The organism is uncultured Apibacter sp., assembly GCF_946479295.1.
Lineage (GTDB): Bacteria > Bacteroidota > Bacteroidia > Flavobacteriales > Weeksellaceae > Apibacter.
This window is the reverse complement of sequence record NZ_CAMLFD010000002.1, coordinates 173,015-259,280: the sequence shown is the minus strand read 5'-3', so window position 1 is coordinate 259,280 and position 86,266 is coordinate 173,015. Positions and strand designations below refer to the sequence as shown.

Annotated in this window: 70 protein-coding genes, 1 tRNA gene and 1 pseudogene; 44 read left to right on the top strand and 28 right to left on the bottom strand. The window is 31.0% G+C overall.

Annotated features, from left to right (window positions below; all coding sequences use genetic code 11):
- Positions 1–815 precede the first annotated feature (815 nt).
- Positions 816–1,064: a hypothetical protein gene (locus tag Q0T35_RS03735; RefSeq protein WP_293919400.1), complete on the bottom strand. Its 249-nt coding sequence runs from the start codon at positions 1,062–1,064 to the stop codon at positions 816–818.
- Positions 1,065–1,558: 494 nt separating this feature from the next.
- Positions 1,559–1,819 carry a hypothetical protein gene (locus Q0T35_RS03730; RefSeq protein ID WP_295841006.1) on the bottom strand — a complete coding sequence of 87 codons (261 nt, stop codon included), beginning with the start codon at positions 1,817–1,819 and terminating at the stop codon, positions 1,559–1,561.
- 146 nt (positions 1,820–1,965) lie between these two features.
- Between Q0T35_RS03730 and Q0T35_RS03725 the strand changes: the two genes are divergently transcribed.
- The gene (locus Q0T35_RS03725) at positions 1,966–2,370 is read left to right on the top strand and encodes a helix-turn-helix domain-containing protein (protein WP_293918672.1); all 405 of its coding nucleotides are present in this window, start codon (positions 1,966–1,968) and stop codon (positions 2,368–2,370) included.
- Between the two features lie 150 nt (positions 2,371–2,520).
- On the opposite strand, the gene Q0T35_RS03720 is transcribed toward Q0T35_RS03725, so the two are convergent.
- The 4 genes from Q0T35_RS03720 to Q0T35_RS03705 form a co-directional block, all read right to left on the bottom strand.
- Positions 2,521–2,594, bottom strand: a tRNA-Ala gene (locus tag Q0T35_RS03720).
- Between the two features lie 12 nt (positions 2,595–2,606).
- Positions 2,607–3,038, bottom strand: coding sequence for an Rrf2 family transcriptional regulator (locus Q0T35_RS03715; protein WP_293918670.1), 432 nt, complete (start codon positions 3,036–3,038; stop codon positions 2,607–2,609).
- Between the two features lie 14 nt (positions 3,039–3,052).
- Positions 3,053–3,724, bottom strand: a complete 672-nt coding sequence (gene rsmI, locus Q0T35_RS03710) for a 16S rRNA (cytidine(1402)-2'-O)-methyltransferase (protein ID WP_295841005.1) — start codon at positions 3,722–3,724, stop codon at positions 3,053–3,055.
- Between the two features lie 16 nt (positions 3,725–3,740).
- The gene (locus Q0T35_RS03705) at positions 3,741–4,415 is read right to left on the bottom strand and encodes a hypothetical protein (protein WP_295841004.1); all 675 of its coding nucleotides are present in this window, start codon (positions 4,413–4,415) and stop codon (positions 3,741–3,743) included.
- A 72-nt stretch (positions 4,416–4,487) separates the two neighbouring features.
- On the opposite strand from Q0T35_RS03705, the gene Q0T35_RS03700 reads away from it, so the two are divergent.
- Both Q0T35_RS03700 and Q0T35_RS03695 read left to right on the top strand, forming a co-directional pair.
- Positions 4,488–5,093 carry a thymidine kinase gene (locus Q0T35_RS03700; protein WP_295841003.1) on the top strand — a complete coding sequence of 202 codons (606 nt, stop codon included), beginning with the start codon at positions 4,488–4,490 and terminating at the stop codon, positions 5,091–5,093.
- A gap of 13 nt (positions 5,094–5,106) precedes the next feature.
- On the top strand, positions 5,107–7,554 hold the full coding sequence (locus Q0T35_RS03695; RefSeq protein WP_295841002.1) for a bifunctional UDP-N-acetylmuramoyl-tripeptide:D-alanyl-D-alanine ligase/alanine racemase: 2,448 nt from the start codon (positions 5,107–5,109) through the stop codon (positions 7,552–7,554).
- 264 nt (positions 7,555–7,818) lie between these two features.
- Here the strand turns inward: Q0T35_RS03695 and Q0T35_RS03690 are convergent, their stop codons facing one another.
- The gene (locus tag Q0T35_RS03690; RefSeq protein WP_295841001.1) at positions 7,819–8,550 is read right to left on the bottom strand and encodes a S24 family peptidase; all 732 of its coding nucleotides are present in this window, start codon (positions 8,548–8,550) and stop codon (positions 7,819–7,821) included.
- Between the two features lie 381 nt (positions 8,551–8,931).
- Here Q0T35_RS03690 and Q0T35_RS03685 point away from each other — a divergent pair, with 381 nt between their 5' ends.
- The 5 genes from Q0T35_RS03685 (at position 8,932) to yaaA (ending at position 13,115) form a co-directional block, all read left to right on the top strand.
- A complete protein-coding gene (locus Q0T35_RS03685) occupies positions 8,932–9,201 on the top strand; it encodes a hypothetical protein (protein ID WP_295841000.1) in 270 nt (89 codons plus the stop codon).
- Between the two features lie 233 nt (positions 9,202–9,434).
- The gene (locus Q0T35_RS03680) at positions 9,435–9,788 is read left to right on the top strand and encodes a hypothetical protein (RefSeq protein ID WP_293918902.1); all 354 of its coding nucleotides are present in this window, start codon (positions 9,435–9,437) and stop codon (positions 9,786–9,788) included.
- Between the two features lie 333 nt (positions 9,789–10,121).
- A complete protein-coding gene (gene sufC / locus Q0T35_RS03675) occupies positions 10,122–10,856 on the top strand; it encodes a Fe-S cluster assembly ATPase SufC (RefSeq protein WP_293918903.1) in 735 nt (244 codons plus the stop codon).
- Positions 10,857–10,905: 49 nt separating this feature from the next.
- Complete coding sequence (sufD, locus tag Q0T35_RS03670) at positions 10,906–12,171, top strand: Fe-S cluster assembly protein SufD (protein ID WP_295840999.1); 1,266 nt, start codon at positions 10,906–10,908, stop codon at positions 12,169–12,171.
- 185 nt (positions 12,172–12,356) lie between these two features.
- Entirely contained in the window at positions 12,357–13,115 is a 759-nt protein-coding gene (gene yaaA / locus Q0T35_RS03665; protein WP_295840998.1) for a peroxide stress protein YaaA, read from the top strand.
- A 15-nt stretch (positions 13,116–13,130) separates the two neighbouring features.
- On the opposite strand, the gene Q0T35_RS03660 is transcribed toward yaaA, so the two are convergent.
- Positions 13,131–13,661, bottom strand: a complete 531-nt coding sequence (locus tag Q0T35_RS03660) for a sigma-70 family RNA polymerase sigma factor (protein WP_295840997.1) — start codon at positions 13,659–13,661, stop codon at positions 13,131–13,133.
- Positions 13,662–13,848: 187 nt separating this feature from the next.
- Between Q0T35_RS03660 and Q0T35_RS03655 the strand changes: the two genes are divergently transcribed.
- The 6 genes from Q0T35_RS03655 (at position 13,849) to Q0T35_RS03630 (ending at position 19,984) form a co-directional block, all read left to right on the top strand.
- Complete coding sequence (locus Q0T35_RS03655; protein ID WP_293918907.1) at positions 13,849–14,394, top strand: HdeD family acid-resistance protein; 546 nt, start codon at positions 13,849–13,851, stop codon at positions 14,392–14,394.
- A 288-nt stretch (positions 14,395–14,682) separates the two neighbouring features.
- A complete protein-coding gene (locus Q0T35_RS03650; protein ID WP_293918908.1) occupies positions 14,683–14,961 on the top strand; it encodes a co-chaperone GroES in 279 nt (92 codons plus the stop codon).
- 34 nt (positions 14,962–14,995) lie between these two features.
- Positions 14,996–16,624: a chaperonin GroEL gene (gene groL / locus Q0T35_RS03645; RefSeq protein ID WP_293918909.1), complete on the top strand. Its 1,629-nt coding sequence runs from the start codon at positions 14,996–14,998 to the stop codon at positions 16,622–16,624.
- A gap of 490 nt (positions 16,625–17,114) precedes the next feature.
- On the top strand, positions 17,115–18,041 hold the full coding sequence (locus tag Q0T35_RS03640) for a mevalonate kinase (protein ID WP_293918910.1): 927 nt from the start codon (positions 17,115–17,117) through the stop codon (positions 18,039–18,041).
- Positions 18,042–18,094: 53 nt separating this feature from the next.
- Complete coding sequence (locus Q0T35_RS03635; protein WP_293918911.1) at positions 18,095–18,991, top strand: UbiA family prenyltransferase; 897 nt, start codon at positions 18,095–18,097, stop codon at positions 18,989–18,991.
- Between the two features lie 93 nt (positions 18,992–19,084).
- Positions 19,085–19,984 carry a pseudouridine synthase gene (locus tag Q0T35_RS03630; RefSeq protein ID WP_293918912.1) on the top strand — a complete coding sequence of 300 codons (900 nt, stop codon included), beginning with the start codon at positions 19,085–19,087 and terminating at the stop codon, positions 19,982–19,984.
- 6 nt (positions 19,985–19,990) lie between these two features.
- Here the strand turns inward: Q0T35_RS03630 and Q0T35_RS03625 are convergent, their stop codons facing one another.
- On the bottom strand, positions 19,991–20,998 hold the full coding sequence (locus Q0T35_RS03625) for an acyltransferase (RefSeq protein ID WP_295840996.1): 1,008 nt from the start codon (positions 20,996–20,998) through the stop codon (positions 19,991–19,993).
- A gap of 7 nt (positions 20,999–21,005) precedes the next feature.
- Positions 21,006–22,028 (bottom strand): endolytic transglycosylase MltG, encoded by a 1,023-nt coding sequence (mltG, locus tag Q0T35_RS03620; RefSeq protein ID WP_295840995.1) that lies wholly within the window; start codon positions 22,026–22,028, stop codon positions 21,006–21,008.
- A gap of 137 nt (positions 22,029–22,165) precedes the next feature.
- Between mltG and aroE the strand changes: the two genes are divergently transcribed.
- Positions 22,166–22,882, top strand: coding sequence for a shikimate dehydrogenase (gene aroE, locus Q0T35_RS03615; RefSeq protein ID WP_295840994.1), 717 nt, complete (start codon positions 22,166–22,168; stop codon positions 22,880–22,882).
- Between the two features lie 329 nt (positions 22,883–23,211).
- On the opposite strand, the gene Q0T35_RS03610 is transcribed toward aroE, so the two are convergent.
- The gene (locus tag Q0T35_RS03610; protein ID WP_295840993.1) at positions 23,212–24,438 is read right to left on the bottom strand and encodes an RtcB family protein; all 1,227 of its coding nucleotides are present in this window, start codon (positions 24,436–24,438) and stop codon (positions 23,212–23,214) included.
- 272 nt (positions 24,439–24,710) lie between these two features.
- Between Q0T35_RS03610 and Q0T35_RS03605 the strand changes: the two genes are divergently transcribed.
- Positions 24,711–24,926 carry a hypothetical protein gene (locus Q0T35_RS03605; protein ID WP_295840992.1) on the top strand — a complete coding sequence of 72 codons (216 nt, stop codon included), beginning with the start codon at positions 24,711–24,713 and terminating at the stop codon, positions 24,924–24,926.
- A gap of 68 nt (positions 24,927–24,994) precedes the next feature.
- Here the strand turns inward: Q0T35_RS03605 and Q0T35_RS03600 are convergent, their stop codons facing one another.
- The 4 genes from Q0T35_RS03600 to Q0T35_RS03585 all read right to left on the bottom strand — a co-directional run bounded on the left by Q0T35_RS03600 (position 24,995) and on the right by Q0T35_RS03585 (position 30,657).
- A complete protein-coding gene (locus tag Q0T35_RS03600; RefSeq protein WP_295840991.1) occupies positions 24,995–25,750 on the bottom strand; it encodes an SDR family NAD(P)-dependent oxidoreductase in 756 nt (251 codons plus the stop codon).
- Positions 25,751–25,833: 83 nt separating this feature from the next.
- The gene (locus tag Q0T35_RS03595; RefSeq protein WP_295840990.1) at positions 25,834–26,487 is read right to left on the bottom strand and encodes a hypothetical protein; all 654 of its coding nucleotides are present in this window, start codon (positions 26,485–26,487) and stop codon (positions 25,834–25,836) included.
- Between the two features lie 11 nt (positions 26,488–26,498).
- Positions 26,499–27,824, bottom strand: coding sequence for a DUF5689 domain-containing protein (locus tag Q0T35_RS03590; protein ID WP_295840988.1), 1,326 nt, complete (start codon positions 27,822–27,824; stop codon positions 26,499–26,501).
- A 40-nt stretch (positions 27,825–27,864) separates the two neighbouring features.
- A complete protein-coding gene (locus Q0T35_RS03585) occupies positions 27,865–30,657 on the bottom strand; it encodes a hypothetical protein (protein ID WP_293918570.1) in 2,793 nt (930 codons plus the stop codon).
- 81 nt (positions 30,658–30,738) lie between these two features.
- On the opposite strand from Q0T35_RS03585, the gene Q0T35_RS03580 reads away from it, so the two are divergent.
- From Q0T35_RS03580 to Q0T35_RS03535, 11 genes are all read left to right on the top strand, one after another.
- Complete coding sequence (locus Q0T35_RS03580) at positions 30,739–31,929, top strand: endonuclease (RefSeq protein ID WP_293918568.1); 1,191 nt, start codon at positions 30,739–30,741, stop codon at positions 31,927–31,929.
- A 160-nt stretch (positions 31,930–32,089) separates the two neighbouring features.
- Positions 32,090–32,530, top strand: a complete 441-nt coding sequence (locus Q0T35_RS03575) for a hypothetical protein (protein ID WP_295840987.1) — start codon at positions 32,090–32,092, stop codon at positions 32,528–32,530.
- A 371-nt stretch (positions 32,531–32,901) separates the two neighbouring features.
- Positions 32,902–33,075 carry a hypothetical protein gene (locus Q0T35_RS11115; protein WP_366937722.1) on the top strand — a complete coding sequence of 58 codons (174 nt, stop codon included), beginning with the start codon at positions 32,902–32,904 and terminating at the stop codon, positions 33,073–33,075.
- Positions 33,076–33,378: 303 nt separating this feature from the next.
- Positions 33,379–37,566: a type II CRISPR RNA-guided endonuclease Cas9 gene (cas9, locus tag Q0T35_RS03570; RefSeq protein ID WP_295840986.1), complete on the top strand. Its 4,188-nt coding sequence runs from the start codon at positions 33,379–33,381 to the stop codon at positions 37,564–37,566.
- Positions 37,567–37,583: 17 nt separating this feature from the next.
- Entirely contained in the window at positions 37,584–38,477 is an 894-nt protein-coding gene (gene cas1 / locus Q0T35_RS03565; RefSeq protein ID WP_295840985.1) for a type II CRISPR-associated endonuclease Cas1, read from the top strand.
- Positions 38,474–38,812: a CRISPR-associated endonuclease Cas2 gene (gene cas2, locus Q0T35_RS03560; protein WP_295809284.1), complete on the top strand. Its 339-nt coding sequence runs from the start codon at positions 38,474–38,476 to the stop codon at positions 38,810–38,812. Before cas1 ends, cas2 begins: the two co-directional genes overlap by 4 nt.
- Positions 38,813–39,598: 786 nt before the next feature.
- Positions 39,599–40,729 carry a tRNA guanosine(34) transglycosylase Tgt gene (gene tgt, locus Q0T35_RS03555; RefSeq protein ID WP_295840983.1) on the top strand — a complete coding sequence of 377 codons (1,131 nt, stop codon included), beginning with the start codon at positions 39,599–39,601 and terminating at the stop codon, positions 40,727–40,729.
- Positions 40,726–41,826, top strand: coding sequence for an LptF/LptG family permease (locus tag Q0T35_RS03550; protein WP_293917899.1), 1,101 nt, complete (start codon positions 40,726–40,728; stop codon positions 41,824–41,826). The genes tgt and Q0T35_RS03550 overlap by 4 nt, the downstream gene beginning before the upstream one ends.
- A 22-nt stretch (positions 41,827–41,848) precedes the next feature.
- A complete protein-coding gene (locus Q0T35_RS03545) occupies positions 41,849–42,058 on the top strand; it encodes a hypothetical protein (RefSeq protein ID WP_295840982.1) in 210 nt (69 codons plus the stop codon).
- Positions 42,054–42,716, top strand: a complete 663-nt coding sequence (tsaB, locus tag Q0T35_RS03540) for a tRNA (adenosine(37)-N6)-threonylcarbamoyltransferase complex dimerization subunit type 1 TsaB (RefSeq protein ID WP_293917903.1) — start codon at positions 42,054–42,056, stop codon at positions 42,714–42,716. The genes Q0T35_RS03545 and tsaB overlap by 5 nt, the downstream gene beginning before the upstream one ends.
- A gap of 544 nt (positions 42,717–43,260) precedes the next feature.
- Complete coding sequence (locus Q0T35_RS03535; protein ID WP_295840981.1) at positions 43,261–47,523, top strand: MBG domain-containing protein; 4,263 nt, start codon at positions 43,261–43,263, stop codon at positions 47,521–47,523.
- A 44-nt stretch (positions 47,524–47,567) separates the two neighbouring features.
- Here the strand turns inward: Q0T35_RS03535 and lpxB are convergent, their stop codons facing one another.
- Positions 47,568–48,686 carry a lipid-A-disaccharide synthase gene (gene lpxB, locus Q0T35_RS03530; protein ID WP_293917893.1) on the bottom strand — a complete coding sequence of 373 codons (1,119 nt, stop codon included), beginning with the start codon at positions 48,684–48,686 and terminating at the stop codon, positions 47,568–47,570.
- Between the two features lie 59 nt (positions 48,687–48,745).
- Entirely contained in the window at positions 48,746–49,525 is a 780-nt protein-coding gene (locus tag Q0T35_RS03525; protein ID WP_295840980.1) for an alpha/beta fold hydrolase, read from the bottom strand.
- A gap of 167 nt (positions 49,526–49,692) precedes the next feature.
- On the opposite strand from Q0T35_RS03525, the gene cycA reads away from it, so the two are divergent.
- From cycA to glpC, 5 genes are all read left to right on the top strand, one after another.
- The gene (gene cycA, locus Q0T35_RS03520) at positions 49,693–51,084 is read left to right on the top strand and encodes a D-serine/D-alanine/glycine transporter (protein WP_293917890.1); all 1,392 of its coding nucleotides are present in this window, start codon (positions 49,693–49,695) and stop codon (positions 51,082–51,084) included.
- Between the two features lie 235 nt (positions 51,085–51,319).
- Positions 51,320–52,138, top strand: a complete 819-nt coding sequence (gene menB, locus Q0T35_RS03515) for a 1,4-dihydroxy-2-naphthoyl-CoA synthase (protein ID WP_295840978.1) — start codon at positions 51,320–51,322, stop codon at positions 52,136–52,138.
- Between the two features lie 589 nt (positions 52,139–52,727).
- Positions 52,728–54,389 carry an anaerobic glycerol-3-phosphate dehydrogenase subunit A gene (glpA, locus tag Q0T35_RS03510; RefSeq protein ID WP_293917886.1) on the top strand — a complete coding sequence of 554 codons (1,662 nt, stop codon included), beginning with the start codon at positions 52,728–52,730 and terminating at the stop codon, positions 54,387–54,389.
- On the top strand, positions 54,379–55,659 hold the full coding sequence (gene glpB / locus Q0T35_RS03505) for a glycerol-3-phosphate dehydrogenase subunit GlpB (protein WP_293917884.1): 1,281 nt from the start codon (positions 54,379–54,381) through the stop codon (positions 55,657–55,659). The genes glpA and glpB overlap by 11 nt, the downstream gene beginning before the upstream one ends.
- Positions 55,640–56,854, top strand: coding sequence for an anaerobic glycerol-3-phosphate dehydrogenase subunit GlpC (glpC, locus tag Q0T35_RS03500; protein WP_293917882.1), 1,215 nt, complete (start codon positions 55,640–55,642; stop codon positions 56,852–56,854). Before glpB ends, glpC begins: the two co-directional genes overlap by 20 nt.
- Before the next feature lie 62 nt (positions 56,855–56,916).
- Here the strand turns inward: glpC and Q0T35_RS03495 are convergent, their stop codons facing one another.
- The gene (locus Q0T35_RS03495) at positions 56,917–57,684 is read right to left on the bottom strand and encodes a DeoR/GlpR family DNA-binding transcription regulator (RefSeq protein WP_293917880.1); all 768 of its coding nucleotides are present in this window, start codon (positions 57,682–57,684) and stop codon (positions 56,917–56,919) included.
- A 289-nt stretch (positions 57,685–57,973) separates the two neighbouring features.
- Between Q0T35_RS03495 and Q0T35_RS03490 the strand changes: the two genes are divergently transcribed.
- The 8 genes from Q0T35_RS03490 (at position 57,974) to Q0T35_RS03455 (ending at position 70,521) form a co-directional block, all read left to right on the top strand.
- Positions 57,974–59,554 (top strand): glycerol-3-phosphate dehydrogenase/oxidase, encoded by a 1,581-nt coding sequence (locus Q0T35_RS03490; protein WP_293917879.1) that lies wholly within the window; start codon positions 57,974–57,976, stop codon positions 59,552–59,554.
- A gap of 54 nt (positions 59,555–59,608) precedes the next feature.
- Positions 59,609–60,964: a phosphoglycerate transporter protein PgtP gene (pgtP, locus tag Q0T35_RS03485; protein ID WP_295840975.1), complete on the top strand. Its 1,356-nt coding sequence runs from the start codon at positions 59,609–59,611 to the stop codon at positions 60,962–60,964.
- A 338-nt stretch (positions 60,965–61,302) separates the two neighbouring features.
- The gene (locus tag Q0T35_RS03480; RefSeq protein ID WP_295840973.1) at positions 61,303–62,532 is read left to right on the top strand and encodes a glycerophosphodiester phosphodiesterase family protein; all 1,230 of its coding nucleotides are present in this window, start codon (positions 61,303–61,305) and stop codon (positions 62,530–62,532) included.
- A 261-nt stretch (positions 62,533–62,793) separates the two neighbouring features.
- Positions 62,794–63,660 (top strand): hypothetical protein, encoded by an 867-nt coding sequence (locus Q0T35_RS03475; RefSeq protein ID WP_293917737.1) that lies wholly within the window; start codon positions 62,794–62,796, stop codon positions 63,658–63,660.
- Between the two features lie 128 nt (positions 63,661–63,788).
- Positions 63,789–65,096, top strand: coding sequence for a hypothetical protein (locus Q0T35_RS03470; protein ID WP_293917738.1), 1,308 nt, complete (start codon positions 63,789–63,791; stop codon positions 65,094–65,096).
- Between the two features lie 125 nt (positions 65,097–65,221).
- Positions 65,222–66,727, top strand: coding sequence for a glycerol kinase GlpK (gene glpK / locus Q0T35_RS03465; protein WP_295840972.1), 1,506 nt, complete (start codon positions 65,222–65,224; stop codon positions 66,725–66,727).
- Positions 66,728–67,221: 494 nt separating this feature from the next.
- Positions 67,222–67,971 (top strand): hypothetical protein, encoded by a 750-nt coding sequence (locus Q0T35_RS03460; RefSeq protein ID WP_293917742.1) that lies wholly within the window; start codon positions 67,222–67,224, stop codon positions 67,969–67,971.
- 174 nt (positions 67,972–68,145) lie between these two features.
- Complete coding sequence (locus tag Q0T35_RS03455) at positions 68,146–70,521, top strand: hypothetical protein (RefSeq protein ID WP_295840971.1); 2,376 nt, start codon at positions 68,146–68,148, stop codon at positions 70,519–70,521.
- Between the two features lie 98 nt (positions 70,522–70,619).
- Here the strand turns inward: Q0T35_RS03455 and Q0T35_RS03450 are convergent.
- The 5 genes and pseudogenes from Q0T35_RS03450 to Q0T35_RS03430 form a co-directional block, all read right to left on the bottom strand.
- Positions 70,620–70,841, bottom strand: a pseudogene (locus Q0T35_RS03450) (NAD(P)-dependent oxidoreductase); the annotation flags it as partial.
- Positions 70,842–70,909: 68 nt separating this feature from the next.
- Entirely contained in the window at positions 70,910–71,179 is a 270-nt protein-coding gene (locus Q0T35_RS03445) for an NAD(P)-dependent oxidoreductase (protein WP_295841009.1), read from the bottom strand.
- Positions 71,176–71,403 carry a hypothetical protein gene (locus Q0T35_RS03440; RefSeq protein ID WP_295840970.1) on the bottom strand — a complete coding sequence of 76 codons (228 nt, stop codon included), beginning with the start codon at positions 71,401–71,403 and terminating at the stop codon, positions 71,176–71,178. The genes Q0T35_RS03445 and Q0T35_RS03440 overlap by 4 nt, the downstream gene beginning before the upstream one ends.
- A 146-nt stretch (positions 71,404–71,549) precedes the next feature.
- The gene (locus Q0T35_RS03435; RefSeq protein WP_293917750.1) at positions 71,550–72,269 is read right to left on the bottom strand and encodes a 3-ketoacyl-ACP reductase; all 720 of its coding nucleotides are present in this window, start codon (positions 72,267–72,269) and stop codon (positions 71,550–71,552) included.
- Between the two features lie 17 nt (positions 72,270–72,286).
- On the bottom strand, positions 72,287–73,270 hold the full coding sequence (locus tag Q0T35_RS03430; protein ID WP_293917752.1) for an aldo/keto reductase: 984 nt from the start codon (positions 73,268–73,270) through the stop codon (positions 72,287–72,289).
- Positions 73,271–73,938: 668 nt separating this feature from the next.
- Between Q0T35_RS03430 and Q0T35_RS03425 the strand changes: the two genes are divergently transcribed.
- The gene (locus Q0T35_RS03425) at positions 73,939–76,131 is read left to right on the top strand and encodes a glutamine synthetase III (protein ID WP_293917754.1); all 2,193 of its coding nucleotides are present in this window, start codon (positions 73,939–73,941) and stop codon (positions 76,129–76,131) included.
- A gap of 253 nt (positions 76,132–76,384) precedes the next feature.
- On the top strand, positions 76,385–78,025 hold the full coding sequence (locus Q0T35_RS03420) for a fumarate hydratase (RefSeq protein ID WP_295840968.1): 1,641 nt from the start codon (positions 76,385–76,387) through the stop codon (positions 78,023–78,025).
- A 118-nt stretch (positions 78,026–78,143) separates the two neighbouring features.
- Here the strand turns inward: Q0T35_RS03420 and Q0T35_RS03415 are convergent, their stop codons facing one another.
- The 4 genes from Q0T35_RS03415 to Q0T35_RS03400 all read right to left on the bottom strand — a co-directional run bounded on the left by Q0T35_RS03415 (position 78,144) and on the right by Q0T35_RS03400 (position 82,928).
- Complete coding sequence (locus Q0T35_RS03415; RefSeq protein WP_293917758.1) at positions 78,144–79,070, bottom strand: carbohydrate kinase; 927 nt, start codon at positions 79,068–79,070, stop codon at positions 78,144–78,146.
- A 30-nt stretch (positions 79,071–79,100) separates the two neighbouring features.
- Positions 79,101–80,111 (bottom strand): substrate-binding domain-containing protein, encoded by a 1,011-nt coding sequence (locus Q0T35_RS03410; RefSeq protein ID WP_293917760.1) that lies wholly within the window; start codon positions 80,109–80,111, stop codon positions 79,101–79,103.
- A gap of 24 nt (positions 80,112–80,135) precedes the next feature.
- The gene (locus Q0T35_RS03405; RefSeq protein ID WP_293917762.1) at positions 80,136–81,473 is read right to left on the bottom strand and encodes a sugar porter family MFS transporter; all 1,338 of its coding nucleotides are present in this window, start codon (positions 81,471–81,473) and stop codon (positions 80,136–80,138) included.
- Between the two features lie 876 nt (positions 81,474–82,349).
- The gene (locus Q0T35_RS03400; protein WP_295840966.1) at positions 82,350–82,928 is read right to left on the bottom strand and encodes a DUF4136 domain-containing protein; all 579 of its coding nucleotides are present in this window, start codon (positions 82,926–82,928) and stop codon (positions 82,350–82,352) included.
- Between the two features lie 174 nt (positions 82,929–83,102).
- Between Q0T35_RS03400 and Q0T35_RS03395 the strand changes: the two genes are divergently transcribed.
- The gene (locus Q0T35_RS03395) at positions 83,103–83,876 is read left to right on the top strand and encodes a threonine/serine exporter family protein (protein WP_295840964.1); all 774 of its coding nucleotides are present in this window, start codon (positions 83,103–83,105) and stop codon (positions 83,874–83,876) included.
- Complete coding sequence (locus tag Q0T35_RS03390) at positions 83,863–84,423, top strand: threonine/serine exporter family protein (protein ID WP_295809241.1); 561 nt, start codon at positions 83,863–83,865, stop codon at positions 84,421–84,423. The genes Q0T35_RS03395 and Q0T35_RS03390 overlap by 14 nt, the downstream gene beginning before the upstream one ends.
- Positions 84,424–84,675: 252 nt before the next feature.
- Here Q0T35_RS03390 and Q0T35_RS03385 read toward each other — a convergent pair whose 3' ends face one another.
- The gene (locus Q0T35_RS03385; protein ID WP_295809238.1) at positions 84,676–85,680 is read right to left on the bottom strand and encodes an acyltransferase family protein; all 1,005 of its coding nucleotides are present in this window, start codon (positions 85,678–85,680) and stop codon (positions 84,676–84,678) included.
- Positions 85,681–86,266 lie beyond the last annotated feature (586 nt).

Genomic DNA, 86,266 nt, shown 5'->3' with positions numbered 1-86,266 from the left:
GAGAATTCCCATATAAATCATCTTTTATTCCACCATATTTAGCGTAGTAACGAACATCTTTTTTAGGCGGATTGAGTTGATAAGATGAATTAGGAGCTTCATCATCAAGTTTATTGTATCCCATATAAAAATAATTAAAGTTAAAAATAATATTCAATAGCAAACAAAATTAATAATTATTTTTTTTAAAATATAAACTTTAATAAAATAATTAATTATATGATATTTTATATGCCAATATAGATCTTAATTATTTAATTATTCTTTTATTCGCACTTAAAATATTATATTATTATTTATATAGAATTATAAAAAATTAGTTTATTCTATAAAAAAACAATTTAAAACATAATTTTAATAAATAAATTTTCATCTTTTTATGGGGTTTATTTTTTTAATTATACCCCTGAAATTATATATAATATAATAAAATCGATACACAAAATAAACCTGACTAATTTAGCAAATTCCAATTTATAAAGTAAAATGTCTAATTAATCAATTAATATTTAATTATATAACAATAACAAGGCGAAAAGCAGATAAGATATAATTCAATGATTAATATTTTTTAAATTATTAGACGAATTAAAGAAACATTTTCCACCCCAATGAATTGGAAGAACAAGTTCCCTATAAAAAGATAGCTGACCTATTCAAAATCAATCTTTATACCTTATTTCATTGGACGAATATGGAAAAATTGAAAGCCTATGGAATCAGAAACCGGTTGTATTCAAGCTATTGGAAGTAGAACCTAAGATTCAGCCCTCTAAATCTTAGGTTATGGAAAGAGTTCCAAATTCGACCTTTCATCAGATCCCTTTCAATACAATATTATTTCTAAATGACCTATTGTATTGTGTTATTCTCGCCACTTCCAACATTACCATTAAATAACAGACTATCATTGGAAAATAGTACCGATGTAAGCCACCCTGATTTTCATTCTTTATCTTACTAATCATGTAAAGGAAAAATAATAAAGCCCCGTCGTTAATGCAGGATAGGCCTGTACTGAAACGCCCCGCGAAATCTATCTTAGTTAGTATGTTCGTTTTCAATAATTTTTTCTTTTTTCCACTCTACACAGGAAGGGAAATTGGACAGCATGTAATTAAATTATTCATCTCTCACCATCCTGATTAAAGAAGTTGTCAAATTTTATTCGGAGAATTCTGCTCTTTTATAAGCATTTCTGATTTACAGATAGCGTAACACTCCGGCTTTATCTCCTACCCAAAAAGTTCTAGCCTTGCTACGCGGTTAAGCTTTCTTATGTGCGAATCTCCAGCGGACAGCATGCCTTCTATATAAATCCATATGCAGAATCATACAATGTATACATATTGCTTTCTTTAGATGGAAGTATTATTTTACCATAATCATGTTGTTTATAGTAACCTCTCGACAGATTTGCAATAATACAAATATCGTTAGCTCTTTCATTAAAATATATTTAGATTAAATTACGTTTTTAACTTAATTAACAAATTTAATCTAAATATATTTTAATGAAAAAAATAATTATTTTTTCATTGTAAACCTAATTTCTCTCTTATCCTTTACCTATTAACTGACAGGCTAAATCTAGCAAGTTTACAATATCCAAAAATTCATGATGTTCAGCATTTACCTCATGAGCAAATAGAGAACTTTGGCAGACTTTTAAAATGGATTGTATAGTAAATCCTACCTGCTGGTAATTATCTATTTTCAAAACAATTTTTACCTTATCGTCATCTAAGGATTCTAAATATTGCCTTGCCCTTTTTTGAGCTGCATTTTGCTGTTGAGTTATTTTCTTCTTTTTCTTCATCATTTCAAATACAAAGAAAATTTATTACTACAGAATATAAAACCACAGACCGGATAAAAACACTCTGTTAAGGTTGTAAAAAACCACACATTCATTTTTACCGGAATTTTTACTACTTTTGTTAAAAGATAAAATTCTTTTCCCCCATGAATACAGATACAGCCAGCCCAAAAGTACACCACGGAAGAAATGTAAAACGATTGAGAGAAATATTAGGAGTAAAACAGGAAGTATTGGCAGATAAGCTGGAACTTTCCCAGCAAACCGTATCTAAACTGGAAAATAAAGAACTTATTGATGATGAAACTTTAGGGAAAATTGCTTCAGCTCTACATATTCCTGTGGAAACCATCAAAAATTTTAATGACGAGGCAACTTTTAGCTTTATAGCAAATAATTTTCATGACGCTTCAATTGGTGTAAATAGCAATTGTACAATTACATTTAACCCTATTGAAAAAATTGTAGAGCTCTATAACGAAAAGCAGGAACTTTACGAAAGAATGATTAAAGAAAAAAATGAGTTGATCGAGAAGTTGCTAAGTAAGTAAAAAATATTTTTTGAAAATTTAAAAAGATGACGTCTGTTTGACCTCATCTTTTTATTTTTTAATAAAAATCAAACTAGTTGAAATGTTGTCTAAAAACAAAAACACCAAGCTATAACGTTTGGTGTTTCAATTATTTGAATTTTTATTTAGTGGAGCTGATGGGGCTCGAACCCACGACCTTTAGACTGCCAGTCTAACACTCTAGCCAGCTGAGCTACAGCCCCAAATTTTTAAGTTTACAAAGATAACGTATTTTTCTTTTTTGCCAAACTTGCTATCGTAGTTTTCCTGTAAATTTCCAAAGTAGCATCTCTAACTTCTATGAAAACATCACGTATCGTGCAAGTATCTTCTGTAGTACAAGTATCGCAAGTTTGATGATACATAATTGAGACACAAGGAAGTAAAGCAATAGGGCCATCCATTAATCGAATTACCTCTATTAAGGTTACTTTTTCAGGATCTTTATTTAAACGATATCCTCCTTTAGCCCCTCTTCTACTCGTTAAAAATTGCGCATTCTTAAGATCCCTTAAAATATTTTCCAAAAACTTCTTAGGAATATTCTCATCTTTTGAAATTTCAGATGACAATATATTCTTCTCTTTATCTTGTTTTGCAATATAAATTAAAGCCTTTAATGCATACTTACATCGATTCGATATCATAAATTTAAAGGTAATTATTTTCCTTCAATTAGTAAAACTATTTCTCCTTTCAAGGGCTTTTCTTTACATATTTTCAATACTTCTCCAACGTTTCCTCTTATGGTTTCTTCATACATTTTAGTAAGCTCCCTGCTTATACTTATTCTCCGTTCTTCCCCAAAAATTTCTAAAATTTGTTCCAATGTTGAATTTATCTTATGCGGACTTTCATATAAAATTATTGTTCTACTCTCTTGTGATAATTCTTTGAGCTTAGATTGCCTACCTTTTTTGGGCGGTAAAAAACCTATAAAAACAAATTCATGTGAGGGAAGACCGGAAACTACTAAGGCTGGAACAAAAGCTGTTGCGCCGGGAAGGCACTCAACAGCAAGATTTTTTTCAACACATGCTTTAGCAAGCATATATCCGGGATCAGATATTCCCGGAGTTCCGGCATCGGTTATTAACGCTACGGCACGCCCCTCGGCAATTTGTTGCGTATATCCTTCCGTCTTTTGGTGTTCATTAAACATATGATACGGCTGCATAGGTGTTTGTATGTCATAATGTTTAAGAAGTTTCCCAGATGTACGAGTATCTTCTGCTAGAATTAAATCCGCTTCTTTTAAAAGTCGTAAGGCGCGTAGCGTTATATCTTCCAGATTTCCTATTGGAGTCGGGATTAAATATAGCTTTCCACTCATTTATTTCATTTCTTTTTTAAGAACCAAATCTGCATACAATTAACCCGGAAAGACGTTCTACATATTCTCCCTTATTTTTCCAATTATATTTTACGAACATTTCTTCCATCCATTTTTTTGCTTCTTCAATAGTTCTCGTTTGATTTAAAATGCCAAATTCGGCATCCATATCTGCTTTGCTCCCGTTAAACAATTGGCTAATAAATGCAATGGAATCATTAAAATCCAAACTTATAGGCCTTAACACTTTACTCTTCTCAAAAAGTTTAAAATCTGGGATTTGAATAGTTTCTAAATCTGACTTTGTTAAATTTTCTTCTCTTTCACGATTATCTTCTTCTATTATGTTTTTCTCAGCTACTTCTTTTACCTCATTATTTTCGATTTTTTCAGTAATAAGAGTTGGCTTTTCTTGAACTTCTTCTATTGTTTCCTCATTTTTACTTTCATGATAAAAATCTCTTATTTCTACCTTTTTTTCATTGACATTCTCTTTGTTTTCTAAGTTCTCAAGAATTTGTTGATATTTGGAAGTGGAAAGCTGTTTTAAGAATATAAATTTTTCATATAAATTTTGGATTTTTTGTTGATGAGACAGTAATCCTGAAAAGCTTTGTACACGACTAATTTCTGCGGCAATGGATTTTATTTCCTCCAGAACTTCTTTTTGAAATATTTCTTTGGCATTCATAATTTGCTTTTTATATATGTTCGTTAATTTCTACTTTTGTAAAAATTTTTATTAAAGACCCGAAATTTACAAATGTTTCTCGAAAATACAACAAATAGTACCCAACAAACTGGCTGGATTGAAGTAATTTGCGGTTCCATGTTCTCCGGAAAAACGGAAGAACTTATTCGCAGACTTAAACGTGCTGAATTTGCAAAACAAAAGGTTGAAATTTTCAAACCTGCCATGGATGTAAGATATGATGAAACATTAGTAGTTTCCCATGATCAAACTTCCTGTCCCAGCACTCCCATCGATAATCCATTGGAAATCCCTCTACTTGCCGCCGATTGTGATGTGGTAGGAATTGATGAAGCCCAATTTTTCAGTGATACGATCGTTGAGGTTTCCAACTTACTTGCCAATCAAGGCAAAAGAGTAATTGTAGCCGGATTGGATATGGATTTTAAAGGTAGACCTTTTGGTCCGATGCCCTTTTTAATGGCAACGGCTGAATATGTAACTAAAGTTCATGCTGTTTGCGTAAAAACCGGTAATTTGGCTAATTATTCCCATCGCATTTCAGCTGGTGAAAACTTAGTTGAACTTGGAGAAAAAGATAAATATGAACCTTTGAGCAGACAAGCTTTTTGGGAAGTCCTTGCTCAGGAAAACACACAGAAAAAGGATAAAATTTAGCGCTACTATTGACATGATTTATTCTGTATCAGCACTGGCTCGTATTCTCGGCGCGAAACTTTTAGGAGATCCTAATAGTAAAGTCGAACATATATTTTACGACAGTCGTAATATCATATTTCCTACCCATGGGGTATTTATAGCTTTTTCAGGAATTCGAAACGGTCATAATTTCATGGAAGAAGCTTATAAAAAATCTATACGCATTTTTATATGCTCGCATATTCCTGTGGTACATCCTGACGCTACCTATCTTATTGTAGAAAATCCAATTACGGCGCTACAAAAATGGGCTAATCATCATCTATCATCTTATCAGGGGCTTACCACTATCGGTATAACCGGCAGTAATGGTAAAACTGTTTTAAAAGAATGGATAAATCAATGTCTATGGGAAGAATTTTCAATTATAAAAAGCCCTAAAAGTTATAATTCTCAAATTGGACTTCCATTATCAATATTACAAATTGATTCCAAACATAATTTAGGAGTTTTTGAAGTAGGAATTTCTAAACCCGGGGAAATGGATAAGCAAGAAAAAGCTTTACATCCCAACATAGGCGTTTTAACGAATGTATTGGCAGCGCATTCAGAGTATTTTAAAAATAAAGAAGAACATATTCTTGAAAAAATAAAACTTTTTAAACATTCAAATGTTATTATTTTTCCGAATGAACCAAGTATTTCAAAAATAATTCGAGAAATTTACCCCGATAAAAAATTAGTTTCTTTTGGAGAGGATCATTCGGACATCCAATTATTAAAAACTACCCTCAAGGATAATATAGCTTTACTGAAAATTTCCATATTTGGTAAAATAATAGAATATACTTTTCCTTTTACGGATCATGCTTCCATACAAAATGTATTAGGCTTACTTGCTGTTTTAAATGAATTTGAATTTTCTCCCAATTTAATACAAGAAAAGCTTCTGCAATTACAATCAGTATCCATGCGATTAGAGCTAATGTCGGGAATCAATAATTGTACAATTATTAATGATAGTTTCAATTCCGATTACCAATCATTGGAAATTGCTTTACATTTTCTTTTTCAGCAAAATAAGCCTAAAAAAGTATTAATTCTTTCGGATATATTTCAATCTCGGATGCCTGATGCTGAATTGTATAAAAAAATTGCCGATTTGGTCAATTCCTTCCCTTTACAATATATATTACTCGTTGGCGAAAAAACTTATAAGTATAAAAACTTATTTACCGCCATGTATAAAAGTTTCCTATCCACCACGGAGGTTATTAAGTTTTTAGAAAATCAATCTATAAAAGATGCTACTATATTGATAAAAGGGGCACGTAAATTCGAATTGGAAAAAGTTGCTCAATTATTAGTAGTACAATCTCATGATACCATATTGGAAGTAAACCTCCATTCCTTATTAATGAATGTAAATTATTTTAAAAGCCAATTAAAACCCGAGACCAAGATAATTGCTATGGTAAAAGCTTCTTCTTATGGATTAGGTAATTTTGAAGTCGCAGAAGTTTTACAATATTATCATATTGATTATCTTGCTGTAGCTTATCCTGATGAAGGTTTTAAATTAAGAGACAAAGGAATTTATTTGCCTATTATGGTCATGAATCCGGAAATGAGTAGCTATGATAGAGTCATAGATTATAAATTAGAGCCAGAAATATATAGTTTTCGCGAACTTGACTTGTTCATCCAAAAATTAAAAGAAAAAAACATAGTAAAAAGATATCCTATTCATATTAAAATAGATACCGGAATGCATCGTTTAGGATTTCAACCTGAAGAAACCCGAAAACTAGGAGAATTATTAAAAGATAATGATTGGGTAGAAGTTAAGTCGGTTTTCAGTCATTTTGCCGTGTCTGATGTTTTGGAAGAGGAAAAATTTACAAGATTACAAGCGTCAAAACTCAATTATTCATTTGATATTTTGGTAACTATATTAGGATACAAACCGCTTCTTCATATTTCTAACTCCACTGGGATTATCAATTATCCGGAGTACCAATTTGATGCAGTACGTTTAGGAATAGGCATGTATGGATATATTGATAACGAAAGAGCCTTAAAAAAACTTGAAAATGTTATTACTTTAAAAACGGTCATTTCAAATATTCACGAACTGAAACCGGGAGAAACAGTTGGTTATGGCAGAAGGTTTATAGTCCAAAAAAATAGGTCTATTGCAACTTTACCTATTGGTTATGCAGATGGAATTAGAAGAATAATTGGAAATGGAAAAGGATATGTAAATATACAAGGGAAAAAAGCTCCCATTATAGGAAATATATGTATGGATATGATGATGGTTGATGTTACGGGTATTGCATGTAAAGAAGGTGACACCGTTATAATTATCGGCGAAAATCCAAGTTTGAAAAAGTATGCAGAATGGTATCAAACTATTCCTTATGAAGTATTGACTTCTATTTCGCCGAGAGTAAAACGTATATATTATAGGGAATAAAATATAATTTTTATTTAATCTAAAATAATTGAATTTCAAAAATTATTGCTGAATCTTACAATTATATTTCAACTACATTTTTAACTATTTATAAAAACTAAGATTTTAAGCAAGTAAGCAAAATACATATTGCTTACTATCATTTTTTCAAATGATATCGTTTGCGGATATATTTAAAATATTTCTGAAATAGAATTTTTGCAAACATGCTTTCAATAAAGATGTTATAAAAATTTATATTTCTAAGATTAGAATCTATAAAGATTAATTATGTAAGCGTATACTTGCTCGTATCAAAGCTATAGCATTAATTTGCTCCATTAACATATCTTTAGGCTGATGGTGCTGATTTTGTGATACTAATTTTATATAGTTATCTCCCAATTCTGATTTCTGAACAAATTTAACAGTAGTATATTCATTCCAGTCATCTATTTTTATTGAAAGTAAATACATTTCTCCCCAAAAAATTTTATCTAAAGTAATTTCTTTATACAAAACAATATCTCCACTTTTCAATAAAGGATACATAGAATCTCCTTTTACATATACTCCCCCGTCACATTTAGCTATTCCAGGTATACGAATACGATCTAAAATTGCTTCGCTTGAAGTTCCTTTAAAGAGCTCAACTAATCCTGCAGTAGCTTCCAAATCGTATAAAGGAATATCTTGTATATCCCATATTGGATCTGTAGTTTTACGAGAAACGCTTATTGGAGATGTAATTATTTCTTCGCCCTTTGTAAATCCCGAAACTCTTTTAAGCATAGATTCTCTACCGGTAAGAAGCCAATTTACATTTATCTCATCAAACTTATTTGCAATATCTTTCAATATATCGTAAGAGGGTTTATTTCCTTCTTTTTTCAAGCGATTAAGTTTTTCTGAAGAAGTATAACCTAACCCATTAACTGCAAAATCATGAACACTTCTAAACCCTTTATAGTTAATAAGATCTATCATTCTTTCAAAGAAATTTGTATTTTTTCTCATTTTCAATTTACTTTTTACAAATATATTTGTATTTTTGTCTAATATTGTATTGTAAATATATGACAAATTTTTACAAAACTATATAATAATCAGAAAATTAATTTATTAGTACAAGAATAAACTTTAACAAATTTACAAACGAATAAGAAAATAATATAGGTAAATTCTGATACATACCATTTTTCTATTTAATGATGAAAATAAATTTATATATACTTTATCTATTTAATATTACAAACTTAGCTGCAATATTTTTAGAAATACCTTTTTTCACTATCCGAAAAGCTATATAAATATTTTCATTCTATCAATTAATTAATAAACAAATTTGAAAGAATTTGACATTCTGAAATGTCAATACAACTAGAAAAAACACTTATCATGAGAAAAAAAAGATTAAACCTCCTTGACCTGAGAACTTGTTTAAGTTATGACTCAGAAGTAAAAAAATTTCTTAGTTTAAAAGAAAGATGTATAATGCACCACAATCAGATAAAGATACTCGAATGGGCTTATCCATTAGAAATCCCCGTAGATCTTATAGCTAAAATTGAAGAAAAACTAATTGAGATACGTAGAAAAAGATGGAAAAGGCCGGAATATCATTTTGAAAAAGAACGCAATACTATCATACGCACAAAAATAAGATAAAATACAGGTGTTGTCTTATCTTTACATCCGGCCTATTCTATAATTTAATTCACATTTTTGCTATAAAGTATTGATAACTAAAATTTCATCTTGTTTCCTCATGAATTCATCAATAGAATAATTACTAATAAATCTTACTATAACAGTTCAATATATGCAAAAAAATCTTAAAATACTATTTAAAATGTCACAATAAATATAAAATAGAAAACAAAAAACCTATAAAAACCAATATGATTAATTATTTAAATGATATTAATAAAACACTATTCGATTTCATCAACCATTATGGTAACATTATTTTGGTAACTGTGATTAGCATGGTTGCTCGTTCTATTTATAAAGGAATATCTATAGGCAGACTATTTCTTAAAATTCCTATTTCAACTATTATTGGAATTGTTATAGGAATGTTATTGGAGGAATTTAGTGAAGAATCCAATAATACCATACTTGTCATCTGTATGATAACGGGTGCATACACCGGTGAGATCTTAGAAGGAATAGAACAACTTTTAAAATGGACTCCTTTAGTAATTAAGAAAATTATTTGTAAAAAATTGGATATTGATGATAAAGACCATTAATTTTCATAATAAATTTATTAGTTTATGCTAATCGGTAATAATAAGGCATGTAATTAATAGCCCTACCATTAAATAAATCCTATTCTTTTAAATTACTAATTTGTAGTGGATTATTTATATTAAAATTTTATCTTTAACTAATTTATATACAAATAATTATAAAAACACATAATTGAAAATTTTATTTTTTTATTCTTTTAAGTTTCTGACAAATATTTATTTAAATTGTGTTGATCAATTTTAAAATCAATAAAATCTATAACCTATTTTTTAAAGCTGTTATAAAGATAGTATATTTGTTTTTAAATAAGTTTAAGATAATATACGATAAAAATGCTATCAATAAAAAATTTGCACGCAAGTATTGGAGATAAAGAAATATTGAAAGGTATAAACCTTGAAATTAAGAAAGGTGAAGTCCATGCAATTATGGGACCCAATGGAGGTGGAAAAAGTACGCTTTCAAATGTAATTTCCGGAAGAGAAGATTATGAAGTTACTGAAGGATCTATATTTTTAGAAGGAAAAAATTTATTAGACCTCGCTGCGGAAGAAAGAGCAAATGCCGGAGTATTTATGTCTTTTCAATACCCAGTTGAAATTCCAGGTGTAAGCGTTTCTAATTTTTTAAAAGCAGCTATCAATGCCAATAGAAAAGCTAATGGGCAGAATGACATTTCCGCACATGAATTTTTACAAAAAGTAAAAGAAAAATCAGAAATGTTGGAAATACGAAAAGATTTTCTTTCCCGTTCACTTAATGAAGGCTTTTCAGGAGGAGAAAAGAAAAGAAATGAAATTTTTCAAATGGCCATGTTAGAGCCTAAATTAGCCATTTTGGATGAAACCGATTCAGGGCTAGATATAGATGCATTGCGTATTGTATCTCATGGTGTAAACAAAATAAAAAACAAAGATAATGCGATCTTAGTAATTACTCACTACCAACGCTTACTAGATCACATTGTACCGGATTACGTGCATGTATTGATGGACGGAAAAATAATAAAATCGGGAACTAAAGAACTCGCTTTGGAATTAGAAGATAAAGGATACGATTGGTTATAAACTTCAAGTAAAGATCAATTAGCAAATCCTCTTAAATTAAATTATTAAAATGAATATTCCACAAAATACTGAATTAGAAAAAATTTCAATACAGGCACAATCAACTTTAGAAAAAATAAGTTATCCTACGAAAAAAAACGAAGATTGGAAGTTCACTAGAATATCAGATTTTAATCCTGAATCCTTTAATTCAGCTAAAGTAAATTTTGTCTCTCAAGAAATTATTAATGATATTGTAGGAAACGAATCCAATACCTATAAAATTGTTTTGATTGACGGCATCATTTCTTCTGAATATTCCAATTATCCACAAAAAAAATGGGTAACTCTTTCTTTTTCGGAAGCCCTAAAAAGTGAAAAATATCAATCTATTTTACTTTCAAAGGTAAATTCAATCTCTGATAAAGAACATTATTTTAACACATTAAATATGGCTTCTTATCAAGAAGGCATATTTATTTATGTTCCAAAGCAAACAATAGAAGAAGAATTAATTGAATTAATTTATATAAATTCAGAACAAGATCAAAAAGCTATTCGAAATCTGCGAAATTTGATTATCATTGAAGATCAATCGAAAATACAAATCTCTGAAAAAACTTATTCGCTTTCAGAATTCGATTTTTTCAGCAATATTGTTACTGAAATATTTGTAGGAAAAAATGCAGATTTCCGACTTTATAAAATACAAGATGATGTACCTACCTCTTACCTTATTGATTCTACCTTTATAGAACAAGAAGCAGATAGCACGGCTCTAATTCATACATTCTCGTTTGGAGGTAAGACCGTTCGCAATGAATTATCTTTTGACCATAAAGGAGAAAATATTAATTCAACACTAAAAGGAATAACCATCATAGGAGAAGGACAAGAAGTAGGAAATCATACATTGGTTAAACACAATCAGCCAAACTGTGAAAGTCATGAATTATATAGAGGGATTTACCAAAATTCCAGTCATGGAATATTTAACGGTAAAATAAAAGTAAATAAGATCGCTCAGAAAACCAATGCGTTTCAACAAAATAACAATATTTTACTTTCTGAAAAATCAAGTATTGATACCAAACCTCAATTGGAGATATTTGCCGATGACGTGAAATGTTCACACGGCTGTACAGTAGGACAGCTAGATAACGATGCTTTATTCTATATGAAACAAAGAGGTATTCATGAAAAGGAAGCTAAAGCCTTACTTATGTTTGCATTCTGTGCTGATGTAATGGAAACGGTTCCCATTCCTCATTTAAAGAATAAAATAAACAAGATCGTAGCAAAGAAATTAGGTGTAAATTCAGATTTTGAAATTTAAATTTACTTTATAAATCATTTGAAAAAGGTTAGGAATAAATCCTAACCTTTTCTATTACTATTTTCTATCATTTTTTTATGTAACTTATAAAAATCATACCATTACTTGTAATTTATTTGAAATCATTTATTAAAATTCAATGTTTATTAAATAATTTAGCATTATAGACAACTAATAAATTTTAGATGAAGATACTTCTATCCCCTGCAAAAATAATGAGCTTGAAAACGCATTCATATTGGAGTATGCATACTCAGCCTGAATTAATTGATTATGCTAAAAAATTGCAATTTGTATTAAAAGAATATTCTCCTTCTGAATTAGAAAGCTTGCTTAACATTTCTCCCAAATTATCTAGAGAAAATTGGGAAAGAATTCAAGAGTGGAATCCCAATCCATCGAAAGCGGAATGTATACAGGCTATTTTTGCTTTTAAAGGTGAAGTTTACAGAGGATTAGACGCAGAATCCTTATCAAATTCATCTTTAACTTATTTACAAAATAATCTTTTAATTATTTCAGGCCTCTATGGCTTACTTCATCCTTCGGATGACATTATGCTCTATCGACTGGAAATGGGAAAAAAACTTAAAACAGAACAAGCTATAGATTTATACGGATTTTGGCGAGAAATTCTAACATTGTATCTAAACACTTTACTTACAAATGATGAGCCTATTTTAAATCTTGCCAGTAAAGAATATTTTTCAGTTTTCAACCGCAATAAGTTAAAAGGTAGGGTAACCGATATTGAATTCAAAGATTATAAAAACGGTTCTTTAAAAAGCATTATGATGTATTTTAAAAAAGCTCGAGGAAAGATGACTCGTTGGTGTGCTGAAAATTCCATCAATAATATTGAAGACATAAAAACTTATAATGGAGACGATTACGAATTTTCTGACAAATTATCTACAGAAAATAATTTAGTATTTATTCGATAAAAAATTATTTTCCATTTATGACAAGAGTTTCTTTGCCCTCATTAAACTTACTTTGACATTAGCTAGAGACAAGCCTGTTTCTTGCACTATAACTTTTAATTTTTTTCCTTCAACATAACGAGAATAAATTAATTTTCGATAATTTTCAGGAAGTTTGTCTAATCTTTTTTCAAAAGCTTCTAGATTTTGCTTATCAATAAATAATTGCTCGGGAGAAGGCTCCCAATCACTCAAATGATGATATTCTTCGTTTGAAAATTTATTTTTGTCCTTATTTTTTTTTCTTAAAAAATCTATCGCTGTATTATGTGCAATTGATGTAACCCAGGTCTTAAAATCAAAATCAGCATTATAAAGATTTAACTTATTCAGCACCTTAGTGAAAGTTTCAATAGTTAATTCTTCTGAATAATTTTCATCTTTAACTATAGAAAAAATATATGATTTAATATCTCCCCAATAAAGATTAACTATTTTACTTTGAGCTTGTTGTCTCGAATTTTTTGCTTCCTCTAGAAGTTGTAAAAGGTCTGATTTATTTTTCAACTTACAATTACTTTCATTTTTATTGGACAATCTACAATAATAATACCTAAATAAAAAATTAAATAATTAATATCCCCACTTATTATATTTACACTTATCATGTATTTATCTCATTAAAATAGACCTATTTAATGGCATTATTTTTGAAATTATCTTATCTAAATATTCATAAAATTTATACATATACATGAAATCATTTATAAAAAATTGGTGGATTATGCTTCTTTTAGGCATATTGTTCATTTTAGCTGGAATTATAGTAATGGCGTCTCCCACACCATCACTAATTTTTTTAACAACATTTTTCTCTGTTTCATTTCTGGTTTTCGGGCTATTCGAAATCGTTTTTTCGTTAAGTAATACTCATACCGATAATTGGGGATGGTATTTGGCCGGAGGAATCCTAGATTTATTAGTAGGAATTATCCTAATTTCCTCAAATATTTTTACTCAAATGGGTATTTTATCTTTTTTCATTGGATTTTGGTTAATGTTTAAAGGAGTTAGCTTAATAGGGCACTCTTTTGATATTAAAAACCTTGGAATAAGTAATTGGGGATGGCTATTAGCCTTAGGAATATTAGAAGTCATACTATCATTTATTATTGTAATGTTTCCTCCTATCGGTTTAGCTGCTTTATTAATTTGGGTTAGTGTCTCTATGTTGTTTTTAGGCATCTATTATATTAGTTTAGCTTTTAGTGTAAAAAAAATAAAGAATAAAATAGTATAATCATTCAATAAGTATTTCAACAATATGAAACCTTTGATATTCTTATTAAATTAAGTTCAAAGGTTTTTTTATGAATAATGGAAAACTATCCTAATTTTAATTTAATCAATTTAATTACAAATCCTTATATAAAAATGACCTTATTTCGCAAAAAGGCATATTCTAAGAATCTGACACATTGACGCTTTTACTTTCTTTTTGTCATAAAACTTTTATTTGGCATATTTTTAGAAAAAAGACTATTATCAATTAGTAAAAAAATAATAATAAAATTAAATCAAAATAGATATGTCAGAATTATCAATTAAACCATTAGCTGACCGCGTAGTTGTAGAACCGGCAGCTGCTGAAACGAAAACCGCATCAGGAATTATCATCCCTGATAGTGCTAAAGAAAAACCTCAAGAAGGAGTTGTAGTTGCAGTAGGAGCTGGAAAAAAAGATGAACCGTTAACAGTTAAAATTGGTGATAAAGTTTTATATGGCAAATATTCCGGTACGGAACTAAAACTTAATGGAAAAGATTATCTTATAATGAGAGAATCTGATATTTTAGCAATCGTTTAAATAAACCAATTACAAAATTCTTAAAATTAATAAAATGGCAAAAGATATAAAATTTAATATTGAATCTAGAGATGCTCTAAAGAAAGGGGTTGATGCTTTAGCTGACGCGGTTAAAGTTACTTTAGGACCTAAAGGAAGGAATGTTGTTATTCAAAAATCTTTCGGTGCTCCTCATGTAACAAAAGACGGGGTTACAGTAGCTAAAGAAATTGAGTTAGAAGAACCTATTGAAAACTTGGGTGCTCAAATGGTTAAAGAAGTAGCATCTAAGACCAATGACGTAGCTGGTGATGGTACTACTACAGCGACTGTATTAGCTCAAGCTATCGTAAGAGAAGGTCTAAAAAATGTGGCTGCCGGTGCAAACCCTATGGATTTAAAAAGAGGTATTGACAAAGCAGTGGCTTCTGTTGTTGAAGAATTGAAAAAACAATCTCAAGAAGTTGGTTCTGATTCAGAAAAAATTAAACAAGTGGCTTCTATTTCAGCAAACAACGACGACACAATCGGAGCTTTAATTGCTGAAGCATTTGGTAAAGTAGGTAAAGAAGGTGTTATTACTGTTGAAGAAGCTAAAGGTACTGATACTTACGTTGACGTAGTGGAAGGTATGCAGTTTGACAGAGGATACCAATCTCCTTATTTTGTAACTAATACAGACAAAATGATTACCGAGCTGGAAAGTCCATATATTTTATTATGCGATAAAAAAATCTCCAGCATGAAAGACCTACTTCCAGTTTTGGAACCAGTTGCTCAACATGGTAAGTCATTACTTATTATTTCTGAAGAAGTAGACGGTGAAGCATTAGCTACTTTAGTTGTAAATAAATTAAGAGGATCTTTAAAAATTGCTGCTGTTAAAGCTCCTGGTTTTGGAGATAGAAGAAAAGCAATGTTGGAAGATATAGCAATATTAACGGGAGGTACAGTAATTTCAGAAGAAGCTGGATTAACTTTAGAAGGTGCTACATTAGAAATGTTAGGTACTGCTGAAAAAGTATCTATCGATAAAGATAACACTACTATTGTTAACGGTGCAGGAAGTGATGAAAATATCAAACAAAGAGTTGCTCAAATTAAAGCTCAAATTGAAAATACCACTTCAGATTACGATAAAGAAAAACTTCAAGAAAGACTTGCCAAATTAGCAGGTGGAGTGGCTGTATTATATGTAGGTGCTGCTTCTGAAGTTGAAATGAAAGAGAAAAAAGATCGCGTTGATGATGCTTTACATGCAACTCGTGCTGCTGTAGAAGAAGGTTTTGTTGCCGGTGGTGGGGTAGCTCTAGTTCGTGCAATTAACGGAATAGAATCATTGAAAGGTATCAATCAAGATGAAGAAACAGGTATTAAAATAGTAAGAAGAGCTATTGAAGAACCTCTTCGTCAAATTGTAGCCAATGCAGGTGGAGAAGGCTCTGTTGTTGTAAATAAAGTTAAAGAAGGTAAGGATGATTTCGGATATAATGCAAAATCAGAACAATACGAAAATATGTTCAGCGCCGGAATTATCGACCCAACCAAAGTAACACGTGTAGCTCTTGAAAATGCTGCCTCTGTTGCAGGAATGTTATTAACAACAGAATGTGTAATCACCGATATTAAAAAAGATGAGCCAGCAATGCCTCCAATGGGCGGAGGAATGCCAGGAATGATGTAAGAATCTCAGCTAATAATAAAATAAAAAGTCAGGATATCCTGACTTTTTATTTTTATTACAATTCTTCCTTAAGATATTTGTAATGATTATTATCTTATCAACTTCTTCGTAAGTTATTTCAGTATACACATTTATAAATCTACTTAGTAATATAATTCTGTCTTTAATCCTAAAAAAGTGAAATCATTAATTATTTTATTGATTGATTAAATTATACTAGTACATATTTGATTCATATATTTCCCATATAAATATTTTTAGAATATAATTATAATCTAATATTTCAATAATTTATTATTGAAAAAATCACTAGCCCCTACGGAAATAGTTTATTGTTAATGATATATTTATAAACTAACTAAATAATAATTCTCTTACATTTTTAACAATTGACTGAATAACAATTGCTTAAAAAAATAATATCAAAAAAATCAATTATAAAATCAATATAATACGTACCTTTGTACAGTTTTTTGTGGAATATTAAAATATGAAGCATCCTTTATTTTATGCAAAAATATTACTCTTCGGAGAGTATGGAATTATAGAAAATTCAAGAGGGTTAACCTTACCTTATAACGCCTACAAAGGAACTTTACAGTTTTCAACAGAACTCAATAATGTTGAACTGGAATCGAATAAATCATTGCATAGATTTGCTGAATTTTTGAAAACATTACACTTCCCTAAAAAATTTACAATTAACATTTCACAGTTAGAAAAGGACATTGAAAAAGGGATGTTCTTTGATTCAAATATACCGCAAGGGTATGGAGTAGGAAGTTCAGGAGCACTTGTAGCGGCTATCTTCGATAAATATTCAGGAACTAAAATTCTACCCGCTACCATCTTAAAAACAGATTTAAAAGATTTAAAAACTGTTTTTGGACAAATGGAATCTTTTTTTCACGGAAAGAGCTCTGGGATTGATCCACTCATCTGTTACATGAATATTCCTTTATTAATACAGCCAAATGCAGAAGTTGATAAGATTGGATTAGCAGAGAGTAAAGACGGTAAAGGGGCTGTTTTTTTAATTAATTCCGGCATGCCGGGTGAAACCGAACCTATGGTTCAGATTTTCTTTGAAAAACTTAAAAATGAAGGCTTCAGGAAAACATTAAAAGAAGAATTTATTAAATATAATAATGATTGCATCGATTCCTTTTTGAATAAGGATATGGGGTCTTTTTTTCAAAATTTAAAACACCTTTCTCTTTGGGCTTTGAATCATTTCACTCCTATGATTCCTAGAAAATTTTTAAAAATATGGAAAAAGGGAATTGATACTAATACCTATTATTTAAAACTTTGTGGTTCCGGAGGAGGAGGATATATATTAGGTTTTACTCAAGACTATGATGCTACAGAAAAAATGTTAAAAAATTACAAAAAAGAGGTGGTATATCGTTTTTAATTACAAATAGCTTCCATTTTTTTGTATTTTTACCTGCCTAAAATCCTTGGCGGATGTACCTTTCAGGAAAAAAAATATTATTAATTAATCTCTCTTTTTTGGTAAGAGTTAGAATTTTTAACGTAATTATGTTAATTCTTGCCATGTATGTTTCTGCCATTTTTTTATTTGGTGACGAAAAAGATATAATTGAAAATTTTAAAAATATAAAACTTCATGGTATTATCTTATCTTCCTCATTAAGTGCCATGGCCGGTTATATTATTAATTTTTTTTATGATCAGGAAAAAGATATGGTTTACCGACCTATTTCCTCTATAATACAACGCTTCATTAGCAACGGGATTGCATTAAGATTTTACATCTTTTTCAATAGTATATCTTTAACAATTGCTGCCTTACTTTCTTATCGTATTTTTATTTTTTTCTTAGTATATCAATTCATTATATGGTTTTATAGCCATAAGCTCAGCCGTATTGTATTTATTAACAACTTAACTAATTCAGCATTACTACTTTTTCCATTTTTAGCGCTATTTTTATATTATGAAAATTTTTCATCTTATATAATATACCTTTCAGAATTTCTATTTATCATGGTTCTCATAAAAGATATCTGTAAAGACCTTCTTTCATTCAAATATGATGATTTATTTAATTACAATACCCTTCCTAATACATTAGGGATTATTCCTACTAAAATTATTTTAAATATTCTTATTTGTATACTCATATTTATTTCAATTCATTTAACTTTTGAGCCGCATCTCTATGAAATTCGTTTATATTATTTACTAACTGCTTTATTAAGTTTGGGTTCAATTATAAGTATTTGGATAACTAAATCGGAATATATGCAAATACTAATTTTTATGATTAAGTTTTGGATTTTTTTAGGTACTATTTCCCTATTATTTATTGACGGGAATCCCTTAACTTTGCACTTTTAGAAAGTCTGTATTATATAAGGCAAAGCAGCAATTAATATTTCATTATAATACATTCATTTTTTTAAATTTTTATCAAAATTAGATTTGCAATAAATGAAAAATAATAAATCATACGAAAGAAAAGGATCGGGAAGAAATGAAAAATCTCATAAAAAAGATTATTTCAAAACTAATGACAGAAGAGAAAACAAGCAAAAAAGCAAAGATAAATTTGAAGACAGAAAAAAATTTACTTCTTCCTCTACACCATTTCGTAAAAGAACTCCTAAAACGCCAAAGCAAAGTGATGGTACAAGACTTAACAAGTATATAGCTAATTCAGGGGTTTGCAGCAGAAGAGAAGCAGATATATTCATTCAAAACGGGGTAGTCGAAGTCAACGGCAAAATTATTACGGAATTCGGATACAAGGTAAAACCGGGAGATGAAGTATTTTTTGACGGAAGATATATTCGTCCTGAAAAAAATGTATATGTATTGTTAAATAAACCTAAAGGCTATATTTCAACAACCAAGGATGAAAAAGCGCGAAAAACAGTATTAGACCTTGTTGCAAATGCATCTCCTTACCGTTTATACCCCGTTGGTCGTTTGGACAGGCAAACTACCGGCGTACTATTATTAACTAATGATGGAGATCTTACTAAAAAATTAACTCATCCTTCTCATGAAGTTAAAAAGATTTATCATGTTACGCTAAATAAAAAAGTGTCCATTGAGGATTTTGGAAAATTATTGGAAGGATTACGTTTCGAAGAAGGAATTGCCAAGGTTGATAAAATATCATATATTGAAGGTTCTCCTAAAAATGAAGTAGGTGTTGAAATTCATATAGGTTGGAATCGTATAATACGAAGAATGTTCGAAAGATTGGGGTATGAAGTGGAAAAATTAGACAGAGTTATGTTTGCTGGATTAACTAAAAAAGCATTAAAACGAGGTTACTGGAGAATTCTCACAGACCTCGAAGTTAATACTTTAAAAATGCTTTAATTTATTTTAATTCGCTTTTTGGAATGTTGTTTTTTTTCTTGTAGTAAATTTATTTACTATAGAATCCATTAATTTTTGCCAAACATATGCTAAGATTATAGTTGAAATAAACGCGCTTGCATTCTCAATTTTTGTAGGCAAAAACAGATGGCAGATGTAAAGTATTTTCTCATGGAAAATAAATAAGGTAAGGCTATGTATTCCCAAGAATGTAAGTATTGGAAATTTGTACCTTTTAAATAAAGAAAAGAAGTAACATAATAACATACATAAAGGGAAATTTATTAAAATAAATGGAGATACATAATTTCCATACTTCTCAAAATCTTGAGTATAGTAATAAATATAATAGAGAATGCTTACTCCTATAAATAAACTTATTGCAAATAATACCATGGTGAGTTTGCTAAATTCATATTCCTTATTTCTAATAAGAAAATCAGCTAACCAAAATCCTATAACATAATGAGGTATTCTAAAAGTTAGATTATAAAAATATGAATAGTTTTCATGAGTTGAATAACTAAAAATATATGCTGCTGCTATAGCACAAAAGGTAGTTACTGTTTTATTTATTTTAAATAATTTAAAATATAAGGGAGTCATCAAATATAGAAATGTAAGTGCTGGAATATACCAATCATATATGTATCCTAAATCTATATTTTTCCAATATCCTAACATAGTTAAATTATAGAATAATGACTCTGATTTCCAAATTCCTAATTTAATTGCAATAAAAGTAACAATTAAAACAATTGGATAATAATACGGTAGTATTCGTAAAGCGCGTTTTTTGTAAAAATTATATACAGAGCTATCCTTGTATATGGAAAAATATACACCAAAACCGGATACTAATATAAAAATATCTACTCCTCCATATCCTATTCGCTTGAAAAATTCAAAAAACCTTAATGGCGCTACATATATATGCGAATGGAAAAACATTACCCACATAATAGCAAATCCCATTAATAATGTTCTGTATTTACTCAGCAAATTTAATTTCATGTTTATCTTATTTTATGTTGATTGAATTTAACCAATTAATATATTCTTTAGCATTCTTCATATGTTCAGCCGCACTAGATGTGAATGCATGTCTTCCAGTATTTTTTATTGCACACATAAATAAATAATCTGTATTAGCCGGATTTAAAACAGCATCAATAACAAAGTCCTCAGGAATACATATAGGCAAAGGGGGCAACCCTTTATATTTATAAGTATTATATGGAGAATCAGTAGATACATTTTTAACTCTTTTCCTCTGAACTTTAAAACCGTATATTTTTCTTTCAGCATACTGTACAGTAGGGTCAGACTGTAATTTCATATTTTTACTTAAACGATTAAGATACAAACTTGCTATTATGGGCAATTCATCTTTTTTAACATATTCTCTTTGGACAATAGAAGCTAACGTATAAACTTCTAAAATTGATAACCCTAAATTTTGAGCTTCTTTTTTTCTTTTATCATTCCAAAAACGATTATGAATAGCTTCAAACCTGGAGAATAATTTTTCCGGTGAAGTATTCCAATCCATATAATAAGTATCCGGAGTAAAATATATTTTTAATTCCTCTACATCTTTATATCCTTTTAATAAAGCCTGTTTCTTGAAGTAATTAATAAATTTTAGAGAGTCACCTTCTAAATTCTTACCTAAGTCGGAAGCAAATTCATATAGATCATCATATGGTTTCACCCTCAAATGAACTTCATCTTGTTTGCCTAATAATAAACGTCTGACTAATTCTTTATTATTTTCTCCTGCATATAATTTATATCTTCCTGCTTTAACCTTTTCAGGATATTTTTCAGCATGAGCGACTTTATCAAATTCCTCAATATCCTTCAAATAAGGAGATAGTAACTTTTTTACCTGATCATAATTTGCCTGGGTTGGAATATATATAATTTTTTCCTGAATGACATTGGAAAAATAATTTCTTTTATAATAAGGAACACCTAATATAATTAATCCCAATGAAAATAATAAAAACAAAATTGTTATAACAATAACTATTTTCCTCATATTTATAATACTTAATATATATCCAAGAACTAAACACTGCAAAAATACATATTTATTACAATTTATGTAACTAATATAACAAGAAATATTGTATGTATATTTTTATATATTTGTTTGCAACTTTAAGTTTCTAACTCATGGTATTAGGTTTATTAGGAAAAAATATTTCTTATTCGTTTTCTCAAAATTATTTCACGAATAAATTCAAATTATTGAGCTTAACAAATTACGACTATAAAATATTTGATGTTTCCTCTAAAGATCACATATCAGAACTATTTAATATTCCTGATTTACTTGGATTTAATGTCACCATTCCATATAAACAAGATATAATAGATTTTTTAGATGAATTAAGTCCAGAAGCTGAGAAAATAGGAGCCGTTAACACGGTTAAAATTGTCGAGAAAAAAAGAATAGGTTATAATACCGATGCCGTTGGCTTTAAAAATTCTTTAGTACCGATTTTAAAACCCCATCACCGATCTGCTTTAATACTTGGAGGCGGAGGAGCCTCAAAAGCCGTTGCTTATGTATTAAATCAACTTTCCATTCCTTTTAGCATTATTTCAAGAAGTGGCACAACTACGTATAGCAATTTAACGCAAGATACTCTAACATCCAATCATCTAATCGTTAATGCTACGCCTGTGGGAACTTTTCCTAATATAAATGACTTTCCGCCTATACCGGTAGAATTTCTTACTTCCCAACATTTGATCTATGATCTCATTTATAATCCTGAAGAAACAAAATTACTGCAATTAGGGAAAAAAGTCGGTGCACAGACTAAAAACGGATTGGAAATGCTTCATTTACAAGCAGACAGTGCCTGGGAAATATGGAATAAATAAAAATGATTAATACTATAATTATTTTCTGTTAAATAAAGTCCTCGAAACCAATGTTTTTGAAAAAATAGACTCTAAATATTGAGGCATTTTTTTTATATTTGTTTATAACCTCATTTTATAACTCTCAATTTTTATCTATCCAGTAATTTTATTATGTCGCCATTACTCGTTTTTATGAATTGAAAAAACAGCTAAAAAGATAGAGACGTTTCGATTTGTTATAAATAACATTGAATTAAATTTATTATAAACAAGGCAACCATTGATGTAATCAATAATTGCCCTACTATTTTTATCATGATTATCGAGGATAGACTCCTCGATATCATTTATCCCTTTACACAGACTACCTGTCGTAGTTGATGAACAATCTCAACTAATTCATTTTGCGCTGTCATCACTGCATCAATATCTTTATATGCCATTGGAATTTCATCAATAACATTGGCATCCTTTCGACATTCGACGTGCGCAGTGGCTTTTATTTGGTCTTCAGTGGTGAACATTCTTTTGGCTGCAGATCGGCTCATCACTCGTCCCGCACCATGCGAACAAGAGTAAAAACTCTCTTCATTCCCTAGTCCGCGAACAATGTAGCTTTTCGCTCCCATTGATCCTGGAATAATCCCTAATTCTCCTTTACGGGCTGAAACAGCTCCTTTACGCGTCACAAAAACATTATGTCCAAAATGATGCTCTTTTTGCACATAGTTATGATGACAGTTTACCGCTTGAATATGGCTGGTAAATTCAATATTTAATGTATTTCTAATAGCCATAATAGTATTATGCATCATAATTTCACGATTTAAACGAGCAAACTCTTGCGCCCAATTTACCGCCATAAGGTAATCATCAAAATGTTCAGTACCTTCAACAAAGTAAGCTAAATCAATATTTGGTAGATATTTATCAATAAAATAAGTCTCCATATCTTGTTTCGCTAATTTAATAAAGAATTCACCGATAGCATTACCTACCCCACGTGAACCACTATGTAACATAATCCATACTTGTTGATTTTCATCTAAACACACTTCGATAAAGTGATTACCCGTTCCTAGTGTTCCTAAATGACAGTAATTGTTTGTTTTTAAAAAACACGGATACTTTTCTGTTAATTTCTCAAATCCTGGTAAAAGTTGTTGCCAATATTGATCAACAATTGCTGGTGCATGTTGCCAACTCCCCTGATCTATACCAGCATTTTTAGGCGTTAAACCATGTGGCACGTTTTTTTCAATCGCTAAACGTAGAGGGGCCAGATCATCAGGTAAATCAGCTGCAGTTAGTGACGTTTGTACTGCCATCATACCACAGCCAATATCTACCCCTACGGCGGCTGGAATAATGGCACCAAGAGTTGGAATAACACTACCAATTGTCGATCCTTTACCCATATGAACATCAGGCATTACTGCAATATGTTTAAAAATAAATGGCAATTGTGCTGTTTTTAGTAATTGTTCTTTGGCTCCTTCTTCTACTGGCACTCCTTTAGTCCACATTTTTACTGGTTTTGAATTTTCAGTTTTTATTACTTCATATTGAATCATCTTTTATTTTCTTTTTTAGTTCTTCTTTCCTTTAAAATGAACGTGGGTATATCAACTATAATTTCACGGTTAAAAGTCAATAAGCGGTAATTCCAGCACCAAGTAACTGTATGATTTTGCCATTAGCTTTAAAAATTCATTAGTACCAATTTTAATACCTCATCACCGATCTGCCTTAATACTTGGAGGCAGAAAAGCCTCAAAAGCCATTGCTTATGTATTAAAATCAACTTTCCATTCCTTTTACCATTATTTTAAGAAGTAGTACAATTATGTATAGCCATTTAACGCAAGATACACTAATATCCAATCATCTAATCGTTAACTCTACGCCTGTGGGAACTTTTCCTAATATAAATGACTTTTCGCCTACACCGGTAGAATTTCTTACTTCCCAACATTTGATCTATGATCTCATTTATAATCCTGAAGAAACAAAATTACTGCAATTAGGGAAAAAGTCGGTGCACAGACTAAAGACGGATTAGAAATGCTTCATCTACAAGCAGACAGTGTCTGGGAAATATGGAATAAATAAAAATAATTAATACTATAATTATTTTCTGTTAAATAAAGTCCCTGAGGCTTGTGCTTTTGGAAATATCGTAATATCGGCTATTTGTACATGATCCGGCCGAGAGACAGCATAATAGATGGCATCTGCCACATCCGCAGCCACTAAAGGCTCGAAACCCTGATATACGGATTCTGCTCTTTGTTTATCTCCTTTAAATCTAACTAATGAAAATTCGGTTTCAACCGCTCCAGGAGCAATATTGGTTACTTTTATTCCCTGAGATAGCAAATCCATTCTCATCCCTTTACTAATTGCTTCAACAGCATGTTTGGTAGCACAATAAACTGTACCTTTAGGATAAGTTTCTTTTCCGGCAATAGAGCTTACATTGATAACATGTCCTCTTGTATTAGCAGCCAAAATAGGAACAACCGCTTTAGACACATACAAAAGACCTTTCACGTTAGAATCTATCATTGCATCAAAATCATTTACAGAAGAATCTAAAAAAGTATCCAATCCATGGGCATTTCCCGCACAATTTACCAATATATTTATCTTTTTCTTTTTTTCATCTGGCAAACTATTAATTGCTGAAAAAACATCCTCTTTGTTTCCAACATCAAAAAGTAAGATTGTGACTTCCACTTTATTTCCCCATTTCTTTTTACTATCTTCTAATCTATCCTTTCTTCTACCACAGAGTACAAGATTAATTCCATTTTCAGCAAATATTTCCGCAGTGGCTTGCCCTATACCCGATGTTGCTCCTGTAATTAACGCTGTTTTTTGCATGATACCATTTTTATACATTTACTTACTAAAAATACAAAGTTTTTTAACCCAATTTATATTTTATTATCAAATAACTTCGTTTATTAATAAGGATAGTCATCCAATAATTCAATATCATCTATTCTAAATCCTCTATCATTACTTTCGGCATTACTAATAAATTCCATATTTGAAATTTCTTTCAAAATTTCGTCGGGAATTCTGATTAACACGCCTTGATATTTGTTCCTATTATTAAAAGCATTTAGCTCAATATCAGGCACAGGTAAATCTACCCCATTAAATTTCACTTTCAGTTTATTGGTATTAGATTTTTCGTCCGAATTATAAATATTTGCATTGAAATTATACCTCAAAACTAATTTCCTTCGTTTTCCCAAATTAATATTATCTATAGTTAAGGAAGATTCTCTTCCGGAAGGAAACCATAAAAAAAGTTCTTTTTTGGCGATATCACTAGTTCCATTTAATCTCCTTACATCTATCATTCCGAATTTATCTGAATACAAAACCCCTTCCACTTCACCATCAAAATTACTAACCATAGATATTTTAGGCCAAGGGCTTGTAACAATTGCCTCACCTTCGGCTTTAGTTACCTTATTAAAAGTCTCTTTAAAAAATCCGGTCGACGGAACTGGGGGAATGGCATAATCATCACTATCAACACAAGAAGTAAAACATATCCCAAAAGCGGTCCCTACGACAATTACTGTAATTATATATGCTAATCTCATTACTAAATTTATTAATCTTCCAATTGTATCGTATCGATTCTAAATCCTCTTTTATTTTTACTTGCTGAAGCAAAAAATTCTATTTTTTCCGTACCATCAGGAATGTTCACTCGCACAGTATAAAACATATTTTTATTATTATCTACAGTTAGAAGAGTATGCGGAAGGGCAATTTCAACTCCATTACATTTAAGAATCAAATCATCCACATATCCTATTTCGTTTGAATTAAATATATTCACATTTAGTTTAAAAGACAATATCATAGCCTTATGACCGGAAGTATTTATATGGTCAATAACCAGAGATGAATCGGTATTTGTCGGAAACCAGACTAGAGGATTAGAAAAAGCCGCGCCGGAAGTTCTTATATCCGCTTTTCCGTACGGATCACTATAAGAGACCGGCAAAGGATTATCAAATCCTGTCGCTAAATTTATTTTTGGTTTAGTTGAGACATTGGAAACTTGATTAAACGTTTCTATAAAAAAAGGTTTAGTAGTTGGAAAATCCTTGACATCATCAATCGTTCTAAGTATTAGCTTATACGTTTTATATGTCCCGTCATATCGGGTCATTATCCCTCGTAATCTTCCTTCCCCATACGGAATTTTATATCCTGCAAAAGAAGCATAATTACTAATAGGTACGTTTATATAATTTAAGCTTATGTCATTTATTTGGTTATCTGTACTAGCATTATTTCTTACATAAGTTTTACCTGCATCATTAAATATAACATCGTTTACCTCCACCAAGGTGCACAAATATTTTTCATTATTATTGACATCTTTTACCGTTAATAACCTACCGGCATCATTAGTTTTAATTACTAATTCATCTTCATTTTTTTTATCTTTGCCCAGAATTATATTCGAATTCATAGCCGAAGGCGTTATTTGATCTACTACATATCTTTCCGGCTGTGTAGGAGGTAGACCTATCTGCACCATGCCATTTTGCTTTCCATAGTATAGACCTTCCAATTTTATATATATTTTAGACCCTAAAGGATAATGCGTATATATATTTGATGTATTGACACTTAACATGACACCTTGAGTTCCATCTTCCGTTACTATAAACAAGTTTTTATATATATTTCCTGCTTGATCTGAGGAAATAACATATCCTTCTAAAATTTCTCCCTTAGAAAAGCTGATTGCCTCTACCCCATTTTTTCCTGTAAATACAGGAGCTGTACGCAAAAGATAAGGTATATCTAAGGTAGCTTTCATTTCTTGCCCTTCGTTTACCGGAGGAGCTTTATAATCATCGTCATGCACGCAAGATAAGAGTAGCCAAGATATAAAAAATACTATTGTTTTTTTTATCATTTTTTATCTTTTTAATAATTTATCAATTATAAGTTTAATATTAAAATTTAAAGAATACATTCAAGAAATACGATCTTCCTCTATCATAAAATAGTTTATTGCCAAAAAGTGGATAGGCTAATGACTTATCTTTTTCTAATTGCTCATAATTAGCTGATCTTCCTTGCTCAAATGAACCGGTTACATATCCCCTTTCGTTTAAAATATTATTGATGGAAGCACTCATACCCAACGTATATTTACCCATTCGTACCGATTTACCCAAAGTAGCATTTAATAGAAAAACGTCCTGAAATTGCTTTTGTTTTAATATAGCTTTTACATTATCCGGTGTAGCCTCATCGTAGGGAAAAACTCCATCTTTCATGATGAAATTTTTGGTCCTTGAAAGAAAAGAAATATTTGAATAAATATCTTGTAAAAAATTAGCACTGATACTTGTCCACCAATATTTAGGAGAATTATACTTTATTCCCAAAGCATAGCCTTTTTGAGGGGTTCCTGCAATCTTATAATCTTTAATGTAAGAAGAACCGTAATCGTTTATGCCAGGCGAATTATCACTAAGAACATACAATTTAGGATTGTTTTTATAGGTAAATTGCCCCACGGAAGCTATTCCGTACAGAGATAGAGTAGGAGATAATTTCCAATCTATTCCTATTTCAGACCCCAAATAGTCCTTTTCCATTCCTGTTAAAACTTCTGTAATAAAGGCATCGGAACTGTTTTCAAATCGTACCCCTTGTGCGTAATAACGCAATATTTCTATGGCATTTTTTATTTTAGTATAATACCCACTGATTCTAGCTTTTACACGAGGAGATCTTAAGGTATATGTGATATCGTTTGTATTTACTCTTTGGTTAGTTACATTCGGAATTTTGTCATTATTTAGCCTTTGATTTACAAAAATTTCATTTAAAGTGGGCGAAGATTCATAATAGGCGGAGTTGAGAATAATAAAATTTCTTCCGTTAATTTTATAAGTAATCCCTGTACGTAAACCTAATTCAATAAAATTTGCTTTAGCACTTTTTCCGTAGGAATTATTCGGGTATAAGCCATGTTTAAATTTCCCGTCTCTATAAGACTCATCCCATCCAAATAGAAATGATGTGGCAACTTCCCAACGGTTTATGGTTACTCTAGAAGTAGCATTTCCCATTATTTTTTGTCTGAACATTTTGTAATCGTATTCCGTTTTGTCTCCTTTCCTTGCCACACTACCCGGATGTAAACTATTATAATCGCCTGTGGAGGAATTTATTCCATCCTCTTTTATGAATGAACTTTTATTTAATACAAAATCGGCACCTAACAAATCATTTATCTCCCTATAATTACTCGACACTAAATTTTGATAATTTACGTTCAAAAAGAATTTCCAATTATCAGTTAGCAAGGTTTGGAAATGAGTGGCAGCATTAAAAGTTTTATCTTTAATTACATCATCCACTATAAAGTAAGAAGCTCTCCTACCTACCTGTCCGGTATAGGGATCTTGATAAGTCGGCGCATGATAATTCGTATTATATAACTGATCCCAGTTTATTTGAGTGACAGTTATATCGTTATTTTCCCATGCCTGCAAACAATTTTCATATTCCGTCATATTTCCAAGACTTAACCAATAACTTGGTAAATTTTTATAATAAGTAGGGGAAGGATTCTCTGCTTCATACCTATTTAAATGGGACTGTTTATTATATCCAAATTGATAAGAGGCTGTAGTGGTCAATTTTGATTTATCACTTATATTCCAATAATGGGTAAGCATAAATATTGGCTCGAAAATTCTTTTTACTCGTTCGTTTCTTTTCTCTCCATCTTGCCACCCCCAAAAAGAGTTATAATTCTTTCCTCTCAAATCATATACTTCTTGAGTATTTGGACTTGAACCGGATTTTCTTGACGGGGTTCCGAACGCAGTGAAATTCAGCCTGTGTCTATGATTAATTTTTTTCTCAATAGCCGTAAAATATGCATAAGAATCGTTGTAGGTTCCATCAATAACCCCTTCCTCCATCCATCTTCTGGAGCCGGAAAAGGTAAAAGACCATCCTGAAGGAAGCATTCCTGAAGAGTAGGTAGTCATAACCCTATGTTGATAGGTACGATTAGAAAACGAATAACTGAGTTCGAATCCTTTTCTATATGAAGAAGAACGAGTATCGTAATAGGTAGTCCCTCCTAAGCTGCTGAAAGAATAATCAGAAACGTTATTATTTTCTGCTAATTCATAAGGATAGCGCACTACATTATTTAATCCGCCCCAATTGCCGAAATCAGGTCTACCCGTTTGATTTTTGGACATGGGAATTCCATTGAACATAATTGTTGCATAGCTATTGTCCAAACCTCTTACCTTGAACCAATAAGGCCCAAGCTCAAAAGAAGCGGTTTTGGAAAATATATCTTTGGAAGATTGCAATAACCCAATTCCGGTCTGTGCCATAGAGCCTTCTTCATCCGATGAAAAATCGTCATCCGTTAGGGTTATGATTCCTTCTTCTTCTTGTGAAGGATTAAATTCTAAGGTAATATCTCCTAAATTTTTTTTGGATTCTTCCGAAGATACTTTTACTGTAAGGATTTTCGGAACATATCCTATCCTGTTTATGATTAAAAGATAGGTACCGGCTGATACATCTTTGAATTGAAAATACCCGATTCTATCGGATTTAGACTGTATGGCTCGATCTTCTCCTAAGCTAACAATAGCCTGATCTAAAGGTTTATTTTGGTCTCCTTTTAGATATCCGTAGATCATAGTTTGTGCAAACAGCGCCTGATTTACAAAAAGGGCCCAATATACCAGCTTACTTTTCATCATTTTTAGTAATTTGAAGAGACTTATTGGAGCAAATATAATTATTTCTTTTTAGTTTTGTCAACGTAAAACCATAGAGCTATGCACGTATTTTTAAAAAATAGTTTAGTTTTTATTTTTTTCTGCACATTATCCATCCAGCTCAATGCCCAAGTAAAATTTAAAACGGCAACTGTCATGTTTTATAACGTTGAAAACTTATATGACACTATTAAATCTGCAGATCTTATTAACGGTTCTCTCGATCCTAACGACCCAAAATATCAAATAAGCGTACCCGAGGATAGCGCCCAGACATCCGGGTATACGTTTCATTCCGATGAATTATCTTTCGCTAAGCTAAAAGGTAAAAAAGTTGTGAGAAAACATATACTTACCGATGAATTTCATTACAAGGGAACAAAACTTTGGGATTCGAAAAAATATAAAGAAAAAATCGACCATATTAGCCGAGTTATAACTGAAACCGGAAAAGCTGAAACACAATCCATGCCTGCGATCGTTGGGTTATGCGAAATTGAAAACGAACAGGTACTAAAGGATTTGTGTGAAGCACTGAAAAAGAAAGGTGGAAATTATGGATTTGTTCACCTGAATTCTTTTGATCCCAGAGGAATAGATGTAGCCTTAGTATATAACAAAACGAAATTTGTCCCTATTAATCAACAAAGACTTCTTATTAATTTACCGAAAGAAGGGGATTATAAAAAATACACGCGCGATATATTATGTGTAGAAGGTCTCTTGGATGACGAAAAAATGTACTTTTTGGTAAATCATTGGCCCTCAAGACGTGGCGGTGAACAAAAAAGCCTTCCGAATAGGATTGCTGCGGCAAAGGTGTTAAAACAGGCTATGGATAGCCTGATAACTCTCAATCCAAAGGCCAAAATACTTGCCATGGGCGATTTTAACGATGATTGCAACAGTCCTAGCATAAAAAAAGTTTTAAACACTGTATCTAAAAAAGAAAACGTAAAAATAGGCTCATATTATAATCCTGCGGAAATTTTGTTTAAAAAAGGATTGGGAACTCTTGCGTATCAGGATTCTTTTAATTTTTTCGATCAACAAATTATTTCGCCTGAACTTATTGCCGACAAGGAAGGATACCACTTTTATAAGATGAATGTTTTCTCTCCTGCTTATTTAGTTACACAGGAAGGTTCTCGAAAAGGTTATCCGTTTCGCTCTTTTTCAAATGATAACTATATTGGTGGATACAGTGACCATTTCCCCGTTTATACCGTTCTGATTAAAGAGGTTAAATAAAATTCCTAATGCAATTGTAATTTAAATTAAAAAAATTTAAACTTTCTTATCTCTTAATAATATCTAAAATAAACATTATAAACAATCAAAATAAAAAAGCGAGGTTAGAAAATATTTTTAATTAAGTTTATTTTTAGGAGCTAATAAAGCTAAATGCTTTATGATTAAAAAATTAACCAATATAAAAATCCACAACAATACAATCATCATTGATGGCCATGACAGTAAAGTTCATGTAGATGGACCTTGCTTAGAGACAGCTCTGTTAATAGATGATAATTATATTTTGTTATTTGTTACTCTTGATTGTCCATTTGAAGAAGGTTTAGAAATCTATTTATTAGACTTACAACAAAATCGAATAATTGATAAAGCACAGTTAGCTCAAATGTATTATACAGATCTTTTCAGTGATTTATTAATTCTTTCAGAAAAAAGTCTTTTATTTGACTTTTTTGGTGTTTGGAAGTTAGAGTTATTTGACAAACCGAAAAGATCGCTAAGTTATTTATTTTCACCACTCTATAGCTTATATCTACACTTAGGAGCTACACGTCCTTTATCATTAACTAGATACTTTAGTTTAAAAAGCAATGATTAATACTATTTAATATAATAGATTAATAGATTAAGGGATAAATATGATCACTTAATATTGTAAAAAGTTTAAAAATTTATTTGTATTATTCAATATTATAATTCAGTAGTATAAACACGATTATTTAGACGATGAATAAATCTTCGTATTAACTTTTTTATTTAAAAATTAAAAATAGTGATATAGATAGGGGGGCAACCAAATGAAATTGGCTATAATTTTAGACTTAAATTATTAACGTCTAAACCTCATATTTGTTTATATAAATTATTTGTCTATTTGCTTATTATAACTGCTCTTCTAAAATTAGTTATATCACAGCATAATTTTGTCATAGCATAAAGCAATTTACTTAACTAACTTTATGCTTATAGATGAATAAAAAATCATGCTTTAATTTAAGCAGAGGTAAGATGAATATTTTCTCTCCTGCTTATTTAATTACACGGGAAGATTCTCGAAAAGATTATCCGTATCGCTTTTTTTCAAATGATCACTATATTAATGGATACAGCGACCATTTCCCCCTTTTATACCGTTCTGATTAAAGAGGTTAAATAAGGTTCGTATTGTTATTGTAATTGTAATTGTATTTTAAATAAAAAAAATTTAAACTTTTTGACCTCTTAATAATATCCAAAATAAACACTATGAACAATCAAAATAAAAAAGCGAGAAAACTCCCGCTTTAATGTTTTCACAACGGAATAATCCTTATTGTGAATTGCTTTCAAATTTTAGTGAGTACAAAGGTAAGAAAAAAAACAATTAATTCATCATAAATTTAATGTTTTTTATCTCCAATTAATTCATACATTTATCTATTAATTACTAAATTCAAATAGATTATTATGCCTTTTAAGAATATCTTAGGTCTGGACATAGGAACAGCCTCAATAGGCTGGGCTGTAGTCAAGGTGGATGAAGAAAATCCTAACTTAAATACAATTATAAAATTAGGGGTCAGAGTTGTCCCCATAACAACTGAAGATAAATTAAATTTTGAAAAAGGAAAATCTATAACGCTCAATGCGGATAGAACCTTAGCAAGAAGCATCCGAAGAAATCTTCACCGTTATAAGTTAAGAAGAAAAAATCTAATTGACTTATTAATACAAAATCAAATTATTGCTCCTCATACCCCTCTCAATGAGAATGGAAAATTTACCACATTCGAAACCTTACAAATTAGAGCTAAAGCAGCCAAAGAAAGAATAGGGCTTAATGAATTGGCCAGAGTTTTACTTCATATAAATAAAAAGAGAGGATATAAAAGCAGCCGTAAAGTACAAAATGAAGATGAGGGTAAGGCCATAGACGGTATGGCTGTTGCCAAACTATTGTATAAAGAGAAGCTAACACCGGGGCAATACGTTTATCAACTTTTAAAAAACGGTAAAAATCAAATTCCTGATTTTTACCGCTCCGATTTACAAAAAGAATGGGATCGTGTATGGGATTTTCAAAAACAATTTTATCCCGACACATTCACGGAGGATTTAAAAAAAGAACTGGAGGGAAAAGGACAAAAAGCAAGTATCGCTATTCTTTATAAAAATTGCGGTATGACCACCGCCACCAACAAAGGAAAAAAGAATGAAAAAAAACTGAAAGCCTATGAATGGCGGAGCAGGGCTATTTCGGAAAGGCTTTCCCTTGAAGAGGTAGCTTATGTTTTGGCTGAAATAAATAACAATATTTACAACTCCAGTGGCTATTTAGGAGCTATAAGTGATAAAAGCAAAGAATTGTTTTTTAACTGTCAAACGGTAGGTGAAAATTTATATACTCAAATTTCACAAAATGAACATACGAAATTAAAAAACCAGGTTTTTTTACGCCAAGATTATGCCGATGAATTTGATCAAATATGGGAAACCCAAGCTCAGTTCCATCCTCAATTAACATCCGAACTCAGAAAAAAAATTCGAGATTCAACCATCTTTTATCAGCGCAAGCTTCGCTCACAAAAAGGACTCATCAGTATTTGTGAATTTGAGAACCGCGAAATTGAAATTAGCAAAAATGGTAAAAAAAAAACAAAGACAATCGGACTCAAAGTTGCCCCAAAATCTTCACCTCTATTTCAAGAATTTAAGATATGGCAAATACTTAATAATGTTCTCATCCGGCAGGAAGGAAACAATCGCTCGCTCACTCTTGAAGAAAAAGAGTTGCTATTTTCAGAACTAAATACTAAAGGAAATTTACCTGCGCAAAAAATTTTAGCGCTATTAAAATTACCCGCCAAAAATACCAAAATAAATTATACTAACTTAGAAGGCAATCGAACACAGGAACAGCTTTATCGTGTCTATTTTAAAATATTGGAATGGGAAGGTCATAATGTTTTTGAACTATTAAAAATACCGGAAGATCAAGACGAACTAAGACCTGCGGATAGTAAGCTTTCTGCCGCTGAAATTAAAGAAATCGTAAAATCAGCCTTTGAATCTTGTTCTATCTCCTCCTCCATTTTAGACTTTGATGCATTGCTTCCGAACCCTGAATTTGAAAGACAACACTTATACCAATTGTGGCATCTATTATATTCTTATGAAGGAGACAATTCGCCATCGGGTAATGAAAAGCTCTTGAACCTGCTACAAAACAAATTCGGATTCAAAAAAGAGCACGCGCAACTTTTAACCTCTATTTCATTTGCCTCTGAATATGGGAACCTAAGCACTAAAGCTATGCGAAATCTATATCCGTATAGCAAAGAAAACTCTTATAGTGACGCTTGTGTATTAGCAGGGTATCGGCATTCTAAAAATTCTTTAACTCGTGAAGAGCTGGCTAATCGTAAGCTAAAAAATCGATTAGAGATTTTACCAAAAAATTCCTTGCGAAACCCTGTAGTGGAGAAAATTATAAATCAACTCATTAATCTAGTAAATTCATTACAAGAAGAATATGGAGCCTTTGATGAAATTCATCTCGAATTGGCAAGAGACCTCAAAAAAAATGCCCAGGAACGTGAAAAATGGTACAAAAACGCCCTTGAAGCTAATAGCCGCAATCAACAATATTCGGAGATACTAAAAAAAGATTTTGGAATATCTAATCCTTCTCGAAATGATATTATTCGCTACCGATTGTATTTAGAACTTAATGAAAATGGTTTTAAAGATTTATATACCCAAACCTATGTTATTAAGGACCTTCTTTTTACTAACAAATATGACATTGACCATATTATCCCACAATCAAAAGTTTTTGACGATAGTTTTTCCAATAAAGTATTAGTTCCCAGAAAGGCAAACCATGACAAAGGCAATTTAACTGCTATGGATTATGTCTCTAATCTAGGAAAAGAAAGAGAAGAACAATATCTAAATACGGTATCAGAATTATATAAAAAAGGGGTAATTTCCTATAAAAAATATAAAAATCTGGTTATGGAAGGAGCGGATATAGGAGATGGTTTCTTAAATAGGGATTTAAATAATACCCAATACATAGCCAGAAAAACCACAGAACTACTTAACCAAATTACGCCCCGCGTGGTTACTACTACGGGAGAGATTACTGCTAAATTACGAAAAGATTGGAACTTAGTCAATACGATGAAAGAACTTAATATTGAGAAATTTCACTCAGCCGGTTTAACAGAATGGGTTATAAATTCCAAAGGAGAAAAGAAAGAAATCATTAAAGATTGGAACAAACGAAGCGACCACCGTCATCATGCCATGGATGCATTGACCATTGCTTTTACTACCTCCAATCACATACAATATTTAAATTATTTAAATGCACGTGATGATGAAACCAATAAAAAACATTTTCATATTATTTCTATTGAAAAGAAAGTTAAAAACGATATAATCCTTGAAAACGGGAAAAGAAAATCTATATTTACTTTTCCAACCAATAATTTCCGACAGGAAGCTAAAAAACAACTCAACGAAATTCTCGTTTCTCATAAGGTCAAAAACAAAGTGGTAACAGTTAACCAAAATAAACCTAAAAAAAGAAACGGATATACCCCTAAAGATGAGCGAACTCCAAGAGGCCCATTGCATAAGGAGACTATATATGGAATGGCAAAAATTTTACAAACAAAAGAAGTAAAAATTTCTTCTAAATTTAATTATGAAACCGTTTTAATGGTACAAAAAAAGGTTTATCGAGATGCCTTATTAAAACGATTGGAAGAAAATCTGAACGACCCTAAGAAAGCTTTTTCCGGAAAAAACTCCTTAGCAAAAAATCCTATTTCCCTTACTGCTCATTCCTCCGAAAAAGTACCCGAAAATGTTGTTATTCAATGGTATGAAAAAATATATACGATAAGAAAACCTATTAGTCCTGATAATTTTAAAAATGAAAAAACTATAGAAAAAGTATTAGATCCTACCCTACGTATCCTTTTAAAAAATCGACTCAGAGAGGCAGGTGGAAATGCAAAAGAAGCCTTTTCGGATTTGGAAAAAAATCCTATATGGCTAAATAAGGAAAAAGGGATTTGCGTTAAAACCGTTACGATAAGGGGAATCAGCAATGCCGAATCTCTTCATATAAAAAAGGACCATTTCGGAAATGAGATTTTAGATGAAAAGGGTAACCCTATTCCGGTAGATTTTGTAAGTACAGGTAATAACCATCACGTGGCTATATATAAAGATGCAGAAGGAGCTTTACAGGAAAAGGTTGTCAGCTTTTTCGAGGCCGTGGAGAAAGTAAATCAGGGACTTCCGGTAATTGACACTTTATATAATAAGGAGTTGGGCTGGAAATTTCTTTTTACTATGAAACAAAATGAAATGTTTTTATTCCCTTCAGAAGATTTTAATCCGAATGATATAGATCTATACGATAATAAGAATTTAAGTCAAATTTCTAAACATCTATTTAGAGTTCAAAAATTAGCCTCAAAAGATTACCATTTTAGACATCATTTGGAAACTAGCATTGAATTTAATGCGGATTCTTTGAGAGGAATAACTTGGAGAAGAGAGGGAGTTAACGGAGTAAAAAATATAGTAAAAATTCGATTGAACCACTTAGGTAAAATTGTTCATATAGGAGAATAGTAATAACTATAATAGATATGATCACCCGATCTATATACGTAGGAACCCCGTCTTACCTCAAACTGAAAGACGAACAAGTTTATATAATAGCCCCTTCAACCGGTGAAGTAAAGGGAAAAATCCCGGTTGAAGATTTAGGCTTATTAATGCTGGATCATTTTCAAATTACCATTTCCCATCAATTAATACAAAAAATGATGGGAAATAATGTGGTTGTAATTAGTTGCGATGCTCATCATCTTCCTCACGGCATTATGCTTCCTATGTATGGACATACAGAACATTCTGAACGAGTTAAAAATCAATTAAAAGTTAGCGAGAAACTTAAAAACCAATTATGGAAGCAGACGGTAGAATATAAAATAATAAATCAAAAAGATGTTCTGAAAAAATTTGGCAATTACTATGAACCCATGCAAGAATATCTTGAAAGTGTTAAAAGTGGAGATGTAACTAATAGAGAAGGTATTGCAGCCCAACATTATTGGAAATATCTTATGGAACCCGATTTTATTAGAAAACGTATGGGCAATTTTCCTAATCCTTTTTTTAACTTTGGATACGCCGTTTTACGAAGTATTATTGCTCGTTCACTTGTTGAAACCGGTTTGCTCCCCGTTTTGGGAATTTTTCATAAGAATAAATACAACCCCTACTGTTTGGCCGATGATATAATGGAACCATATCGCCCTTTTGTAGACATACTGGTAATTAAATGGTTAGAAAAATATCCGGAAGGAGATGAATTAACCAAAGAGTTCAAAGCACATATGCTAAATATTGCCACTATTGATTTAAAAATTGATGAAAAAATAAGGCCTTTACTTATTGCTGCGAAAATAACAACGAGCTCACTTTATAAATGCTTTACGGGTGAAAAACGTTTGATATGCTATCCTAAATTAGTATGATATCCGAACGGTATAATGCTTATAGAGTCATGTGGATTTTAGTTTTATATGATTTACCGACCGAAACTAAAGTAAATATACGAGAGTCCAATCTTTTTAGAAAACGACTTTTAGATAACGGATTTTCTTTATTTCAATTTTCCATGTATATTAGACAATGCCCTAGTCGTGAAAATGCTGAGGTATACATACTAAGAATTAAATCTATTCTTCCTAAAGCTGGTAAGGTTGCTATTATGTGCATAACTGATAAACAATTTGCTTCTATTGAGATATTTTTTGCTAGAAATAAAGAAATGCCTCCATCTCCCCACCAACAACTGGAATTATTCTAATTTTTAAATTTCTAAAAAAGCAAAAAACCCATTGATTGTCAACGGGTTAAATGTTGAGGCTGTGATGTATCACAAAAATACTAAAATTTGAAAGCAATTCACAACTGTAGAGCCTGAACCAATGAAGATTTCTTTGCTGTGATGTATCACAAAAATACTAAAATTTGAAAGCAATTCACAACTGGAATGTTTACTAAAAATAATCAAGAGCCGCTGTGATGTATCACAAAAATACTAAAATTTGAAAGCAATTCACAACCCCCAATGATCGTAACACCACCACAAATGAGCTGTGATGTATCACAAAAATACTAAAATTTGAAAGCAATTCACAATAATTGACGTTTATGAAGCAGCACCTAATAAGCTGTGATGTATCACTTCAACTACTAATAATTTGAAAGCAATTCACAACATTACAGTAGATGATTTAACTTATTAATAAGCTGTAATTTATCATTCCAACTATTAAAATTCGAAAGCAATTCACAATACTAAGTATACATACTAGTAATCAAATTAAAATCGCCCATTATAGAAAAAACGTATACTAATTATATACCTAAAATTATTTTTATTCACACACAAAAGATAAAAATAACTATAAGAACTCAAATATATAAAAAAATAAGTTTTTTATATAATAATAAGACATCTCGCTTACTTTACCTTTATCAACCTCAACCCCATTAAACCCAATTCACTTACAATTAACCACTTAAATGTAAATGTTAAAAATCAACCTTTTTTAGAAGAATTTTTAAATCTGTTTATATATTTGCATTTATGTTTTTTAGTAGTACCGAAAAAGATAAAAATTCTAAAGCAAGAGCCGGCATATTGCAAACCGATCATGGAATTATTGAAACTCCAATATTTATGCCGGTTGGGACGGTAGGTTCTGTAAAATCAGTACATCAACGGGAATTGAAAGATGATATTAAGGCTCAAATTATCTTGGGCAATACTTATCATTTATATCTTAGGCCAGGTACTGATATTTTATATAAAGCCGGCGGATTACATAAATTTATCAATTGGGACCGCCCCATTCTTACCGATAGCGGGGGCTATCAGGTTTTTTCTCTTTCCCAAACCCGAAAAATCCAAGAGGAAGGAGTAAAATTTAAATCTCATATTGATGGTTCCTATCATTTTTTTACACCTGAAAAATCTATGGAAATCCAACGATTCATCGGTGGTGATATATTTATGGCTTTTGATGAATGTACCCCTTATCCTTGCGATTATGCTTATGCTAAGAATTCGTTGGAGATCACTCACAAATGGCTGACACGATGTGTAAAATGGTGTGAAGAAAATCCTGAATTTTATAATTATAAACAGCATCTGTTTCCTATCGTGCAGGGCAGCACATTTGATGATCTGCGAAAGTTATCTGCAGAATTTATCTCTTCTGTAAATGCAGATGGAAATGCTATAGGTGGGCTAAGTGTAGGTGAGCCGGAAGAGGAAATGTATCGCATAACCGACCTGGTAACCGATATTTTACCTGTTGAAAAACCTCGTTATTTAATGGGTGTGGGTACGCCGTGGAATATTATCGAATCTATTTCTTTAGGTATAGATATGATGGATTGCGTTATGCCTACTCGAAATGCTCGAAACGGAATGCTATTTACTTGGGACGGAGTAATCAATATAAAAAATAAAAAATGGGTAGATGATTTTTCCGAATTAGACCCTAAAGGTACTGCTTATGTTGATCACGAATATTCCAGAGCCTACCTAAGGCATTTATTTTCTGCTAATGAATTTTTAGGAAAGCAAATTGCTTCGGTTCATAATCTTGCTTTTTATCTGGACTTAGTTAAAACAGCTAGAAAACACATATTAGAGGGCGACTTTACTAGTTGGAAAAAATCTGTAATTCCGCAGTTAAGAAATAGATTATGATTACAATTTTAGATCGGTATATTATTCGAAATTTTTTAGGAACCTTGTTTTTCATGTTGATTCTATTAATTGCCGTATTTATAATTATTGATATACAAAGCCATTATCAGGAATTTAGCGAAAACGGTTTTTCCGTATTGGATACTTTAAAACTATACTATCCGTTTTATGTTATCTGGGCCGTAAACGTTTTTGCGTCTATACTGGTTTTCATCTCTGTTATTTATTTCACTTCACGAATGGCTAATAATACGGAAATTGTTGCCATTACGAGTTCAGGAGCAAGTTTTTTCAGATTTTCAAGGCCCTATCTTATTGTGGGAATATTAATCGCTTTCGGTTCATTTATGACCAATCATTTCCTACTTCCCTGGGCAAATATCAAGAAAAATGAATTTAGCGTGAAAATTCTTACCGGAAACAAAAAAGATGCCTACCTAGCAAATCAAAATATATCTGCGCAAATATCTCCTTCGGAGTATATTTTTGTGAACAGCTATAATAGGCAAATGAAAAGAGGCACCGGATTTTTATATCAAAAATTTGATGAAAACAGAGTATTACTCCATGAATTACGTTCTACCGAGATATACTGGTCGGAAGAAGATACCACTTATGTTTTAAGTAATTATTACGAAAAGGAAATATCTCCGAAAGGGAAAGTATTGTCTTTAAAAAATGGCGCTACTTTAAAAAAACATTTTAATTTTACTCCGGATGAGTTACTCCCTGAAGCTTTTGTCGCTGAAACTATGAATACTCCTGAACTGAATAAATTTATAAAAAAAGAGAAAATGAGAGGCGCAAATAATGTAAACATATACCTCAATGAGCTTCATCAAAGGACAAGTTCATCGGTAGCGGTAATCATTTTAACTTTTCTCGCATTATCTCTCTCTTCAACAAAAAAAAGAGGGGGATTAGGTATTAATTTAGCTATTGGCATTTCGTGCGCTTTTTTATATATATTCTCTTTTCAGGCTTTACAAATATTTTCTTCCAAAGGAATTTTGCCTTCTTGGTTTGCCGTATGGTTACCTAATTTTATTTTTGGAATTATAACTTTAGTTCTATATATAAAACGGGCATATGCCTAAAAAATAACATACAAATACGACTATGAAGAAAAAAAAGCTTGCAAATTTAGTAGCATTTATAATCGGGCTCTATTTTATAATACGGTCGATTTTTTTGTATACCTGCACGGATGGCGACCCCTCTCAAAACGAATTTTTTGCTTTAATTTATTTTTGCTTTGGAATGGTGGCTATCATCATCCAAATAATTGTAAATTTCATCATGAAAAGAAATAATAATAATGGCAATTAATATTCTACATCTTGAAACCTCTTCTAAAAACTGCTCGGTAACTATTGGTACCGAAGGTGAGATAAATTCCTATTGTGAAGAAGTATCTCAAGATTTTAAACATAGTGAAAATCTTCATTTATTTATAGAATGGGCTCTTGAGGGGGCAGAACTTACTCTTTCGGATATTCATGCGGTAGCAGTAGGAAAAGGTCCAGGATCATATACAGGCTTACGAATAGGTCTTGCCGCAGCCAAGGGGTTTTGTTTTGGAAATGACATCCCGCTTATTTCTGTAAATTCTTTATACATTCTAGCTTCTCCTTACTTTAATGCTGAATATGATTTTATTATTCCTGTAATGGATGCTCGAAGAATGGAAGTTTATACTTCAGTCTTTGATAAGAAAGGGAAGCCTCTTGTTGAAACTCATGCTCATGTTTTACATGAGAAATCTTTTGAAGATCTGAATAATAAAAAAATTCTTTTTGTAGGAGATGCTGTTGAAAAAACCGAAATTTTTTTGAAAGAAATTTCTTTCGATTTAGAGAATGCCTCGTTTATACATGCTTATCCTCAGTCTAAAAACATGGTTAATCTTTCTTATAAAAAATTTCAAGAAGGCATCTTTGAAGATGTGGCTTATTTTGATCCTTTTTATTTGAAAGATTGGAAATAATTTTCCTACTATTTTAGTATCCAAAAATATCACCTTTTGATTTTATACTATTGAATTCTTAAATTTAATATCTGTTTTATTTTTGATTTATACTATAAATTGAAAGAGTGTACTAATTTTAATTTAGAATGTTTATATCGATAAACAAAATGTTTACAAAAAACACTCTTTTTCTTATTTTCGATAAAAATTTGAATAAATATTTTTTTTTGAAATCATTATAATAAATAGTTTGCTTTAATTAATCTGTAATAATGGTTTATATTTATTATAAGAAGATCTAACAATAAATTTACAAGTAAAATTTTCTATTATTATCCATAATTATATTTATGTTAATATAAAAATATTTGTATTTTTACGTTTTTGTATATTAAAAGTTAATTTATGTGTATGTTAATTTATTTAGCATCTTAAATTACCTTATGATATTTGCTCATAAAATTAATTTTATGATTTTTTTATAATTTATAAAATTAATTTCTCATTTCTGCAATTTGATAATTTATTTTGTTATATAAATTCTTAGTTTAATTGGTAATATATGAAAAGTTTTTACTCTGCTCTTATTTTAATTCATACTCTAGCCATTGGATCAGTTTACTTTCATGAAACTACAGAATCCTCTAAAAAATTCGACGACAGGACTTACCATCATCTAATTACATATGGTCAAAGTTTAGCTACCGGGGCTCAATCTTATCCGGCTTTATCTACTGAAAATATTGCAGGAAATTATATGATAGGTGATCAGGTATGGATTAATTTTGGGAATACCAATTCCACGGAGTTCATCCCTCTTAAAGCATCTATTGCTCGTATATACCAAAATTATCCTAAAAGCAAATCCTCGATGACTTCTGCCGAAGATCCGTTGATAGGATTAACCAACCACCTGCAATTAAAACAGTCGCAAGTTGGAGTTCAATATGTTGCCTCTTCCGATGGAGTAAATGGAAAAAGCATTGAAGCTTTATCCAAACCGGGCCTTTTTAAAACGAATTACTATAAAGAATATTTTTTAAAGTCCGTAGAATCTGCTGCCTCCATTGCCCGTAACAACGGTTACAAAATTGAAGCTCCTGCAATTTTCTTGATGCATGGAGAATTCAATTATATCAATCTTCATGATGACAGAACCAGAGGTGCTACACTCGATAAAAACGAATATAAAAGACTGTTTGTTAATTTAAAAAATGATATGCAGAAAGATATCATGAATGCTTACGGCCAAAGAAAAAAACCGGTATTAATTACCTATCAAGTGGGTTCTTCTCGAAGTGACGATAATGTAAATATAGGACTTGCTCAATTGGAGCTTTCTAATACCTACGTAGATATTATTAGTGCAGGCCCTACCTATCATTTGCCTCATAGAGGAATCCATCTGGATGCTAATGGATATAGATGGTACGGCGAAATAATGGCAAAAGTCTATTATAAAACTCAAGTTTTAGGTGAAGAGTTCAAACCCTTACAACCCAAGCAAATCTATCGTATATCCTCCAAATCCGTTGGTGTCGTTTTTCATGTTCCCCACCCGCCTCTTGTATTTGATACGAATTTGGTAAAGGCACTTCCCAATTATGGTTTTAAATTAAAGAATAATGGTGCTTTGGAAAATATTTCCGAAGTAAAAATTGATCAAAATGAAAATACTGTTATAATTACTTGTGCTAATGACATTACCGGAAATGTAGAAGTTATTTATGGCCAACAGAATATATATCATAATGGCAAATTTATAGTTAAAGCCGGAAACCTTAGAGATAGTGATGATTATCAAGCTTTTTTTACTTATGTTGATTTAGATACTAAAAAGGATGGAAACTATATTTATCCTAGAGAACGAAATGAAATGACTTTGAGACCCGACATTGAGCCTAGAGATAAAGATGGCGACTTTTTATACGGGAAGCCTTATCCTTTATATAATTTTAGTGTTGCTTTCGGATATACGCTTGAAGCTAATAGAAGTTCCATTTATATGCCTGGTTTTTATCCTAACAGAGACATTGTATATGTAAAAAAAGGTGGCAAGGGAGACGGCAGTTCTTGGGATAAGGCATATGGAGAATTGGCAGATGTTTTAAAGATAGCCGGAGAACAAAATATTGGTGAAATCGCAACTATTAAAAAAATTTGGGTTTCAAAAGGAACTTATTCTCCTCTGTATATACCGGGAAATGGTACGAATCAAATAAATGATCGTTCTTTTTTACTACCAAAAAATGTTGAAATTTATGGTGGTTTCTCAGGTATGGAAACTTCACTGCTACAAAGAGATTGGAAAAATAATGCCTCTACCCTTTTCGGAGATAATGTATACCATGTGGTCATTTCCTCCGGAGATGTCGGAAATGCAACACTTGACGGCTTTACCATTAAAGGAGGCAAAGCAAATCTTCGTAGTAATGCATATAAAAAAAAATCCCATCAAATACCTTATCATATTGAGGTAAATAATAGTTGGGTTTATACGGGATATGGAGCAGGTATTTATATTATCAATTCTTCTCCTAAGCTAAAAAATTTAATCATAACCGAAAATGAAGCTGTAGATGCCGGGGCTGGATTGTTACTGGAGGGATCGAATTCTTCTATAAGCAATATAATTATTAAAGACAATATATTGTCAGATGATAGAGCCATAGGTGGTTGTGGTATATATTCCTATAAATCATCTCCTATTTTACAAGATGTTTCCATAATTAATAATAAAATAGAAACTATCAATACAAATGCATTAGGTGCCGGCATATATAACAAAGAATCAGATCACCCTACATTAACCAATGTGATTATTTCAGAAAATAGCATTATAAATTCCAGATATAAAAATGTAATCGGCAAAGGAGGGGGAATTTTCAATAAAGATTCACGACTTCTTTTAATCAACTCCCTAATAACTAAAAATAAAGCAGGCGAAGGTGGAGGGATTTATATTGAAGGATCGGATGGATCTGAATTTACTAACATTACCATTTCCGATAATGAAGTTTCTAATAATAAGGGAAGCGGCCTTTATTGCAACTATGCAAAACCGGTTGTTAACAATAGCATTATCTGGGGAAATAAACCGAATACTATTAATAATAATAATCAAGGATATCCTAGTTTTAACTACAGTCTAGTACAGTATAATGAAGACACAAATAACCATAATATAATGGGTAAAACCGATCCATTATTTGAAGATGATTATACCTTGAATGTTAACAGCCCTGTCATTAATAAAGGCAATAATGATTATGTACGTAGTATCAATAAAGATTTAAATAATTATCCCCGGATAGTTAAAGACATTATAGATATAGGAGCTTATGAATATCAAAATGAGGCTTCTTGTGCCCGTTTAAAACATATAGTAATAAATGATCTGGAAACAACTTATGATGGAAATCCAAAGGATATTAGCATTAATGATCTGCCCGATTACTTAACTCATGAGACTAGATACAAGGGAATAGAAAACACATCCTTTGACGAAAATATTCATCCTCCTACTGAAGTAGGAAAATACTTAGTAACTGCAATTTTAAAAGACAACTCTATTTCAAAGGATTGTGAGATAATTTTAACGGCAACATTAACTATTAAAAAAGGTATTACGAAAATTATTTCAGATGAAGTAGTTACGTATTCATATGATGGAACAGAAAAAAAAATAAATGCTGCACTTAATCATAACAATTCTACTATTTCCTATATTCCCCAACAAGGATATGTAAATGCGGGAAGATATATCATCAAAGTAAAATCAGCAGAAACTCCAAATTATCTTCCTGAAGAAAAAGATATTATATTGGTTATTGAAAAAGCAAATTATTCCGGGATAAGCTTGCCTAATAAAACTATTAATTATGATGGGTCAGAAAAAGAAATTGTTGTTGATGGTATCATTCCTAAAGCAACTGAGATAGTTTATGAATACGAAGGAATTAATTCAACCTTGTATCCTAAACAGAAAAATAAACCGGTAAACGCAGGAACATATCTTGTTACAGCTACACTTACCAATCCAAACTATAATACTCTATCGTTACGTAGTAATTTAACTATTAGTAAAGCAGATTTTATGGGGATTAAGCTGAATGAAAAAATAACTACTTATAATAGTAAAAAACAAGGTATCTCTGTCTTTATTACCGATAAACTTCCTAATGAAACTAAAATAAAATATGAGTATGAAGGAGTTAGCCCTACCATTTACGCAAAAAGTAGTGAAGAGCCTATTAATTCCGGTATATATCGAGTTACGGCTTCCATAATAAATAATAACTATAACACGCTGACACTTTCCAACAATCTTTTCATTAAAAAAGCAGAAGCATTTATTTATACTAATGAAGAACAAATATATACATATGATGGTACAATAAAAAACGTTGAAGCAACACTTAATCATAAAGAAAGCATCTTAAAATTTAGCCCTCAGAAAGGATATGCGACCGGTGGCTCATATAATATTATTATTTCGGCCGAGGAAAGTCCTAACTATTTATCAGCCTTTAAGGCAGTAAAATTGATTATAAAAAATCTTTCTTTAGGTGCCAATGCCTCTGAGGCTGTAAGTGAAGAAATCAGAATAGCCTCAAATCCTGTTTCAAACATATTAGAACTGATTTTTTCAAAACCAACAATTAAGAAAGAAAATTTAACAATCTACAATTTTATGGGTAAATTAGTTGTTGAAACAAAAGTTTTACCAGGAGATACGGTAAAAAAAATCGATTTAAGTGGTCACCATTCTGGTATTTATATTCTGAAATATAAGAATAAAATGTTCCGGTTTATCAAAGAGTAATCGGATAATATAACTAACATATAAAGAAGGATTCCTTAATTAAATTAGGAATCCTTCTTTACATCTCCTACAATGAACTTTGCTGTTCGAAGAGACGCTCCCGAGTCTCCTAATTTATGTCTAAGCTCTAAATAATTTCCTTTTATATTTTCAACATTTGTAGGGTCCAATATTTTATTTAATTCACTCTTCAAATTATTATAATTTAAATCGTCTTGAATCAGTTCGGTTACCACTTTACGATCCATAATTAAATTAACTAAAGAAATATACTGTATATGCTTTATCAATCTTTTAGCTATTTCGTAAGATATTCTACTTCCTTTGTAGCATACTACTTCAGGCACATTTAATAAAGCTGTTTCTAACGTAGCAGTTCCAGAGGTTACTAATGCAGCTTGAGAAATCCTTAGTAAATTATATGTTTGATTGGAAACAATCTTAACATGAGAATTTAAAAATTGCTTATAAAATTCAACATCAATAGAAGGGGCTCCAGCAATTACAAATTCATAGGGTAAAAAATCTTTTTCTACAGATAACATCTGAGATAACATTTTTTTTATCTCTTGTTTTCTACTACCGGGTAATAGGGCTATGATAGGCTTATCTGAAAGACCGTGTTCTTTTCTAAATTTATTTTGATCAAGATCTGGCAATGAGTTTAAAGCATCTAATAAAGGATGCCCTACAAAATCAACCTGATAATTGTACTTTGCGTAAAAATCTTTTTCAAAAGGAAGGATGACAAACATGCGGTCAATATATTTTTTAATGATTTTGACCCTCCCCGATTTCCAAGCCCATAATTGAGGTGAGATATAGTAAAACGTTTTTATTCCTAATTTTTTTACACTTTTACAAATACGTAAATTAAATCCGGGATAATCTATAAAGATAACACAATCCGGGTGATACTGAGAAATGTCTTTTTTACAAAGCTTAATATTCCCTAATATGGTTCCTAAATTTGCTACAACCTCAAGAAAACCCATAAAGGACAAATCTCTGTAATGCTTAACCATTACACCTCCTTGGGCTTGCATTAAGTCTCCTCCCCAAAATCGAAATTCAGCGAATTGATCTACTTTTTTAATTTCTTTCATAAGGTTTGATCCATGCAAATCTCCTGATGCTTCTCCCGCAATTATATAGTATTTCATATCTTAAAAATATTTCATTGAAAAACACTCAAATCTTTTAGCTTATCCTTTAAAAAAATTTAAGACTTTATAAAAGTTTCCACAGTCTCATAGAAAGCAGTCGGATTATCTACTTGTACCCAATGTCCGGCATTAGGAATTACAACTGTTTTTTCATTAGGAAACTGTTGACGTATGTTAAATTCATCTTCTTTTAAAATATAATTTGATTTTTCTCCGGCAATAAACAATGTGGGACCTTCATATTTTCCATAAGAAATAGTATTATTAATTACCTGATTATATTTCTCCGATAAGGTCTTTAAATTAAAACGAAAATTATAACGGTTATCCTCAGTTTTGTATACATTTTTCATTAGAAACTGAATTATTCCGGCCTCTTTAATATATTGTGATAAGATATTTTCTACTTCTTTTTTTTCATGTATCTTCGAAAAATCAACGCTTTGCAATGCTTCAAAGATTAATTGATGGTGCGGTGGATAAGCCTTAGGTGCCATATCAACAACGATTAATTTTTCAACTAAATCAGGATGTTTAATAGCACATTCCATAACTGCCTTTCCGCCCAAAGAGTGTCCTAATAAAATCGCTTTTTCTAATGAATAATGCTTCATATAATTCACAATATCATCAGACATAGTAGTATAGCTCATTTCATCGGAATGAAAGCTTCTTCCATGATTTCTTAAATCAATAAGATGAACTTCGTTTGTTTCTGAAAATTTCCTACCTAAAGTTCCCCAATTATCTAACATTCCAAATAATCCGTGAAAAATAAATAAAGGGGTTTTTCCTGAATTATAAAATATCTTTGAATTTAAGATATGATTTTCCATGTTAATATCTTTTTTACAAAAATATGGATATTCTTAAATATAGTAATTTATTAAATTGTGTTACAAATTGATTAAAATTTATATATGATACTTTATAAAAATGTTTAATTTTATACTATATTTTATCTCTAATCCCATACATTATTAATATAGTAAAAATTAAATACATGAATAATTCCAACAATCAGTTAAAAAGAAGTTTAACAAATAGGCACATTCAACTCATTGCTATAGGAGGAGCTATAGGAACGGGATTATTTATGGGATCCGGAAAAACCATAAGCTTAGCCGGACCTTCTATTCTCCTGGTTTATGCCATCATAGGCTTTGTCTTGTTTTTTGTCATGAGAGCCATGGGCGAATTATTACTTTCAAACTTAAATTATAAATCATTCGTAGATTTTACTACAGATCTCTTAGGTCCTATGGCGGGTTTTTTTATGGGATGGACGTATTGGTTTTGTTGGATTGTTACTGGTAGTGCAGATTTAATAGCGATTTCCGGTTATGTTGAATATCTTTTTCCGAATATGATCGCACCTTGGGTTCCGGCATTAGTATGTATCCTATTATTTTTATCCTTAAATCTATTAACTGTAAAACTTTTCGGTGAAGCAGAATTTTGGTTTGCCATAATTAAAATTCTAGCAATAATTACCCTGATCGTAATAGGCATCATATTCATTTGTAGCAAATTTAAATCCCCCACCGGCGTAACTACCTCCTTATCCAATATATGGAATGATGGAGGATTTTTCCCTACCGGATTCACAGGTTTTGTTGCCGGATTTCAAATAGCTGCCTTTGCATTTGTAGGAGTGGAATTGGTTGGAACGACGGCCGCTGAAACTAAAGATCCCGAAAAAACCTTGCCTAAAGCCATTAATGCTATTCCTATTAGAGTAATTTTATTCTATGTTCTCTCTTTAGCTGTAATTATGTCTGTAATGCCTTGGCGAACTATAGATCCGGAAAAAAGTCCTTTTATTGTATTATTTTCATTTGCGGGAATCACAGCAGCATTTAGCATCACCTACTTTGTGGTACTTACTTCGGCAGCATCTTCCGCGAATAGCGGAATATTCTCTACAAGCAGAATGTTATACGGACTTTCCATAAGTAAAAAAGCACCCATTTATTTTAGAAAGCTTTCAAAAGCTTCAGTTCCTTCCTATGGCTTAACTTTTTCTTGTATCTGTCTACTTCCTTCGGTATTAATGCTTTATTTCGGTAACGAAAATATAATGTATGCCTTCACTTTAGTTACCACTGTAGCTACTGTATTATTTATTTTTATTTGGTCTATGATACTTATTTCTTATATTTCATTTCGAAAAAGAAAACCTGAGCTTCATCATAAATCCAATTATAAAGTTCCTGGAGGCCTCTTTTCCGTTTATATTTCTTTAGTGTTTTTTGTATTTCTTATTATTGCTTTTTGGTTTAAAGATGATACAAGACAAGCTCTTATCTTTACTCCTTTATGGTTTGTATTGCTTGGTATTTGTTATTTTATAATACCTCAAAGAATAAAAAAACAATGGCAAGCTAATTTTTAATTAATTTTACATTAAGCTGTTATGCCACTTAAAATATATTTTTATTTTTATATAACAACTTTAATATAAACTGTTACAAGGAAAATATTTTACAACTATTTCCTTATTTAAAAAAGCATAAATTATCCATAATAGCGATAGATTGTAAATACCTTTCTATCCTTGAGGTTCTTACTTTCATTATATTCTTAAAATACCTAAATTTGAAAAATTTCAATGAAAATAAATATAATATATGGCTAGAAATTGGCAAACGATAAAAGAATACTCTGACATATTATTTGAATACTGGAATGGGATTGCAAAAATTACCATAAATCGTCCCGAAGTATATAATGCTTTTCGACCAGAAACAAATTTTCAAATGATTGAAGCAATGGAATATTGCCGAGAGCATTCGGAAATAGATGTAATTATTTTAACAGGGGCAGGAGACAAAGCCTTTTGTAGCGGAGGTGATCAAAATGTAAAAGGTGTTGGTGGATATGTGGGAGAAGACGGTGTACCTAGATTAAATGTACTTGAACTTCATAAGAAAATACGGGAGATCCCCAAACCGGTAATTGCCATGGTTAACGGATATGCTATAGGAGGGGGCCATGTACTCCATGTGGTTTGTGACTTAACCGTAGCTTCTGAAAATGCAAAATTTGGACAAACCGGTCCGAAAGTAGGAAGCTTTGACGGCGGATTCGGATCTTCATATCTCGCCAGAAGTGTCGGTCAAAAAAAAGCAAGGGAAATATGGTTCCTTTGTCAGCAATATACTGCTCAAGAAGCAATGGAAATGGGCATGGTAAACAAGGTTGTTCCGCTCGAACAACTGGAAAACGCCACAGTGGAATGGTGTGAAATCATGCAACAAAGAAGCCCTATGGCTCTACGCATGATAAAACGATGTCTAAATGCGGAATTAGACGGTCAACACGGTTTAATGCAATTAGCCGGAGATGCCACCTTAATGTATTATCTAATGGATGAAGCCCAAGAAGGTAAAAAGGCTTTCTTAGAAAAACGTAAGCCTGATTTTAAAAAATTTCCAAAATTTCCTTAATCATAATTAAGAAAGTTCCTTTTAAAAAAGGAACTTTTTTCTTATTCTTATTACCTTACATAAGGGGTATAATTTTTTATGTTTTTATCACCTATTAGAAAAGGACTATTATAGCTTAATTATCCTTTAACCTCATAAAACTGCTTATTACTTTAGTTTTCTTAACTACATTTCCTATCCAAATACTTCTCTATATTTCAATTCACCCTCACTAAAATTTACAGAAAAATACACGATTTTATATAAATTAAAACCTCATTTTTTTATAAAAAAATAAGAATTAGGCTACTAAATTGTTACCATTAATTACGTTTTATTTCCTTTATTTTGAGATAAAAATAAGAAGCAAATATTTATATTTAACGAAATTTTAACTAAAATTATTTATCATAATAAATAGTAAATAATTTAAAAAAAAATAGAATTTTTATAATCAAACAACTAATAATTTATCAAACATACAATTCATATACTAATAAGTAAAAACGAGTAAGGACATATTTAAAAAAAATGATTTATATCAGAAAAGTAAGCACTCGTTGTTTCGTTTTCTTTCGTAATTTTGTTACTAAAATAAAACCAAACAATTGTGAAAACAGAATTATCTAATTCTAGTAAAACTAGCTCTTGGGATGTAATTGTTATCGGAGGAGGTGCGACCGGTTCCGGAACTGCCCGAGATTGTGCAAGGAGGGGATTGCGTACGCTTATGCTTGAGCGTTACGATATAGCGACGGGTGCTACGGGAAGAAATCACGGATTATTACATAGCGGCAGTAGATATGCTGTTACCGACAGAGAATCTGCTGAAGAATGTATTAAGGAAAACATGATCCTAAAGCGTATTGCCAGTCACTGCGTTGAGAAAACTGACGGACTTTTTTTAACCCTTCCGGAAGATGATATCGCTTATCAATCTAAATTCATTGAAGCTTGCCATACAGCCGGAATAGATGCTAAGGCAATCGATCCCAAAGAAGCTTTACTCTTAGAACCTTCTGCAAATCCTTCAATCATTGGAGCTGTTATCGTTCCAGATGGAACTGTTGACCCATTTCGCCTGACCCTTTCTAATATTATGGATGCCAAACAACATGGTGCAAAAATTGAAACTTACCATGAAGTTTTAGGTTTGATAAAAGAACAGAATAGGGTTATCGGAGTTAGAGTCTATGATCATATAGCTAAAGAAGAAAAAAATTTATATGCTTCCGTTATTGTTAATGCCGGAGGAATTTGGGGTCAGAAAATTGCAGAATATGCAGATTTGAAAATTAAAATGTTCCCAGCCAAAGGATCTCTCCTTATTTTTGGCCACAGAGTAAATAATATGGTATTAAACCGTTGTCGTAAACCGGCAGATTCAGATATTCTTGTTCCGGGAGATACCATTTGCCTAATAGGTACTACCTCTACACATGTTCCTTATGAAGAAATAGATAATATGTATGTTACTCCTGAAGAAGTAGACATTCTGATCAGAGAAGGAGGAAAATTATCTCCTACCCTTCTACAAACCAGAATTTTACGAGGATATGCCGGGGTAAGACCACTAGTAGCTTCTGATGATGATCCATCCGGACGTAATGTAAGTAGAGGAATCGTCTTATTAGACCACGCAACAAGAGACGGCTTGGAAGGATTTATTACAATTACCGGAGGAAAATTAATGACCTATAGGCTAATGGCTGAATGGGCTACTGACTTAGTTTGTAAAAAATTAAATAATACCACTCCTTGTACTACTGCGGAAGCAAATCTTCCGGGATCTCAGCAAAGTACAGAAGAAATAAATCAAAAAATGATTTCCGTACCTTCTACCATACGTAAATCTGCAATTTACAGATTAGGAGATATGGCAGAAAATTTAAAAGAGAACAAGGTTACGGAAAACAGTTTAGTTTGCGAATGTGAAGAAGTCTCTTTAGGTGAAGTAGAATATGCTATTAATGAATTGCATGTTACCAACCTTATTGATCTTCGAAGAAGAACTCGTGTAGGTATGGGAACCTGTCAAGGTGAACTTTGTGCCTGTAGAGCAGCTGGGCTAATGAATCACTACCAAGTTCTAAGCTCGGATAAATCCAAAGAAGATTTAACTATATTTCTTAATGAAAGATGGAAAGGCATACGCCCTATTGCTTGGGGAGACACCTTAAGAGAAAGTGAATTTACCAGTTGGGTTTATGAAGGAGTATGCGGATTAAATAAGACTCAAGAACAAATTAAAAACGCAAAAAATGAAATTTGATACAGTAATAGTAGGAGGAGGTTTAACCGGTTTAGTTAGTGGTATCCGATTAATGCAGAATGGACAGAAATGTGCTATTATTTCTTCCGGGCAAAGTGCTTTACATTTCTTTTCGGGATCATTCGATTTGTTAAACTATTTACCTGACGGAAAATCGGTAAGTAACCCTGAAGATTCTATATCGGAACTTTCCCTACAAGCTCCGAATCATCCTTATACAAAGATTGGAAAATCTAAATTTGCTGAATTAGCCCAAGAAGCAAAAAATTTTCTTTCAGGCATTGGAATAGAGACCCAAGGGGCGTCCAATAAAAATCATTATAGAATTACTCCCATGGGTATAATAAAACCAACTTGGTTAACTATGCCCAATTTTGCTTTTATTGAGGATGGAAAATTTTCATGGAAAAAGGCAGCTATAATAAACATTGAAGGATTTTTAGATTTTAATCCGGAATTTATTTCCGAAGCTTTCGAAAAAATGGGTATTGAAATTTCCCTACAATATTTTAACTTACCCGAATTAAATACGATAAGAAAAAATCCGAGCGAATTCAGATCAACCAATTTATCTTTAGTTTTTGACAAAGAAGACAATCTGGATATTCTCGCCAAAATATTAATTGAAAAAAGTCAGGCTTGCGATGTAATTATCTTCCCGGATTGTATAGGATTCAAAAATCCGGAAATCTTACCTAAGCTAATTAATAAGGTAGGTAAGCCCGTTTATTTGATTCCTACCTTCCCTCCTTCTTTAGTAGGGGTCAGTACCCAGTTATATTTAAAAGACTATTTTACAAAATTGGGAGGAGTTTTTATGTTAGGTGATAACGTTACACACGCTGATATAGAAGCACATCACGTAACTAACGTGTATACGCTGAATCACGGAAATATTCCGATTTCCGCTAAAAATTTCATACTTTCTTCCGGTAGCTTTTTTAGTCAGGGATTATTAGCTGACAGTAAACAAGTGTACGAACCTATATTTAACTTAGATACAGACTATTTAACTGATAGAGCAGAATGGTATCACACCAATTTATTTGAAAAGCAAAATTATCAGCAATTCGGAGTTAAAACAGATCAAAATTTCCATGGAATAAAAGACGATATGCCTATAGATAATTTATTTGTAGCTGGAGCAATTCTTAGTGGCTTTAATCCATTAAAAGAAGGGTGTGGCGCCGGTGTATCCTTTTTATCCGCATTATACGTAGCTGAACAAATTTTAATCAAAGAAAAAACCTATGAATCTATTGCTCAATAAAAGTGAAAATAATTTCGAACAATGCATTAAATGTACTATTTGTACGGTATATTGTCCAGTATCCAAAGTAAATCCTGATTATCCGGGTCCAAAACATTCCGGTCCGGATGGAGAAAGATTACGATTAAAAGATCCTGATTTCTATGATGAATCTTTAAAGTACTGTATAAATTGCAAAAGATGTGAAGTTGCTTGTCCTTCCAATGTGAAGATTGGTGATATTATCCAAATGGCTCGAATTAAATACAGTAAGAAAAAACCGATTTTAAGAGATGTTATACTTGCCCACACAGACTTTATGGGAACATTAGCCACTCCTTTTGCTCCTATAGTCAATGCAATGACTTCGGCCAAACCTGTTAAAAGTTTAATTGAACCTATTCTCAAAATTGACAAAAGAAGAAGTCTTCCCAAATATTCATTCGGTACTTTTAAAAGCTGGTATAAAAAAGTAGCTAATGAACAAAAAAAATATCCTACCCAAGTATCTTATTTTCATGGCTGTTATGTAAACTACAATAATCCTCAGCTAGGAAAAGATATGATTAAGGTTCTTAATTCATTAAATATTGGAATTCAACTTCTCGAAAAAGAAAGATGTTGCGGTATTGCCTTAATCTCTAATGGTTTTATAGAAAAAGCTAAAAAGAATGCAAAATTAGATGAGTCAGAAATTCGTAAATCTGTTATTGACAAAAAATTACCGGTAATTACTACTTCATCGTCTTGTACTTTTACTATACGCGATGAACATCCTCACCTATTAGGAGTAGATAACAGCGCGGTAAAAGATCAGGTAGAATTAGCAACCCGTTATATATATCGTCTATTAAGTACAACTGACGCAAAATTAAAATTTAAAAATAAACCTTTAAAGATAGCTTATCATACTCCTTGCCACATGGCCAAATTAGGTTGGACCTATTATTCTGTGGAATTGCTAAAGCTTATTCCAAATGTAGAAGTGACCGTTTTGGAATCAAATTGTTGCGGAATTGCCGGAACATTTGGATTTAAAAAGGAGAATCATGAAGTTTCTAAAAAAATTGGTGATCCGTTATTCAAACAAATTGAAACCGGAGGCTTTGATATCGTTGCCACCGATTGTGAAACTTGTAAGTGGCAAATTGAAATGTTTACCACTAAACCATGTGAACATCCCCTTAGTATAATTGCCCATGCATTAGAGGATTGATATTATATTTTCAGTAAAAAACCCTTATGAAAAAATCATAAGGGTTTTTTTATAAACAATATTTATTTGGCTACTATAACTTCTATTCCACAATCCTCTAAAGTGCTTAAATCTTTTTCAGAAATATCATTATCTGTAATTAAAACATCAACCTTATCTAATGAACATATCTGTCCAAATCCTCTTTTATTTATTTTTGTAGAATCAGCCAAAACAATGACTTTTTCCGATTGCTCAATCATTACTTTATTTAAATGAGCTTCTGTAGAGTTAGAGGTTGACAAACCAAAATCAAGGTCTATGCCATCAATCCCTAAAAATAATTTATTACATGAAAATTTTTTTAATTCAGATTCTGCTAAAGAACCGATAACGGAAACGGAACTTTTTCTCAAGTTTCCACCCAATTGTATCACATCAATAAAAGAATCTTTTCCTAATTCTATAGATACGCTTAAAGAAGAGGTGATGACCGTTAATTTTTCATATCCAGAAATAATTTTTGCTAAATAATAAACTGTAGTTCCGGAAGCTAAAATAATAAAATCTTGATCGTTAACAAATTTAAGTGCAGCTTTCGCTATTTTTTGTTTTTGTAACACCTGCACAAATTCTTTTTCGTTAATATTTTTTTCGAAAGCATATAAAGGTTGTTTACTAGCTCCCCCATGAGTTCTATATAAAAGACCTGTATTTTCTAAATATTGAAGATCCTTTCGGATAGTAACTGCTGAAACATTTAATTTTTCGCAAAGCTCATTAACCTTAGTAAAATTATGCTCATCTAACTCATCTATAATAAGCTGCTGTCTTCTATTAAGCTTGATCATGATCAAATATTTTTAAAAGCTTAAAGTTAAGAATAAAATCTAAATTCTTATTGAATTTTATCAATATGTAAACAAAATAAACATTAACAAAAAAAAACTAACGAATCGTTTTGTTTTTATCCTATTAATTAATATTTAATTAGGTTATTTTGTCAAATTTTTAACCGTTTTTTATATGAGCTAAATGATAAATACATTATATTAAAAAATTTCATAGTGTTTCGTATTGTTTTTTTTGTAATTTTACTGACAACAGAAAAGAAGCAAAAAATAATTAAAAAAAAACAAAATGAAACGAGGTGATCAATTATCAAAACTAAATAATAATTCTGAATGGGACATAATTATAATTGGAGGAGGATCTAGTGGCTTAGGTGCTGCGGTAGATGCTGCTACAAGGGGATATAAGACAGTTTTATTTGAAGCTCATGATTTCGCAAAAGCAACATCGAGCCGCTCTACTAAATTACTTCATGGTGGGGTTCGCTATTTAGCGCAAGGAGACATTGCCTTAGTTAAAGAAGCTCTTAGAGAAAGAGGGCTATTAGAAAGAAATGCAAGTCACTTAGCAAAAAAACAAGTTTTTGTTATACCAAATTATAAATGGATCGATGGACCTTTTTATACAATTGGATTAAAAATATATGATATGTTATCCAAAAAGCTGAGCTTAGGAAAATCAGAACATATCAGTAAAAGCAAAGCTTTAGAAATGTTACCAACCGTTGAGCCTAACGGATTACATGGGGGAGTAATTTACTATGATGGACAGTTTGATGATTCACGTATGGCCGTAAATCTTGCTCAAACAGCTGTAGAAAACGGCGGTGCAATATTTAATTACATGAAGGTAACCGGCCTAATAAAAGATAATAAGAATCAGATTGTCGGTGTTAAAGTTAAAGACGAAATTAGTGGAAGCGAATACGAAGTAAAAGGTAAGGTTGTATTAAATGCCACCGGAGTGTTTACTAATGATATCCTCAATATGAATGACCCAAATCACAAAAAAACAGTTGTTCCTAGCCAAGGGATTCACTTAGTATTAGATAAATCATTCTTACCAGGAGATAATGCATTAATGATCCCTAAAACTAGCGATGGAAGAGTATTATTTGCAGTTCCATGGCATAATAGACTTGTAGTCGGTACAACTGATGTTTTGGTAGATCATCCTAGTTTAGAGCCTAGAGCATTAGAGCAAGAAATCGAATTTGTTCTTAGTACTGCTTCTCAATACCTTGTAAAAAAACCTACTCGAAAAGATGTTTTATCAATTTTTGCAGGACAAAGGCCTTTAGCAGCTCCTGACAAAGAAGGAGGAAGCACTAAAGAAGTATCCAGAAATCATAAAATTCTTGTTTCAGAAACCGGTCTATTAAGCATTATCGGTGGAAAATGGACCACTTTCCGTCAAATGGCTGAAGATTTTATTGATAAAGCTATTGATACTGGAAAAATCGATCGTAAGCCTTGTAAAACAGAAAATCTTTCTATACACGGAAATATACCAGCCGATCAAGTTGATAGAACCAATCATCTATATGTTTACGGTTCCGACATACCTGCAATTAAAAAATTACAACAGGAAAATCCTGAATTAGCTCAAAAAATTCATCCTAACCATGAATATACAAAAGCAGAAATTGTATGGGCAGTAAGAGAAGAGATGGCACAAAAAGTTGAAGATATCTTAGCTAGGAGAGTCCGATTATTATTTGTTGATGCACGCGCAGCTATAGATTCAGCAGAATCTGTAGCAAAAATTATTGCTAAAGAATTAGGGTATGATGAGAACTGGATAGCTAATGAGACTAAAGAGTTCCAAGAGTTAGCTAAAGGATATTTATTAGTAAATTACCAAAAGTAAGTTAAAATTCATATATTGTCGCAAAAAATAATTAACTCTACAAAATAAAAAAAAATGGCAAATTTTTTTACACCACCTCAGCCTACTGAACGTAAGCCGGAATCAGAGGTAAAAGGTTCGTATACGCATTTGAGACTTCAGGTTTTTATAGGAATATTTATAGGCTACGCAGCCTATTATCTTGTTAGAAAAAACTTTTCATTGGCAATGCCTTACCTAATAGAAATGGGATTTAGTAAATATGATTTAGGGATAGCTTTTTCTTTTAATGCTACCGCTTACGGTTTATCTAAATTTATTATGGGAGGTATTTCGGATAGAAGCAACGCAAGAAAATTCCTTCCTTTAGGACTAATATTAGCTTCAGTATGTACTATAATTGCAGGGACATCTATAGGGATGTACAACATTGCTGTAATGGCCGTATTCCAATTTTTAATTGGTTGGTTCGGCGGTATGGGATGGCCTCCATGTGGAAGAGTAATGACTCATTGGTTCTCAGTGAAAGAAAGAGGTACAAAAATGGCAGTATGGAATCTCGCTCACAATGTTGGGGGGGGGTTGTTAGGTCAAGTTACCAAATGGGGGATACTTTTCGCAGGTTCTCTTAGCGTAAATGTTTTAAGTTGGAAAGTGGGAATGTTTTGGTTTCCTGCAGGAATAGCCATATTAATTGCCATAATATCTTATATACTTATTCGTGATAATCCTCAAGCCTGTGGATTACCTAGCATAGAAGAATATAAGAATGATTTCCCTCCTAATTATTCTAAAGATTCTGAAAAAGTATTATCGACTAAAGAAATATTTTTTAAATATGTTTTTAATAATAAGATGCTTTGGTTTGTGGCTTTTGCTAATGCATTTGTTTATTTTATTCGATACGGAGTACAAGACTGGGCTCCTACCTATCTATCCGAAGTTAAAGGATATTCTCAAAGTGATATTAGTAATGCTTATTCTTATTATGAATTGGCCGCTATACCGGGAACCTTATTATGTGGCTGGGTGAGCGATAAGATTTTCAATGGAAAAAGAGCAATGACAACAATCATTTTTATGATTCTTGTTATCTTATCTATTGTCGTTTATTGGCAAAATCCGAGCAGCAAAGTTGTTGATTTAATCGCATTAACTGCAATCGGATTTTTTATCTATGGCCCGGTAATGTTAATTGGAGTTCAGGCGTTGGATTTAGCTCCTAAAAATGCTGCAGGAACTGCTGCAGGACTTACAGGATTTTTCGGTTACTTCATAGGAACTTCATTACTTGCTAATATAGTGATGGGTAAAGTGGTTGAATCTCTTGGTTGGTCTGCTAGCTTTCAATTGTTAATTGGTAGTGGCATTTTGTCCATTATCTTTATGGCCTTTACTTATAAAAAAGAGCAAGAATTAGATAAAAAATAAATTACGATATAAAAAAATTCTTTTTCTGTTTTTACTAAGTTTTGATTGTGATTAAATTTTTATGGATATAATTTTAAAAGTAATAAGATTTGTTTTTAGAGCAAATCATAGTTTAGAAAAGCTATGATTTAATGAGAGCAGTAATATAAAATAAATGTGAAGAATGAAAGAAAAAAATTGGATGATTTAAAAACTAAATTTCCCTATTTTTTAATGCTGTAATCAGAATTTAACCATAAAATCTATCACAATCAAAACTTCTTAGTTAAAAAAATAGATAAAAATTCACATGAATAGTTTTCAAACTAAATAATATACAAACTAAATTCCCCTACAAAATGAGAAAAAATATGCTGGCTATGTTAGCGTGTGTAAGTGTAATAGCATCATCATGCAGTAGTGATGATAATAATGTATCAACAAATCAACAAGAAAAAGTTCATCTCTTATCTTCTGAAATGCAGCACGTAAGGGATTACGTTCCTGAAAATGCTGTAATAGCACATAGAGGAACGTCTTATTGGGCTCCTGAATCTACAGAAGCTGCTTATCGATGGGCAAGAAATATAGGCGCCGACTACCTGGAAGCAGATCTTCAAATTACAAAGGATAGTGTTATTTTAGTAGTTCACGACAATCTTCTTACCAGAACGTCTAACATCAATAAAATCTATCCTGACAGAGCTGAAGATCCCGCTTCAACTTTTACTTATGAAGAATTATTAAAATTGGATGCCGGTACTTGGTTTAATCATGATAAAAACACCTCTCCGGATAGAGCAAGAACTAGCTTTTCAACACAAAAGCAATACATCAGTACTTTAGAAGACGTAATTATGTTTGCTCAAGGGAAACGTTTAAAAAGAGATGCTAACGGAGAAAGAATATGGAAAAAAACGAATACAGGATATACTTTCGAATATGAAGATGATCCGGCAGATAATGGAAACAGACCCGGTATTTATATTGAAACGAAAGAACCAAGTTTAAATCCGGGAATTGAAAAAGCATTAGTTAAAGAACTAGATCGCTTAGGCTGGAATATTATTAACAAACCGGCTACTGAATCCGATCATTTTAAAAATGGAAAAGTTAATGTGGGGAACACAAATGGAAAAGTTGTATTACAAACATTTTCACATAACAGCTTATTAATTTTAAAAGATATATTTAAAGGAAATATTCCAACCGCTTTACTTTTCTGGAAAGGAAAAGGACCTGACGATATACATGACGACCAAGAAGCCACTTATATTAAACATATAAATTTCGGAGTCGATAATTTAGCACAATTCGTTGGTCCATCAATCGCAGGAGGAACTCCTCCGGATAATTGGCCAGAATTATTAGAACCTTGGCAAGCTAAATTAATACATGAATCAGGCATGAAAATACATCCGTATTCATTTGATAACGAAGAACAAATGGGTAAATATTTTTCTTCTTGTGATGGAATGTTTACCAATCAGTCAGATCTAACTATTCGTTTCTATCACGAAAAACAACTTAGAAATGAAGGACCGGCTTATCAAAATGCTAAAACTGTTTTAACAGATTTAGGCTATTAAAAAATTTAATAAAATTATGGCTTTTCCAATACATATACATTACGTTTCATTTTAATACTATTTCACGAAACGTAACCCTTTTAAATCAATAATAATTAAGTGTTTATTAGAAAATAATTTGAAATATATAAGAATGTGTTCTAAACTTTTCAAATTTCAAATTATTAAGCCATCATTATAATTTTTTGTTCAGTAAAAAAGAGAAAAATTGTTCAAAATAAAAGATATAAAATAAATATTAACATTATAAAAAATCAAATCATGAAAAAACTAATACTTGCACTATTAGTAGTAGTTGGATTCACTTCCATAAATGCTCAAAAATTAGCAAAGTCCGGAAGTAGTTACAAATTAAAAAAAGTTATTCCTGTAGAGGGTAGACAAGGTATTGCTATTGACAAAGATTATTATTATGTATCTAGCAGCACCGCATTATTTAAATATGATAAGAATGGTAATCTTATCACAAAAAATGATAAACCATTTACAAAATTCGAAAAAGAAGTAAATCATTTCGGAGATATCGATATTTATAACGGAGAAGTTTATACAGGAGTAGAATTTTTTGATGCAGGAGTCGTTCGTAATATTCAAATTGCCGTATATGATGCGGAAACTCTTGATTATAAATATTCCATCGATTTTGGTGAAATTGAGCAACCAGAAGTTAGCGGTATTACCATCGACAGAAAAAACAATGTAGCTTGGATGTCTGACTGGACTTCAGGATGGTATGTTTACAAATACGATTTAAAAACCAGAAAATACATAGGAAAGGTTCACTTACAACCTTCTCCGCAATGGCAACAAGGAGTATATCATATAGACGGAAAACTTTTAATTACTTCCGATGATGGAGATTCAGATATTCCTGAAGCTGATAACATCTACATAGCCGATGTTAGCAATCCGGAACAAACCCGTGCTGAAGTATCTTTATTCAGATCTATTCCAGAATTTGAAAGAGCCGGAGAAATTGAAGGTCTTTCTATAGATCCGGTAACTAATGATTTAGTAATCCTTAACAATAGAGGTGCTATCATTAAAATGGGTATGCCTTCAGGTTTTTATCCTGGATATGATAGTGAAATTCATGAGTTATATATTTTTGAAAAGACTAAAAAATAATTTCTCTTCACCTTTTAATAATCATAAAGATGATAAGGTAAAGATAAAGTTTATTTAAGAGAATATATCTTTACCTTATCCTATTAACTTATATTATAAAAACAAATTAAATACTTAAAAAAACTAACATGAATTTTAAAAGTAGTTTATCTCTTTTCTTAACGGCAACATTTATTTTAGGATATGGCCAAAAAGTTTCTCTTGAAAAATTTCAATCAGAAAGTGACACAATAAAAAGGAAAGCATCGCTTGTGGAACGTATGAATAGCGATAGCTCTCAGCTTTCTCAAGGAATCAAATTAAATTTTATTAAGGAGTTAACAGGTGCGGATGAAAACAGTTTTACACCTACTCTTAAATATGGTATTGGTATGGTATTGGAAACCATCTACCAACAAGTTCCAAAAGAACAAGGCCTTCACAAAGAAGCAAATTCAAGATATAATTTCCAACCAGCAGCTTTCAAAATAGGTTTCTTACATACAGACATGGATATTTCGCCTAAATTGAGCGCAAGCATGACTTGGAATCTACATTCTAGTAAAATTTCAGATGCATTTATCAAATATAAATTCAATCCATTGCTTAATTTACAAATAGGTCGTTTTAAAGGAGCCGGAAACAGAGCTGCTAATGAAACTTCTGCTTATGATTTGGATTTGGCTGACTTTACTTATACTTCTGAAAATCAAAGTGCCGCTCAAGGAGGTCCAGATTTAAGACACTATGGTATTAACGTTTCAGGTAACGTAAAAAACTTCGTAAGATATGCTTTTTTCTTACATAATAGTGACAGTAATCGAGACAGATACTGGTCTTCATTTAATGACGGTCCATCCGAAGGTCAAGGAAATCACGGTTTAGAGTTTAAAAGCTGGGATGCTTCCCTACGTTTTTTCCCTGTAAAAAATGTTGAATTTGGAGGTCATATGGGATCCGTTAACCTTCCTGGAATGGGCTTTAAACAAGCTTGGGCTTACTCCGGATTTTTATATTATATAAATCCAAAAAAATACAAATTCAAATTTGATTACGGAACATTTAAAAATGTAAGATTTACAAGTGTTGATGAAAATGGAAATACTATATTTGTATCTCCTAATAATTTAGATTACACAAAACACGATTTTGTTAAAGTAAATAAACTGGGTTATTCATTTCTTGCAGGATTCAACATCACTCCAAAAATTGAGCCTGTTGCTAGATTTGAATATTTTAATCAAGGAAACAAAGATATTTCAGGATTTAATTATGAAAAACTTTACCTATATACTGCAGGGGTAAATTTTTACTTATACCCAAACAGTCCAAGAATGGCAAAATTAACAGCTTTCTATCAACATAGAGCTGAATCTGGAGGACCTAGCATTTCCAATGATTGGTTCGGTTTAAGTTACCAAATTGTATTATACAACAATACAAAAGGTGTTTTTTAACATAATAAATACATAAAATCAAAAATACATTTAAAAAAAGATTAATTTTAGAACAATGATCCTATTTTAAATGTATTTTCGTTTTTATTTTCAAAAGATAAATTAAATAACTAAAATCAAAAAAGATGAAAGAAAAATTCATTTTAGCTTTAGATCAGGGAACTACATCATCGAGAGCTATTTTATTTAATCATGGAGGAGAAATCGTTTCAGTAGCCCAAAAGGATTATACACAATATTTCCCAAAACCAGGATTAGTAGAACACAACCCTGAAGAAATTTGGTCTTCACAGATGTCTGTAGCTGCCGAAGCTATAGCAAAAAAAGGTATATCGGGGTTGGACATTGCCGCTATTGGTATTACCAATCAACGGGAAACTACAATCGTTTGGGACAGGGAAACCAGTGAAACCATTTACAATGCAATTGTTTGGCAGGATAGAAGAACATCCAAATATTGTGATGAGCTTAAGGAACAAGGTTTGACCGATATGATCAGAGAAAAAACTGGTTTAATACTTGATGCTTATTTCTCAGGAACTAAATTAAAATGGATATTGGACAACGTTCCAGGAGCTAGAGAGAAAGCTGAGCAGGGAAAACTATGCTTTGGTACTGTAGATACCTGGTTGGTTTGGAAGCTTACCAGAGGAAAAATGCATGTTACTGATGTTTCCAACGCTTCTCGTACCTTACTATTTAATATTCATACCTTGGAATGGGATGAGGATTTATTAAAATTATTCAACATTCCAAAGTCCATGCTTCCTGAAGTAAAACAAAGTAGTGAAGTGTATGGTGAAACTTCCACTACTCTATTCTCTACTAAAATTCCTATTTCCGGTATTGCAGGAGATCAGCAAGCTGCTTTATTCGGTCAATTATGTACCAATAAAGGAATGGCAAAAAACACCTATGGTACTGGGTGCTTCTTATTAATGAACACAGGAGAAGAAGCGGTCTTATCTAAAAACAATCTATTAACAACTATAGCTTGGAAAATTAACGGAAAAACCTATTACGCGCTTGAAGGTAGTGTTTTTGTAGGAGGTGCGGTTGTGCAATGGTTAAGAGACGGTGCTAAAATTGTTAAAACTTCAGCAGATACTGAAAATCTTGCTAAGACCGTTCCCGATAATGGAGGCGTATATTTTGTACCGGCATTAACCGGTTTGGGAGCTCCCTATTGGGATCCATACGCTCGTGGAGGTATTTTAGGAATCACCAGAGGTACTACAGATGGACATATTGCCAGAGCTACTTTAGAAGGTATTGCCTATCAAGTATATGATTTGATAAAAGCAATGGAGGCAGATTCAGGTGTTCATGAAATTGAATTACGTGTTGACGGAGGTGCATGTTCCAATAATTTAATGATGCAATTCCAATCTGATATTTTCGGGTTTAATGTAATAAGACCAAAAACTTTGGAAACTACAGCATTAGGAGCCGCTTATTTAGCCGGATTAGCTGTTGGATATTGGAGTAGTATTGATGAACTTCAGGCTCAAAGATCGGTTGACCGAGTATTTAAACCTGAAATGGATAAAGATAAAGCTGATCATTACATTAAAGGTTGGAAAAGAGCCGTAAGTCGAGTTCTTAATTGGGTTGATGAGGACGATAAATAATTGTTTATTCCCTTTCTTAAAAATTATAAAAAGCGGTTTAATCAATAATCTACTAAATTTAGAACAACCTTTTAATCAAAGTACATTAGATTTATATTTATGAGGTATTACTAATAATGCATATTTTATCATAAATCTACCTAATGGTTATGATAAATTTATTATTTAATATCTTATAAACTATTTCATAATAAATTGATAGATTTTACAGATGTTAATTTTTATAAGTTTTAAACTTTATAGAATTTGGCATCTGTAAATTCTATATTATATAATGTATGCTTAACAGTACTATACATTTTATAATAATCATTATAATTTATTTTATAGTTTTTAAAAGAATAAATACACAATTTTATATTAATTAAATTATAATTTTAATTTAATTTCAAATATTTTTTGCAATTTCTTAGATTTCATAAACATAATTTTATATTTTTACAAACTAAATTGAATATCATTTTAAAATAAAAACAAACTAAAAACACAATAATATGAAGAAGATTCTCATTTTACTTTCAATTTTCATATCTTCTATTTCAATGTATAGTCAAGAAATAGATCGATTAGATTTTAATCTTAGTTTACGATCCAATCATTTATGGAGAGGTATAACCGTCACAGACGGAGCTATGACCGATGTAGATATAAATTATGCATTGGATAATAAAAAATATCTCAAATTAGGAGTTTGGGGAGGTATAGGGCTAGGTGATACGAATGGAGAACATTACCATGAAATTAATTATTACATACATTACAGTACAGGTAAATGGGGAGTAGGTGTATGGGATGTATTTAATTCGACCGGTAGATTAAAAGGGGATAAAGATAATGATATATGGAACTACGATCGCAAAACAAGTGGTCACCGATTTGATTTCAGAGGTTATTTTGTATTTTCCGAAAACTTTCCTTTAAAACTTGATTATGGAACTTCTTTTTATGGCTGCGACAGAGATGAGAAAGGAGATCAAAGATGGTCTACTTACGCCGGTTTAAATTATCCAATAATAAAAGGTAAAGCTGTTGATTTAGACCTATTTTGTGGTGCTGCCTTTGGTCTTGCCGGTAAATCCAATTTTTATGGGAACGAGAAACATGATTTTGATATTGTAAATGCAGGAATTACGGCATCTAAAGATGTGAGCGTTCTAGGATATAAGTTACCTGTTTCAGCAACAGCCATGTGGAATCCATCTCGAAAAGAAGCAAGAGTTCAAATTGCAACTTCTCTCTTCTAAAAAATTATCTTTTCTTTATATACAAAAATTGCCGGTAAATTATATACCGGCAATTTTTATTTATTTAAGTCATATTATTATAAAGAAATAATTTCTAATTTTACATTCTTTGACCAAACTAAATACTTTATAATTAAATCAAAATATATTAAAGTAAAAAGACTATTTCTATAGATGCAAACATATATAAAAAGCTATTTAATATTATTATTTTTACTTTTTTCCCCTTTATGTCTTATTTCTCAAATTACTATTAAAATTGTAAATATTGAAACAAATTTTCCTATTGAAAATGCACCTGTTTATAATGAGGCAAATCATTTAATAGGTTTCTCGAATGAGGAAGGGATTATAAATTTAGATAATAATATTAATAAAATAACAATTCGAGCCAACGACTATCTCCCTAAAATAGAAATGATTGGTAAATTAGATAAAACCATATATTTGTTAAAAAAAATCGATAAAAAGAGTGATCCGAAAGCGGTATCAATTTTAAAAAAATTATGGGAAAATAGTAAAAAAAATAATGCAGATTATCTGAATACTTACAAATTCGATTCTTATGTAAAATTCACCTTAGATATGCCCTCAGATTCGGTTAGTTATATTTATACTCCTAAAAGAAAACTGGATACCTTAAATAATAAATTAAAGAGTTTTTTAGAAAAGAGTATGGTTTTTATCGGAGAAAGAACGATGCTTTATGAATATGATAAGAAATATGGAAAGAAAGGAATTGTAACGGCGTATAAAGCAGGAGGCTTTCATAATGCACAATTTTTTAATTTTTCCATTGCAAAATCATTCGTAAATGACTATCCTGAAATTTTAAAGCCTAGAGAAATGCAAGGTAATGTATCTAAATTAGTAGATAGCATTTATATAAATAATAGAAAAACTTATGTTATTTATACTTATTCACATGGAAAAGGCGAAACTCAATTTTATAAAAACCTGACCGTCTTTGTGGATTCTGAAAACTATGCTTTGGTAAAACTAATTGGAAATAATTCTAAGATTTCTAATATTTATTATGAAATAACCTACACCCCTTATGAAGGAATTTGGTATACAGAAGATGAGTTTATGAAGACCGAAATATTAAGTAGTAATTTTATAAAAAAAATAAATAAGTTACTTCCTAAAGGCTTACATTCTATTACTCGATTAAATACTACAGCCACCATAGATTCTCATATAACTAATTTTACTAATGATATTTCATATAGTCCTAAAAATTTTAAAGGCTATGAATATGCTATTTCTAAAGATGTTTCAAATCAAGTTGATGAAAAAATTTCATTGCTGCGAAAAGATTCTCTTACAAAACGTGAAGCTACTACCTATAGCGAACTAAATAGAATATTTGATAAATATAAGCTGGAATCTAGACTAAAATTTTTTAGGAAGCTTTCGGAAGGAGAGTTAGAATTAGGTTTTTTTAATTTCGATGTGTACAGTATGTTTAGTCACAATTTATATGAATCTTTTCGTTATCAGTTAGGAGGTCATACCAATTATAAATTCAGTAAAAAAACACGACTTGGTGGATATATTGCTAAAGCATCAAGAGATGAAGAAGCTAAAGGAGGGGCCGATGTGACTTTCTTTATTAATAAACAACATGGGGGAGAATTATCATTTAAAGCGGAAACTGACGTACTTCCTGTTGGGAGAACCAAAATAAAATATTTAACGGCTAAAGATGAGCTTACTGCTAAAACCAATAATATTTATAACGGCGATTATTTTAGCTACAGAAAAGTTGAATTATCTTATCAACAAGATTTTTTTAAAAATTTAGACATCACTTTTGTTGTTGATTATCAAAGACAACGTGTAAATTTTCATTACAAATTTAAAGATTATGATGAAAGTACCTGGTTTAATTATGTAAACACTGCCCTAAGATTACGTTATGCTCCTAATGTAAAATATATAGAATCTTCAAATGGCAAATATACATTACAAGATAAACCTCCTTATTATTATTTTACTTACTCAAAATCTTGGAAATTGTTTGAAAATAGTACAGGAATTCATCGTTTATATCTTTCCGCTTTATATACTTTTTTATCCAAAATGGGTAAAACCGAAATCATTGGAAATGTAGGGGCTACTTTTGGAGAAACGCCATTAATGGATTCATTTGAAGGCAATGGGGTCGCAAAACACGGAAAAAGTATTTGGGGAAGATTTAGCTTTAAAGGTTTTCAAAGTTTTGAAACTATGAAGCCTTCTTCCTTTTTTTCTGACAGGTTTGTATCTTTTCAATTTTCCCATCATTTTAGACCTTTACGTGTCAACGAATTCAAATCTTTACATTTTACCGTACTCTATAATGGACTTATTGGGTGGATGCCTGATAAAGATCTTCATTCCCTTTTTGAGTTCGATGTTCCAAAAGATTATTACCAGGAAGTTGGCTTCGAAGTAAATAAACTCTTATTAGGCCTTGTTGGAGTAGGCGTTTATGTTCGTTTAGGTGCTTATAAGGTTGGAAATTTAGATCAAAATCTCTCTGTTAAGCTTAATATGGATATTTAAATTAATTTTCATCCAATTTAAATTAACTTACAGTTCTATTAGATTTATTAATAAAATTTTATTTATAAACCTCCTGATTAACTATATAGGGCGATTTTTCATGATTCAAAACGGGCTATAACATTTTTAGCACAAAAAATTGTCATTGCACTTCGCGCTCCTTTAGTCGCAGAACCAATATGAGGTGTAATAGCAATATTTTCCATAGATAGCAAAGGGTTATTTGCTTTCATAGGTTCCGGTTCGGTTACATCCAATCCGGTACCCCAAATTATCTCCTCCTTGATTGCCTTTATTAAATCACCTTCATTAATTATTAAGCCTCTTGCCGTATATTATTATGGATGTTTTCTTCATCTTTTTAAAAGCCGAAATATCAAATATTCCTTTATTTTTTTCCGTCAAGGATGCATATAAACATAATATCCGATCTATTCAATAATTTATCAAAAGAAACATAACAGGCATTGAGTTCCTTCTCTACTTCTTCTTGTTTATGTCTATTATTGTACAGTATTTTCATTCCGTACGCATCTATACATTTTTTTGCCATTTTAATGCCAATACGCCCCATACCGAATATTCCTAAGGTTTTTCCATTTAACCTTTGCCCTAAATAATCTACAGATGAAAATACCGTTTTCCATTTTCCCTCTATAATTCTCCGATAATTAAAAAGGCCTTTCTTGAAACATTTAACATCAGTAAAAAAGCAATGTCAGCAATTGCATTACTGAGCACATCCGTTGAAATAACTTTTAATTGAGTAACTTCTTTAAAAAAACTTTTCGGAACTGGAGACATTACGTTTATATAGGCACCTGTTTTCTTACATTTATCTATCAGTTCTTTAAGAGATATAGGGTTTGGATCCGTCCGCATTTCAACCTCTAAGCCTTCTTTTTTTACATCTCCACACCCACTTCAGGAGTTCTGTCTGAAATAATTACTTTCAAAATTTTGTATTTTTTAATAAAATAAAGTCCGGCATGAACCGGACTTTTATTTTTTTGTTTATTCTATTAAGATTAAGGATTAGTAGACCACAAAGAAGCATTGGGCAGCAACGCTCGTCTATTTAATTTTAAAATATCAACTACCAACTCCGCAAAATCTTCAGGTTGCAATACTTTTTCAGGATTTCCGTCTGTAATTTTCAATAATTTTATAGACATGTCTGAAGCAATGGTACTTGGTGTGAGTGTAGTTACCCGAATATTATTTTTTCTCATCTCATACATCAACGATTCAGACAGGGAAATTAACCCTGCTTTTGAAACACTATATGCTGATGTATTGGCACTACCTTTTAACCCAGCTGTTGAAGAAACATTAATTATATCTCCGCACTTTTTTTCTATCATTGACGGGAGCACAGCTCTTGCCATATAATAAGGTCCGAACAGATTGGTTTGTACAATTCTTTGCCACTCTTCCACAGGCATTTCCAAAAAACTTTGAAATCCTGATATTCCTGCATTGTTAATCAAGATATCAAAAGTGCCGAATTCGTTTTGTAATTTTTCAACGGCTGATTCTACTTCTTTCTGATTGGAAACATCAAAAACAGAATAGGCAACTTTCACTCCTTTTCCTTCTAATTCTTTTACGGTTTCCTTAATCGTGGTTTCATCTCTTCCTGTAATAGCTACCTCTACTCCTTCAGCAGCCAGAGCTAGAGCCACTGCCTTACCTAATCCGCGATTTCCACCGGTAACTATTGCTTTTTTTCCTGTTAGTTTTTGCATAATACTTATATATAAATTTACAATTTTGCTAATTCTGTATCGATAAAATCCATTTGTTCTTTACTTATTTTAACTTCAGCTGCTTTAGCATTTTGTTTGGCTTGATCTGAATTTCTAGCTCCCGCCAATGCGATGGTTATACCGGGCTGTTCTGCTGTCCATTTAAGCACCAATTGAGCCAAAGTCGCTCCTTGTTCATCTGCAATCGGTTTTATTTTTGCTAAAAAATCATCAATTCTTTTAATGCTATCCGGTTGATACATTTCCATATCACGTCTAGCATCTCCTTCTCCAAACTTATGATCCGGTTTAATTTTTCCGGTTAACAATCCTCTTTCCATAGGACTGTAAGCTAAGATAGACTTTTTATTTTTAATACAATAAGGAATTATATCTTTTTCTATTTTTCTATTTAACATACTATAAGGAAGTTGATCAGAAAGTATATTACAGGATTTATTTGCTGCCTCGATTTGAGACGTTGAACAATTACAAACTGAAGCATGTCGCACTTTACCTTGTTTGATCAATTCTGACACTGCTTCAAAAGTTTCTTCAATAGGGGTTACTGTTTCTGGCCAATGTAACTGATATAAATCGATATAATCTGTTCCTAAACGTTTTAAACTTTGTTCACATTCATAAATTACACTTTCTTTTCCTGCATATTTATAAATATCGATCTCCTTACCTGAGTTATCTTTGCTGTGCATGGCTAAATCTCCTTTAGCTAAATCCCAACGCATACCAAATTTAGTTAAAATTTGAACTTTATCTCTAGAAATTCCTTTAATAGCCTCTCCTACTATTGATTCACTAGTTCCTTGACCATATATTGGCGCAGTGTCTATAGAGGTGATTCCTGCATCGTATGCAGCTTTTATTGCTTCTACTGCAACTTTTCTTTCTGTTCCTCCCCACATCCATCCTCCAGCGGCCCATGCGCCGAATGTTATTACCGATAAAGACAAATCTGAATCTCCTATTTTTCTATGTTCCATGATTTTTTAGGTTTATTGATTAAATTTAATTTGTGTTAATGTATTTCTATTTATTTTTAATATTTATTTAATTTTATTAATTATTTTCAATAATTTAAAAGAAAATATTGTACCAATAAGGGAAAATTTTTGTAAAAATTAAAAAATGCATAATTTTAAATAGTTGATTTTTATTTATTTTAGACATTACATTTATCTAATTTAATGAGCTTTAATATTAAAATACACCGATTCTATCTGTCAAAATATTATGTATTTTCATAATAATTAAAAAATTTATTTTTTTATTTATTAAACCATTATATCAAATATTTTATATTTATCGATTAAAATAATATCGTTTACTATTACTAATTATTAATTCTATAGACTTTTTTCTTAATTATAAATAAAAATTATGCTATAATTATTTATTTTATAAGTTTAAAAAATAAATAATATTTATTTTTTTACCGTAATTAATTATTATGATTTTTTTAATTATTATACGTACATAGATTTATTAATTCTATAGTTATTATTAAAATAAACTATATTTTTTTGAATATATAATAATAATTACAATAAGTAAATACTAATTTATTTTAGATAAACATGTGTAATTTTGGAGGTTATTTTGATTTTTTTTAATATTATTTATATATTTACCCTATAAAAAAGATACCTTTATGTCAACATTAAGATTTTATGCTTTAAAAAGGCTTCCGTACTTACAGCCTAAAAATATAGAGATTCCAAAGAAATTATCTGAACTATATTGTGAAAACGTTTTCTCAGAATCTACTATGCGGGAATATCTTACTAAAGAAGCATACCAAAGCATTTTGGATGCCATAAAATACGGTAAGAAAATTACTAGAGAAATTGCAGATCAGGTGGCGGTAGCTATGAAAGAATGGGCAATGTCTAAGGGTGCTACCCATTATACTCATTGGTTTCAACCATTAACCGGAGAAACCGCGGAAAAACACGATTCTTTTTTCAACCCTATAGGAGAAGGTCGCGCCATAGAAAGATTCAGCGGTTCTTTATTAATACAACAAGAACCTGACGCCTCCAGCTTTCCTAACGGTGGAATACGCAATACTTTTGAAGCGAGAGGGTATACCGCTTGGGATCCTACCTCACCAGCTTTTATCATAGATACTACATTATGTATTCCTTCTATATTTGTTTCATACACCGGTGAAACATTAGATTATAAAACTCCGTTATTAAGGGCTTTACAATCTGTAGATGAGGCTGCTACCGAAGTTTGCCAATCATATTTTGATAAAAATGTTACTAAAGTTTATTCTACCTTAGGCTGGGAGCAAGAATATTTTTTAGTTGATTCTTCCCTTTTCCAAACTCGTCCTGATTTGGTTCTAACCGGACGTACTTTACTGGGTCATGCACCTGCTAAAGGTCAACAATTAGAAGACCATTACTTTGGTTCTATCCCTACTCGGGTAAGGAATTTCATGAAAGAGCTGGAAATTGATTGTATGCGCTTAGGTATCCCGGTAACTACCCGACATAATGAGGTTGCTCCCAATCAATTTGAGTTAGCACCTTTATTTGAAGAAGCGAACTTGGCCGTAGATCACAATTCCTTATTAATGGATGTTATGAAGAAAGTAAGTCGTAGACACGGTTTAAGCATATTATTCCATGAAAAGCCATTTGATGGAGTTAACGGTAGCGGAAAGCACAACAACTGGTCTCTTTCTACAGATACTGGAGAAAATTTATTAAGCCCTGGAAAAAATCCTAAGAAAAATCTTCAATTCTTAACTTTTTTTATTAACACCATTAAGGCCGTACACGATTATGGAGATTTATTACGTTCCTCAATTGCATCTGCAGGTAACGATCACAGACTAGGAGCCAATGAAGCTCCACCGGCTATTATCTCAATCTTTATAGGTTCTCAGCTTACTGCAGTTTTAGATGAACTTGAAAAAGTTACCAAAGGCAAGCTTTCTCCCGATGAAAAAACCGATCTTAAACTAAACATAGTTGGGAAAATTCCAGAGCTTTTACTTGATAATACAGATCGTAACAGGACTTCTCCTTTTGCTTTTACCGGAAACAAATTTGAATTCAGAGCGGTTGGATCTCAAGCAAATTGCGGAGAACCTATGACCATTTTAAATACCATAATGGCTTACCAATTACAAAAATTCAAAAAAGAAGTAGATGATCTAATTGCTAAAGGTCTTAAAAAGGATGAAGCAATATTTAATATTTTAAGAGATTATATTACAGCCTCTCGAAAAATTTTATTTGAAGGGGATGGATATAGTGAAGAATGGGTTCATGAAGCTGAAAAAAGAGGCTTAAAAAATAAAAAGACTACACCGGAAGCTTTAAAATTTGAATTAGAAAAAAAATATATTGAACCTTTTGAAAAATTAAAAATCTTATCTACAAAAGAAATTGAAGCTAGAAATGAAATCAAGTTGGAAAAATATTCTAAAATGATTTCTATTGAAGCTAAGGTTTTGGGAGATATGGCAAGAAATCATATTGTTCCTGTAGCAGTTGATTATCAAACTAAGTTGATTGAAAATGCTAAAGGTCTAAAAGATATTTTTGGAGAGGATGTAATGAAATCTATGTGTAAAGAACAACTAGATCTTATTAAAAACATTTCTACTCATATCACAGAAATTAAAAGCGGTGTTGATAAACTGTTTAAGGAAAGGGATAAGGCGATCGCTATTTCTGATCCTGTTAAACAAGCAGAAACCTTTTGTAATAAAGTAAAACCTATATTTGACAAAATTAGAGAACATTCCGATACACTTGAAATGCTAATTGATAATGAAATGTGGCCATTGACTAAATATAGAGAATTACTTTTCACTTTAAGATAGAAAGATTATTATCAGTTATTCATCATATCAGAGAGTCGATAAATTTATCGGCTCTTTTTTTTACATCAAATTTATTTACCCAATTGGTATATAAAATCGATTTAAACGTTTAAATCATTAATAAAACCATTTTCTTATTTATAACGAATATAAATATCATTCTTAGATACTAAAAACGGTAAATGTCATATTTTATAAATCTATTAATATCTACTTTTGAGGCCTATAAATTTTATAAAACTAAGCTTACTATATGACAATACCGGCATTTAAGTATCAGGAAACTTTTGAACAGGGAAAAGATACAACTGAATACTATTTACTAACTAAAGATTATATTTCAACTACTACGTTTGAAGGAAAAGAAATACTTAAAATTGAGCAAGAAGGTTTAACTCTTTTGGCTCAACATGCTTTTCATAATGTTGAATTTTTACTTCGACCTGAACACCAAAAACAAGTAGCTAGCATATTATCAGATCCTGATGCCAGTGAAAATGATAAATTTGTAGCACTTACCTTCCTACGAAATTCCGAAATATCAGCTAAAGGTATTCTTCCTTTTTGTCAAGACACGGGTACTGCTATAATCATGGGAAAAAAAGGACAACATGTATGGACAGGGGGTAATGATGAAGAAGCTTTATCTAAAGGAGTATACAATACTTTTACTTCTGATAATCTTCGATATTCGCAAAATGCGCCTTTGGACATGTATAAGGAAATTAATACAGGCACTAATCTTCCCGCCCAGATCGATTTATACGCGGTTAACGGTCAGGAATACAAATTTTTATTTGTAGCAAAAGGGGGAGGCTCGGCCAATAAAACCTATTTATACCAAGAAACTAAAGCACTTTTAAATCCTGACAAATTATTTTCATTTTTAGTTGAAAAAATGAAATCTTTAGGGACAGCTGCTTGTCCTCCTTATCATATAGCTTTTGTTATTGGGGGAACTTCCGCAGAAACGAATTTGAAAACAGTTAAACTTGCATCTACAAAATACTATGATAACTTAGCAACTTCAGGAAATGAAGGTGGACGTGCATTTCGAGATCTAGAAATGGAAAAGAAGCTATTGCAGGCAGCTCAAGAATTGGGATTAGGAGCTCAATTCGGAGGGAAATTTTTTGCTCACGACATTAGGGTTATCCGTCTTCCTCGACATGGTGCATCCTGTCCTGTAGGTATGGGCGTGTCCTGTTCTGCTGATCGAAACATTAAAGCTAAAATAAATAAAGACGGCATTTGGATTGAAAAACTTGAAGACAATCCTGCTAGACTTATTCCGGAACCTTATCGAAAAGCTGGGGAGGCTGGCGGCATTAAAATCGATTTAAATCGCCCTATGAAAGAGATTCTTTCTGAGTTATCAAATTATCCTGTTTCTACTCGATTATCATTATCAGGAACCATAATTGTGGGAAGGGATATTGCTCATGCTAAGCTACAAGAAAAACTTGATAATGGAGAAGAATTGCCACAATATATTAAAGATCACCCAATTTATTATGCCGGACCTGCAAAAACGCCTGCAGGACATGCTTCGGGTTCCATGGGACCTACAACCGCCGGAAGAATGGATTCTTATGTAGACTCTTTTCAGTCACATGGTGGGAGCTTAATTATGATTGCTAAAGGGAATAGAAGCCAACAGGTAACAGATGCTTGTCATAAGTATGGAGGCTTTTACTTAGGTAGCATAGGGGGACCTGCTGCTATACTGGCTCAAACAAACATTAAAAGTTTAGAATGTTTAGAGTATCCTGAACTAGGAATGGAAGCTATTTGGAAAATAGAGGTTGAAAATTTTCCAGCATTTATTCTTGTGGATGATAAAGGCAATGATTTTTTTCAACAAATTAAAGGAAACACTTGCAATATTTGTTAAATAAATTACTCTTTATTAAAGAAAAGCAGCTTAACGTGTTAAGCTGCTTTTTACATATTTATAAAGTTTGTTAATGTCTTCCTTAATTTATCAAAAAGAGAATTATTATAAGATTATCTTATTTTTTAGCCTGATCTTCTTTGATTATAGTACTTTTTATATTCTTATTCATTTTAAATTTCTTAAATTCTTCTAAATCATAAACTGGACAAGCTCCTATATGATTAGTTATAAATGCTCCTAAAGCTATTGCTTCTTCAATTGAATCTGATATTGAAAAACCTTGAGCTCTTTTAGCTAAAAATCCTGCTAGAAAGGAATCCCCACTTCCAACGGTATCTTTAATTTCTACTTGAATTGCTTCTGAATAAATGTATTGATCTTGATTGCAATAAACCGCTCCCTTGCTTCCTTTGGTAACAATTAAACCGTCCAAAGAGAAGCATCTTCTTATGTATTTTATGGCTTCTTCTTCTTCTGTATATTCTTTTCCTACCCAATCTAAAAGAAGCCTTAGTTCAGCTTTATTCATTTTCACTAAATCTGCTTTTTTCATAAATTCAATGATCGATACTTGTGATATATAAGGTGGGCGCAAATTGATATCAAAAATTTTATAAGGAGCAACTTCTAATAGCTTTATAAGCGTACTTTTTGACAAGTTATTTCTGCTTCCTAAACTTCCAAATACAAAACCTTGTGAATTTTTTACTAAATTTTCGTATTCTTGTTTCCATTCTATAAAATCCCAGGCTACCGGTTCAACAATAGTATAGTGGGCCTCATTATTTTTATCTATTTCGGCTATTACAGTACCCGTATCATATTTATTATTTATTTGGCATTCATCAACTGGTATCGATGCTTCTTTCACTTTTTCAATCAATTCTTTACCTAATTCATCGTTTCCCACACAACTAATCATTCTTCCATCAATACCCATTTTATTGAGATGGTAAGCAACGTTAAACGGAGCTCCTCCTATTTTCTTTCCTGCTGGAAATATATCCCATAATATTTCTCCAAAACAAATGATTGGCTTCATGTTTATAAATTTTAAAATTATATTATTTTTTTATGAAGAGTGTTTTATTATTAACTTGGAGTTATAAACTCTCGGTTTAATTTTTAAATTTTTGCCTTCAATCAATCCGGTAATTAATTCTACAGCTTCTTTGGCTATTTCATATAAAGGTTGCTTTATATGAGACACCGGAACTTTAAAAATATCAAAGGCCTCTGATTCATCGAAGGTAATAAGTGCTAATTCATCAGGTATTTTTATATCTACCGTCATTAATTTTTTAAGTCCTGAAAGTGCTAATTTATTAGTTGCAAAAAACAATGCATCTATTTTAGCTTCTTCGAACAGAAAATAGTCTATTGCTTTTGCAACCTCTCTATCAATGTTTGCTTCATTAATATATTTTATATTTTCCGATTTGCTAATTAATCCTTTATCTGAAACAGCTCTTTTATATCCGTTTACTCTTTCATTTAAATGAATTAATTCTGTTTCAAAAGCTAATAAGCCTATATTCTTTTTTCCTCTCTTTATCAAATGTTCCGTAGCTTGATAAGATGCACCGTAATTATTCGTTGTAATTACAGGTAAATCGATATTATTAAAATATCTGTCAATTAAAACAACTGGTACCTGAGAATTTGCTAATTCTAGTATACACTTTTCTGAACCTTGTACTGGCGCAATTATAAATCCATCTACCTGTCTGTCCTGAAAAATATTTATTAGTTGTTCCAATTTTTCTACTTTTTCATCTGAGCTTCCAATAAGAATTAAATATCCCTTATTACTCATTTCATCTTCTATAATTCTAGCTATTTGCGAAGCAAAGGGATTTGCTATATCTGCTACTAGCAAGGCAATTGTATGTGTCTTTTTTGCCTTAAGACTTTGCGCTATACTATTAGGTCGATAATTAAGTTCTTTTGCTGCGCTTTTAATCTTCTCTGCAGTAAGTTTATTTATTCTATTTGTATGACGATCATTCAAAACATAAGAAACCAACGCAGTTGATACACCTGCTTTTAAAGCAACATCTTTAATGGACACTTTCTTTTTCATAGTATTCTTATTTAAAATTTTTGTCTATAAACCTAATTCTTTTTCTATCTGTTCTAAAGATTTTCCCTTAGTTTCAGGAATCCAAATCTTAACAAAGATAAAAGCTAATACGGTAAATATCCCAAAAATTCCAAATAAAGCGCTATCACCTAGGTTAGCTCGAATAATTGGAGCAAAGTATACAGTTAAAAATGTACATCCCCAACTTATCGCTGTAGAAAAAGACATTGCTATTCCTTTAATTCTGTTAGGGTAAATTTCAGATATAATTACCCACATTACGGGAGCAAAGGAAGCTGCAAAAAAAGATATATATCCTAATAATGCAATTAAAACTCCCATACTATTTTTTTCGGGTTGTAAAAAAGCATATGTCAAATATCCTAAAGAAATAGCCATTCCAAACGCTCCCCATAATAAAAGGGTTTTGCGACCTTTGGAGTCAACCAATTTCAAAGCAACTATTGTCATCAGTACGTTTACAATACCTACAATCATTGATTGTAATAAAGCCGTATCCCCTCCTACTCCTGCAGAACGAAAAATGTCCGGAGCAAAAATCAATACAGCATTTATACCTGTTATCTGTTGGAAAGCAGCTATAAGTGTACCTATTGCAACTATTTTGCCAGTTTTTCCTGTAAATAATTCTTTACTACTTGCCTTTTCTTTGTTTTTTTCAGCATTAATAGACTTTTCCATTTCTGGCAATTCTTTTTTCACATAGTCATCTCCTCCTATTTTATTTAAAATCAATACTGCTTCCTCTTTTTCACCTTTAGCTAATAACCATCGAGGACTTTCTGGAAAAGAAAACACTAAATAGATTAGGAAGACAATTCCAAAAATCGCAGGAACTCCCAACATATATCTCCAACTCTCTTGACCTAAATTAAGTAAGAAATAATCAAAAACGTAAGCAAGAAATATACCTATTGTTATTGCAAATTGATTGAACGATACTAGTGTTCCTCTTTTATTTGCGGGGGAAATTTCAGATATATACATAGGCCCTACTACGGAAGTTGCTCCAACGGCAAAACCTGAAAGAACTCTAAAAATAGTTAGTCCCAAAAAACCTGTTGAAAAAGCGCAACCTAATGAAGAAATTATGTAGATCAGCGCCGTAATAATCATTACATTTTTACGACCATATTTTTCAGCGATGCTTCCGGTAAAGAAAGCTCCTATTAAACAACCAATCATTAAAAAGCTGGCAACTGTACCTAGACCGCTATCACTTAAGTTAAAATCTTGCTTAATGAGATCATTAGCTCCTGCTATTCCGGCCATATTTAATCCGAACATAAGACCTCCGTTTACTGCTACAAATGTAATCCAATAGAGATATTTTGTTTTCATAAGAAAATTATAATTTGTGGTTTCAACGGTAAAATTATGTTATTTAATCGATTAAATAACATTATATCAAATGAATTATATCATGTTATAAAGTTATATATTTCACAAATACTTATATTTTTAATTAAAATAACCTACTAATTAGGCTATATCATATTATTTAAACACAAATTATTAATTAGTATCATTTTTATCTAAATAAACTTATATTTATCTTATAAAGTCACTTATATAATAAAAATTAGTACTTTTATAAAAGATTTTTAATTTAAGATATTTTGCAAAATATTTTTTTTCAAACAAGACAAGTACATTTTTTTATAAATGATATAAAGAAATACATACAACGATAAATATAACATCTTTTCATCAATTAAATTATAAGTTAACCGTTTAAATTAATTTATCTTATCTCGAAACAAATGGATATATTAAATAAGTTATTTATATTAAGCTTGATTATTATCTTTTTTAAGAAAATTAAGGAATATGGTTATCGATTGAAATAAAATATTGGATAAATTTGATTTTATAAAGTCTATTAAAAAAATCAGATATTATATACATAATCATGAAATAAATTACTCAAATAAAGATAAAATAAACAAAAGAAGAAAATTTATTAAAATTTAATTTATCTATTAAACAAGTAAAAATTTAACCCTAAATAAGATAAATATAATAAAAAGTAATAAAAATAAGCCCTAATATTTTTTAGGGCTTATTTTTATATCTACTTGTGTAAAATTATATATAATTACTAAAAGTAATTTGAAGTTTCTTATTATAAACCTCGTTTAATTAAATTTATTTTACAACCTTCTTATTATATTTGAAGGGGAACAATAACTAATAAAAGGTGATTTATTCAAGAAATTAATCATAGTGATTATTTTTAGTTGCTTTTTTACTTTTCTTAGTAATTTTAGGTGGATATTTTTTGAATAATAATTTAACTGTTGAATTGTAAAATGAAGCTTTATTAGCAGTAGAATAATTATAAGGCTTGGAATCGATGACTTTTGCTGTCCATACTAATTTTTTTGTAATCGCGTCATCAAAATCTATTTTGAAAAAATAATCTGTAACTTTTCTATTTTTTACAGGGATGCCAACATTGGTACCTAATCCAAACCATCCATTACCACCTCCAATTCCTAAATTTACTGTGTTATAGGATTGCTTACCAATTTCGTTATTTACTTCTAAGGCAATAAATACATCTGGATTATCTGTATCCTTTTGTAATCCCTTGGATTGCAAAACAGCATCTAGATTCTTCATAAAATTAGTACTGTCAATCTTATTATTTAATTTAATTTGATTATCAGTATAATAATTATAAGTTCTAATTTTTGAGAAATTGTACTCAGAATCATAATCCATAGAAAGATTATCGGTTGCACACGACACCAATACTATTAAAAAGATAAATGATAGCCAATGAAATTTCATGAAATAAAACAATTTAAAGTTAATACACTAACAAATTTACTAATATTTTAGTCATCATCTGAGTTTTTATCTGGAATTTGACTTATTTATGTGATTGTTATCAGGTTTACGTTTTTTTATGTTAAAACTATACTTCCATGTTATAATTTTACACCTGTTAATTAATGCTTCTTTATGACAAAAACTTCTATTGAAATAAAATTTGCAAGCGAAGTCATTTCAGATATTGCTATAAGCCTTATCATGAATGGCGCAAATACCTCTCGGACATTAAAAAATACACAAAGGATAGCCAACGCATTGGGCTATGATGCAGATCTATTTTTCTCTCTTTCCGGAGTTGTTTTAAGTGTAAGAGATCAAAAAACAAATGTAATACATACCATTGTACGTGCTATTCCTCATATAGGCGTAAATTTCGAAATTGTTTCCGAAATAAGTATTTTATCCTGGAGAGTTGTTCATGAAAAAATGAATGTAAATTCAGTTAACGAAGAATTTAATTCTATAAAAAAAATAAATCATTATCCTAAACCTGCTATCTGGTTTTTTGTAGGGCTTGCCGGTGCTAGTTTGTGTAGGATACTCAATGGAAGTTGGATTGAATTTTTCATAACTTTTTTTGCTACTGTTATGGGCATACTTGCTCGACAATTTTTAACACAAAAAAAATTCAACATTTTTATAATTTTTACTGTTGCTTCTTTTACCGCTGTATCTGTAGTAAATATATTCCGAATTATTACCGGGCTTGAACTTAAAAGTGCTTTTGCCGCAAGTGTTTTATTTTTAATTCCAGGAGTTCCTCTTATTAATTCATTTATAGATATATTGGAAGGGTATGTGATGCAAGGTATAGCAAGAGGGATGCATGGGTCAATGTTAATTTTCGTTATCGCTATGGGTTTATTTTTATCATTATTTTTATTTGGTTATGGATTTAATTAGTTTTTTTACTGTTAGTGAAAGTGTCTCAATTTGGGAAAAAATATTTTGGTCTATGTGGGTATCAATAGGCTTTGCTGTAATTTTTAGGACTCCTTATCGTTCTATGTGGGCAGTTGCTTTATTAGGAGGTTTAGGTTTTAGTTGTAGAGCAATTTTACTACATTATTTCGAAAACCAAATTGTATTTTCAAGTTTCGCAGCAGCTAGTTTAGTGGGTATATCCGGTGTGTATTTTGCTCACAGAGTACATACACCCCCTATTGTATTTACTATCCCTGCTGTCATTAATATTATTCCTGGGAAAATGGGATATGAATTTATGATTTCACTAATTGAAGTTATGACTTTAAAAGAAGGTGAACCTCTTCAGTTTAATTATCTCGTAGAAATGCTTGAAAAAGCTACTCGCACCGGTTTTACTTTGTTATCTCTTGCCTTTGGTGTAGTATTCCCATTATTAATATTTAAAACTAAATCTGTAAAGCAAGCTAATCTTAATCTATTATTTTTAAATAAATTGGTTCATGCGAAAAATAAAAATGAATAATACTGAGGGTATTTATATGATTTTTATTATAATTTTCTCTATGGACTGATTGGCTTTAAATTTGGATATTATTAAATATTTCGAATATTAAGAACTTTTGATAGAATAAATATAAAATGATTTTAATTAAAATCTAGACTAATTAATTTTATATTGAACAAAATTTATAAAAATTTAATTTATAAAAAAAATCAATCATTATAAATGATTGATTTTTTTATCTTACTTATTACAATATTACTTTATATTATTCTAACCAGCTTTACTATTTTTTTTGAAAATCATATTAATTAATTTTAAAGGATTTATAATTAACTGTATTATTTTAAGCTTAGTTAACAAAAGACAAGAAATTGTAATCACTATAGCTGCTAAAATATCAACTATAATCGGTATATGATTGAAATTTTGAGTAACTTTCCCCCAATATATCGGATATACAATTAAAATATGTAATAAAAGAATTCCTAAACTAGCAGATCCAAACTTATAAAATGTATCTGGTATAATATTATAAAATGCTACAGAGCTTACAACTGCGAACAATAAAAATATAACTCTTTGAATTAATCCTTCTGTAATACTTGGAAATATACTATAAGGATAACCACCAAACGTTGAAAATGCGTAATAATCTTTTCCAAAAAGTATAACAATAATACCAAATATTATAAAAAATAAAATAGGATATATTTTTTCAATATTTTTTATTTTATCCCATATATCTTTTGGCGCATAATATCCTACAAAAAAATGCGGAATAAATACAAATATTCTTAAAGCAGAAGCATAATCGGGATGTGCGATTGGATCAAATTTTATAAAACCTACACCTAAAGAAATCAATAAAGAAATTAAAAAAGTTAGTACCATAGGTATGTCGTATTTTTTTATAATAATTATAAAAAATCTCCATATTAATAACCCTATTATATACCATAATGGTCCTATGGGAAGAATTATATATTTTAGCAAGCTAAAATGTCCGGACATTATGGACGGAACTGAATAAATAAGTTGAAATAAATAATTGACTAATATAAGGCCTAAAAAAAATTGTTTAAATTTTTCCCAAGTTAAATTTTTAGAGAAATATCCTGAAATGATAACGAATAAAGGTATTGTATAGGTTGAAGAAAAAATATAAATTAAAAGTTTAATTTTTGTTTTAAATAAGTCATATTCACATGTGTGTGCTAATACAACAAAAAATATTAGAATGAACTTTGCGGAATCTAACGATTTATTCCTTTCCATAGTAAAAAATTAATTAATGATAAAAATATTTGATTATAAAATTATTTTAAAATTTAAGTTGCTTTTATATAAAATATTTTAAAGTAAAAAAACAACTTAATTTTAAGTTCAATAAATAAAATATTTATAAAAAGATCTCTTAAAGCAAAAATGAAATAATACTTGCATTTATTTTAAATATTTTTAAATTTCAATTAACTCCTTTGAACTCCTTTTTTTATAAAAATACAATTCAAATATACATATAAATTGTTTACATAATACATTGTATAATAAAAACAAAAAAATAGCAATAAAAATCACATAAAACAAATAAAAAAACAAAATAAATATTTTTATGTTAATAATACAACAATAAATACAATATGATTACAAATAATCATATTATTAAAATATTTTATTTTTTATAATTATATTAGATTTTGATTCACAAATTGATAATAAAACTTTAAGAATAATCGGATATGATTTTCTACTAAAAAATCAGACAAACTTTTAATGATGGTTATATTCTAGTAGGTTATTCTAATCTCTAAAAAGTAGAAAAAATTAGACGGATACATAGGGTGGTTGATAAAGCTAAATA

Excerpts from the sequence above, each read along its gene's own strand:
- Q0T35_RS03730 (WP_295841006.1), bottom strand. The coding sequence starts at position 1,819 with ATGAAGAAAAAGAAGAAAATAACTCAACAGCAAAATGCAGCTCAAAAA.
- Q0T35_RS03725 (WP_293918672.1), top strand. The coding sequence starts at position 1,966 with ATGAATACAGATACAGCCAGCCCAAAAGTACACCACGGAAGAAATGTA.
- Q0T35_RS03715 (WP_293918670.1), bottom strand. The coding sequence starts at position 3,038 with ATGATATCGAATCGATGTAAGTATGCATTAAAGGCTTTAATTTATATT.
- rsmI (WP_295841005.1), bottom strand. The coding sequence starts at position 3,724 with ATGAGTGGAAAGCTATATTTAATCCCGACTCCAATAGGAAATCTGGAA.
- Q0T35_RS03705 (WP_295841004.1), bottom strand. The coding sequence starts at position 4,415 with ATGAATGCCAAAGAAATATTTCAAAAAGAAGTTCTGGAGGAAATAAAA.
- Q0T35_RS03700 (WP_295841003.1), top strand. The coding sequence starts at position 4,488 with ATGTTTCTCGAAAATACAACAAATAGTACCCAACAAACTGGCTGGATT.
- Q0T35_RS03695 (WP_295841002.1), top strand. The coding sequence starts at position 5,107 with ATGATTTATTCTGTATCAGCACTGGCTCGTATTCTCGGCGCGAAACTT.
- Q0T35_RS03690 (WP_295841001.1), bottom strand. The coding sequence starts at position 8,550 with ATGAGAAAAAATACAAATTTCTTTGAAAGAATGATAGATCTTATTAAC.
- Q0T35_RS03685 (WP_295841000.1), top strand. The coding sequence starts at position 8,932 with ATGAGAAAAAAAAGATTAAACCTCCTTGACCTGAGAACTTGTTTAAGT.
- Q0T35_RS03680 (WP_293918902.1), top strand. The coding sequence starts at position 9,435 with ATGATTAATTATTTAAATGATATTAATAAAACACTATTCGATTTCATC.
- sufC (WP_293918903.1), top strand. The coding sequence starts at position 10,122 with ATGCTATCAATAAAAAATTTGCACGCAAGTATTGGAGATAAAGAAATA.
- sufD (WP_295840999.1), top strand. The coding sequence starts at position 10,906 with ATGAATATTCCACAAAATACTGAATTAGAAAAAATTTCAATACAGGCA.
- yaaA (WP_295840998.1), top strand. The coding sequence starts at position 12,357 with ATGAAGATACTTCTATCCCCTGCAAAAATAATGAGCTTGAAAACGCAT.
- Q0T35_RS03655 (WP_293918907.1), top strand. The coding sequence starts at position 13,849 with ATGAAATCATTTATAAAAAATTGGTGGATTATGCTTCTTTTAGGCATA.
- Q0T35_RS03650 (WP_293918908.1), top strand. The coding sequence starts at position 14,683 with ATGTCAGAATTATCAATTAAACCATTAGCTGACCGCGTAGTTGTAGAA.
- groL (WP_293918909.1), top strand. The coding sequence starts at position 14,996 with ATGGCAAAAGATATAAAATTTAATATTGAATCTAGAGATGCTCTAAAG.
- Q0T35_RS03640 (WP_293918910.1), top strand. The coding sequence starts at position 17,115 with ATGAAGCATCCTTTATTTTATGCAAAAATATTACTCTTCGGAGAGTAT.
- Q0T35_RS03635 (WP_293918911.1), top strand. The coding sequence starts at position 18,095 with ATGTACCTTTCAGGAAAAAAAATATTATTAATTAATCTCTCTTTTTTG.
- Q0T35_RS03630 (WP_293918912.1), top strand. The coding sequence starts at position 19,085 with ATGAAAAATAATAAATCATACGAAAGAAAAGGATCGGGAAGAAATGAA.
- Q0T35_RS03625 (WP_295840996.1), bottom strand. The coding sequence starts at position 20,998 with ATGAAATTAAATTTGCTGAGTAAATACAGAACATTATTAATGGGATTT.
- mltG (WP_295840995.1), bottom strand. The coding sequence starts at position 22,028 with ATGAGGAAAATAGTTATTGTTATAACAATTTTGTTTTTATTATTTTCA.
- aroE (WP_295840994.1), top strand. The coding sequence starts at position 22,166 with ATGGTATTAGGTTTATTAGGAAAAAATATTTCTTATTCGTTTTCTCAA.
- Q0T35_RS03610 (WP_295840993.1), bottom strand. The coding sequence starts at position 24,438 with ATGATTCAATATGAAGTAATAAAAACTGAAAATTCAAAACCAGTAAAA.
- Q0T35_RS03605 (WP_295840992.1), top strand. The coding sequence starts at position 24,711 with ATGTATAGCCATTTAACGCAAGATACACTAATATCCAATCATCTAATC.
- Q0T35_RS03600 (WP_295840991.1), bottom strand. The coding sequence starts at position 25,750 with ATGCAAAAAACAGCGTTAATTACAGGAGCAACATCGGGTATAGGGCAA.
- Q0T35_RS03595 (WP_295840990.1), bottom strand. The coding sequence starts at position 26,487 with ATGAGATTAGCATATATAATTACAGTAATTGTCGTAGGGACCGCTTTT.
- Q0T35_RS03590 (WP_295840988.1), bottom strand. The coding sequence starts at position 27,824 with ATGATAAAAAAAACAATAGTATTTTTTATATCTTGGCTACTCTTATCT.
- Q0T35_RS03585 (WP_293918570.1), bottom strand. The coding sequence starts at position 30,657 with ATGAAAAGTAAGCTGGTATATTGGGCCCTTTTTGTAAATCAGGCGCTG.
- Q0T35_RS03580 (WP_293918568.1), top strand. The coding sequence starts at position 30,739 with ATGCACGTATTTTTAAAAAATAGTTTAGTTTTTATTTTTTTCTGCACA.
- Q0T35_RS03575 (WP_295840987.1), top strand. The coding sequence starts at position 32,090 with ATGATTAAAAAATTAACCAATATAAAAATCCACAACAATACAATCATC.
- Q0T35_RS11115 (WP_366937722.1), top strand. The coding sequence starts at position 32,902 with ATGAATAAAAAATCATGCTTTAATTTAAGCAGAGGTAAGATGAATATT.
- cas9 (WP_295840986.1), top strand. The coding sequence starts at position 33,379 with ATGCCTTTTAAGAATATCTTAGGTCTGGACATAGGAACAGCCTCAATA.
- cas1 (WP_295840985.1), top strand. The coding sequence starts at position 37,584 with ATGATCACCCGATCTATATACGTAGGAACCCCGTCTTACCTCAAACTG.
- cas2 (WP_295809284.1), top strand. The coding sequence starts at position 38,474 with ATGATATCCGAACGGTATAATGCTTATAGAGTCATGTGGATTTTAGTT.
- tgt (WP_295840983.1), top strand. The coding sequence starts at position 39,599 with ATGTTTTTTAGTAGTACCGAAAAAGATAAAAATTCTAAAGCAAGAGCC.
- Q0T35_RS03550 (WP_293917899.1), top strand. The coding sequence starts at position 40,726 with ATGATTACAATTTTAGATCGGTATATTATTCGAAATTTTTTAGGAACC.
- Q0T35_RS03545 (WP_295840982.1), top strand. The coding sequence starts at position 41,849 with ATGAAGAAAAAAAAGCTTGCAAATTTAGTAGCATTTATAATCGGGCTC.
- Q0T35_RS03535 (WP_295840981.1), top strand. The coding sequence starts at position 43,261 with ATGAAAAGTTTTTACTCTGCTCTTATTTTAATTCATACTCTAGCCATT.
- lpxB (WP_293917893.1), bottom strand. The coding sequence starts at position 48,686 with ATGAAATACTATATAATTGCGGGAGAAGCATCAGGAGATTTGCATGGA.
- Q0T35_RS03525 (WP_295840980.1), bottom strand. The coding sequence starts at position 49,525 with ATGGAAAATCATATCTTAAATTCAAAGATATTTTATAATTCAGGAAAA.
- cycA (WP_293917890.1), top strand. The coding sequence starts at position 49,693 with ATGAATAATTCCAACAATCAGTTAAAAAGAAGTTTAACAAATAGGCAC.
- menB (WP_295840978.1), top strand. The coding sequence starts at position 51,320 with ATGGCTAGAAATTGGCAAACGATAAAAGAATACTCTGACATATTATTT.
- glpB (WP_293917884.1), top strand. The coding sequence starts at position 54,379 with ATGAAATTTGATACAGTAATAGTAGGAGGAGGTTTAACCGGTTTAGTT.
- glpC (WP_293917882.1), top strand. The coding sequence starts at position 55,640 with ATGAATCTATTGCTCAATAAAAGTGAAAATAATTTCGAACAATGCATT.
- Q0T35_RS03495 (WP_293917880.1), bottom strand. The coding sequence starts at position 57,684 with ATGATCAAGCTTAATAGAAGACAGCAGCTTATTATAGATGAGTTAGAT.
- Q0T35_RS03490 (WP_293917879.1), top strand. The coding sequence starts at position 57,974 with ATGAAACGAGGTGATCAATTATCAAAACTAAATAATAATTCTGAATGG.
- pgtP (WP_295840975.1), top strand. The coding sequence starts at position 59,609 with ATGGCAAATTTTTTTACACCACCTCAGCCTACTGAACGTAAGCCGGAA.
- Q0T35_RS03480 (WP_295840973.1), top strand. The coding sequence starts at position 61,303 with ATGAGAAAAAATATGCTGGCTATGTTAGCGTGTGTAAGTGTAATAGCA.
- Q0T35_RS03475 (WP_293917737.1), top strand. The coding sequence starts at position 62,794 with ATGAAAAAACTAATACTTGCACTATTAGTAGTAGTTGGATTCACTTCC.
- Q0T35_RS03470 (WP_293917738.1), top strand. The coding sequence starts at position 63,789 with ATGAATTTTAAAAGTAGTTTATCTCTTTTCTTAACGGCAACATTTATT.
- glpK (WP_295840972.1), top strand. The coding sequence starts at position 65,222 with ATGAAAGAAAAATTCATTTTAGCTTTAGATCAGGGAACTACATCATCG.
- Q0T35_RS03460 (WP_293917742.1), top strand. The coding sequence starts at position 67,222 with ATGAAGAAGATTCTCATTTTACTTTCAATTTTCATATCTTCTATTTCA.
- Q0T35_RS03455 (WP_295840971.1), top strand. The coding sequence starts at position 68,146 with ATGCAAACATATATAAAAAGCTATTTAATATTATTATTTTTACTTTTT.
- Q0T35_RS03440 (WP_295840970.1), bottom strand. The coding sequence starts at position 71,403 with ATGCGGACGGATCCAAACCCTATATCTCTTAAAGAACTGATAGATAAA.
- Q0T35_RS03435 (WP_293917750.1), bottom strand. The coding sequence starts at position 72,269 with ATGCAAAAACTAACAGGAAAAAAAGCAATAGTTACCGGTGGAAATCGC.
- Q0T35_RS03430 (WP_293917752.1), bottom strand. The coding sequence starts at position 73,270 with ATGGAACATAGAAAAATAGGAGATTCAGATTTGTCTTTATCGGTAATA.
- Q0T35_RS03425 (WP_293917754.1), top strand. The coding sequence starts at position 73,939 with ATGTCAACATTAAGATTTTATGCTTTAAAAAGGCTTCCGTACTTACAG.
- Q0T35_RS03420 (WP_295840968.1), top strand. The coding sequence starts at position 76,385 with ATGACAATACCGGCATTTAAGTATCAGGAAACTTTTGAACAGGGAAAA.
- Q0T35_RS03415 (WP_293917758.1), bottom strand. The coding sequence starts at position 79,070 with ATGAAGCCAATCATTTGTTTTGGAGAAATATTATGGGATATATTTCCA.
- Q0T35_RS03410 (WP_293917760.1), bottom strand. The coding sequence starts at position 80,111 with ATGAAAAAGAAAGTGTCCATTAAAGATGTTGCTTTAAAAGCAGGTGTA.
- Q0T35_RS03405 (WP_293917762.1), bottom strand. The coding sequence starts at position 81,473 with ATGAAAACAAAATATCTCTATTGGATTACATTTGTAGCAGTAAACGGA.
- Q0T35_RS03400 (WP_295840966.1), bottom strand. The coding sequence starts at position 82,928 with ATGAAATTTCATTGGCTATCATTTATCTTTTTAATAGTATTGGTGTCG.
- Q0T35_RS03395 (WP_295840964.1), top strand. The coding sequence starts at position 83,103 with ATGACAAAAACTTCTATTGAAATAAAATTTGCAAGCGAAGTCATTTCA.
- Q0T35_RS03390 (WP_295809241.1), top strand. The coding sequence starts at position 83,863 with ATGGATTTAATTAGTTTTTTTACTGTTAGTGAAAGTGTCTCAATTTGG.
- Q0T35_RS03385 (WP_295809238.1), bottom strand. The coding sequence starts at position 85,680 with ATGGAAAGGAATAAATCGTTAGATTCCGCAAAGTTCATTCTAATATTT.